Source organism: Bradyrhizobium sp. GW821-FHT12B03 (assembly GCF_058807535.1).
In genome coordinates this window covers 168,127-255,216 of record NZ_JBXAQU010000010.1, presented here as the reverse complement: position 1 = coordinate 255,216, position 87,090 = coordinate 168,127, and the positions used below count along the sequence as shown (strand labels likewise).

At 64.0% G+C, this 87,090-nt stretch carries 79 protein-coding genes, 3 tRNA genes and 2 riboswitches (1 of these 84 only partly in view); of the genes, 39 read left to right on the top strand and 43 right to left on the bottom strand.

The features are described from left to right. Nucleotides 1-85: 85 nt before the first annotated feature. On the bottom strand, nt 86-1,972 hold the full coding sequence (locus AC1RUR_RS21005; RefSeq protein WP_492847399.1) for a CHASE2 domain-containing protein: 1,887 nt from the start codon (nt 1,970-1,972) through the stop codon (nt 86-88). A gap of 65 nt (nt 1,973-2,037) precedes the next feature. After that, a complete protein-coding gene (locus AC1RUR_RS21000) occupies nt 2,038-2,562 on the bottom strand; it encodes a FecR domain-containing protein (RefSeq protein WP_492847397.1) in 525 nt (174 codons plus the stop codon). Between the two features lie 682 nt (nt 2,563-3,244). Here AC1RUR_RS21000 and AC1RUR_RS20995 point away from each other — a divergent pair. Next, entirely contained in the window at nt 3,245-4,360 is a 1,116-nt protein-coding gene (locus AC1RUR_RS20995; protein ID WP_492847396.1) for a DUF2778 domain-containing protein, read from the top strand. Between the two features lie 31 nt (nt 4,361-4,391). Here the strand turns inward: AC1RUR_RS20995 and AC1RUR_RS20990 are convergent, their stop codons facing one another. The 3 genes from AC1RUR_RS20990 to AC1RUR_RS20980 form a co-directional block, all read right to left on the bottom strand. Further along, complete coding sequence (locus AC1RUR_RS20990) at nt 4,392-5,714, bottom strand: caspase family protein (protein WP_492847394.1); 1,323 nt, start codon at nt 5,712-5,714, stop codon at nt 4,392-4,394. A gap of 110 nt (nt 5,715-5,824) precedes the next feature. Next, entirely contained in the window at nt 5,825-6,463 is a 639-nt protein-coding gene (locus tag AC1RUR_RS20985) for a glutathione binding-like protein (RefSeq protein WP_492847392.1), read from the bottom strand. A 12-nt stretch (nt 6,464-6,475) separates the two neighbouring features. Beyond that, nucleotides 6,476-7,069 carry a cysteine hydrolase family protein gene (locus AC1RUR_RS20980; protein ID WP_492847390.1) on the bottom strand — a complete coding sequence of 198 codons (594 nt, stop codon included), beginning with the start codon at nt 7,067-7,069 and terminating at the stop codon, nt 6,476-6,478. 128 nt (nt 7,070-7,197) lie between these two features. Between AC1RUR_RS20980 and AC1RUR_RS20975 the strand changes: the two genes are divergently transcribed. The 6 genes from AC1RUR_RS20975 (at nt 7,198) to AC1RUR_RS20950 (ending at nt 13,134) form a co-directional block, all read left to right on the top strand. Continuing rightward, on the top strand, nt 7,198-8,031 hold the full coding sequence (locus AC1RUR_RS20975; protein WP_492847388.1) for a LysR family transcriptional regulator: 834 nt from the start codon (nt 7,198-7,200) through the stop codon (nt 8,029-8,031). A gap of 192 nt (nt 8,032-8,223) precedes the next feature. Continuing rightward, a tRNA-Ser gene (locus tag AC1RUR_RS20970) sits at nt 8,224-8,295 on the top strand. A gap of 4 nt (nt 8,296-8,299) precedes the next feature. Then, nucleotides 8,300-8,364 (top strand) — tRNA-OTHER (locus AC1RUR_RS20965). A 339-nt stretch (nt 8,365-8,703) separates the two neighbouring features. Next, the gene (locus AC1RUR_RS20960; RefSeq protein WP_492847386.1) at nt 8,704-9,855 is read left to right on the top strand and encodes a slipin family protein; all 1,152 of its coding nucleotides are present in this window, start codon (nt 8,704-8,706) and stop codon (nt 9,853-9,855) included. Between the two features lie 167 nt (nt 9,856-10,022). Beyond that, nucleotides 10,023-10,769, top strand: a complete 747-nt coding sequence (lepB, locus tag AC1RUR_RS20955; RefSeq protein ID WP_492847384.1) for a signal peptidase I — start codon at nt 10,023-10,025, stop codon at nt 10,767-10,769. 142 nt (nt 10,770-10,911) lie between these two features. Next, nucleotides 10,912-13,134, top strand: coding sequence for a hypothetical protein (locus AC1RUR_RS20950; RefSeq protein WP_492847382.1), 2,223 nt, complete (start codon nt 10,912-10,914; stop codon nt 13,132-13,134). Nucleotides 13,135-13,190: 56 nt separating this feature from the next. On the opposite strand, the gene groL is transcribed toward AC1RUR_RS20950, so the two are convergent. Next, entirely contained in the window at nt 13,191-14,831 is a 1,641-nt protein-coding gene (gene groL / locus AC1RUR_RS20945) for a chaperonin GroEL (protein ID WP_492847380.1), read from the bottom strand. Nucleotides 14,832-14,874: 43 nt separating this feature from the next. Then, nucleotides 14,875-15,189: a co-chaperone GroES gene (locus AC1RUR_RS20940; RefSeq protein WP_014494241.1), complete on the bottom strand. Its 315-nt coding sequence runs from the start codon at nt 15,187-15,189 to the stop codon at nt 14,875-14,877. A 403-nt stretch (nt 15,190-15,592) separates the two neighbouring features. On the opposite strand from AC1RUR_RS20940, the gene AC1RUR_RS20935 reads away from it, so the two are divergent. Further along, a complete protein-coding gene (locus tag AC1RUR_RS20935; RefSeq protein ID WP_008139212.1) occupies nt 15,593-15,880 on the top strand; it encodes an usg protein in 288 nt (95 codons plus the stop codon). A gap of 8 nt (nt 15,881-15,888) precedes the next feature. Here the strand turns inward: AC1RUR_RS20935 and AC1RUR_RS20930 are convergent, their stop codons facing one another. After that, complete coding sequence (locus tag AC1RUR_RS20930; protein ID WP_492847377.1) at nt 15,889-18,015, bottom strand: O-linked N-acetylglucosamine transferase, SPINDLY family protein; 2,127 nt, start codon at nt 18,013-18,015, stop codon at nt 15,889-15,891. 219 nt (nt 18,016-18,234) lie between these two features. Here AC1RUR_RS20930 and AC1RUR_RS20925 point away from each other — a divergent pair, with 219 nt between their 5' ends. Then, on the top strand, nt 18,235-18,762 hold the full coding sequence (locus AC1RUR_RS20925; RefSeq protein ID WP_492847375.1) for a cupin domain-containing protein: 528 nt from the start codon (nt 18,235-18,237) through the stop codon (nt 18,760-18,762). Between the two features lie 105 nt (nt 18,763-18,867). Here the strand turns inward: AC1RUR_RS20925 and AC1RUR_RS20920 are convergent, their stop codons facing one another. Next, a complete protein-coding gene (locus AC1RUR_RS20920; RefSeq protein WP_492847373.1) occupies nt 18,868-20,118 on the bottom strand; it encodes a NupC/NupG family nucleoside CNT transporter in 1,251 nt (416 codons plus the stop codon). A 179-nt stretch (nt 20,119-20,297) separates the two neighbouring features. On the opposite strand from AC1RUR_RS20920, the gene AC1RUR_RS20915 reads away from it, so the two are divergent. Further along, entirely contained in the window at nt 20,298-21,521 is a 1,224-nt protein-coding gene (locus AC1RUR_RS20915; protein ID WP_492847371.1) for an MFS transporter, read from the top strand. A gap of 153 nt (nt 21,522-21,674) precedes the next feature. Here the strand turns inward: AC1RUR_RS20915 and AC1RUR_RS20910 are convergent, their stop codons facing one another. The 6 genes from AC1RUR_RS20910 to AC1RUR_RS20885 form a co-directional block, all read right to left on the bottom strand. Continuing rightward, a complete protein-coding gene (locus tag AC1RUR_RS20910) occupies nt 21,675-22,433 on the bottom strand; it encodes an SDR family oxidoreductase (protein ID WP_492847369.1) in 759 nt (252 codons plus the stop codon). A 38-nt stretch (nt 22,434-22,471) separates the two neighbouring features. Next, the gene (locus AC1RUR_RS20905; protein ID WP_008143132.1) at nt 22,472-23,230 is read right to left on the bottom strand and encodes a proteasome-type protease; all 759 of its coding nucleotides are present in this window, start codon (nt 23,228-23,230) and stop codon (nt 22,472-22,474) included. Between the two features lie 126 nt (nt 23,231-23,356). Further along, nucleotides 23,357-23,764 (bottom strand): carboxymuconolactone decarboxylase family protein, encoded by a 408-nt coding sequence (locus tag AC1RUR_RS20900; protein WP_492847366.1) that lies wholly within the window; start codon nt 23,762-23,764, stop codon nt 23,357-23,359. 80 nt (nt 23,765-23,844) lie between these two features. Further along, a complete protein-coding gene (locus tag AC1RUR_RS20895; RefSeq protein ID WP_492847364.1) occupies nt 23,845-24,687 on the bottom strand; it encodes a transglutaminase family protein in 843 nt (280 codons plus the stop codon). Between the two features lie 169 nt (nt 24,688-24,856). Then, a complete protein-coding gene (locus tag AC1RUR_RS20890) occupies nt 24,857-25,801 on the bottom strand; it encodes an alpha-E domain-containing protein (protein ID WP_492847362.1) in 945 nt (314 codons plus the stop codon). Nucleotides 25,802-25,805: 4 nt separating this feature from the next. Further along, complete coding sequence (locus AC1RUR_RS20885) at nt 25,806-27,224, bottom strand: circularly permuted type 2 ATP-grasp protein (protein ID WP_492847360.1); 1,419 nt, start codon at nt 27,222-27,224, stop codon at nt 25,806-25,808. A 277-nt stretch (nt 27,225-27,501) separates the two neighbouring features. Here AC1RUR_RS20885 and AC1RUR_RS20880 point away from each other — a divergent pair, with 277 nt between their 5' ends. From AC1RUR_RS20880 to AC1RUR_RS20865, 4 genes are read left to right on the top strand one after another with little or no spacing between them, the layout of a single operon-like run. Next, entirely contained in the window at nt 27,502-28,239 is a 738-nt protein-coding gene (locus AC1RUR_RS20880) for a competence/damage-inducible protein A (protein ID WP_130369341.1), read from the top strand. Nucleotides 28,240-28,277: 38 nt separating this feature from the next. After that, the gene (gene gpt, locus AC1RUR_RS20875) at nt 28,278-28,805 is read left to right on the top strand and encodes a xanthine phosphoribosyltransferase (RefSeq protein WP_492847358.1); all 528 of its coding nucleotides are present in this window, start codon (nt 28,278-28,280) and stop codon (nt 28,803-28,805) included. A gap of 21 nt (nt 28,806-28,826) precedes the next feature. Beyond that, the gene (locus AC1RUR_RS20870) at nt 28,827-29,624 is read left to right on the top strand and encodes a class II aldolase/adducin family protein (RefSeq protein WP_492847357.1); all 798 of its coding nucleotides are present in this window, start codon (nt 28,827-28,829) and stop codon (nt 29,622-29,624) included. Beyond that, a complete protein-coding gene (locus AC1RUR_RS20865; protein WP_492847355.1) occupies nt 29,624-30,250 on the top strand; it encodes a hypothetical protein in 627 nt (208 codons plus the stop codon). Before AC1RUR_RS20870 ends, AC1RUR_RS20865 begins: the two co-directional genes overlap by 1 nt. On the opposite strand, the gene AC1RUR_RS20860 is transcribed toward AC1RUR_RS20865, so the two are convergent. Genes AC1RUR_RS20860 through AC1RUR_RS20850 form a run of 3 tightly spaced genes read right to left on the bottom strand, consistent with a single transcriptional unit; the run spans nt 30,168 to nt 32,128 of the window. Further along, a complete protein-coding gene (locus AC1RUR_RS20860) occupies nt 30,168-30,866 on the bottom strand; it encodes a hypothetical protein (protein WP_492847354.1) in 699 nt (232 codons plus the stop codon). The two genes, AC1RUR_RS20865 and AC1RUR_RS20860, sit on opposite strands and share 83 nt — an antisense overlap. Nucleotides 30,867-30,872: 6 nt before the next feature. Further along, complete coding sequence (locus AC1RUR_RS20855) at nt 30,873-31,100, bottom strand: hypothetical protein (RefSeq protein ID WP_492847352.1); 228 nt, start codon at nt 31,098-31,100, stop codon at nt 30,873-30,875. 5 nt (nt 31,101-31,105) lie between these two features. Further along, entirely contained in the window at nt 31,106-32,128 is a 1,023-nt protein-coding gene (locus tag AC1RUR_RS20850; protein ID WP_492847350.1) for a methionine synthase, read from the bottom strand. A 132-nt stretch (nt 32,129-32,260) separates the two neighbouring features. On the opposite strand from AC1RUR_RS20850, the gene AC1RUR_RS20845 reads away from it, so the two are divergent. The 3 genes from AC1RUR_RS20845 to AC1RUR_RS20835 all read left to right on the top strand — a co-directional run bounded on the left by AC1RUR_RS20845 (nt 32,261) and on the right by AC1RUR_RS20835 (nt 34,681). Then, nucleotides 32,261-32,962 carry a glutathione S-transferase N-terminal domain-containing protein gene (locus tag AC1RUR_RS20845; protein WP_492847348.1) on the top strand — a complete coding sequence of 234 codons (702 nt, stop codon included), beginning with the start codon at nt 32,261-32,263 and terminating at the stop codon, nt 32,960-32,962. A 133-nt stretch (nt 32,963-33,095) separates the two neighbouring features. After that, nucleotides 33,096-33,704 carry a 2-hydroxychromene-2-carboxylate isomerase gene (locus AC1RUR_RS20840; RefSeq protein WP_492847347.1) on the top strand — a complete coding sequence of 203 codons (609 nt, stop codon included), beginning with the start codon at nt 33,096-33,098 and terminating at the stop codon, nt 33,702-33,704. Continuing rightward, a complete protein-coding gene (locus tag AC1RUR_RS20835) occupies nt 33,704-34,681 on the top strand; it encodes an NADPH:quinone oxidoreductase family protein (RefSeq protein ID WP_492847345.1) in 978 nt (325 codons plus the stop codon). The genes AC1RUR_RS20840 and AC1RUR_RS20835 overlap by 1 nt, the downstream gene beginning before the upstream one ends. 103 nt (nt 34,682-34,784) lie before the next feature. Here the strand turns inward: AC1RUR_RS20835 and AC1RUR_RS20830 are convergent, their stop codons facing one another. The 9 genes from AC1RUR_RS20830 to AC1RUR_RS20790 form a co-directional block, all read right to left on the bottom strand. Further along, the gene (locus tag AC1RUR_RS20830; RefSeq protein ID WP_492847342.1) at nt 34,785-35,675 is read right to left on the bottom strand and encodes a crotonase/enoyl-CoA hydratase family protein; all 891 of its coding nucleotides are present in this window, start codon (nt 35,673-35,675) and stop codon (nt 34,785-34,787) included. Between the two features lie 287 nt (nt 35,676-35,962). Continuing rightward, a complete protein-coding gene (locus tag AC1RUR_RS20825; RefSeq protein WP_492847340.1) occupies nt 35,963-37,384 on the bottom strand; it encodes an amidase in 1,422 nt (473 codons plus the stop codon). Between the two features lie 2 nt (nt 37,385-37,386). Then, on the bottom strand, nt 37,387-38,550 hold the full coding sequence (locus AC1RUR_RS20820) for a M20 aminoacylase family protein (protein ID WP_492847338.1): 1,164 nt from the start codon (nt 38,548-38,550) through the stop codon (nt 37,387-37,389). A gap of 14 nt (nt 38,551-38,564) precedes the next feature. Beyond that, entirely contained in the window at nt 38,565-40,070 is a 1,506-nt protein-coding gene (locus AC1RUR_RS20815; RefSeq protein ID WP_492847336.1) for a M81 family metallopeptidase, read from the bottom strand. 310 nt (nt 40,071-40,380) lie between these two features. Further along, complete coding sequence (locus tag AC1RUR_RS20810) at nt 40,381-42,030, bottom strand: ABC transporter ATP-binding protein (protein WP_492847413.1); 1,650 nt, start codon at nt 42,028-42,030, stop codon at nt 40,381-40,383. A gap of 14 nt (nt 42,031-42,044) precedes the next feature. Then, nucleotides 42,045-42,932 (bottom strand): ABC transporter permease, encoded by an 888-nt coding sequence (locus AC1RUR_RS20805; protein ID WP_492847334.1) that lies wholly within the window; start codon nt 42,930-42,932, stop codon nt 42,045-42,047. A 21-nt stretch (nt 42,933-42,953) separates the two neighbouring features. Then, nucleotides 42,954-43,895, bottom strand: coding sequence for an ABC transporter permease (locus tag AC1RUR_RS20800; RefSeq protein WP_492847332.1), 942 nt, complete (start codon nt 43,893-43,895; stop codon nt 42,954-42,956). Nucleotides 43,896-44,073: 178 nt separating this feature from the next. Further along, a complete protein-coding gene (locus AC1RUR_RS20795; RefSeq protein WP_492847330.1) occupies nt 44,074-45,411 on the bottom strand; it encodes a D-amino acid dehydrogenase in 1,338 nt (445 codons plus the stop codon). A 68-nt stretch (nt 45,412-45,479) separates the two neighbouring features. Then, a riboswitch (glycine riboswitch) is annotated at nt 45,480-45,594 on the bottom strand. Nucleotides 45,595-45,597: 3 nt separating this feature from the next. After that, nucleotides 45,598-45,702: riboswitch (glycine riboswitch) on the bottom strand. Between the two features lie 95 nt (nt 45,703-45,797). Continuing rightward, nucleotides 45,798-46,928, bottom strand: coding sequence for a M20/M25/M40 family metallo-hydrolase (locus AC1RUR_RS20790; RefSeq protein ID WP_492847328.1), 1,131 nt, complete (start codon nt 46,926-46,928; stop codon nt 45,798-45,800). Nucleotides 46,929-47,197: 269 nt separating this feature from the next. On the opposite strand from AC1RUR_RS20790, the gene AC1RUR_RS20785 reads away from it, so the two are divergent. The 3 genes from AC1RUR_RS20785 to AC1RUR_RS20775 all read left to right on the top strand — a co-directional run bounded on the left by AC1RUR_RS20785 (nt 47,198) and on the right by AC1RUR_RS20775 (nt 52,352). Continuing rightward, nucleotides 47,198-48,808 (top strand): ABC transporter substrate-binding protein, encoded by a 1,611-nt coding sequence (locus tag AC1RUR_RS20785; RefSeq protein WP_492847327.1) that lies wholly within the window; start codon nt 47,198-47,200, stop codon nt 48,806-48,808. Between the two features lie 99 nt (nt 48,809-48,907). Beyond that, entirely contained in the window at nt 48,908-50,515 is a 1,608-nt protein-coding gene (locus AC1RUR_RS20780; protein ID WP_492847325.1) for an ABC transporter substrate-binding protein, read from the top strand. Nucleotides 50,516-50,756: 241 nt separating this feature from the next. Continuing rightward, nucleotides 50,757-52,352: a glycosyltransferase family 39 protein gene (locus tag AC1RUR_RS20775; protein WP_492847412.1), complete on the top strand. Its 1,596-nt coding sequence runs from the start codon at nt 50,757-50,759 to the stop codon at nt 52,350-52,352. A gap of 202 nt (nt 52,353-52,554) precedes the next feature. Here the strand turns inward: AC1RUR_RS20775 and AC1RUR_RS20770 are convergent, their stop codons facing one another. Further along, a complete protein-coding gene (locus AC1RUR_RS20770; protein WP_492847323.1) occupies nt 52,555-53,805 on the bottom strand; it encodes a multidrug effflux MFS transporter in 1,251 nt (416 codons plus the stop codon). Nucleotides 53,806-54,254: 449 nt separating this feature from the next. Between AC1RUR_RS20770 and AC1RUR_RS20765 the strand changes: the two genes are divergently transcribed. After that, entirely contained in the window at nt 54,255-55,586 is a 1,332-nt protein-coding gene (locus AC1RUR_RS20765) for a hypothetical protein (RefSeq protein ID WP_492847321.1), read from the top strand. Next, on the top strand, nt 55,583-56,908 hold the full coding sequence (locus AC1RUR_RS20760; RefSeq protein WP_492847319.1) for a hypothetical protein: 1,326 nt from the start codon (nt 55,583-55,585) through the stop codon (nt 56,906-56,908). The genes AC1RUR_RS20765 and AC1RUR_RS20760 overlap by 4 nt, the downstream gene beginning before the upstream one ends. Before the next feature lie 2 nt (nt 56,909-56,910). Here the strand turns inward: AC1RUR_RS20760 and AC1RUR_RS20755 are convergent, their stop codons facing one another. Continuing rightward, nucleotides 56,911-58,434: a hypothetical protein gene (locus AC1RUR_RS20755; RefSeq protein WP_492847317.1), complete on the bottom strand. Its 1,524-nt coding sequence runs from the start codon at nt 58,432-58,434 to the stop codon at nt 56,911-56,913. A 246-nt stretch (nt 58,435-58,680) separates the two neighbouring features. Next, a tRNA-Leu gene (locus AC1RUR_RS20750) sits at nt 58,681-58,769 on the bottom strand. Nucleotides 58,770-58,942: 173 nt separating this feature from the next. Here AC1RUR_RS20750 and AC1RUR_RS20745 point away from each other — a divergent pair. Next, a complete protein-coding gene (locus tag AC1RUR_RS20745; protein WP_492847315.1) occupies nt 58,943-59,386 on the top strand; it encodes a twin-arginine translocation pathway signal in 444 nt (147 codons plus the stop codon). A 10-nt stretch (nt 59,387-59,396) separates the two neighbouring features. On the opposite strand, the gene AC1RUR_RS20740 is transcribed toward AC1RUR_RS20745, so the two are convergent. Then, complete coding sequence (locus AC1RUR_RS20740) at nt 59,397-60,599, bottom strand: FAD-dependent monooxygenase (protein ID WP_492847313.1); 1,203 nt, start codon at nt 60,597-60,599, stop codon at nt 59,397-59,399. A gap of 19 nt (nt 60,600-60,618) precedes the next feature. Then, nucleotides 60,619-60,864 carry a zinc-finger domain-containing protein gene (locus AC1RUR_RS20735; RefSeq protein WP_007602543.1) on the bottom strand — a complete coding sequence of 82 codons (246 nt, stop codon included), beginning with the start codon at nt 60,862-60,864 and terminating at the stop codon, nt 60,619-60,621. 318 nt (nt 60,865-61,182) lie between these two features. On the opposite strand from AC1RUR_RS20735, the gene AC1RUR_RS20730 reads away from it, so the two are divergent. Next, complete coding sequence (locus AC1RUR_RS20730) at nt 61,183-62,319, top strand: hypothetical protein (RefSeq protein WP_492847311.1); 1,137 nt, start codon at nt 61,183-61,185, stop codon at nt 62,317-62,319. Nucleotides 62,320-62,357: 38 nt separating this feature from the next. Further along, entirely contained in the window at nt 62,358-63,113 is a 756-nt protein-coding gene (locus AC1RUR_RS20725) for an alpha/beta fold hydrolase (RefSeq protein ID WP_492847309.1), read from the top strand. Here AC1RUR_RS20725 and AC1RUR_RS20720 read toward each other — a convergent pair. Beyond that, nucleotides 63,071-64,471, bottom strand: a complete 1,401-nt coding sequence (locus AC1RUR_RS20720) for a hypothetical protein (protein ID WP_492847307.1) — start codon at nt 64,469-64,471, stop codon at nt 63,071-63,073. The genes AC1RUR_RS20725 and AC1RUR_RS20720 overlap by 43 nt on opposite strands. 290 nt (nt 64,472-64,761) lie before the next feature. On the opposite strand from AC1RUR_RS20720, the gene cysE reads away from it, so the two are divergent. Together cysE and AC1RUR_RS20710 are read left to right on the top strand one after the other, a co-directional pair. Next, nucleotides 64,762-65,586, top strand: a complete 825-nt coding sequence (gene cysE, locus AC1RUR_RS20715) for a serine O-acetyltransferase (protein WP_492847305.1) — start codon at nt 64,762-64,764, stop codon at nt 65,584-65,586. 149 nt (nt 65,587-65,735) lie between these two features. After that, a complete protein-coding gene (locus tag AC1RUR_RS20710; protein ID WP_007602550.1) occupies nt 65,736-65,954 on the top strand; it encodes a DUF3126 family protein in 219 nt (72 codons plus the stop codon). Between the two features lie 105 nt (nt 65,955-66,059). On the opposite strand, the gene AC1RUR_RS20705 is transcribed toward AC1RUR_RS20710, so the two are convergent. Beyond that, complete coding sequence (locus AC1RUR_RS20705) at nt 66,060-66,968, bottom strand: LysR family transcriptional regulator (protein ID WP_492847303.1); 909 nt, start codon at nt 66,966-66,968, stop codon at nt 66,060-66,062. 188 nt (nt 66,969-67,156) lie between these two features. Here AC1RUR_RS20705 and AC1RUR_RS20700 point away from each other — a divergent pair, with 188 nt between their 5' ends. From AC1RUR_RS20700 to AC1RUR_RS20675, 6 genes are all read left to right on the top strand, one after another. Further along, complete coding sequence (locus tag AC1RUR_RS20700; protein ID WP_492847301.1) at nt 67,157-68,185, top strand: transporter substrate-binding domain-containing protein; 1,029 nt, start codon at nt 67,157-67,159, stop codon at nt 68,183-68,185. A 48-nt stretch (nt 68,186-68,233) separates the two neighbouring features. Then, nucleotides 68,234-69,427, top strand: coding sequence for an ABC transporter permease subunit (locus AC1RUR_RS20695; RefSeq protein ID WP_492847299.1), 1,194 nt, complete (start codon nt 68,234-68,236; stop codon nt 69,425-69,427). Next, nucleotides 69,424-70,557, top strand: coding sequence for an amino acid ABC transporter permease (locus tag AC1RUR_RS20690; RefSeq protein ID WP_492847297.1), 1,134 nt, complete (start codon nt 69,424-69,426; stop codon nt 70,555-70,557). The genes AC1RUR_RS20695 and AC1RUR_RS20690 overlap by 4 nt, the downstream gene beginning before the upstream one ends. Beyond that, nucleotides 70,554-71,348: an amino acid ABC transporter ATP-binding protein gene (locus tag AC1RUR_RS20685; protein ID WP_492847295.1), complete on the top strand. Its 795-nt coding sequence runs from the start codon at nt 70,554-70,556 to the stop codon at nt 71,346-71,348. The genes AC1RUR_RS20690 and AC1RUR_RS20685 overlap by 4 nt, the downstream gene beginning before the upstream one ends. A 64-nt stretch (nt 71,349-71,412) precedes the next feature. After that, nucleotides 71,413-72,714 (top strand): serine hydroxymethyltransferase, encoded by a 1,302-nt coding sequence (gene glyA, locus AC1RUR_RS20680; RefSeq protein ID WP_492847293.1) that lies wholly within the window; start codon nt 71,413-71,415, stop codon nt 72,712-72,714. A gap of 92 nt (nt 72,715-72,806) precedes the next feature. Further along, entirely contained in the window at nt 72,807-73,976 is a 1,170-nt protein-coding gene (locus AC1RUR_RS20675; RefSeq protein WP_492847291.1) for an aminotransferase class V-fold PLP-dependent enzyme, read from the top strand. Between the two features lie 70 nt (nt 73,977-74,046). Here AC1RUR_RS20675 and AC1RUR_RS20670 read toward each other — a convergent pair whose 3' ends face one another. From AC1RUR_RS20670 to AC1RUR_RS20655, 4 genes are read right to left on the bottom strand one after another with little or no spacing between them, the layout of a single operon-like run. Next, nucleotides 74,047-75,714: a hypothetical protein gene (locus AC1RUR_RS20670; protein ID WP_492847289.1), complete on the bottom strand. Its 1,668-nt coding sequence runs from the start codon at nt 75,712-75,714 to the stop codon at nt 74,047-74,049. Between the two features lie 59 nt (nt 75,715-75,773). Beyond that, a complete protein-coding gene (locus tag AC1RUR_RS20665) occupies nt 75,774-77,165 on the bottom strand; it encodes a hypothetical protein (protein ID WP_492847288.1) in 1,392 nt (463 codons plus the stop codon). Next, nucleotides 77,162-79,282 carry an ATP-binding protein gene (locus tag AC1RUR_RS20660; protein WP_492847286.1) on the bottom strand — a complete coding sequence of 707 codons (2,121 nt, stop codon included), beginning with the start codon at nt 79,280-79,282 and terminating at the stop codon, nt 77,162-77,164. Before AC1RUR_RS20660 ends, AC1RUR_RS20665 begins: the two co-directional genes overlap by 4 nt. A 2-nt stretch (nt 79,283-79,284) precedes the next feature. Continuing rightward, nucleotides 79,285-80,232 carry a DNA cytosine methyltransferase gene (locus AC1RUR_RS20655; protein ID WP_492847284.1) on the bottom strand — a complete coding sequence of 316 codons (948 nt, stop codon included), beginning with the start codon at nt 80,230-80,232 and terminating at the stop codon, nt 79,285-79,287. A 78-nt stretch (nt 80,233-80,310) separates the two neighbouring features. On the opposite strand from AC1RUR_RS20655, the gene AC1RUR_RS20650 reads away from it, so the two are divergent. Further along, nucleotides 80,311-80,745 carry a very short patch repair endonuclease gene (locus AC1RUR_RS20650; protein ID WP_492847282.1) on the top strand — a complete coding sequence of 145 codons (435 nt, stop codon included), beginning with the start codon at nt 80,311-80,313 and terminating at the stop codon, nt 80,743-80,745. A gap of 179 nt (nt 80,746-80,924) precedes the next feature. Here AC1RUR_RS20650 and AC1RUR_RS20645 read toward each other — a convergent pair whose 3' ends face one another. Beyond that, a complete protein-coding gene (locus tag AC1RUR_RS20645) occupies nt 80,925-81,632 on the bottom strand; it encodes a hypothetical protein (RefSeq protein ID WP_492847281.1) in 708 nt (235 codons plus the stop codon). Between the two features lie 221 nt (nt 81,633-81,853). Here AC1RUR_RS20645 and AC1RUR_RS20640 point away from each other — a divergent pair, with 221 nt between their 5' ends. The 3 genes from AC1RUR_RS20640 to AC1RUR_RS20630 all read left to right on the top strand — a co-directional run bounded on the left by AC1RUR_RS20640 (nt 81,854) and on the right by AC1RUR_RS20630 (nt 84,627). After that, complete coding sequence (locus AC1RUR_RS20640; protein ID WP_492847279.1) at nt 81,854-82,183, top strand: DUF6949 family protein; 330 nt, start codon at nt 81,854-81,856, stop codon at nt 82,181-82,183. 91 nt (nt 82,184-82,274) lie between these two features. Next, nucleotides 82,275-82,805, top strand: coding sequence for a gamma carbonic anhydrase family protein (locus AC1RUR_RS20635; protein WP_492847278.1), 531 nt, complete (start codon nt 82,275-82,277; stop codon nt 82,803-82,805). Between the two features lie 175 nt (nt 82,806-82,980). Next, nucleotides 82,981-84,627 (top strand): PAS-domain containing protein, encoded by a 1,647-nt coding sequence (locus tag AC1RUR_RS20630; protein WP_492847276.1) that lies wholly within the window; start codon nt 82,981-82,983, stop codon nt 84,625-84,627. Nucleotides 84,628-84,638: 11 nt separating this feature from the next. Here the strand turns inward: AC1RUR_RS20630 and AC1RUR_RS20625 are convergent, their stop codons facing one another. Together AC1RUR_RS20625 and AC1RUR_RS20620 are read right to left on the bottom strand one after the other, a co-directional pair. Next, nucleotides 84,639-84,803 (bottom strand): hypothetical protein, encoded by a 165-nt coding sequence (locus AC1RUR_RS20625; protein WP_492847273.1) that lies wholly within the window; start codon nt 84,801-84,803, stop codon nt 84,639-84,641. Then, on the bottom strand, nt 84,800-85,030 hold the full coding sequence (locus tag AC1RUR_RS20620; RefSeq protein WP_492847272.1) for a hypothetical protein: 231 nt from the start codon (nt 85,028-85,030) through the stop codon (nt 84,800-84,802). Before AC1RUR_RS20620 ends, AC1RUR_RS20625 begins: the two co-directional genes overlap by 4 nt. Before the next feature lie 96 nt (nt 85,031-85,126). On the opposite strand from AC1RUR_RS20620, the gene AC1RUR_RS20615 reads away from it, so the two are divergent. Together AC1RUR_RS20615 and AC1RUR_RS20610 are read left to right on the top strand one after the other, a co-directional pair. Further along, entirely contained in the window at nt 85,127-85,429 is a 303-nt protein-coding gene (locus AC1RUR_RS20615; protein ID WP_492847270.1) for a hypothetical protein, read from the top strand. A 104-nt stretch (nt 85,430-85,533) separates the two neighbouring features. Next, a complete protein-coding gene (locus AC1RUR_RS20610; RefSeq protein WP_492847268.1) occupies nt 85,534-85,890 on the top strand; it encodes a hypothetical protein in 357 nt (118 codons plus the stop codon). 182 nt (nt 85,891-86,072) lie between these two features. Here AC1RUR_RS20610 and AC1RUR_RS20605 read toward each other — a convergent pair whose 3' ends face one another. Then, nucleotides 86,073-86,567: a hypothetical protein gene (locus tag AC1RUR_RS20605; RefSeq protein ID WP_492847266.1), complete on the bottom strand. Its 495-nt coding sequence runs from the start codon at nt 86,565-86,567 to the stop codon at nt 86,073-86,075. A 176-nt stretch (nt 86,568-86,743) separates the two neighbouring features. After that, nucleotides 86,744-87,090: the final stretch of an aspartate/glutamate racemase family protein gene (locus tag AC1RUR_RS20600; RefSeq protein ID WP_492847411.1), read on the bottom strand. The gene runs 385 nt beyond the window's last position; 347 of the gene's 732 nt are visible here — the last part of the coding sequence; the start codon falls outside the window, past its right edge; it ends in the stop codon at nt 86,744-86,746.

Genomic DNA, 87,090 nt, shown 5'->3' with positions numbered 1-87,090 from the left:
CCAATACTTCCATGCCCTCTCAGCCGGATGGAGCCTTAGAGATATGTGCATGCCCTAGGGCCTTCGCCGGGACGACAGCGGAGGTTCAGTCGATCATCTCGGCCTTGGTCGCGGCCTGGCTCGGCCCGTTCCGGTCGCGCCAGAACCAGACGGTGACGACGCCGGAGCGGCCGCGGACCTGCGTGAGCAGGGGGCCCGCCAGGACGCCGTCGGGAGCGCCGTGGAAGTCGGCGGCGTCCAGCAGCGTAGCGGTCAGCGCGAGCCGCGCGTGGTTCTGTGCGGCAACCTCCATCAGCCGGCTCGCGACGTTGACGGTGTCGCCCGTCGCGGTGATGTGCTGGTGGCTTTGGCCGAGACGCGAGGCGACGATCGGGCCGAAATGCGCGCCGATCTTGAAGCCGAGCCGGCTGCCGATGGCAGGGGGCAGCGAGGCGACCCAGCGTTCCACGCCGCGATGCAGGTCGATCGAACATTTCAGCGCGCGCGCCGCGTCGTCGGGCATCGGCCGGGGCAGTCCGAACAGGATCATGGCGCCGTCGCCGAGAAAGCCGGTGATCAGGCCGCCGCAATCGACCGCCGCCTGGTCGACCAGCGCGTGAAACGCCTTCAGGAGATCCTGGAGCGCGTCCGGATCGGTCCGTTCGCTCAGCGCCGTGAAGCCGGACAGATCGATGAAGACCACGGCGGCATCCTGCCGGACCGGCTTCGACAGGAAATTCGGATCGCGCCCCAGCCACTCCTGCACGGCGGGCGCCTGGAATTGCGCAAGCGATCTGCTCTTGTCGGCAAAATATTGCGTGCGGCGGCCCCCCGCCCAGAGCTGCACGCCGGCAAAGATCGCAACGGGCGGGACCGCGGCCGCAAGCGTGGTCGCTGCGTTCAGCCAGACCCCGTGCGTGAACGCGAACAGATTGAGCCCGGCCCAGGCGATCATCACCGCCGCCGCCGCCATGATGCCCAGCGCACTGCGCCGCCAGGCGAGCAAGCCCACCAGCAGCACCGGCAGCAGGATCGCGCCGAGCGCGTCGGCGATGTGCACCTTGCGATCGCGCACGATGCCGTCGCCGGCGACGAGATGGGTGATCGCGGTGGAGATCACTTCGACGCCGGGCATGAGGGAATCGAACGGCGTCGGATAGAAGTCGCCGCCGCCGGCGACCGAGGCGCCGATCACGACGATCCGGTTTTCGATGGCGGATCGGCTCAGTGTGCCGTCAAAGATGCTCTGCGCGCTGACGGTGCGGATGGTGCGGCGCGGGCCGTAATAGGTGATCGGCAACGCGAAGTCGCTGTCCGTCGGCACCGCGCGGTCGCCCAGCATGAGGTGATCCGGCGCGATCGTCAGCGGCTTGTCGAGCGCGCGGGCCGCGACGCGCAAGGGGAATGACAGCTCGACCTTGTCGTGCGTCCGGAACAGCATCGGCACCGAGAGCGGCGAGCCGGATTGTCCCGTCGCGACGTTGACGACGCCGACCTCGGCGTGATCGGCAAACGCCGGCAACGGCAGCAGGAAGCGCTCGGCCTGCGGCAGGACGGCCAACGGGCCTTCGCTGCCGGAGGCCACGGTCTCGCTGGCGGTCGGGAAGATCGCCGCGGCGGCGAGGACCATGGGACCGGTGGCCAGCGTGTGCGCCAGCGTGGCGTCGCCGATCGCGGCGCTGCGGTCGACCAGCAGGAGGTCGATCGCCACGACCTTCGGCTTGAACTGCACGATGGTGTCGACGACGCGGGCGAGATCGGCGCGTGGCAACGGATAGCTGCCGCCGCGTTTGACGACGGTGTCGTCGATCGCGACGATGGTGACGAGATCGGGCGGAGCCTGCACGCCACGGACCTGCGTCCGCAAATCGGTCAGCGTTGCTTCGAGGCGGTCGAGAAAGCGCAGATGCCCGTTGGCGTGAGCGGCATAGATGGCTGTGCCCCACAGTGCGGTGAGGACGAGGGCCACCAGGATCTGAACGCGTCTAGTCATTACGTACTGCAATCTTCTTTGTTTTGTCGTCCGGGCCTTGCTGCCCGGACCTTTTCGACCAGGTCCTATTGACCCAGTCTTGCCATCAGCGCGTCGACGCGCGGCTGGCCCCATGTCTTGACGGTCAATGGACCGGTGGCCTCGACATCGACGCCTTCGCCAGGGCCCAGGACGACGCCGCGTCCGCGGCTCCTGCGGCTCACGCCGACACGGCCGGCGGCGACGAAAACCGAAGTCTTTGCATCGGCGACGTCGACGGCCCATTTGGTGCCGCGCACCGCGGCAATCGCTTGCGGCGTCAGCACCTTGAAGGGATTGCCGCCGGGCTTTTTGGGCACCTCGACCAGCAGCGCTTTGCTGCTCAACTCCACGGAGTCTATATGTCCGTCGCGGTTGGCGTCCTTAAGTTCAAATCTGGCGCCGTTTTCGGCAACAATGGTAATGCCGTTGTCGCAGCGCCAAATTTGCGTGCCCGCGGCCGATGGCGATGCCGTACAGCCCGCATGGGCTGCAGGCTGTGCACTCGCATACCCGATCATCTGAAACAACCACGCCAGTACGAAAAAGCCGGCGCGCGCGGACCCACTCATGCCAGCCTCCGTTGCGTGCTGGGCACAGTTCAAGGCAATGTTGATACGGTGCCGTATCACACGCAGAGGCTGCTGAAAAGTGCCGCCCTCCGCAATTATTTTCTCGCTGCGGCCTTTTCCAGTCCGGCGCGATCAACTTTCAGTCACGGCGCCGTGCCGCGTGAGCGCTCTGTGCGGTGTGTGATGTGGACGGGCTCTGCCGCCATTCTGCTGACACCCGGGCTGCGGCTGGAAGAGGAGAGGGCGCAGCGCGCACCAGCTTCGCACAACGCTTCCCCGGTATCGTCCGGGTATTGGAGACCACGAAAACGACTTGGTTGGGTGGCCTTAGAGATGCGGCCGGAGACGTCCGCAGCACGCGCCGATCCGGCCGAGAATTATGGTTAACAGACGCGCTTAAGTCCGTAGTTCTGCGGGCTTTTTTCTCAGAATGAGACAGCGTTAACGAGTTGCCCCACATCTGCCCGAACTTAATCCGCATTTAACTAAAAGTCGCCTTAATGACGCTCCGACCCTCTGCGAGATGCTGTTCCCGGATCGTGACCAGCGGCACTTCGAAGGGGGACTGAGTGACACCGTCCTGGACGCAAGGCGAATGAGTACGAGTATCGCTGCGCAGAGTAACGCGGCACGGAAGTCCAAAAATCCTGGCAAGAATTCTCATCGGAAGCCTTCCCGGAAAATGACCACCCAAAACGTGCTCGGCGCCGCCGTGATCGGCTGCGTCGTGCTTGCCGGCTGGACCGTCTACACCAACATCTTCGCTGCCAGCGTCTACCCGTCCGTCGGTAGCGCCGGCTACGACGAGCCCGTGGTCAAGCGCGCGCCCAGGGTCGCGCTTCGCGAGGCGGGTGACGCCATCAAGGAAGCCTTCGCGCTCCTGCCCGACCGCTTGCAGGTCGCAGCCCCGATCTCGCGCGAGATGTTCAACGAGCGCTTTGCCGCCGCCGCCACGCAAGGCGTGCAGTCGAATGCGGCAAGTGCCGCGCCCGCAACCCAGGTTGCTGTGGCCAAGGATGCCCCGAAGCAGAGCGTGATCGCCAAGGTCGCGGAAGCGCTGAAGCCGGCAGCTCCGGCCAAGATCGGCGACAAGATCGGCGACAAGATCGGCGACAAGATCGCTGATAAGACCGCGGACAAGGCCAAGCGCGCGCCGGATGCGGCGGTACAGCTGGCTTCGGCCGATCCGGCCGAGATCGTGCCGGCGCCCGAAGCGAAGCCTAAATCGTTTGCCGATCGTGCCAAGGCCGCGGTGATGTCGATCACCGGGCCGCGCCAGTCGATGGTCGAAAAGCTCTGGGGCAAGCGCGAGCCCTCCGGCGGACTGCTCGCCTATGCCTCGGCCGATGCCAGCGTGACCGCGTCCATCGCGCCGAGAGAGCAGAACCCCATGCTCGGCGGCTCGGCACCCTATGAGCGCGACACCGCGGTCTACGACATCACCGCCAGGACGGTTTATCTGCCCGACGGCACCAAGCTCGAGGCGCATTCCGGCCTCGGCTCGAATCTCGACGATCCCCGTTCCTCGCGAATCCGCATGCGCGGCGTGACGCCCCCGCACATCTACACGCTGAAGCCGCGCGAGGCGCTGTTCCACGGGGTGCCGGCGCTGCGCCTGACCCCGATCGGCGGCGAGAGCGCGATCTACGGCCGCGACGGCCTGCTCGCGCACACCTTCATGCTCGGGCCGAACGGCGACTCCAACGGCTGCGTGTCGTTCAAGGACTACTACGCGTTCCTCGACGCCTACCGCAACAAGGGCATCCGCAAGCTCGCGGTGCTGGCGCGGGTGGAGTGAGGCGCAACGCGCCTCGCCGCCTTCTGCACCATCAGCGCTTGACGAAGGTGAAGCTGCACGGACGCAACTCGTTGCGCTTGCCGCTGCCGCGGGTGCGCTCGAATTGTGCATCGATCGTGTATGCATAGGGCGAGCCGGGAGCGGCGTTGTTGACCGTATAGACGCTCGCTCCCGTCGTGCCCCGGGCGCTCAGCGTGGTCTTTCCGTCCGCCGGTATCTGCCCGTCGATCGCAAGCGTGTTGGTGGTGCGCTGGTCCGAATCTTCGGCATGGAGCACGCCGTTCGTGACGGTGCCCGACAGGCCTCTCGTGTAGCCCTGCGCCTTGCCAGAGCCGGCGCAGCTCACGGTGACGTCCCACCTGCCGTCGAAAGCGTTGTTCTCGCCCGTTGCCGGTGCAAGCGCCGTCTTCTGCTTCAGACCGTCGATTCGCGCCTTGGCGAGGCTGGCGAAGCTGCAATTCGAAAACCGGGCCAGATGGTCCTCGAAGGCGCCGATGCTACCGATGCCCTCCGCAGCCTTCCAATGCGCTTCTGCGGCTGCGCAGGGATCGGGCCGCGGCGCGGCCTGGGGCGCGGCCGGCGCGATCGTGACCGATACCGGTCCGTTCAGGTAGAACTTGCCGATGATCGACAGCGACAGCTCCGGGAGCTGGGTCTTGCCGCTCGCGTCATAGACGTCGCTGCTGATGTCGCGAAAGATATCGCCGATTTCGTGCGGTTCCTCGATGTGCTTGAGGAACGCGCTCGTATAGGGGCTGTTGCGGCCGGCGCCGTCGGCGGCGACTTGCCCTGATTGCGTCGAGAACGACACGATCGTGCCGCGCGGCGCATCGACCTTCGACAACCCGCGTCCGAGCGAAGCGGTGCGAGTCGCGGAGCGCTTGAGGCTTTCCGCCAGCGGATTGTCGCGGCAGGAATCGAGCACGAGGATGCGCAGGTTCTTGGCCTGTTGCAGGTCGTTGACGATGTCGTCGACCCGCACGAAGCGTTTCAGGTCGGCTTCGTCGGTCAGCGCGGCGTCGACAGGCATCAGGTAATTCACGCCGTTGTACTGCATCGCATGGCCGCTGTAGTAGAACATGGCGACGTCGGCCCGGCTCGCGGCGCGCGCGAAGCGGATGGTCAGGTCCTGCATGTCGGCCTGGCGCAGGTCGATACCCTCCAGCACCTCGAACCCGCTGCGTCTGAGCGAGGCCGCGACGTCTTCGGCATCGTGCGACGGGTTGGGTAGCTGCGCCGTAGAGGCATAGGCGCCGTTGCCGATCACCAGCGCGACCCGCGTGTCCGCAGATGCTGCACCGAGGCTCAGCCAGCAAGCGACAAGGGCAAGAGAAATTCTGGAAAGAACAGGCATGAATGCCTTCCGGGGAAATATCGACAATATTTCTCCAGATTACCGCATACCGCGCCGACTTCAATGCCCAGCCTTCGCGCCGCCCGGACCCGGCGACCGCGGTGCCCCCGTCACGCCGGGCTGGCGGCCATCGCCTTGCGCAGCGCCATCTCGGTCGCAATCGCGTCGCGCACGGCGGGCCGTGCCTGCATGCGCGCGAGATAGGCCGACAGGGATGGCCATTGCGCGATGTCGATTCCCGCGGGACGGAGCAGCAGCAGGGCCCAGGTCAGATGCGCATCGGCGACGGTGAAGCGGTCACCGACCAGGAATTCGCGGTCCGCAAGGTGCGTGGCCGGCGCCGACAATGTCTGTGTGATGCGTGCCCGCGGCTTGGCGAGCGAGCCGTCGTCCTTGTACCAGAAGGTCGGGAACAGGAACGCCTTGTGGATCTCGGCGCCGATGAAGCTCAGCCATTCCTGGAGCCGGTAGCGATCGGGATCACCGAACCGCGGCGCGAGCCCAGTCTCCGGCTTCAGATCGGCGATGTATTGCAGCACCGCCGCGCTCTCGGTCAGCCGCTCGCCGTTCTCCAGCTCCAGGACCGGTACCGCGCCCTTCGGCGAGACGCCGCGGAAATCGCTGCCGTCGTCCACCACCTGCTTGGTCCAGAGATGCACCATATGATAGCGCGCATCCAGGCCCGCTTCCATCAGCGCGATGCGGCTCGCAAGCGAGCAGGCCATCGGCGAGAAATAAAGCTGCAGCATCGCATTGCTCCGTTATTTCAGGGCATCGCCGCGCGCGATGATCGCGAAGCGGTCGGATAGCTCGGCGAGTGCAACCTCGTGGATGGTCCGGGCGTCCAGCGTGCCGCCGCGGCCGTCAGGCAGGTCGCGCGTGGCGCAGGAATCGGCATCGATCGTGGTGCGAAAGCCGAGGTCGAGCGCGGCGCGCGCCGTGGAGCTGACGCACATATGCGTCATGAAGCCGGCCAGTACGATGTTCTTCCTGTCGGTCGCCGCAAGGCGCGCCTGCAAATCAGTGCCGGCAAACGCATTCGGCAACTCCTTCTCGATCACCAGCTCGCCGGCACGGGGGCTCAGCTCGGCGACGATGGCGCCGCGCTCAGTGCCGCGATCGAACAGGCTGCCGGCCTTGCCGCGATGGGCGATATGGATGATCGCGGCTCCGCTCTCGCGTGCCCGTGCCAGCAGCGCGGCCGCCCGCGTGATCGCAGGCCCCGCGTCGGGCAAGGCGAGAGGACCTGCGAGATATTCGTTCTGGATATCGATCAGCACCAGCGCGGCGGCGCCAAGCCGCGGCGGGGTGAGATCGGCGCCGGCGAGTTGCAGCAGGGTCTTCGCGGTCGTCATGGTCTTGGACATCTCCGGGGCAAAAGGCGCGGCAAACATAGCCCGTGGAATGCCTGCTGATATGCAGGGATATTGCAGCGGGTGGCTGCAATATTGCAGGCTGCTCCCGGCCGGTATAAGCTCGCGCCATGAACTGGGACGATCTGCGCATCATCGCTGCCGTCAGGGACGAGGGCACCTATGCGGGCGCCAGCGCGCGGCTGCGCATCGACGAGACCACGGTCGGACGCAGGCTGTCGCGCATCGAGCGTGCGCTCGGCTTGCGTCTGTTCGAGGCCGCCGACGGCGTCCGCAGGCCGACGCGGAGTTGCGAGGCGGTGCTGGCGCATGTCGAGGCGATGGCCGCACATGCCGCCGAGATCGGTCGCGTTGGCGCGAGCCTGGCAGGTCCGGTGGGACGGCTGCGCATCGCCTCCACCAACACGGTCGCCGAGGAGGTTTTGTCGCCGCGCGCGAGCGACTTCCTGCGCGCCAATCCCGGCCTGACGCTGCAATTCCTCACCTCGAGCGAGAACGTCAGATTCTCGCGCTGGGAGGCCGATCTTGCCATCCGCCTGCGCAAACCCGACAAGGGCGACTTCGCGATCTCCAGGCTCGGTGACATCAAGCTCTATTATTTCGAGCCCGTTGCGACCGAGGGCGAGCCGATGCTGTGCGCCTATCCGGACGAACTCGGCGCCATTCCCGAGATGCAGTTCCTGCGCACGAAGAAATCCCGCGCGCGCTGCGTCACCGACAATGTTCGCGTCATCCGCAGCCTGATCTGCGCGCATCAGGCGGCCGGCGTGTTGCCGGAGCATGTTTGCGCGGACTTGCTCGGCGATCGCCGCCTGCGCGCCATGTTGCTGCCGAAGCGGCGCGATGCCTGGCTGCTCGTGCAAAACCACCTCAAGCGCGACGCGGCAACGCGCGTGACGATCGACTGGGTGAGGGCGTGTTTCCAGGACATGTCGCGCGGTTGACGCAATGCCGCGGTGTGACGATCGCGTCACGCCGCAAGACGCGTGACGAAAAATCTCGGCTTTCCCCCTTGCAACCCGAACGTGCTTCGTCTATTAGCCCGCTCCTTCGCTAGGCCATGGGTCCGGGCTCTCTGAGATCCCGGCTGGCGCGGATCGCTCTGCGATTTCGTGTTCCGCCGAATGAAGGCAAAAGCAGGATGTAGCTCATGGAGAGCGTCGGGGTGAAATCCGAAGGTATCGGTTCGATTCCGGTCTCTTGTCCCACAAAGGATAGCTCAGTTGGGTAGAGCAGGTGACGTTAATCATCGGGTCGCGGGTTCGAATCCCGCTCCATCGCTCCGGGTCAGCCTGAAAAACTGACACCTCTGACGAGGACCGGACGCGCGCTTCAGTCGCAGTCCGGCCGCATTGCCCAAAAGGCTTTCGTCCGAACAACGACACTGTGAGACCGGCTTTGCGCCGCGGGTCGATACCGCTTGCGCCGATGCCGGGTGGCTCGGCATGACCGCTCGACACGCGTTGGGCGATCGCGCGCGTGCGCCCGTCGTCATGCAAGCTCAAGCCCCGGCCCGTTGATCTCTCGGGAAGCGTCGTCCGCGTCCTCACGTCCTTTACAAACGAAACCCGCCATTCGGCCGTGTTCGGCCGGAGGCAACATGATGGAGGCGTGTCATGACCTGGCACTTGCTGATGCTGAACGTGACGGTGAAGGATGGCGAGCGTGCGTTGCTGACGCGCAACGGGCAGCTCGTGCGCGTGCTCGCGCCCGGCAAGCACCGGCTGTTCGATCCCCTGCACGAGCTGAAGGCCGAGGTGCTCGACGTGGTTCGCAGCGAATTCCCTGCGGATCGCTACGCGGTGCTGAAGGCCGCGCGGCCTGATCTGGCCGCCGAGCTGTTCGAGGCGGTCGAGACCAGGGCGGACGAGATTGCGATCGTCAGCCTCGACGGCCGGCCCGTGCATCTGATGACGCCCTGGCAGGTGCGCGTCTACTGGAAGGTCGCGACCCGCATCGATGTCGAGCGCATCGATGTGTCCGCCGATCCCAAGGTCACCGCGCGGCACCTCGCCATGATCGAGCGCAACCGCTCGGCCGTGTCGTCGGAGACGGTGGTCGAGAACCACGAGGCGGGCCTGCTCTATGTCGAGGGCCGGCTGATGGAGCGGCTCGCGCCCGGCCGGCACGCCTTCTGGACCGTCGGCCGCAAGATCGAGGTCAAGCGCCTCGACCTGCGGCCCCAGGCGGTCGAGATCACCGCGCAGGAGATGCTGACCAAGGATCGCATCGCGCTGCGGGTGACGCTGACGGCGTTCCGCCGGATCGTCGATCCCGAGCGGACGGTTGCGACCGTGCCCGACGTGGATGCGTGGCTGTACCGCCTGGTGCAGTTCGCGATCCGCGAAGCGGTGGCGGGCCGGACGCTGGACGAGGTGCTGTCTGCGAAGGCGGCGCTGGATGCGGAGCTGCGCGACTATGTGCGTGCACGCGTCGCGGAGTCCGGCGTGGAGGTGACCGAGCTCGGCGTCAAGGACGTGATCCTGCCCGGCGAGATCCGGGAGCTGGTGAACAAGGTGGTGGAGGCGGAGCGGGTCGCGAAGGCGAACCTGATCCGCCGGCAGGAGGAGACCGCGGCAACGCGTTCGCTCCTGAACACCGCCCGCCTGATGGGGGAGAACCCCCTGCTGCTGCGGCTCAAGGAGCTGGAGTCGCTGGAGCGGCTGGTCGAGAAGGTCGGTCGCATCGATCTCCATGCCTCGAGCGGCGAGGGCCTCGATGCCCTCCTGACCCGGCTCGTGCGCCTGAAGGCGCCCGAGAGCGCGTGAAACGGAAGGGCCGCCCACGGGCGGCCCTTCACTTGTCTGTTGCGGTGAACGCGTGCGCGCGCCCGTGCGACCAAAATCCCGAGAACCAAAACCCTGAGAGGGGATTGCGCGCGCGCAAAGGTTGCGTAATCTCGCAATGACGATCACGGTTTCGATCAGGCAGACGCATGACCACTCTTGAGCAAACCATCCGCCCCTCGGCGCAATCGCGGGAATGGAAGGCGATCGTCATCCTGATCCTGCTGGTCCCGCTGCTGTGGTCGCCGCCGTTCCTGTTTCGCTTCTTCCTGTATCAGCCCTTCAACATTCCCTCGAATTCGATGGTGCCGACGCTGATGGTCGGCGACTACGTCTTTGCCGCGAAGTTCGCCTATGGCTACGACCGCTTTTCGTTGCCGTTCGCGCCATCCTGGATGTCGGACCGCATCTTCGCCGCCGACCCCGATTACGGCGACGTCGTCGTCTTCCGGACGCCGAAGGACACCTCGGTGGACTACGTCAAGCGCGTGGTGGCTCTGCCCGGCGACCGGGTCCAGATGCGTAACGGCCAGCTCATCCTCAACGAGCGGCCGGTGACCCGTGTCGCGCTGGCGAGCGTAGCGGCCGGGGATTTTTGCGGGGCCGACGACGGCGCGAAGATCAAGCGCTGGCGCGAGACGTTGCCGAACGGCGCGAGCTACATCACGTATGACTGCGTCGACAACGGCTACATGGACAACACCAGCGTCTACACCGTGCCGCCGGGCCATTTCTTCGTGCTCGGCGACAACCGCGACAACTCCACCGACAGCCGCTTCATGTCGGCGATGGGCTTCATCCCGATGGACCATCTGGTCGGCAAGGTGACCCGGATCTTCTGGTCGCTCGACCAGGACGGCCGGCTGCGTGGCGAGCGGATGGGGAAGGTGTGGTGAGGGGGCTATGTCAATTCTGGGAGTCGCGAAACTCCGAGCCGGGAATGACGAATATGCAAAGTTATCCTAGCGCCTGTCCCTAAGAAGAACCTCGGCATTGCCTGCTGGGTTCTGGCATCTTGATGACTGAGTTGAGGACGCAATGGTAGACGTGGAAAAGGCTTTACCTGGTTATTCTGCCTTTGAACTGTCAGATCTCGATGTGCTGAAAGGAACCTCGGACTGGGGTGCCGCTCAATGGGAGGAAGAGTATCGCAGAACGCACGAGCGTCTGCGGGACTTTATTGCTGCCCGCGATCCTTTTGTCGTCCTCGCCCGAACGGCTGCGCGGTACATTATTGAATCAACTGTAGCTAGTTCAGAAAATCGCCTTGAACAGCCAGAGGTTGAAATCGTTCAGGCGCTATTGTTGCTCAATGGCCCAATTATAAAGTCGGTCCCCACTTCGCCAGAAAATTTTGTTCGTTTTTGGCCTCTTGTTGGCCGTCATATCCTCGCGTTCGGTCGTAAGCAGCGAGAAATTTCAGAAAAGGCGACAGCCAGCGATTTTGTAAGCCGTCGAGCTCGATCACAAACTTTGTATTATCGGAACTTATTTACGCGCCCTGACTGCGAACGGACTTTGTTAGGAATTCTTACTCGGATAGATTCTCTCTCTAACAAGAACCTCGGCTATCGCATTTCGGAACTCTTTCGAGCGATGGTGCGCATCGTTGACATCGTTCTTGGAAGACTAGAGGCCTTCAGCCTTCGGCAACAAACGTTGAGGACGTCGGCGTCGCGTGCAGAAATCGAAGCAGAGATTGATTTCTTTCGATCCGCTTACCCCCTAGCCGAGCAGGTGTGGAGAGATCGCTCGAACAAGTTAGTCGACATTGAGCACCTTCGCTATGCAGGCTTTCAGATGTCCGAACTTGCCTTTCCTTGGGTATTTACGCTGAGTGCCGATAGCCTCAAAGCCGAATTTACACACGAGATAGTCGATGCATTATATCTGTTATCGTTGCGGCCGGGAGAGCTATCGAGCTTCAACCCGCAACACATTTATCTCAACAACCCCATCTGGCGAAAGCCGTATGTGCGCCAAGGCGATGACCTATTCGTCGCATTGCCTCAACTCATTTTCTCATTCCCATTCGGAATAATTGAAGGAATGATTGATGGATACCGCGAGCTGGAGGTGGCTTACGAGGGGTCGAGAGCTGAGTATCTTGAAGAGGCTGTCGCTCATCTTGTGGGCTCTGCAATGCCAAGTGCCAGTCTCTATCGAAGCGTCGTCTGGGATGATCCAAAGACGGACCAGACATGGGAGAATGATGTTCTCGCTGCGGTTGGAAATTTTATCTTCGTTTTCGAGGCGAAGTCGGGCCGGATTAGCGATGTTGCGCGCCGGGGCGGCGAACTGAGTTTGGCTAGGAATTTAAGGGAGCTTTTCGTTGAGCCGGGAATACAGGGATGGCGTCTACAGAACTATCTCGACGAGCATCAGAAGTCGGCAGTTCTTCGTCGCAAAGTAGATGATGGTCCCATTGATCTTGGTTTGGATCGACCAAAAGTCGTCTTTAGATTTAGTATTTGCATGGAGCACTTTGCTTCGCTCACTAGCGCTAAGTACTATTTTAAGGAGTTGGGTTTGGTAACGAACGATACCGCTTGGGCTCCTGTCCTTTCGCTTGGCGAACTGCAGATGATTTGTCGGTATCTAGATTCTGAAGTGTCTCTTATTCACTATCTTACGCGGCGGGCGACGCTTGAAGAGTTGCTAGACTTCGAGGGCGACGAACAGGATCTGCTATCTCTGTATCTCACCAATGGCTTGTGCCTTGACGTGAATTCGCTCGAGGGGCGAAGAGTCATGTTTCATAACGCCGATAGCTTGGTTCGCCGGAACAAAGTGGCACGTACCAACCGGCGCGAGTTTGAAATTCACGGCGTGCAACTCTCTCCCTTGTGGTTTGCTCTCATTCGGGAGCTGTCTCAAGACGAGGGGCAGCGTCATCGGTTCGACATCATCAATGTCGTCCTCAATCAATTGCCACCAGCATTGGCCGAATTTGAACGTCGCGTCCGCCGGTTCAGACGTGGCGTGCCCCATGGTGGCGAAGACCTGCTAATGACGCGTTTCGTTGTTGGCAAGAAAGTCTTTGTTCTCGCGCTCTACTTGGCGAAGAAGATGCCGGACGCGAGCGATTGGCAAGAGAAGGGGCGTGGTATCGTTGGAATGTTTCATGAAGGAAATGAGATGGTGGAATGTGCCGCGTTCATTTTCTTGAGACGTTCAGCGGAAGCAACGTTCGATGGAGTAAGTTTTTATCGCTACGGTTTCCGTTCAGAGCCCCAAGATGCTTCAAAACTAGCTCAATAAAAAACCCCGGCATCGCTGCCGGGGTTTCGCATTTCGTGTTTGCCTGAGAGGCTGGATCAGAAGTCCATGCCGCCCATGCCGCCGCCCGGGGGCATTGCGGGGCCGGCGCCGCCCTTCTTGGGCAGCTCGGCGACCATGGCTTCCGTGGTGATCAGCAGCGCCGCAACCGAGGCTGCGTTCTGGATCGCGGTACGGACCACCTTGGTCGGGTCGATGATGCCCTTCTTGACGAGGTCGCCGTATTCGCCGGTCTGGGAGTCGAAGCCGTAGGTGTACGACTTGTTCTCCAGCACCTTGCCGACGATCACCGAGCCGTCTTCGCCGGCGTTGATCGCGATCTGGCGAGCGGGAGCCGACAGCGCCTTGCGCACGATCTCGACGCCGGTCTTCTGGTCGTCGTTCTTGGTGCGCAGGCCCTTGAGCTGCTCGGAGGCACGGAGCAGGGCGACGCCGCCGCCCGGGACGATGCCTTCTTCCACGGCCGCGCGGGTCGCATGCATCGCGTCATCAACGCGATCCTTGCGCTCCTTCACCTCGACCTCGGTCGCGCCGCCGACGCGGATCACCGCGACGCCGCCTGCGAGCTTGGCGAGACGCTCCTGGAGCTTCTCACGGTCGTAGTCCGAGGTGGTTTCCTCGATCTGCGCCTTGATCTGGGCCACGCGCGCCTCGATGTCGGCCTTCTTGCCGGCGCCGTTGACGATCGTGGTGTTCTCCTTGTCGATCATCACCTTCTTGGCGCGACCGAGCATGTTGAGTGTGACGTTCTCGAGCTTGATGCCGAGATCTTCCGAGATCGCCTGGCCGCCGGTCAGGATCGCGATGTCCTGCAGCATGGCCTTGCGGCGATCGCCGAAGCCCGGAGCCTTGACGGCCGCGACCTTCAGGCCGCCACGCAGGCGGTTGACGACGAGGGTGGCGAGGGCTTCGCCTTCGACGTCCTCGGCGACGATGACCAGCGGCTTGCCGGTCTGCACCACGGCCTCGAGCAGCGGGAGCAGCTCGTTCAGCGAGGAGAGCTTCTTCTCGTTGATGAGGATGTAGGCGTCGTCCATCTCAACGCGCATCTTGTCGGCGTTGGTGACGAAGTAGGGCGAGATGTAGCCGCGGTCGAACTGCATGCCCTCGACGACGTCGAGTTCGGTCTCGAGCGACTTGGCTTCCTCGACGGTGATGACACCCTCGTTGCCGACCTTCTTCATGGCGTCGGAGAGGAACTTGCCGATCTCCTGGTCGCCGTTCGCCGAGATGGTGCCGACCTGGGCGATCTCCTCGTTCGAGGTGACCTTCTTGGAGTTCTTGACGAGGTCCGCAACGACGGCTTCGACCGCGAGGTCGATACCGCGCTTGAGGTCCATCGGGTTCATGCCGGCGGCAACCGACTTGGCGCCTTCGCGCACGATCGCCTGGGCCAGCACGGTCGCGGTGGTGGTGCCGTCGCCGGCCGCGTCAGCGGACTTGGAGGCGACTTCGCGCACCATCTGGGCGCCCATGTTCTCGAACTTGTCCTCGAGCTCGATCTCCTTGGCGACGGTGACGCCGTCCTTGGTGATGCGGGGTGCGCCGAACGACTTGTCGAGCACGACGTTGCGGCCCTTCGGGCCGAGCGTGACCTTCACCGCGTTGGCGAGGATGTCGACGCCGCGAAGCATCTTGTCGCGCGCATCGACGGAGAATTTGACTTCTTTAGCTGCCATCTGGATTTTTCCTTAGGTGTTAGCTGGGGGAGAGAGGGGGCTCTTAGGCCGCCTTCTTCTTGGAAGCGGGGACGTCGAGGACGCCCATGATGTCGCTTTCCTTCATGATCAGCAGATCGACGCCGTCGATCTTGACCTCGGTGCCGGACCACTTGCCGAACAGCACGCGGTCGCCGACCTTCAGATCGATCGGGATCAGCTTGCCGGCCTCGTCGCGGCCACCGGGGCCGACGGCGACGACTTCGCCCTGGGAGGGCTTTTCCTTGGCAGTGTCGGGAATGATGATGCCGCCAGCGGTCTTCTCTTCTGCGTCGATGCGCTTGACCACGACGCGGTCGTGAAGCGGACGGAATTTCATGCAGTCCTCCTAAGCATTTGCTCAGATTGATGTTTTAAGGGTGTTAGCAATCGATGCCCGCGAGTGCCAATGCGGGTGAAGCTCAAATAAGCCAGGATATTTGCGGGGGCAAGGGCTTCTAGCAGAAAAATAAGCACTCGAAAGCGCCGTCTGCCAGTTTCCTTTACCATCGTTAACCGGCTCGGAGGGCCTCTTCGAGGCCCCCTTGGGGGACCGTATTAGCACGGAGCTATCTCTGCTGCTAACGCATTGAATTTCAACAGCTTGTTAAACTTTTGGGCTTGAGATGGATTGTCAGTTTGCGTCACATTTCTCTCATGTGAGCGCATCGTTTCCGGGTGGCTCGTCAGCAGCGTACCGGCAAGCCATCCCTTGAATATGCGCTCCTGAAAAGGAGGTTGGCATGGTCTCGCGGGTTGGGGTTGTTTCCGACGACTTCCGGAAACAGGTGCTGGGTTATGGGCTGACGACGGCGGAAATCCTCTATCGGATGCCGGATCATCCCTCGCTGCTCCAGACCTATGTCTGGCAGAACTACGATCTCTTCCCGAAATTTCCGGCGCTGAAGGATTTCCTGGCGTTCTGGCAGGAGAAGCTCGACGGTCCGCTTTACTCGGTGACGGTCGCGCATTCCAAGCTGATCAAGCCGGCCGAGCTGCGTGCGGTCGACGGCGTGTTCAGGCTGCATTGACGTAGAGATCAGGCGCCGCTGCTGCAGTAGCGTTTCCACATCGCGCGATAGGCCTCGTCCACCGTTTGCGCGTAGGCGACCGGGTTGCAGGCGGCCGCAGCTCTGACCTGTTCGGGCAGCTCGCGGCGCAATGTGTCGAGGTCGCCGATCTGCAGCGCACGGCTGACTGCGGTTTCGACATAGGCCTCGCGGCTGTCCACGACCCAGTCCGGCAGGCCAAGCGCGGTGAGGATGGCGCCGCCGGCGCGGCTGGGCAGACTGTTCCCGAGCTTCGCCACCACGGGCACGCCCATCTGCAGGGCTTCCAACGTGCTGACGCCGCCATTCTGCGGGAACGTGTCGAGGGCAATGTCGACGCGCTTGAATGCTGCCAGATGGTCGATTCGCAGGGTGGTTCCGAGCAGGTCGACGCGTTCGGCCGGCACTCCGCAAGCCGCAAGCCGTGCCAGCAGATTGTCGCGGACCAGTTGATCGTCCAGCGCAAGATCCTTGATCAGCAGTCGTGACCCCGGCACCCGCTCGAGAATCCCGGACCAGGCTTCCGCGGCCTCCTCGGAAATCTTGCTGATGCGGTTGAAGACGCCGAATGTGACGAAGCCGTTCGACGTCGCCGGCGTTGACGTCCCCGCAAGCTCGATCGGCAGCGGCTCCAGCGTCACAAAGCACGGCAGATCGACCACGGTTTCCGCAAACAGATGCCGAACCTCGGCAGGAATCGCGACCGGGTCCGAGAACAGATAATCGATCGTCGGCAGACCGGTGCCGGTACCATGGCCCCAGCCATGCGCCTGGATCGGCGCCGGCTTTTGCGCAAACACGCCGAGGCGGTTTCCCTTGGTATGGCCGGACAGATCGATCAGGATATCGACGCCATCGGCGCGGATCTCGGCGGCAAGGCGATCGTCGCTCCATTGCGAGGCGTCGCGCCAGCGATCGGCGATCTTTCGAAATTCGTCGGTCGCCGCATCCGCTTTTGACGAACAAGAATAGCACACGATCTCGAACTGTGTCCGGTCGTGGTATTGCAGGACCGGCTTGAATATGAACGCGGCCGAATGCGCGTTGAAGTCCGCCGAGACATAGCCGAGCACCAGGGGGCGATCCGGATCGCGGTTGTTGTCGTGCGGTCTTGCCGCTTCCAAAGCGATTTTCGCGCCGATCTGCTCCCACCAGACTCGCCGCGCTTGCTGATGCTGCTCGACGCTGGCATCGGCCAGGAAATCGAGTGCGAAGATCTTGTTGGAGATCGCGCTCGGGAAGTCAGGCTTGATGGCAAGAGCCCTGTCGAAACTGGCCAGGGCTTCGTCGACCCGGCCAAGTCCGGCGAGGCAAAGGCCCAGCACCAGGTGAGCTTGAACGCATTCGGGATCGATCGCGAGGGCCTTCTCGCAATCGGGCAATGCTTCGGCCATTTGCTGGAGCTGGAGCCAGACGCTGGCCCGCCACAGCCATCCGTTCACGTCGTCGGGCGCCAGGGCGACTGCCCGATTGCAATCCGCCATGGCTTCGTCAAATCGCAGAAGCTCCTGCAATGCGACGGCGCGGTTCGCCAGCGCCGAGGCATAGTCAGGCTTGATCGACAGCGCGCGGTTCAAGCTTGCGATGGCCTCGTCATAATTGCGCTGACGGCAGAGCACCCAACCCCGGCCGTTGTGGGCTTCGGCAAGGTTTCCGTCAATTGCGAGCGCCTTGTCGAAGCAGGCGAGCGCTTCCTGAAGATCGAACGTCACGCTCGCGTTGCCGAGATTGGACAGGGCTACGGCGTAGTTGGGGCGCAAGGCGAGGGCCCTTCGATAGCTCTCGCAGGCCTCACCGTGGCGTCGTAGCCCGTTCAGCGCGACGCCTCGGCTCATGTGAGCATCGGCAGATCGCGGATCCACGGCAACCGCCCGGCTCAGCAGAGTTTCGGCTTGCTGGTAATTCCTGGCGTCGGACTCCAGAACGCCGAGCATATGCAGCGCGATGAACTGGTTGGGATCGAGTTGCAGCAGTTGGCGATAGGCCGCCTTGGCCTGGGGGAGAAGCCCCTTCTTCTGCAGCTGGAGGGCGTTCCCGAGCAAGGGCAGCACCTCGGCTTCCTGCCGTTTCCGAAGCCGGGCATTTTGAAATGCACGCTGACCGACGCTGTTGCTCATGAATCAATTCCCCCAGAATCTCTCTGGCGAGATTAATTCAGCGAGTGAGCCAATACGAGACGACGGCCGCTCGCGACGCCAGCCTGGGGCAAGCTACGACCGATCGGGGTCATGGCGTGACCAGCCTGGGCCCCGCGATTGCTGCCGCGTCCAAGACTGGGTAGTCTGCCCGAGGGTTGCACCCGTCCGGCGGGCGCGGCCAGATCAGGGAGGCAGGCAATGGCCAGGCAAAAGGCATCAAGACCGGCAACGAAGACCGCGGTGAAGAAGCGGAGCGGCGCCAGGGCGGCGGCGCGATCCTCGGCGCGCAAGGCGGTGAAGGCGAAGGCGCGCACGAGCTCGCCGAAGAAGGCCGTGCGTCCCAAGCAGCGCATCGCGATCAGCCATCACCGCGAGGAAGACTTCAAGGCCGATGGCCTGCGCGCCTACGCGAAGTACCGCGACCTCGGCATCGCCGAAGCAAGCCACGGCCTCGCGCAAGCGCACGTGATCCGGCTGCAAGGCCCCTGCAATCCCGCCGAAGTCTCGAAGCTTCACTTCCACGACGTCGAATTCCAGATGGTCTACGTGCTCAAGGGCTGGGTGAAGACCTACATGGACGGGGAGGGCGAGACCTTGATGAAAGAAGGCAGCGCCTGGACCCAGCCGCCGAAGATCAAGCACATGATCCTGGATTATTCGGATGACGTCGAGCTCTTGGAGGTGATTTTGCCTGCGGAGTTCAGGACGGTGGAGTTGAAGGCGTAGGCGCTCGCTCCTTCGTCATTGCGAGCGAAGCGAAGCAATCCAGCCTGTTTCCGCGGATGCATTTCTGGATTGCTTCGCTTCGCTCGCAATGACGGGCGGATAGAGCTAGCTCAACACCCCCACCACCGCGCCCATCAGACACGTCGTCAGCGTCCCCGATACGATCGACTTCAGCCCGAGCGCGTTGATCTCCTCGCGCCGTTCCGGCGCCATCACGCCTAAGCCGCCGATCATGATGCCGAGGCTGGCAAAGTTGGCAAAGCCGCACATCGCATAGAGCACGATCAGGCGCGAGCGCGGATCGAGCGCGCCGGGCGGCAGCTTTGAGAAGTCGACATAGGCGATCAATTCGTTGAGCACGGTCTTGGTGCCCATCAGGCTGCCGGCCGTCACCGCTTGGTCCCAGGGCAATCCCATCAGCCAGCACACCGGCGCCATGACGAGGCCAAGCAGGCGCTGCAACGAGATCGCGGCGCCGCCGATATCAGGCAGCAGGCCGAGGACGGCGTTGACGAGATAGACCAGCGCCACCAGCACCAGCAGCATCGCGACGATGTTGATCAACAGTTCGATCCCGGCACCGGTGCCTTTCACGATCGCATCCATCGTGCCGGAGACTTCCATCTCCGGATCCTCCAGCGCGCCGCCGGTGCGCCTGTCCGATGTCTCGGGCACCATGATCAGGCTGACGAGGATCGCGGCCGGCGCGCCCAGCACCGAGGCGATGACGAAATGCGCGGCGGCATCGGGGATGAGGGGCGCAAGCAGCGTCGCATAGAGCACCAGCACCGTGCCGGCGATACCGGCCATGCCGCCGGTCATCACCAGGAACAATTCGCTGCGCGTCATCTGCGCCAGATACGGTCGCACGAACAGCGGCGCCTCGACCATGCCGAGGAAGATGTTGGCAGCGGTCGAGAGCCCGACCGCGCCACCGACGCCGAGTGTTCGCTCCAGCAGCCAGGCCATGCCGCGCACGATCGGAGGAAGCACGCGCCAATAGAACAGCAGCGTCGTCAGAACGCTCATGACCAGGACGATCGGCAGCGCCTGGAACGCCAGGATGAAGTCCGCGCCCGGCACCTTCACGTCGAAGGGCAGGGGACCGCCGCCGACATAGCCGAACACGAAGGAGGAGCCGGCGCGCGAGGCCGCCGAGATCGCGCCGACCGCGTCGTTGATGGCGCCGAAGGCATGGGCGACGACCGGCACTTTCAACAGCACGATCGCGGTGACGAAGGTCGCGACGAGGCCGATCGCGGCCTGGCGCAGCGAGACCGCGCGGCGATTCTCTGCCAACGCCCACGCGATCAGCAGCAATGCGAAAATGCCGAGTGCCGATTGCAGCCGCAGCATGATGTCCCCAAAAGCCCCCCGTGATTATGGCCGCCCATGCGTTGCAAAGGCAATGCCGGGACATGCGGGAAACGCCCGGCTGTTGACAAGAAGGCCCCCGTCAGCCACGCGGGGGCTCGTCAAGATCAGGCGCGGACGGTCCCAAAAAGGTGAGTCAGGAGCCACGTGAAGAGCAGCCATTGCCGGCCAATCCGCCGGTCAGCGCCGGCGCGCTCCTCTCGCACCGCGCCTTCCTGTTCTTCGTGCTCTCGCGCAGCCTGTCGCGCTTCTCCAGCCAGATCGCGGCGGTTGCGATCGGCTGGCAGATCTACGATCTCACCGGCTCGGCCTTCGATCTCGGCATGGTCGGCCTCGTGCAGTTCCTGCCCACCGCGCTGCTCGTGTTCGTCGCCGGCCACGCCGCCGACCGTTTCGAGCGCAAGCGCGTGGTCCAGCTCTGCCAGCTGGTGGAAGCGGCGACCGCGCTGTATCTCTGTGTCATCACCTATCTCGGTGCGGTCAGCGAGGTGCAGATCTTCATCGCGACCTTCGTGCTCGGCATTGCCGGCGCCTTCGAGAGCCCGACCACCGCGGCGCTGCTGCCGCTGATCGCGCCGCAGGGCTCGCTCCAGCGCGCCACGGCCGTCGCGAGCGGCGCAGGCCAGGTCGCGACCATCACGGGGCCCGCGCTCGGCGGTTTTGCCTACGCGGTCGCGCCGCATCTTGCCTATGGCCTGATGTTGCTGTTCTGGATCCTCGGGATGATCCTGACCGGCTTCATCCGGCCGCGGCCGCAGGCGGTGGCCAAGGACATGGAGGGCGCGGACAATATCTTTGCCGGTGTCCGCTTCATCCGGAGCAATCCGGCGATCCTCGGCACCATCTCGCTCGACCTGTTCGCGGTGCTGTTCGGCGGCGTCACGGCGCTCTTGCCGATCTATGCCCGCGACATCCTCCAGACCGGCCCGATGGGGCTCGGGATCCTGCGCGCCGCGCCGGCCGTCGGCGCGCTGCTGATGACCATGGTGCTGGCGCGGCACGCCATCTCCAGGCATGTCGGCTTGCGCATGTTCCAGGCCGTGATCGTGTTCGGCCTCGCCACGATCGTGTTCGCACTGTCGTCCTGGATGTGGCTGTCGGTGCTGTCGCTCGCCATTCTCGGCGCCGCCGACACGATCAGCGTCGTGATCCGCTTCTCGCTGGTGCAGCTCTCCACCCCCGACGAGATGCGCGGTCGCGTCGGCGCGGTGAACTTCCTCTTCATCAACGCCTCAAACCAGCTCGGCCAATTCGAGAGCGGTGTGGCCGCCGCATTGCTCGGCGCCATGCCCGCCGCCGTGCTCGGCGGCGTCTGCACGGTGGCCGTGGCGCTGCTCTGGATGAAGCTGTTTCCGAGCCTGCGGCGAGTGGAGAGTTTGGAGTAGGGTGAGGTCCCGTGTCCCGGACGCGGTGCGGCACGAAGTGACGCACCGCAGAGCCGGGACCCAGAAAGCCAAGAACGAGATCGCGGAGGCATGGGCCCCGGCTCAGCAGCGCGTCATTGCATGCCGCGCTGCGTCCGGGGCACGAGAGTGGCTTCAGCCCCGTCCGACGAACGGCATCTTCGTCGCCATCACCGTCATGGTCAGCACGTTGGCGTCGAGCGGCAGGCCGGCCATGTAGGCGACGGCATCGCCGACCGCCTTGGCGTCCATGCGCGGCTCCTGCTTCGACGTGCCGTCGGGCTGCAGCACGCCGGGGCCGTTGACCATGCGATCGGTCATCGGCGTTGCCGCATTGCCGATGTCGACCTGGCCGACCGCGATGTCGTACATGCGGCCGTCGAGGTTGCTCGCCTTGGTGAGGCCGGTGATGGCGTGCTTGGTCGAGGTGTAGGCGGCCGAGAACGGCCGCGGCGCGTGCGCCGAGATCGAGCCGTTGTTGATGATGCGGCCGCCGCGCGGGCTCTGGTCCTTCATGATGCGGAAGGCGTGCTGGGTGCAGAGGAACGGGCCGGTGAGGTTGGTGTTCACCACCGCCTGCCACTGCTCGAGACTGAGATCCTCGAAGTTCACGGCCGGCGCGCCCATGCCGGCATTGTTGAAGAGCACGTCGAGGCGGCCATAGGTCGCCTTCACCTTGTCGAACAGCCCGGCGATGGAATCCGGCTTGGTCATGTCGGCGGTGACGCAGAGGCTTTTTCCCGCGGGGCCGAGCTTTGCGGTCTCCTCGAGCATCTCCATTCGGCGCCCGACCAGCACCACGGTGAAGCCGGTGTTCATCAATGCCAGCGAGGCGGCGCGCCCGACACCGGTGCCGGCGCCCGTCACCACTGCGATCTTCTTTGCTTCACTCATCGTTTCCTGCCTTTTCTCTCTTCAAGGTCTCTTGGTTGTCAGGTCTTGGGTTCTTTTTCGTTCTTGTAGGGCGGCCGCGGAATGTTCTGATGCGCGGCGCGCAAGGCCGCCGACCAGCGCGAGCGCAGATCGTGGAAATAGGGCTCGCCCGCCTCGATGCGGTGGTTGAGATCGGCATCGCAGGCATCGGCGCGCACCACCAGCACGTCGATCGGCAGACCGACGCCGAGATTGGAGCGCATGGTGGAGTCCATCGAGATCAGCCCGGTCTTCAGCGCCTCGTAGAGCTCAACGTCGTAATGCATGGCGCGGTCGAGCACCGGCTTGCCGTATTTGTGCTCGCCGATCTGAAGGTAGGGCGTGTCGGTGGTGCACTCGATGAAATTGCCTGCCGTGTAGACCATGAACAGGCGCATCCGCGCGCCCTTGATCTGGCCGCCGAACAGGAAGGAGACGTCGAACGAGACGTCCTCGGATTTCAGCGCGGGCCCTTCGGTCGCGTGCACAGCCCGGATCGCCCGGCCGATGCGCTGGGCGGCCTGGAACATGGTCGGCGCGTTCATCAGCGTCTCGATATCGCCCGTGTTGGGGTCCTCGAGGCCTTCGGTCAGCGTGGACAGCACCGACTGGCTGATGGCGAGGTTGCCGGCGCTGGCGATCGCCATGATGCGGTCGCCGGGCTTGGAGAAGATGTGCAGCTTGCGGAAGGTCGAGACGTTGTCGAGGCCGGCATTGGTGCGGGTGTCGGCGATCATCACCAGACCGTCCCGAACCAGAATTCCGCAACAATAGGTCATTTCCAGTCCCCGAACGCGTTTGCGCGGAATTACTAGCCAATTTCGGGGAGGCATGAAACCCCCGATTCCCGGGGGAGGTCGTCATTCCGGGCAAGGCAACCAGTTCTGCCGCGGCGAATGCCCACCTCAGTCGGCGGCGTCGACGAGAAACGCCTCATCGACGGGAACGCCGAGCGCCGTGACCAGCCGGTTCGTCTCCGCGGCCATGCCGACGATGGCAAGCATCTCGCCATATTCGGCCTCGGTCATGCCCTTGGCCCGTGCGCTGGCGGTGTGGGAATGGATGCAGTAGCTGCAGCCATGCGCCACCGAAACCGCGACATAGAGCATTTCCTTGGTCTTGGGATCGAGCGCTCCGGGCGCCATCACCTCCTTGATGCTCTCCCAGGTCCGCCGCAGCGTCTTCGGATCATGCGCCAGCGCGCGCCAGAAATTGTTGACGAAGTCCGACTGCCGCACCTTGCGGATGTCGTCGAAAACGGCGCGCGCCTCGCTGGAGAGCTCATCGTCCGAAAGCAGCTTTACGGTCGCCATGGGGGTCCTCGCAGGGTCTGGTCTGACCCTGCGATTGTAGCACGGCTCATGCGATCGGCCGGCAGCGCTTCGTGGCGAGATCAGCTCTGCCGCTGTGACTGCGACTGGCTGCCGCGGCCGGCCTGCTCGACCTTGACCGCCACCGACAGCGTCTCCGTGCCGCCGCCATAGCGGGTGCCGCGCACGGGAGCTGCGCCGAGATAGTCGAGCCCGATCGCGACGCGGACATGGGCGTCGGTGGCGCAGATGCTGTTGGCGGGGTCGAAGCCGACCCAGCCGAGATCGGGGACATAGGCCTCCGCCCAGGCATGGCCGGCATCCTGATGCACCGTTCCGTCGGAGCGCAGGAAGTGGCCGGAGACGAACCGCGCGGGCACGCCGCCGGTGCGGGCGCAAGCGATGAAGATATGCGCGTAGTCCTGGCAGACGCCGCGCTTGAGCGTGAAGGCTTCCGCCGCCGAGGTGCCGCTGTTGGTCGGATCCTCGTCGAAGGTCATGTGGTCGCCGATCTCGGACATCAGCGTATGCAGGAATCCGAGCGTGTCGCTCTCGGCCTCGCTGCGCAACTGCCGCGCCACGGCCGACATCGCCGGGTTGACTTCGGTGAGGTCGGTGGCGCGCAAAAACATGCCGGCTGGAAAGCGCTCGTCGGCGCCGCGCAGCACGCCGCCGGTGTCGTGGGTTTCGATCAGGCCCTCGGCAATGATCTTGATGTCGCCGACGGGGCCGCAGGACAGCACATGGGTGACGTTGCCGAAGGCGTCCTCATGGGTGTCGAGCTTGGTGTCGGTCGAGACGTCGATCTGCCATTCCGCCACATACTGCCCGTCATGGCTGCACGGCGTCATGCGCAGGATCTGGATCACGCTGGTGGCCGGCGGCTCGTAGCGATAGGTCGTGGTGTGCTGGATTCGCAGGCGCATGGTGGACCGTGAAGTTAGTGGTTGGACCCGACTGCCTACTGCGAGGAAAGCTCGTCATGCCCGGGCTTGTCCCGGCCATCCACGGTCTTCTTCGGCGCGAAGGCAAGAACGTGGATGGCCGGGACGAGCCCGGCCATGACGATATCCCGTTTTCGTCAGCCGGGGGACATCAGATCAAATACTGCTTCGTGATGATTTCGCCCAGCCTGGAATTGTCGGCGATGAATTCCTGAATGAATTCATGCACGCCGTGCTGGAAGATGTCGTTCATATTGCTGTGTTCGAGCCGGTTGCGGATGCCGCGCGCGTGGCGCTGGGCGGGACCCTGGCGGCCATAGGCGACGCCGATCTGGTCGAGATTGCGCGTGAGATTGTCATAGCAGCTCGCCAGCGAGCGCGGCAGCGTCCCGTTGAGAATGAGCAGATCCGCAACCAGCCACGGCTTCAGCGTCTCGCGATAGACCCAGTGATAGGCCGTCAGCGCCGAGACCGAGCGCAGGATCGAGCTCCACTGGTAGAAGTCGAGCGGACCGCCGACATGCTCCTCCTCGGGCAGCAGCACGTGATACTTCACGTCGAGGATACGCGCCGTGTTGTCGGCGCGCTCCAGGTGCAGGCCAAGACGCGAGAACCAGTAGGCGTCGTTGCGCAGCATGGTGCGGTAGGCCGAGCCGTCGAAGCGCAGCGAAGTCTCCTGCACGAAGCGCAGGAACTTTGCGAGATCCTCGCGCGTCGAGGTACCCTTGTTCCAGACCTCCTGCAATTCGATCCAGGCCGAGTTGATGGTGTCCCACATCTCGCTGGTGAGCGCGGTGCGCACCGAGCGCGAGTTCAGCCGCGCCGCCTCGATGCAGTTCCTGATCGAGGACGGATTGTTCGGCGAGAACGAGAGGTACTCGACGACGTTGTGCTCGTTGGCTTCTTCATATTGCTGATAGAAGCTCGCGGCGACGCCGGCGGTCAGCAGCGCCGAGTCCCATTCGTTGGTCTTGCCGATATAGGCGGCAGGAAGCGCAGTGACGCGCAGCGTCGCATCGATGGTACGCGCGAGATATTCGGCCCGTTCGACGTAGCGGGCGAGCCAGTAGAGGTTTTCGGCGGTACGCGACAGCATCTCTCTACTCGTCCAGAATCCAGGTGTCTTTGGTGCCGCCGCCCTGGCTCGAATTCACCACCAGGGAGCCTTCCTTCAGCGCGACGCGTGTCAGTCCGCCCGGCACGATGGTCGTGCTCTTGCTGCCCGTGAGCACGAAGGGCCGCAGATCCACGTGACGCGGCGCGAGGCCGCTTGCGGTGCAGGTCGGGCAGGTCGAGAGCGCCAGCGTCGGCTGCGCGATAAAACCTTCCGGCTCACGCTTGAGCTTTTCGCGGAACGCCTCGATCGTCGCTTTCGTCGCCGCAGGGCCGATCAGCATGCCGTAGCCGCCGGAGCCGTGGACTTCCTTGACGACGAGATCGCCGAGATGGTCGAGCACGTAGGCCAGATCTTTCGGCTCGCGGCAGCGCCAGGTCTGCACGTTCTTCAGGATCGGCTCCTCGCCGAGATAGAATTTCACGATGTCGGGCATGTAGGAGTAGATCGCCTTGTCGTCGGCGATGCCGGTGCCGACGGCGTTGGCGAGCGTGATGTTGCCGGCGGCATAGGCCGACATCAGGCCGGGCACGCCGAGCGCCGAGTCGGGGCGGAAGGTGAGGGGATCGAGGAAATCGTCGTCGACGCGGCGATAGATCACGTCGACCCGTTTGACGCCCTCGGTCGTCCGCATGAACACTTCGTTGTTCTTGACGATGAGGTCGCGGCCCTCGACCAGCTCGATGCCGAGCTTGTCGGCCAGGAAGGAATGCTCGTAATAGGCGGAGTTGTAGACGCCCGGCGTGAGCAGGGCGACCGTCGGCTCACCCGAGGCGCCCTGCGGCGCCACCGAGCGCAAGGCGGACAGCAGTTCGTCCGGATACCGCTCGACCGGCGCCACCCTGTGGCGGGCGAACAGATCCGGAAACAACCGCATCATGATCTCGCGGTTTTCCAGCATGTAGGACACGCCGGAGGGCGTGCGCGCATTGTCCTCCAGCACGATGAAGTCGTCGGCATCGACCCTGATGATGTCGATGCCGGCGATGTGCACGTAGACATCGTGCGGCACCTGCTGGCCGTTCATCTCCGGGCGGAACACCGGGTTCTGGAAGATGAGATCGGCGGGCACGATCTCGGCGCGAAGGATGTCGCGGCCGTGATAGATGTCGCGCAGGAACATGTTCAGCGCCTTGACGCGCTGCTTCAGGCCCTTCTCCAGCAGCGTCCATTCCTTGCCGGACATGATCCGCGGGATCACGTCGAAGGGGATCAGGCGCTCGGTGGATTCGGAGTCGCCGTAGACGGCGAAGGTGATGCCGATCCGGCGAAACAGGAGCTCGGCTTCCTGGCGGCGATATTCGAGCGCCTCGGGAGGCGTCTCCTTGAGCCAGCGCGCCAGCTCCTGATAGGCGGGGCGAAGGTCCCCACCGGGAATGTTCATTTCATCAAACGCGACTGCCATAGATCCCGACTTGTCTCCGCAAGGCGTTGCGCCATTCGGCAGGTCGTCAGGCCTTGGTGAAGACCGCAACGTCCTGGCCATGCGGCAAGAGTGCATGACTTTCATGTGGTAGCAAGGGCCGGGCCAGCGCGATAAGCAAGGTCTGGCAGCATTTACCGGGGATGGCCGGCGGCTTGCCTGAAAAAATGGCTGAGGACTGCTTATTTCGGCAGCAAAACCGCGTGACTTCAACGCGTTACCTCGGCAAAGTCGGCGCGAGAGGTGAGGGACTTAAGGCATGAGCGAGATCGTCACGGCGGGCATTCTGGTCATTGGGGATGAAATTCTATCCGGCCGGACCAAGGACAAGAATATCGGTTTCATCGCCGAATACCTGACCAATATCGGCATCGACCTGAAGGAAGTCCGGGTCGTCTCCGACGACGAGGCCGACATCATTGCCGCCTTGGATGCACTGCGGCATCGCTACACCTATGTCTTCACCACCGGCGGGATCGGGCCGACCCATGACGACATTACCGCCGACAGCGTCGCCAAGGCCTTCGGCGTCGGCATCGACCACCACCCGGAGGTGGTCGCCCGTTTCCGCGAGCGCTGGAGCGAGCAGGACCTCAACGAGGCCCGCCTGCGCATGGCCCGCATCCCCGACGGCGCCGAGCTGATCCAGAGCGCGACCATCCTCGCCCCCGGCTTCAAGATCGGCAATGTCATCGTCATGGCGGGCGTGCCGTCGATCATGCAGGCGATGATGGACATCGTCTCGCCCAAGCTGAAATCGGGCGTGCGCATGCTTTCCGAATCGGTCCGCGCCAATGCGCGAGAAGGCGACATCGGCAGCCCCTTGCGGGCGATCGCCGCCGCCCATCCCGACACCATCATCGGCAGCTATCCCTTCATGGATGAAGAGCAGAAGCCCAACACCAATCTGGTGGTGCGCTCGCGCGATGCGGACAAGCTTGCCGCGGCGATGGCGGCGGTGAAGGAAATGCTGGCAGGATTGAACATCACCCGGTAGCAGAAAGGCTGCCGGACGACGATTGGCAGGAGAAGACGATGGGCGGTGAAGCACCGGAACTGAGCGCGCAGGAGCGGGCGGGCAAGGCCTTTCCGGTCTCGTGGGACCAGTTCCACCGGGACTGCCGGGCACTGACCTGGCGGCTCAACGAGGTCGGTCCGTTTCACGCGGTGATCGCGATCACCCGCGGCGGCCTGGTGCCGGCCGCGATCGTGGCGCGCGAGCTCGGGGTGCGCGTGATCGATACCGTCTGTATCGCCAGCTACGACCACGACAAGCAGGGCGAGCTCCAGGTCCTCAAGGGCATTTCGGAGTCCGCGATGAAGCTCGGCGGCGGCACCGGCAAGGGGCTGCTGATCGTCGACGACCTCGTCGACACCGGCAAGACCGGCAGGCTGGTGCGCCAGATGCTGCCCGACGCACATTTCGCCACCGTCTATGCCAAGCCGAAGGGGCGCCCGCTGGTCGATACCTTCATCACGGAAGTGTCGCAGGACACCTGGATCTTCTTCCCTTGGGACACCGCGCTGTCCTACCACCCGCCGCTGCGCGACGGGGCGGCGTAACGCCAGCACGGGCTGACTGCGATGACCGAACGCATTCGATCGGCATGGCAGGCACGGCTCGGGTTCGTCGTCGTGCTCGCGGCGATGGTCTTCGCTGCCGAGGCGCGATGCCAGGATGCGGCGCTGATCGAGGACATTGTGGTCGGCAGCCGTGTGCTCGCCGACCTCGGCGTGCTCGACGGCTTTGGCCATGTCAGCGCCCGCGATCCCAAAAACCCCGATCATTTCCTGATGTCGCGCTCGCTGGCGCCGGCGCTCGTCACTGCCGACGACATCATGGAATTCGATCTCGACGGCAACGCCGTCGACCCCAAGGGGCGCAGCGTCTTTCTGGAGCGCTTCATCCACAGCGAAATCTACAAGGCGCGGCCTGATGTCATGGCGGTCGTGCATACGCATTCGCCCGGCGTGATCCCGTTTACGGTCAGTCAGGTGAGCTTGCGGCCGGTCTTCCACAATGCGGCCTTCCTCGGCGCGGGTGCGCCGGTCTGGGAGATCCGCAAGGACTTCGGCGAGACCAACATGCTGGTCAGCAACGCCGCCATCGGCAAATCGCTGGCGGCAGCACTCGCCGACAAACCGGTGGTGCTGATGCGCGGCCATGGCGATGCCACCGTCGGACCGTCCGTGAAGGTTGCGGTCTTCCGTGCCTATTACACCGACGTCAATGCGCGGCTCCAGTCGCAGGCGATCGCGCTCGGCGGCGAGGTCAATTATCTGACGCCGGCTGAGGGTACCAAGGCCGATGCGATCAATCTCCAGGTGCTCGACCGCGTCTGGAACCTGTGGAAGCTGCGTGTTGCCGCGGCGCCAAAATAATGCCGCTGCAAAACCGCGTCACGCCGACCGGCGAGATCATCGCGACGCCGCATCGCGGGATGTTCACCGGCAATCGCGGCATCATCCACGATCCCGCGACGAAGACGCTGTTGACCAAACGCTGGTCGTCGCCGGCCTGGATCACCTGCCTGTGCGAATTCCGGGGATGGCGGCGGCCGGTGATGGCGCGGCGAAGCTGGACCGAGCTGTTCTTTCTCGACGAGGCCACCGCTTTTGCGGCCGGTCACCGCCCCTGTTTCTTCTGCCGCCGTGACGATGCCAGGCGCTTTCGCGCCGCTTGGGAGAGGGGAAACGGTGTCAGCGACGTCAGTGCGAAGGCAATGGACGCCGTCCTGCATCGCGAGCGCCTCGCGCGCGGCAAGAAGCGGTTGCACGCGCTGCCGATGCCGCTGTCAGAACTGCCCGATGGCGCGATGGTGCAGCAGCGCGAGGAGAGCTTTCTGGTTATGCAGGGCAGGCCGCTGCTGTGGTCGCCGGCGGGGTATGTCCGCGCCAATCGTCAACTCGACGATGCTAAACTACTCACGCCTCCCTCGACACTTCGCGCGATGAGCGCGGGTTATCAACCGTCGCTACACGTGACCGCAGGGAGCGACACTCGATAAAGAATCTGAAGAGCCAGAACACTCCAAACGGGATCGAAGGAAATAGGAAAGGGAATAAGAGAGGCGGGCCGCGGCCACCTCCGACAAAGGTAACCAGTCCGAAGAACGCGCAGAAAAAAGCTGCGCCGGACAAAGACATCACTATCCATTCCCATAGCAGACTCAGCGCGACGTCGCGCCACGTGACCTTGCGGATCGGGCCGCTCTCTGGCCAACGGTCCCTGGCTACACTTGCGAGCGCGTCAGCAACGTAGCTCGGGACGATGATGGTGACGGGCGAGCCGATATAGAGCTCGGCCCTTTGGCCGAAGATGGTCCAAGTCCTGATGACCGCAAGATTCTCCCAGGACGTGAAAATGCTGTGGTCAAGCAAGCCGATCCCGCCGACCCCGACGCTGACGCGAAGCCCGTCTGCGTAGGCGCTGACAACGTAAAGGCCTTTGATCCGGACGGAACCATCCTTGCCGCCGAGATAGCCGAACTGCAAGATCGGCTCGACCGGGCGATCCTGACTGGCTTCGGTCGATCTGAATCGGACGACGTGTCGGCGCGCCAGGGCGAGGTAGACGAGCGATATCCCTCCGATAAGCAAGCTTGCGCCCAGGACATGAGCCATGTGTCGCTACCTCAATGGCCGCCCTTGCTCGTCCACCGTCGTCCGCGCATCGCGCAGCGCCCATTCGCGGATCACCTGGCGGCAGCGGGTCAGCTCGGCCTCGCTCGCCGCATGCGCGTCCTTCGAGGCCCGCTCGACCATCGCCTTGCAGTTGACGAGCACGGAGCGATCCTCCGCGCGTGCCAATGCCGTGACTGCGACGAGTGCCGCGATGACGATGGCCGGTCGGATCACCGCCGTTACCCCAGTTTCTCGCGCGCCAGCGCCGCGCCGGCGCCGAGCGCCATCAGCTTGGCTTCGGCGATCTCGCGGCGCATCGGCGCCATGCCGCAATTGGTGGTGGCGATGATGTTGCTCTTCGGCACGAATTTCGACACCGCGTCGATCACCTTCACGACGTCGTCGGCCGTCTCCACCGTGTCGTTGGCGACGTCGATCACGCCGGCCTGCACGATCTTGGTCTTGAGCAGCGCGAGCAAATCGAGCGGCACCTTGGAATTTCGGCACTCGATCGCGACCTGCTGGATCGGGCTCGCGTCGATCGCCGGAAAGATCTGCTCGTACTGCCGCCACTGCGCGCCGAGCGTCTCCTTCCAGTCGGTGTTGGCCTTGATGCCGTAGCCGTAGCAGATGTGCACGGCGGTGGCGCAGGTCAGGCCCTGCGCGGCGCGCTCCAGCGCCTTGATGCCCCAGTCGTTGACTTCGTCCATGTAGACGTTGAAGGCGGGCTCGTCGAACTGCACGAGATCGACGCCATCGGCTTGCAGGGCCTTGGCTTCCTCGTTCAACAGCTCAGCGAACGCAAAGGCCATCTTGACGCGGTCGCCATAGTAGCGATCGGCAATGGTGTCGATGATGGTCATCGGGCCGGGCAGGGTGAATTTCAGCTTCTTCTTCGTGTGCGTGCGGGCGACACGCGCCTCGAAATCATGGACGCGGCCCTTGAGGCGGAGCGGCGCGACCACCTGCGGCACCATCGCCTTGTAGCGGTCCTTGCGGATGCCCATCTCGACCTTGTGGGCGAAATCGATGCCGTCGATCTTCTCCAGAAAACCGTGCACGAAATGCTGGCGGGCCTGCTCGCCCTCCGTGACGATGTCGATGCCGGCGTCCTCCTGGATCTTCAGCCAGATCAGCGTCGCATCGCGTTTGGCGCGCAAGAGCTCGTCGCCCTGCGACTTCCAGGGCGCCCACAGCATGTTGGGCTCGGCAAGCCATTCGGGCTTCGGCAACGAGCCGGCGATCGTGGTTGGAAACAGCATGGCGGCCCTCCCGGCAGGTTATGTTGCGCCTCTTCCTGCCATGTCCTAACGTCAAGGTACAGAACAACAAAAGTCGCTCTCTATTCCATTGGCGACGACTGGGAAGGTCAAGGGAAAGCCAAGGGAAAGGTCATGATCGATCTCTATTATGCGCCGACGCCGAACGGCTGGAAAATCTCGATCATGCTGGAGGAACTCGGGCTCCCCTATCGCGTGAAGCCCATCAACATCCGTGCCGGCGAGCAGTTTGCGCCTGAGTTTCTAGCGATCAGCCCGAACAACCGCATTCCCGCCATCGTCGATCACGAGCCCGCTGATGGCGGTGCACCTTTCTCGGCCTTCGAGACCGGCGCGATCCTGATCTATCTGGCGGAGAAGACCGGCCGCTTCCTGGCCGGAGATTTGCGCGGCCGCTCCACCATCATCCAGTGGGTGATGTGGCAGATGGCCGGCCTCGGACCGATGCTCGGCCAGCACGGTCATTTTGCGCTCTATGCGGCGGAAAAGATTCCCTATGCGATCGAGCGGTACCGCGACGAGGCGGCGCGGCTCTATGGCGTGCTCGACCGGCAGTTGGCCAAGACCGGCGCCTATGTCGCCGGCGACTATTCCATCGCCGACATCGCCTGCTTTCCCTGGACCATGACCCACAAGGCGCAGGGCTTTACGCTCGACGACTATCCGAACGTCAAGCGCTGGTTCGCGGAGGTGCGCGCCAGGCCGCAGGTGCAGGCGGGGCTCGCGATCGGCAAGTTCGTGAAAGAGCCGTTCAACGAGGAATCACGCAAGATCATGTTCGGCCAGCGTGCGAAGGAAGTGCTGGGAAAGAAATAGACACTGCTCTCTCCTCGTCATTGCGAGCGCAGCGAAGCAATCCAGGATCTTTCCGCGGTGACAGTCTGGATTGCTTCGCTGCGCTCGCAATGACGGAGGATAGAGCGCAACAACCATGACAAAAGGAAACGCCATGATCGAATTCTTCTTCGACTGTTCCAGCCCCTGGACCTATCTCGCCTTCCACAACATCCAGCCGCTGGCCAGGGAGCTCGGCGCGGAGATCGTCTGGCGGCCGATCCTGGTCGGCGGCATCTTCAACACGGTCAATCCGAGCGTCTACGCGCAGCGCGAGACGCCGGTGCCGCTGAAGGCGCGCTACATGAAGAAGGACCTCGCCGACTGGGCGCGCTCGGCGGGCCTTGCGATCAAGATGCCGCCGACGGTGTTCCCGGTGAACAGCGTCAAGGCGATGCGCGGCTGCATCTGGCTGGGTCGGGACATGGTGCCGTTCGCGACTTCAGTGTTCGAGGCCTATTGGGGCGGCGACAAGGACATTTCGCAGGATGCGGTGCTCGCCGAGATCTGCAATAGGGTCGGCATCGACGAACAGAAGTTCTTCGCCGGAATCGCTGAGCAGGGGATCAAGGACCAGCTCAAGGCCAACACCGAAGAGGTCGTCGCGCGCGGCGGCTTCGGCTCGCCGACCATCTTCGTGGGCAAGACCGACATGTATTTCGGCAACGACCGCCTGCCGCTGATCCGCGAGGCGCTACAGCGCAGCAAGGCGAGTGCCGCCTGATGGTGCGCGCAATCGTCTGCCGCGAGCTCGGCGCGCCCGAGACCTTGCGGCTGGAGGAATTTCCGTCGCGTGCCCTGAGGCCGGGCGAGGTGCGCGTCGCAATCCGAGCCGCTGGCTTGAATTTTCCCGACGTGCTGATGGCCGCCGGCGACTATCAGCTCAAGCCGGAGCTGCCGTTCACGCCCGGCATGGAGGCTGCCGGCGATGTCACCGAGGTGGGCGCGGAGGCGAGGGGCGTTGCCGTCGGCGACAAGGTCATCGTCAAGATGCGTCATGGCGCGTTCACCGACGAAGCCGTGGTGACGCCGTCGCAGCTCACGCCGATGCCGTCGACCTTCGACTACGCGGAGGCTGCGACCTATCTCGCTGGCCATGGCACCGCCTATCACGCGCTGATCGATCGCGGCAAAGTCGAGCCGGGCGAGGTGCTGCTGGTGCACGGCGCCGGTGGTGGCGTCGGCCTTGCCGCCGTCGAGATCGGCAAGATGCTGGGCGCGATCGTGATCGCGACCGCCTCCAGCGATGAGAAGCTCGCGATCGCGAAGGCGCGTGGCGCCGACCATCTCGTGCGCTACGACCGCGAGCCGTTTCGCGATGCCGTCAAGCGCATCACCGACGGGCGCGGCGCCGACGTCGTGTTCGATCCCGTTGGCGGCGAGGTGTTCGAGAGCTCGATGCGCTGCATCGCCTGGGGGGCGCGGCTGCTGGTGATCGGCTTCACCGGCGGCATCGGCTCGGCCAAGACCAATCTGCTGCTGATCAAGGGCGCCAGCGTGCTCGGTGTGCGCGCCGGAGAGGCCGTGCGGAAAAATCCCGCGCTCGGCGAAGTGCGCCTGAAGGCTCTGCTGCAATGGGCGGAAGAGGGCAAGCTGCGCCCCAACGTCTCGCACCGCCTGCCGCTGGAGGATTATGCCAAGGCGATGCGGCTGTTGCTCGACCGCAAGGCGATCGGGCGTGTGGCGCTGGTGATGGAGTGAAGGTGCCGTAGGGTGGGCAAAGGCGCAAAGCGCCGGGCCCACCATTCCTTCGTGATGGATAAAGATCGTGGGCACGCTTCGCTTTGCCCACCCTACGAGAGCGTCACTTGTACTCCCGCTCCGTCCACCACGGGAAATAGTCGGGCATGTCGCTCGACACCTTGTTCTTGAACTGCGCCGGCCGCTTCTCCAGGAACGACACCACGCCTTCCTTGACGTCCTCCGAGCGGCCGCGGGCGTAGATGCCGCGGCTGTCGACCTTGTGGGCTTCCATGGGATCGTCGGCGCCCATCATGCGCCACATCATCTGGCGGATCAGCGCCACCGACACCGGCGCGGTCTTGGCCACGAATTCCCGGGCGAGCGCGCGGGCGGTCGGCAGGAGATCATCCGGCGGCACGACCTTGCTGACGAGACGCCCCGCAAGCGCCTCCTGCGCCGGGAAGACGCGGCCGGAATAGCACCATTCCAGCGCCTGCGAGATGCCGACGATGCGCGGCAGGAACCAGCTCGAGGCGGCCTCCGGCACGATGCCGCGCTGGGAGAACACGAAGCCGAAGCGTGCGGCCTCGGAGGCGATGCGGATATCCATCGCGAGCTGCATGGTGACCCCGATGCCGACGGCAGGGCCGTTCACCGCGGCGATCACGGGCTTGAGGCATTTGAAGATGCGCAAGGTCACCTGACCGCCGCCATCGCGCACCTGCGGATCGCCGTAGTCGACCTTGCCGTCGGCGAAACGCTTGACCGGCCCGCGGCGCGCGTCGCGATCGAACGTGTCGGCGCCCGACGAAAGATCGGCGCCCGCGCAAAAGCCGCGGCCGGCACCGGTGACGATGATGGCGCGGACATTGTCGTCCTCGTCGGCGGCGTCGAAGGCGTCGATCAGTTCTGCCTGCATCTGCGCGTTGAAGGCGTTGAGCTTGTCGGGCCGGTTCAGCGTGATGGTGAGGATCTGCTCGGCGACCTCGTATTTGATCGTCTCATACGCCATGGTGGTTTCCTTCCTTTGTTCTTTTCACTGCGTGAGCGGCAGAGGCTCTTACCCTCCCCTGGAGGGGGAGGGTCGATCCCGCGAAGCGCGAGCGGGGTGGGGTGATCTCTCCACACGGGCACTGCTGGACGCGGAGAGACCGTCACCCCACCCCGTCTCGCATTTCGCTCCGCTCAATGTGAGCCGACCCTCCCCCTCCAGGGGAGGGTAAGCAAGAGGCTCGGCATGCTGCCTGTCCCAGGTCATCCAGGCTTGCGCCTAAAGGGCGCTTCCCCGGATGACGAGAGCTACTTCTTTGGCGGCTTGGGCCAGGGTCGCTGCGCGCCGCGCAGGCCCTCGAACGCCTTGGCCATGCCGAGCACGCCGATATCGTCGAAGCGGCGGCCGACGATCTGTACCCCGATGGGGAAGCCCTTGGCGTCGAAGCCGCCATTGAGGGAGATCGCAGGGTTCTCCGACATATTCCACGGCACGGTATAGGCGATGTGCTCGAACGGCTTCATCGGATCGTTGGTCGGCGAGGCCCAGTCGGCCGGGTAGTTCACGTTCGGCGCGGTCGGCGAGATCACATAATCGAGCTCGCAGAACAGCTTTCCTGCCGCAGCGCGGATCGCCATGGTCTGGTTGAAACCCCTGATGACGTCGACGCCCGACAGCTTTGCGCCGGACTCGCCCCATTCGAAGATGTAGGGCAGCACCTTGGCCTGCTCGGCCGGCGACAGCTTGGACAGATCGTCCCACATCCGCGCGCGCCAGAAATTGTCGAGGCCGTCGAGCATCTCGCGCGTGAGGATGCCGTCAACCTCGGTGATCACGGCGCCGGCGGATTCGAATGCCTTGGCGGCCTTCACCGCGACCTCGCGCACCGGCTTCTCCAGCGCCTGGCCGACGCCGGGATCGAGCATCAGGCCGATGCGCAGTTTTCGCGGAGACTTCTCCAGCCCCTTCCAGTTGAGCGGCTCGGCGGGCAGGCTCATGCCGTCGCGCCGGTCAGGCTTTGCGATCACGTTCATCATCAGTGCGCAATCGTCGACCGTGCGGGTCATCGGGCCGGCGACGCGGCCGACATAGACAGGATCGATCGGCACGCGGCCGAAGCTCGGCTTCAATCCCACGAGGCCGCACCAGCCCGCGGGCAGGCGGACCGAGCCGCCGATGTCGGTGCCGAGATGCAGCGGGCCATACCCGGCCGCCGCCGCAGCGCCTGCGCCCGCGCTGGAGCCGCCGGGATTCTTGCTGAGGTCCCAGGGATTACGCGCGAGCGCATGGAAAGAGGAGAGCCCGGAGGACAGCATGCCGTAATCGGGCATGGTGGTCTTTGCGAAGATGATCGCGCCGGCCTCGCGCAGCCGCGCGGCGGGCGGCGCGTCTTTCTCGGCCGGCACGAGCTTGACGCTGGCAGCCCCCAGCGGCACCGGCACGCCCTTGGTCGCGATGTTGTCCTTCACCGTGACAGGCACGCCATCGAGCGGGCCGGATGGCTCGCCGCCAGTCCAGCGCGCGGTGGAGGCCTTTGCGGCCTCGCGCGCGCCGTCGGGGTCGAATGCATAGAGCGCCTTGAGGTGCGGCTCCCACGCCGCGACATGCGTGAGCACATCCTCCAGCACCTCGCTCGGCGAGAACTGCTTGGCGCGATAGCCCGCGATCAGGTCGACCGCGGACAGATCGTGCAGCGAGGTGACCGCCTCCTCGACGCTCTTTTTATGCATTGCTAGCCCACCGGCATGCGCGTTTCGATGATGCGGGCGAACATGCTTGCCCCGATCGGCAGGATCTTGTCGTCGAGCACGAAGCCGGGATTGTGCACGGGCACCGAGCCGTCATGACCGACCCAGAAATAGGCGCCGGGAATGGTCTCCAGCATGTCGGCGAAATCCTCGCTGCCCATCTTCGGCTGGGCGCGGGTGATCACCTTGGCGGGATCGACGATGGTGCGCGCGACCTCCTCGACCACCTTGGACTGCTCGACCTGGTTGACCAGCACGTTGAAGGTGTCGCGGATGTCGACGTCGATCGCGCAACTATAGGCGCTGGCGATGCCGGCGCAGATCGTGCGGATGCGTTCGCTGATCAGGGTGCGGACTTCCTTCGAGAAGGTGCGGATGGTGCCGCACAGATGCGCGTCGCCGGGAATGACGTTGTAGGCGGAGCCGGCATGGATCTGGGTGATCGACACGACCGCGGCCTGCAACGGCTCGACGTTGCGGCTGACGATGGTCTGGATCGCCTGCGCCAGCGTGGTCGCGATGATCACCGCGTCCTTGGAGCGCTCGGGCATCGCACCATGCGCGCCGTAACCGGTGATGCGGAGGTCGAAGAAATCGGCGCTGGCCATCGCGGGGCCGGGGAGGATCGCGATCTCGCCATGGTTGAGGTCGGGGGCGTTGTGCAGGCCGTAGAGCTCGTCGCACGGGAATTTCTCGAACAGCCCGTCCTTGATCATGGCGCGGGCGCCGCCGAGGCCTTCCTCGGCCGGCTGGAAGATCAGGTGCACGGTGCCGTCGAAGTTCTTGGTCTCGGCGAGATAGCGCGCGGTGCCGAGCAGCATGGTGGTGTGGCCATCATGGCCGCAGCCGTGGAAGCGGCCGGGGATCTTGGAGCTCCATTTCAGATTGGTGTTCTCCTCCATCGGCAGCGCGTCCATGTCGGCGCGCAGGCCGATGCGCTTGCCGCTCGAACCCTTGCCCTTGATGACGCCGATCACGCCGGTGCCGCCGAGACCGCGATGCACCTCGATGCCCCAGCTCGTCAGCTTGTCGGCGACGATGCCGGAGGTGCGCACTTCCTCGAAGCCGATCTCGGGATGGGCGTGAATGTCACGGCGGATGGCGGTGAGTTCGTCGGCATAGCCGTCGATGCGTTCGAGCGTGGGCATGTGTTCCTGTCCGGTTAGCGTGAAGGGGGATTGAAAACGGGGCCGTTCGGCTTGATGCGGATGCCCGGGCGCAGGCGCGTCCAGGGCAGGGTGGCGGTGTCGGCCGGCATCGCGCCGGGCGCGGCGCAGATCATCAGCTTTGCCGCGATCGGCTCGAAATCGGCGCGGAAGTGCACCGAGCTCTTGTTGACCAGGATCTTCTGTTCGGTCGGCTCGATGCCGACATAGCGGTACATCGCCTGATCGGCGAGCTGCGCCTTGTGCGAGGAGACGACGACACGAACGTCGCCGATGCGCACACAAGCGGAAGGGCCCATCTCCATCGCGCGGCCGCCATAATAGGGGCCGGATGCGATGAAGCGGCCGTCGGAGAGTTTTTCGACGACGAAACTCTCGCGATAGGGCTCGTCGCCGGGAATGCCGGACTTGCCGCCGAGCGACAGCGTCACGGTGGCGCCGACGCCGGCCGCATGCGCGGCCCTGGCCGCCTCAGGGTCGTAAATCGCGCCGGTCGCGGCACTCGCCCTGTTGCGCACCAGCGCGCGCAGCATGCCCGTGGTGTCGGAATCGCCGCCGGCGCCGGGATTGTCCTGGGTGTCGGCGATGATGATCGGCTTGCTGGCGCCCTTCGCCAGTTCCATCGCGTGGCGCACGCCGTCGTCAGGCGACCAGATTGTGCCGTCGAAATCGTCCTCGTGGCTCTCGATCAGCTTGACGATGGCATCCGCCGCACGGTCGGCATCTTCCTGCGTCTTGCCGTAGGCGAACACGCTTGGCCCGCAATCGCGGAAATCGGCGGCGGGGAAGCCGGGCGCGAAGGAGAGCGTCGGAACCGCATCGCTCTCCAGCGCGGCGAGCTTCTCGTAGATGCCCTTGGTGGGGAAGTCGTTGGTGCACTGCCAGCTGATCGCGATCAGGAACGGCAATTGGCGGAACGACTTTGCAAAGCGCTGCGTCGTCTTCAGCAGCAACGCGAGGTGTTTCGCGGAGGCGCGGCCGGTGTCGGCCATGTCGACATGCGGATAGGTCCGGTAGGCGATCAGCGCGTCCGCATGTTCCATCATCTCGGGCGTGACGTTGGCATGCAGGTCGAGACTTGCGACCAGCGGCACGTCCTTGCCGATGACGCGGCGTACGCGCGCCAGGATCTCGCCTTCGCCGTCGTCGAGATGCTCGGTCACCATCGCGCCGTGGAGGTCGAGATAGACCGCGTCGAGCGGGCCGGCGGCTGCGATGCCGTCAACCATCACCTTCACGATGCGCTCGAACGCATCCTTGGTGACGTGTGCCGAGGGGCTGGCACCGCAGGCGATCGTCGGAACCAGTTCCCAGCCATTCGCTTCGGCGCTGTCGACGAAACCGGCGAGCCCGACATTGATGCGGCGCATCACCCTCAGCACATCAGGCCCTTCAGTCATCGCCGGCCAGCCGCCGCCATGCTGGAAGTCCGCGAATGTCGCCTTCGTCGGGGCGAAAGTGTTGGTCTCGTGCAGGAAGCCGCCGACGGCGATACGTGTCATCAATTCAGTCCAGGCGATTGAAAGTGCGCGACGTTGGGCGTCGACGTTAGCCCTGGCCTTGCGGCGAGAGCAAGGTGGGAAGCAATCGCGCCGTGCATAGGGTCAGATCGTTTTGGGAATGCTGCGGATGCGGTATTCGTTGGACCATAGCTACGACAACACTCTCGGTGTCGTCCTGGCGAAAGCCAGGACCCATACCGCGAGGTCTATCGATTGCGAGAGGTGCGAGTCCCGGACGACGGGTCTTCGCCAAATTCCTTCCTGGGGTAATGGGTTCTGGCTTTCGCCAGGACGACATTGGAGGGAGATCTTACGCGCTCGCCGCCACACCCTCCGACACCGGCCGGAAGTTCGCGAAGTCCCAGCCGCGCCCGGGCGCTGCCTCGAGCAAGGCCCTCGTGTAGGCTTCCTTCGGATGCGTCAGCACTTCGGCGGCGGGGCCCTGTTCGACGACGCGGCCGTGCTGCATCACCACGACCTCGTCGCAGATTTGCGCGGCCACGCGCAGATCGTGGGTGATGAACAGGATCGCGATGCCGAGCCGCTTCTGGATCTCGTCGAGCAGTTCCAGCACCTGCGCCTGCACGGAGACGTCGAGCGCGGAGACCGCTTCGTCCGCGACCAGCACGTCCGGATCGAGCGCGAGCGCACGGGCGATCGCGATGCGCTGGCGCTGGCCGCCGGAGAACTGGTGGGGATAGCGCGACACCGCGTCGGCCGGCAGGCCGACGAGCTCGAGCAGCTCGCGCGCCCGCTTCATCGCGTCGGCTTGCGAGACGCCGTAATTGATCGGGCCTTCCGCGATGCTCTCGCCCACCGTGATGCGCGGGTTGAGCGAACGGTAGGGATCCTGGAACACGATCTGGATCTTCTGCCGGTGCGGCTGGAGCAGGCGGCGCGAGATGTCCGAGATCTCGCGGCCGGCGAGGCGCACGCCGCCTGAGGTCGGGTCGATCAGGCGGACGATGCAGCGGGCCACCGTCGACTTGCCGGAGCCGCTCTCGCCGACGATGCCGAGCGTGCGGCCCTTGCGAAGCGTCAGCGTCACCTTGTCGGCGGCGACGACCTCGCGGCCCTTGCCGAAAAAGGCGCGCTCCTTGTAGACCTTGCTGAGCTCGTTGGCTTCCAGCACCACGGGTTCGCGGCTCTCCTCACGCGGAGCGCGCGGCACCAGGCTCGGCACCGCAGAGAGCAAATTGCGGGTGTATTCCATGGTCGGACTGCGCAGCACGGTTTCGAGCTTGCCGGTCTCGACGAGGCGGCCCTGCCGCATCACCGCGACGCGGTCGGCGATCTCCGCCACGACGCCCATGTCGTGGGTGATGAACAGCACGGCGGTGCCGTGGTCGCGCTGGAGGTCGCGGATCAGGGTCAGGATCTGCTTCTGCGTGGTGACGTCGAGCGCGGTGGTCGGCTCGTCGGCAATGAGCAGCTTCGGCTCCAGCACCAGCGCCATCGCAATCATGATGCGCTGGCGCTGGCCGCCGGAGAGGCGGTGCGGGTAGGAGGCGAAGATGCGCTCGACCTGGGGCAGGCGCACCTGCTCCATCATGTCGAGGATGCGCTTCTTGCGCGCCCTCGCGTCGAGATCGGTGTGCGCGCGCAGGACCTCGTCGATCTGGCGGCCGACCGGCACCACCGGATTGAGTGCGGTCATCGGCTCCTGGAAGATCATCGCCATCTGCGTCGCGCGGAGCTGGCGCAGGCGGCGGTCGGTCGCCGTGAGCAGCTCTTCGCCGACCAGCTTGACGCTGCCGCCGGTCGGAACCAGCGTGCCCTTCGGCAACAGGCCCATCGTGGTCAGCGAGGTCACCGACTTGCCCGATCCGCTTTCGCCGACGAGGCACAGCGTCTCGCGCTCGTGCACCTGGATCGAGATGCCGTCGATGATGTTCGCGCCCTTCGGCTTCTTGCCGACGGACACGACGAGATTGTTGATGTCGAGGACGGGATTGGTCATCGCTTGATCGCTCATCACTTGCCTTCCCGCTGCTTCATGCGCGGATCGAGTGCGTCGCGGGCGGCGTCGCCGATCAAATTGATGCTGAGGATGGCGAGCGACAGCAGGAGGCCCGGCCAGAAGATCAGCGTCGGCTTGAGCTGGAAGTACTGGCGGCCCTCGGCCATGATGTTGCCCCAGGTCGGCGTCTCCGGCGAGATGCCGGCGCCGAGGAAGGACAGAATGGCCTCCGTGAGGATCGCGGAGGCGCAGACGTAACTGCCCTGCACGATCAGAGGCGCGATCGTGTTCGGCATCAAATGCCGCCACATGATCTTCGGCAGGGATGAGCCGACCGAAATCGCCGCTTCGACATAGGGCTCCTCGCGCGCCGACAGCACCACCGAGCGCACCAGGCGGGCCACGCGCGGAACTTCGGGGATCGTGATCGCGATCAGCACGGTCCAGAGGCTGGCGCCGGACAGCGACACCACCGCGATCGCCAGCAGAATGCTCGGCATCGCCATCAGGCCGTCCATGATGCGCATCATCACGGAATCGACCAGCTTGAAGAAGCCGGAGACGAGACCGATCGCAAGACCAATGGCGATCGACATGATCGCCGAGCCGATGCCGATCAGGAGCGAGACGCGACCGCCATAGATGACGCGCGACAGGAGGTCACGACCATAGGCGTCGGTGCCGAGCAGGAACTGCGCCGAGGAGGGCTTCAGCCGCTGCGCCGGCGCAAGCTGGATCGGGTCGTGCGGCGCGATCAGCGGTGCCAGGATCGAGACGAGCACGATCAGCGCCAGGCAGACCGTTGCCGCCGCGATGATCGGCGTCGAGGTGAGGAATCCGAAGCGCGGCCGCAGCGGCGACGTGATCGGAATGGATGACTGGGGGAGGCTATCGACGGACATTTTTGTTCTTATCCTTTAGCCCTAGTACCGGATCCGGGGATCGAGCAGCGTGTAGGCGACGTCGATCAGGAGATTGACGATGACGTAGATCAGCGACGTCAACAGGATCATCGCCTGGATGACCGGATAATCGCGCGCCAGCACCGCATCCACCGTGAGGCGGCCGATGCCGGGGATGTTGAACACGCTCTCGGTGACGACGACGCCGGAGATCAGCAGTGCAAAGCCGGTACCGATCACGGTGATCACGGGCACGGCGGCATTGCGCAGCGCATGCCGCATCATCACCGCGACCTCGTTGATGCCCTTTGCCCGCGCCGTGCGGACGTAGTCCTCGCCGAGCACGTCGAGCATCGCCGCGCGCGTCATGCGTGCGATCAACGCGATATAGATGAAGGAGAGCGCGCAGGTCGGCAGGATGATGCGCTCGAAAAACGGTCCGAAGCCGTTAAAGATGCTGCGGAAGCCCTGCACCGGCACCCAGCGCAGATCGATGGCGAAGACCTGGATCAGGATGTAGCCGACCACGAACACCGGCACCGAGAAGCCGAGCACGGACAGACCCATCACGAAGCGATCGATCCAGGTGCCGTGCTTCCACGCCGCGATCACGCCCAGGGGCACGGCGACGATGACGGCGAGGATGATGGTCGAGAGCGCGATCGAGATCGACGGCTCGACGCGCTGGCTGATCATCTTGATGACCGGCAGGTTGGAGATCAGCGACGTGCCGAGGTCGCCGTGCAGCAGCTTGTTCACCCAGGTGATGAACTGCACGATCAGCGGCTCGTTCAGGCCGAGCGAGTCGCGGATGCGCTCGAGCCGTTCCGGCGTCGCGTTGTCGCCGGCGAGAATTGCAGCGGGATCGCCCGGCGTCAGCCGCAGCAGCAGGAACACGAACAGCGCGACGACGCCCATCACGGGCACGGCGGCCAGAACACGGCGGACGAGATAACCTAGCATGCATCTATCTCCGGATGCGGAATGTGTGGGGCCTCGGGGCGCCCGTGGATTCGATCGTGTCTATCATGCGTGCCTGCGGGCTGGGAAAGCCGGCCGGAGATGCCGACCTTTCGGGGCAAATTGTGTGCCAAGGGCAGGGCGGTCGCAAGGGGCCGCCCCCGCGTCGGTTTGCGACCACTCAGGATGCATGACGCAGCTCGCGCGCAACCCCAAGTTCAGCTCCAAGTTCAACTCCAAGTTCAACCTGACGTGAAGGCACGGTCGGCGGCGCATTGAGCCCGCGCCAGCCGTCGATGGTTCCGGCAATCATCTGCGCCGTGGCCGCCGACAGGGTCCAGCCGAGATGGCCGTGGCCGGTGTTGAAGAACACGCCCGGGATCCGCCCGGCGCGCACCACCGGCATCATGTTCGGCATCATCGGCCGCAGCCCGGCCCACGGGATGACACGCGACGTTTCGACGGCGGGGAAGTTGTTGCGCACCCAGTCGACCAGCGGCTGCACGCGGTCGGCGCGGATGTCGCGGTTGAAGTCGTTGAATTCGGCCGTGCCCGCCACGCGGAAACGATCGGCGCCGAGCCGGCTGGTGACGATCTTGGCGGCTTCGTCGAGCAGGCTGACCGTCGGCGTCGCGCTGCGGCTTTCGGCGGTATCGAGCTGCACGGTGATCGAGTAACCCTTCACCGGATAGACGTTGACGCGCTCGTCGAGGAGGGCGGCGAAGTGCCGGCTGGCAACGCCGGCGCAGACCACGACGCCGTCCGCCTTCAGCGTGCCGCGCGCGGATGCAATCGCATCGCTCGCTGCAAGATCGGCCCAGCCAAGGACGAAGCCACTGCCGGCGCGCGCGATCGAATCGATATTGGCGTCGTGGATGAACGTCGCGCCGCGACGTTTGCAGGCCTCCGCCAGCCCGCGGGTGAATTTGTGGATATCGCCGGTCGCATCCGACGGCGTGTAGAAGCCGCCGTAATAGTCCTTGCGCAGCGTCGGCTCGATCGTGCGGATTTCCTCTGATGTCACCGGGCGGCGATCGAGGCCGCCTTCCTGCAACAGCGCGTTGACGCGCAGGCCGGATTCGAACCCCTTCTTGTCGTGATAGATGTGGAGGATGCCGCGGCGTTCGAGGTCGAAATCGATGCCTTCGCGCGTTGCAATCTCGAACAGATGCTTGCGGGCTTCGATCGCGAGCCGCGTGGTCTCGATCGTGTTGGCGCGGTAGTTGCCGATATTGGCGACGAACTCGCTCATCCACGAATATTTGTGCCAGTTCGGCCGCGGGTTCATCAGCAGCGGCGCGTCGCGCCGGAACATCCAGCGCAGGCCTTTGAGGATCGTCGCGGTGCTGTTCCAGACTTCGGCGTTGCTGGCGGAGAGCTGTCCGCCATTGGCGAACGAGGTTTCCATCGCGGCGTAGCGGTGCTTGTCGAGCACCGTCACCTCAAAGCCGCGTTCGAGCAGGGCATAGGCAGTCGTCACGCCGGTGATGCCGGCGCCGATGATGGCGATATGGGTCATGGCAGATTCGGGGCTCCCGTGAGTTAGAGTCGGCTGACCGCCAGCCACAAGGCCGTTGGCGGCGCCCCATCTGTCACGGTTACCTGAGAGCTTGATCCGGCGCGGACCTCGACGAGGCCGGTGCGGACTATCCCCTTCGGTGGACGTCACGACCAATTGGAATCGTGTCGTCTCTCTCCAGATCGTCCTGACGATACAGTCCTTTTGCCTGAGAGTTTCCGGGGCGGTTGCTCCGTCGGCGCCGCAACGAAAGCTGAAAACCTTCGTTGCGATCTCTCCCGCATCGTCGCGTGGACGGGCGAGCAGTACGATACGCCTCATTTTTAGACAAGGCTAAATTTCGACCGCGACTGCCAACGCATTGTGCAGTGCGAAATTGATTCAATTTACTCCAGTGTCGCCAGCAATCCGGCCATCAAGCGGCCGCGCTCGACCAGACTATCGACCTCGATGAACTCCTCGAGCGTATGGCCATTGCCGCCGCGCACGCCGAGGCCGTCGAGCGTCGGGATGCCCATCGCGCCGGTGAAGTTGCCGTCGGAGCCGCCGCCGGAACTTGCATGCGGCAGCTTTGCGCCAAGCTGTTCGGCGATGCCGCGCGCCTTTTCGTAGAGCGCCATCGTGCCGGCATCCGGCTCCCACACCGGACGCGTCACGCCGCGCGTCACCTTGAAGGTGACGTCATTGGCCGTGCCCGAAAGCGCCAGCATTCTTTCGACGCCACGGTCGAGATCGGCCTGGCGCTTGGCCATCGAGAGCGCCTCGCCAGTCGCGGTCGTAGCAACGCAATTGACCCATTGTCCGCCATGCACAACACCGACCGAGAAGGTGCAGTCCTCCGTGGTCATCGCATCGATCGCGAGGATCTGCCGCGCCATCTCGCGGATCGCCGAGCGGCCTGCCGACAGCGTCGCGCCGGCGTGGCTCGGCCGGCCCGTCGCTTCGAGATTGAAGCGCGCGATGGCGTAACGTCCGGTGGTGACGCCGTTGTCGGCGCGGCCGGGCTCGGGCACCAGCACGTACTTGTTGCGCGCTGCTTCCGCCTCGATGATGTCGCGCGTCGAGGGCGTGCCGACTTCCTCGTCCGGCGTGAACAGCACGGTGATCGGCAGCGGCGTGGTGAACGAGGCGCGCGCCAGCTGCCGGATCGCTTCCAGCGAGAGATAGTTGCCGCCCTTCATGTCGTAGATGCCGGGGCCGTAGCACTTGTTGCCCTCGCGCCGCCATTTCAGCTTCTCGATGGTGCCGACCGGATGGACGGTATCCATGTGTCCGGCGATCAGGATGCCCGGCTCGCCCTGCTTCGGGTGCGGGAAGCGCGCGCGGATGACGCCGCCAAAGCCTTGCCGTCCGGCGATGCGCTCGATCGTCGCACCCATGATCGCCATGTCCCGCGCTGCGATATCGAGCATGCGGTTCACCGCGCCCGCGTCCCAGGTCGGGCTTTCGCATTCCACCCAGCCGCGCAGGCCCTGGAGCATTGCCTCTGAATCGAAGGGAAGATTGGCTGGATTCATCTTAATGTCTCTCAAACTGCGAAAGATGGAACGCGCATTGCATTGGCGCGGGGCAGGACAAGCGGAAAGCGTTGTAGAGCTTAACCGATCTTTGTGGAGCCCGTGCGCGCGCTGCTTGGGCTTGCAGCGAAACCGGATTGACGCGCTCAAGACTGTCTGCAAGTCTCGAAAAGATAAAGGCATTGCATGAGCTTAGGTCGCCTAAAGAACGAACCGGATGCTCAACCAATAATCCGCCTTTGACCAGTTTCACGTCAGGAGAAACTTCAATGTTGCACTTCATGCGCCGGGGGCCTCGCGCGTTCGCCTCCAAACTTGCGCTGTCGGTCGTTGCGCTTTCGACGGCACTGGCCTCGCCCGTGCTCGCGGCAGGCAAGACCATCACGGCGGTGATGCATTCGGATCTGCGTATCATCGATCCGATCTTCACCACCGCCTACATCACGCGTGACCATGGCTACATGGTCTACGACACGCTGATCTCGACGGATTCGAACTTCAAGATCCAGCCGCAGATGGCGGACTGGAAAATCTCCGACGACAAGCTGACCTACACTTTCACGCTGCGCGACGGCCTCAAGTGGCACGACGGTGCACCGGTGACGGCGGAAGACTGCGTCGCCTCGCTCAAGCGCTGGGCCGCGGTCGACGGCATGGGCCAGCAATTGATGCAATTCACTGCCAGCATCGAGGCGACCGATCCCAAGACCATCACGCTGAAGCTCAAGGAGCCTTACAGTCTGGTCCTCGATTCGATCGGCAAGCCATCCTCGCGCGTCGCCTTCATGATGCCGAAGCGCCTTGCCGAGACGCCGCCGGACAAGCCGATTCCCGAGCAGATCGGCTCCGGCCCCTTCAAGTTCGTGCAGGGCGAATTCCAGCCGGGCGTGAAGGCGGTCTACGTCAAGAACACGGATTATGTGCCGCGCAAGGAGCCGGCAAGCTGGACCGCAGGCGGCAAGGTCGTGAAGGTCGACCGCGTCGAATGGGTTACCATGCCTGACTCGCAGACCGCCGTGAACGCGCTGCAATCCGGAGACATCGACTTCCTCGAGAATCCGTCGTTCGATCTCGTTCCAGTTCTCGAAGGCAACAAGGATCTCAACGTCCAGGTGCTGAACAAGTTCGGCTTCCAGACGCTCGGGCGCATGAACTTCCTCTATCCGCCGTTCGACAATCAGAAGATCCGCCGCGCGGCACTTCTGGCAATGAAGCAGAAGGACGTGCTCGACGCGCTGATCGGCAATCCCAAGTACTACAAGATCTGCGGCGCCTTCTTCATCTGCGACACGCCGTTCGCGACCGACGTCGGTTCCGAATCGCTGGTTAAGGGCAACGGCATGGCCGAGGCCAAGAAGCTGCTTGCCGAGTCGGGCTATGACGGAACGCCCGTCGTGATCATGGCGCCCGGCGACGTCACCACGCTCAAAGCCCAGCCCATCGTTGCCGCGCAGGCGCTACGTGAAGCTGGCTTCAAGGTCGACCTCCAGGCCACTGACTGGCAGACCGTGGTGAGCCGCCGTGCCAGCCAGAAGCCTCCGAAGGAGGGTGGCTGGAACATGTTCTTCACCAACTGGGTCAGCGCCGACGTCTCCAACCCGATCTCCAATCTCTCGATTGGCGGCCAGGGCAAGAAGGGCGGCTGGTTCGGCTGGGCGGAGGACGCCAAGATCGAGAAGCTCAAGGACGATTTCGTCCGCGCCGCCTCGCTCGACGACCAGAAGAAGATCGCGACCGAGATCCAGAAGGAAGCCTACGACCAGGTGATCTACATTCCGCTCGGCCAGTACCAGGCGCCGAGCGCGTGGCGGAAGTCGCTCACCGGCGTGCTCGACGGCCCGGCCACGCCGATCTTCTGGAACGTCGACAAGACGGAGTAGGGCGAAGGGTATCTGAAACCATTCCATCCCGACCAATACGCGGCGCCGCTGTCATCGGCGGCGCCGCTCGCCAACCGCTCGCTCGCCAGGAGAACGTCAATGTTCCAATTCGTGCGTCGGGGGCGCCGATCGTTCGCCTCCACATTTGCGCTTTCAATCGCGGCGCTTTCGGCACTGGCCCCGCCGGCTCTTGCCGCAGGCAAGACCGTCAGCGCCGTGATGCATTCGGATCTGCGCGTCCTCGATCCGATCTTCACCAGTGCCTATATCTCCCGCGATCATGGCTACATGGTCTTCGACACGCTGATCGCGACGGATGCGAACTTCAAGATCCAGCCGCAGATGGCGGACTGGAAGATCTCCGACGACAAGCTGACCTACACCTTCACGCTGCGCGATGGCCTGAAATGGCATGACGGTACGCCGGTCACCGCGGAAGATTGCGTTGCCTCCCTCAAGCGCTGGGCCGCTGTCGACGGCATGGGGCAGCAGATGATGCTGTTCACCGCGAGCATCGAGGCGACCGATCCCAGGACCATCACGCTGAAGCTGAAGGAGCCGTACGCGCTCGTGCTGGAATCGATCGGCAAGCCGTCCTCGCGGGTCGCTTTCATGATGCCGAAGCGTCTCGCCGAGACGCCGGTGGACAAGCAGATCCCCGAGCAGATCGGCTCCGGCCCGTTCAAGTTCGTGCAGAGCGAGTTCCAGCCAGGCGTGAAGTCGATCTACGTCAAGAACACCGACTACGTGCCGCGCAAGGAGCCGGCAAGCTGGACCGCCGGCGGCAAGGTGGTGAAGGTCGATCGCGTCGAATGGATTACGATGCCGGACGCGCAGACGGCGTTGAACGCGCTTCAGTCCGGTGACATCGATTTCATGGAAAATCCCGCCATCGAAATGTTGCCCGCCATCGAAGCCGACAAGGAGCTCAAGACCCAGATCCTCAACAAGTTCGGATTCCAGACCGGCGCACGGATGAACTTCCTTCATCCGCCATTCGATAACGTCAAGGTCCGCCGCGCAGCACTTTTGGCGATGAAGCAGAAGGACGTGCTCGATGCGCTGATCGGCAATCCCAAGTACTACAAGACTTGCGCCGCGATCTTCATCTGCGACACGCCGTTTGCGACCGAGGTTGGCGGCGAGACCCTCGCCAAGGGCGGCGACATTGCTGCGGCCAGGAAGGCGCTCGCCGAGTCCGGTTACGACGGGACGCCCGTCGTGCTGATGGCGCCGGGCGACGTGCTGACGCTGAAGGCGCAACCGATCGTGGTGGCCCAGCAACTGCGCGAAGCCGGCTTCAAGGTCGACATGCAGTCGACCGACTGGCAAACGGTGGTGAGCCGGCGCGCCAGCCAGAAGCCGCCGAAGGAAGGCGGCTGGAACATGTTCATCACGAACTGGGTCAGCGCCGACGCGTCCAACCCGATCTCCAACGTCGCTGTCGGCGGGCAGGGCACGAAGGGCGGCTGGTTCGGCTGGGCGGAAGATGCCAAGATCGAGAAGCTCAAGGATGACTTCGTCCGCGCGGCGACGCTCGATGATCAGAAGAAGATCGCGACCGAGATCCAGAAGGAGGCCTATGACCAGGTGCTCTACATGCCGCTCGGCCAGTATCAGGTACCGAGCGCGTGGCGGAAGTCGCTGACCGGCGTGCTCGACGGCCCGGCAACCCCGGTGTTCTGGAACATCGACAAGACCGAGTAAGGCAAGACCAGGCAGGAGAAGGTGCACCCGCACCTTCGTCCCGGTCATCGCGGCGCCGCTGTCAGCGGCGCCGTTGTCATTTGTCGGCGTGGCGTCAGCTCGAGAAGGCCGTGGAGCTCTTAACTCTTCCAGTTTCCAGTCGTTGCTATTTGTTTCCGATCTGAACTAGATGTGTGGACTTCACGCATCACTTTCCTTGTCCCATTTGATTCCCGTGCCGATTGATTTTGCACTCCAGGCGATGGCCGAACGGTCCGATCGCGCGCCGGCGCGATGGCGCCGGCCTTTCCTGCGCTGGCTCGACGGCGTCGAAGCTGGCTGGGCCGTGCCGCTTCTCATCGCCTGTTTCGTTGCGATCTGGACGCTCTATCTGGCCATCGCCTATGCCGGCGGCGGCCTGCATCCTGATACGCTCGAGGCCTGGACGCTGGGACGGAATTTCGCTTGGGGCTATGACAAGCACCCGCCGCTGATGGGGTGGGTTACGGCGGCGTGGACCTCAGTCTTTCCGCTCAGCGACGGGTCGCTGCAACTGATGGCGATGGCCAATGCCGGGCTTGCGCTGTTCTTCGTTGACCGGATATCGCGGCAGTTCGTGACCGGGCACAAGCGCATCCTGGTGCTGCTGCTCTTGATGTTGACGCCGGCCTATCAATTCCACGCCCAGCGCTTCAACGCCAATGCGGTGCTGCTCGCGACCTGGCCGCTGGCCACCTGGTGCTTCCTGCGTGCATTCGAGACGCGCGCTTCGCTGTGGGCGATCGCAGTGGGATGCACCACGGCGCTCGCCATGGTCGGCAAGTATTATTCGATCTTTCTCGTCGCGAGCTTCGTTCTTGCCGCGCTGACGCATCCGGCGCGGCGCGCCTATTTCACCTCCGCTTCGCCCTGGATCTCGGTCGTCGTCGGACTCGCGGCGCTGTCGCCGCATCTCTACTGGCTGGCGACGACGGGGGCCTCGACCTTCACCTATGCGATGAACCACGCCAACGGCAACGTCGCGAGCTCGCTCGGTGAGGTGAAGAATTTCCTGCTGGGGCTGGTGGCGGCGATCAGCGCGTCGGCCGTGCTCTGGATACTCATCGCCGGCACGCGGCTGAAGCAGTTTCCCGCGGACTTCGCGGCGATGAGTCCCGGCCTGCGGCTTCTCTTCCATGTTGCGGTCGGCACGATCGTGCTGCCGGTCCTGACGTCGCTGGTGATGGGGACGGATCTGCCGTCGCTGTGGGCGTTGCAGGGCCTGTTCCTGTTCGTCGTTCTCGTGGTCTGCGGCACGCGCTACCCGATCGAGCGCTTCTACACCGTCAATGTCACGGTGATCGTGACCGGGGTCGCGCTCGCCGCCGTCCTGGTCGCGGCCCCGATCCATGCCGTCCATCGCAACAATCACGGCTACGAAGAGGCCCGGAATCTCTACGCGCAGGCGGGCAGCGAATTGACGCGCGAGTGGCGCAAACTGACCGGCGAGCCGCTGCGCGCCGTGAGTGGCGATGGTGCGCTGGCCTTTGCGACGGCGTTCTACAGCCCCGACCATCCGCATTATGCACGGCCGTTCGAGTATGAATACGCTTCGGGCTTGCCGCGCGAGATGACGCCGGACCACGGCTGGGCCGCGCTCTGTTTCCGGGGCCAGGACTATTGCAACCAGTGGATGGAGTGGGTGTCCTCCCGCGCCGGACATTTCGTCAGGCGTGAGTTCACCGTGCGGGCCGCGCTGTTCGGCCGGCCCGGTCTCACGCGGGAGGTGGTCGTGCTGATGGTGCCGCCGCGCGGAAGCGGCACGGCGCCCGAGAGCGCTGCAGACGATTTCAGTGCCAGCAGGCGTCCGACGGAATAGGCGTCGCGCTCAGCAATGGCTGTCGCGCACCCGCTCGAGGCCTTCGCTCACGAACGGGGCGGTGAACTCAGCCTGCTCGGAATCGGGTTCGGAACGCCCCGTATCAGGCCGATTCGGGGTGGGATTTTCGCGACGTTCCGGTTCCATGGCAGCGGCCTCTCGAATTGCTGCAGTACAACATCGAGGCCATCAGGAAGTTCCTTTAGGTGATGGGGCGATGATGCGGCTTGAACAGCCGGCCCTTCTCCACCACCAGCACGATCGCGAGCGCAGCCAGCGTCGACAGGAAGAAGCCGACCGAGAACGGCAGCAGCGTGCCGTCAAAGCTCTGCCCGATCGCCATGCCGACCGCGATGCCGATCAGCGTCGTGATCGAGCCGTAGAGCGAGGAGGCGGTGCCGGCGATATGGCCCTGCGGCTCCATGGCGAGCGCGGTGAAGTTGGCGACCATCATGCCGAACGAGAACATCATGAGGGCCGACAGCGCCATGAACAGCGCAAGCGGCAGCACGTTCAGGATTTCGGTGACCAGCATGACGCTGGCGACCACGGCATAGAGCGTCAGCGCGCCATGCGAGATCACGCGCATGCCGAGCCGCCCGACCAGCTGGGAATTGAGGAAGCCGGCGACGGCCGTGCCGGCCGCGATCGCGGCGAAAGCGAGCGGAAAATAATGGCCGAGATGATAGATGCCGGTGAACACCTGCTGCGCCGAGAACACGTAGGCAAACAGCGCGCCCATGACGCTGCCGGCGGCGAGTGCGTAGCCGATGGTCTGGCGATTGCTCACGGTCTGCCAATAGGCCGCGAGCACGTCGCGCGGCGCCAGCGACCTGCGCTCCGAGACCGGTAGGGTCTCGGGCAGCCGCAGCACCGACCACGCCAGCGCGAGCAGCCCGTACAGCATCAGCACGACGAAGATGCCGCGCCATTGCGTCACCAGCAGCACAGCCTGTCCGAACGACGGCGCGATCACGGGCACCGCGATGAAGATCATCATCGCCAGCGACATCACGCTCGCCATGCGGCGGCCGACATAGCAGTCGCGCACGATCGAGGTCGCGATCACGCGCGTCGCCGAGGTGCCGAAGCCCTGCAACGCGCGCGCCAGCAGCAGCGTCTCGAACGAGGGCGCGGCCACCGCCAGCACGCTCGCCACCGCATAGACGGCCATGCCGCCGAGCAGCACCGGGCGGCGGCCGAAGCGGTCCGACAACGGTCCCATGACGAACTGGCCCGCGCCGAAGCCGATCAGGAAGGTCGACAGCACGAGCTGGAGATGATTGGCGACGGGAATCTTGAAGGCCACCCCGATGTTGGGGAGCGCCGGCAGCATCATGTCCATCGCGAGCGGATTCAGCGCCATGATGGACGCGATGACGATGACGAATTCGGGAAAACCCATGGGTCGGTGTCCGGAGGACACCCAATCGTCGGCATTGACGTCGGACAAGAAGCTCACCTCTGAAATTCAAGGGCTTATCTATCCCCCATGCTGCGTCGCACAACCCATGTTTCGGGATGGCTGTCAGGCGGGGCGGTGGCGGACACGAGTTGGTGAGGTAGCCGTCGCTCCGGCGGCCTGACCGGCGATCCTTTTTCCCCGCTGCGAGCTCACGACATCGGATTGATCAACCGTGTCGTGCCGCACGAGCAGCTGCTGGACGCAGCCTTCGCGCTGGCCGCCCGCGCGTCGCGGTAGGCGGCGCCTAGCTGTTGGGGCGGCCACGATGGCGGGCGACCGGTTCGGCTGCCGTCCGGCCGCGGGGCGGCAACCAGATATTCACCATAAGATCGCGGACGGCGCATCGGGGAGATGAATCCGCAACTCATCCTGTCCATTGTGGCCCGGCGGGGCGCCGGGCAGGCGCCCGGGGAACCCGGTAAGACAGGTATTTCGCGGTGTCCGACGTGACCGGTGCAGCACGATGGTTCGGTCCTTCGGTGGACATGACCGCGAGGCGGAACATCTGGCTTGCCTGCCTGATCGCGCTGACCGCGCTGCTGGTGCTCGGCAATCTCGTCAGCGACGCCACGCTCGACCTGAACTATGGCTGGGACGTTCGCGTCAATTGCGCCGCGGTCGATGCCCATGCCGGCGGGCTTGATCCCTACTTCGTCAAGAACCTGAAGGGCACCAGGTTTTCCTACCCCTATCTGCCGGTGACGCTCGACGTCTTTCGCCCCCTGTGTGCGGGCGGCTTTCTGGTCGATCACTACAGGAGCGTTTATCTCGTCCTCGCCGTGCTCTGCGGCCTGCTCCTGCCTGGTCTCGGCCGGCCGCGCCCGAGCCTGCGCGATGTCGCGCTGAGGATGCTCTGCGCGTTCGGCGCGTTCGTCGGCTTCGAATGGGTCGCCGCGTCGGGGAATTTCGCGATCCTGGGCGGCGTGCTGACCGCGGCCGCGCTGAAGCTCCTGCTGCGCCCGCCGGCATCTGGCGCACAGGACGACCGCAGCTTCTCCCTTCGCCTTGCCGGCGCCGCGCTGCTCGGCCTCGTGACGTCATTCAAGCTGGTGTTCTGTCCCTTGCTCGCCGCGCTCTATTTCCTGCCGTTGCCGCGCGGCCGCAAGCTGGCGCTGATCGCGATGGCGGTGTTCGGCTTCGCCTTGCCGATCCTGGTCTCGCGGGTGTTCTACGCCGACCTGTTCTCGAGCTGGCTGCTTGCGATTGCGGGGCAGATCCCCAATCAGCATTCCGTCGATCTCGTGGAGCTCAATCCGTCGCTGCTGCTGCTGGCGCGCAGCCTCATGGACCATGCCGGCCTTGGTGACAGCAAGCCGGCGATGTTCGCGACCTATGCGCTCGGCGTGTCCGCGCTCGTGCTGGTGCCGTTCGTCCTGTCCGTCCTGCGCGCGGTCGGGAGCGGAGCGGTGCGGGGAGGGGGATCGTTTCTGACGCGGCTGGATCGCTGGCTGATGGACCACCCCAGCGCGGCCGCGCGCGTCACGGTGCTCGCGATGTTTGCGCTTTATGTCAGCTCGCCGCGGCTCAAGGAATATGCCTTCTTCGAACTCGCGCTCTATGCCGCGATCCTCGTCGCCGATCTTCCGGCCCTGGCCCTCGCCGCCGTTCTCTCCGTCGCTCTCCTCGTGCCCGGTCTGATCTCGATGACGGGGCATACGATCGAGGGCGGCTTCAGCCTGCTCATTGTCGCGCTGACATGCTTCTGGATCCTGCTGCTCGATTTTCGCGCCGAACCGATGCGCCTCGAGCCGGATGGCACGCAGCCATGACGAGCATCGCCTCGTCCGCAGATGCCGGGCCCCTTGCCGCGAACGCGTCGGGAAGCAGCTGGCCGACCCGCATCATCCTGGTCGCTGCCGTGGTGCTCGTCGCCACATCCGTCGCCGTCGATCTCGGCGCGGACGAGACGTTCGGCTGGGACATGCGGGTGAACTGCGTGGCAGTGGATGCGCACCTTGCGGGGCTCGACCCCTATTTCGTCAAGAACCTGAAGGACACCAAGCTGTCCTACCCCTATCTTCCCGTCACTCTCGATGCCTTTCGGCCGCTCTGCGCCGGCGGGTTTCTCGTTGCCTATTACAAGCCGATCTATCTTGTCCTTGCGGTCATCTGCGCGCTGCTGCTGCCGGGTCTCGGCAAGATCCGCCGACGCGTGCGGGACGTCGTGCTGCGGAGCGCGTTCGCGCTCGGCGGTTTCCTCGGCTTCGATTGGGTCATTGCGACCGGCAATTTCGAGATCCTGAGCGGCTTGCTGACGGCCGCCTCGCTGGCATTATTGCTGCGTCCCGCGCAGTCGGAGGACGGAGGCGGCGCGAGCCTCTTGCCGCAACTCGCCGGCGCGGCCTTGCTCGGCCTCGTCACCGCGTTCAAGCTGGTGTTTGTCCCGGTGCTTGCCGCGCTCTATTTCCTGCCGCAACCAAGACCTCGCAAGCTCGCCCTGATCGCGGTCGCGGCGGGCATGTTCGCCCTGCCGATCCTGGCTTCGCTGGTGTTCTACCCGGATCTGTTTCGGAGCTGGCTGGGTGCGATCCTCGGCCAGATCCCCGGACAGCATTCGCCCGTGAACGAGGTCAATCCGTCGCTGCTCCTCGTTGCGATGACGCTTGCAGGCCGCATCGGGCTTGCCGACAGCAAGCTGGTCGTGGTCAGCCTCTATGGGTTCATCGCGGTCACGCTCGTGCTCGCGCCGTTCGCGGTCTCCGTGTGGCACATGGTCGGGTCGCAGGGCCGGGCCGGCAAGCTCTCGCTGCTTCAGGCACTCGACGACTGGCTCGTGGATCATCCCGGCGCCGCGATGCGCATCACCGTGCTTGCGATGTACGCGCTCTATCTCTGCACGCCCAGACCGAAGGAGTACACCTTCTTCCAGGTGGCGCTCTACGCGGCCGTTCTCGTCATTGACCTGCCTGCGCTGATGATGGTGGCCGTGCTGACGGTCGCGGTCGCCATCCCGACCCTGGCATCAGCCGCGGTGACCGCGTTCATGGGCGGATATGGCCAGCTCACGATCGCGCTAATCTGTTTCTGGCTTCTGCTGCCGCGCCGGCCGTCAGGTCACCTGGCACAGCTGCACGAGGCGCAGCGGACGTAATCCTACCTTGACGCGGCCGCGTTGGGGCCCTCGAGCGAGGAGGCCGGCTGCGCGGTGTAGAGGCTCATATACGCTCCTGTGTAGTCCTCTCTCCAGCCCCTTCGGCCGACGAGGAATTGCCTCAGCTGCTCATGGCCCCTGACCCAGAGCACCGCATCGATCCGATATTTCCTGATCACCGTATCCCAGGCGGTCTCGTCGATCTCCCAGCGAACCAGCTTGAGATAGTCGCGGAGCAGCTCGTCCGGATAGGCGGTCGCCGCCCGGCCGTCGACGAACAGCGGCACCGAGCCGTGCGTCCGGAAGATCAGGAGCCCGCCCGCGTTCCAATGGTTCAGCACGCGCGAATGCGTGAAATGCGTCCGCAGATAGCCGGCATCCTCGTCCGAGAGCATGTCCGGCAGCGCGAGGGCCGGTCTCACCTGCATGAAAGCAAGCGGCAGCACCAGGACACCCACGAGTCCGGCTGCCAGCATTGCGAGCCTTATGTCGAAACTCGCAAGGCGTCGGGGCAACAGCCGGTCGACGTGAAGCGCCATCGGGACCGTCGAGAAGATGAAGAAGAACGCGGCGTACCTGAACTGATAGAGGCCGAGCAACAGGAACAGCCATGCGAGCACGCGCGGCTCCAATGGAATGGGCTTTGAGTTTCGGTAGCGCAGCTCAAGCGCAATGAACGTCAATGCATAGGCGATGCCGGGAATGCTTCCCGGTATCTCCATGTTGTGGAAATAGGGGCGCCATTCGCCGATATTGGCCTGGATGAAGTGACCCAGCGTCGCCATCACGCCGTCGTAGATGTGCCATCCCAGCGGATTGACGAAGATCGCGGCGAAACATCCCACACCCGCGAGGCAGTCATGCCCGAAGTTCGCCCAGTCCCGCCGCAGCAAGGCTATCCCGCCGAAGACGCCGATGATGGGAAAGGCGAGCATGAAGCCGCCATGCAGGTTGACCCAGAGGACCATGATCACCGGCAACAGGTACCATCTGCGCCGCCGCAGGCATTCCCCGTAGAAGATGACCGCGAACAGCATGGTCGCGATATTGGGCGACGCCGCCAGGTACGTGTTGGGCGCCGCCTCGTAGCAGGGATAGAGCAGGCATGCGGTGAAGACGGTGATGCAGACGGCCGCGGGCGATGCGCCGCTGCTCAAGCCTGAGAACGTGAGATATGCGACGATGATCGCGCCGCAGGCGACGACCATCAGGACGATCCCCGCGAAGCCGGCGTGCTGGTACAGCACGCTGGCAATCACGTCCCACAGCCACGACAGATTATACCATCGCTTGTCTGCCAGGGTGAAAGCCCATGGATCCTGAAACGGGACCGCGCCGCGTTCCCTGATCAGGTCGCCGGCGGCGATGTGCCAGCCGAGGTCGTAATGGCCCAGCTGAACCGGCCCGTTGGACACGTAGAACACCGACAGGAAAGCGATCAGGAAGAGGTAGATCTCGCGCCCATGCAGGTAGCGTCCGAACGCCCCGGCAATCCCGGACCGGGACCAATTCTCGCGCGCGTCCATGAGAGCTCTCACCATCGAAGCCGGTCGCCCCAAGCCCCGCGTTTCCCCGAGATCCGCGGCGACGGACGCAGACCTCATTCGCTTTAGAGGAAGACGATCTAAGGTGGAGTAAAGGTTGGTGACGGCTGGCGGGTCCTGCCAGCGGGACGGCGCGCTGGTAAACGAATGATTGCGCGTAGCGGTGTGCGTGACGGGCGTGAGACGCCTGCAGACCCTGCCGCCCGCGCCCGGCGCCGTCAGCTCTCGTGGTGCGGGCAGCCGGGGTCGAACCGGCACAGCGCTTGCGCACCGAGGGATTTTAAGTCCCTTGCGTCTACCAATTCCGCCATGCCCGCTTGATCCAACGAGATCAAACACTTAAGTCCAGCTCCGGCCGTCTGGAATTGGTACTTCGCGGGCCGGGTGGACGGTTCTTCCTTAAGCGAGCCGGCCGCACAAGGCAAAGCCTCAATCCGGACATCTGTTGCTGCTTTAGGCATTCTCAATCCACGGGGACTATTCATCCGGCATGCCTGTCTCGTTTCTCTCCCGCTGCCGCCCCGCGCGCGCGCTGCTTCCGCTGTTCGCGCTCTGTGTGGCGCTCGCCGGCTGCGCGAGCGTCAGCGACACCATCAGCCCGGCCTTCGTCGATCCCGCCCGCTATGACCTCTGGGATTGCAAGCAACTCGCGCCCGAGCGCAGAAACCTCGTCAAGCGCATCGAGGAGCTCGAGCGGCTGATGGCGAAGGCCGAGACCGGGACGGGCGGCGTCGTGGTCGCAGAACTCGCCTATCGCAACGAATACATTGCCGCGCGGGGACAGCAGAAGCTGGTTGAGGAGACCTGGCGGAGGAACAGGTGCCGCGAGAGCGACATGGAGGCGGCGGCGCCGCCAGCTCAGCCGACGGTAGCACCGGCGCCGGCGAGCCCCGCCAAGCCGTCCAAGCTGAAGTCGCGTGGCGCCGTCAACTGACGGCCATGCCCTAAGCCCGCCAGCCGTAGATCCAGTCCTGCCGCGCCAGCATGCGTTCCGGACCGAGGGTGCGGATCGCAAGATCGCGCGCGACGGCGAGCGGCCCGCCGAGATGATAGATCCGGCCCTGCTGCCGCGCGGTTCGCTGCACCCGGCGCACGCGGGCCTGGCGCATCTGGCCATATTGCCTCAGCGCAGCGCTAATGCCCGCGGCGTTCTCGGCGACCTCGGGGCTGAGGTGCTGCGCGAGCACGGCGGCATCCTCGATCGCCATGCCGGCGCCTTGCGCGGCGAACGGCAGCATCGCGTGCACGGCGTCGCCGAGCAGCGCGACCGGGCCTTGGCTCCAGGGGCAGCCGTCCGGCACGCCGAACAGCGCCCATTTCCGCCAGCTGTCGACCGCGGCGAGCATCATCCGCGCTTGCGAGGGCCAGCGCGGCGCGGCGAAGGCATCCATCACCTCGCGCGGATCGCCCGATGTGCTCCAGCCCGGCCTGTTCCAGGTGCCCGGCAGCACCGCGACCACGTTGATCTGGCGTCCGCCTGCGATCGGATAGACGACGAGATGGGCGTTCGGACCCATCCACAGCTGGACCCGGCGCGCGGTAAAATCCTTCGGCAGCTGCGTGGCGTCGAGCGTGCCGCGCCAAGCGATCAGCCCGGAGAAGCGCGGCTGCACCTCGGGAAACAGATGCTGGCGAACCGTCGACCAGATGCCGTCGGCGCCGATCAGTGCGCTGGCAAGATCGCTGCGGCGGATCGTGCCGCTGCGATGGACCACCGTCAGTCCCTTGGCGTGAGGCGCGACGTCCTCGAAGGTCGCACCCAGCTTCAGGTCGATGTCGGGATGGTCGGCGACCGCGCCGGCGAGGGCGGATTGCAGATCCGCACGGTGCACCACCCAATAGGGCGCGCCGGCCCGCGCGGAGGCGGCTTCGCCGAGCGGCATGCGCAGGAGTTCGCCGCCGGCGCGCGCGCTCATGATCGAGACCGCCTCCGGGACGACGGCACGCAGCTTGAGCCGGTCGGCGAGGCCGAGCGCGACCAGCACGCGGCTCGCGTTGGGGGAGAGTTGCAGGCCGGCGCCGACTTCTTCGAGCTGCTCGGCCTTTTCCAGCACGACGATGCGGAAGCCGCGGGCGGCCAGCGCAAGCGCGGCCGTCAGTCCACCGATGCCGGCACCGGCAATGACAATCGTTCGGGAGAGCGCCACCCCTGACCGGTGGACGCGGTCAGGCCACCTTGTCCTTCAGGACGCATTCCGGCGGACGGGCTTCGCCGGCCTTCAGGTCGGCCGCGAAGCGGTACAGCGTCGAGCAGTAGGGGCAGATGATCTCGTTGTCGTTGCCGAGGTCGAGGAAGACGTGCGGATGGTCGAACGGAGGGTTGGCGCCCACGCACATGAACTCTTGCGAGCCGATCTCGATGACGGGAACACCGGCATCGTTATGGAAGTGCGGGACGACATGGTCGGACATCGTAACTCATCCTGGAGTGGCAGTGGCGGCAGACACAATCAACGCTGACGCGGTATCTTTTGAGACGCGGCGGACCATACTGGGGGGTACGGGTGATTGCTAGTCCAGTGGAACCGAAAGGTCCGCATTGCCCCATGCTCATTTGCTCATGCAAATTCGACACAATCTTGCGGCCTGAGAGAAGCCCTTCTTTCGTCGGGGACGTTGTGTCGCAATTTTGGCATACTATGTCTTGAACGCGTGCAATTGCGGCAAAAGACCAACCATCAGGCGCAAACGATCCAGGCAAACGATCTAGGAAACGTCCGGGCTCTTGGCATGAAGTGGCTGCGAATCAGCACAGCGTTGACCGGTATTGCCGCATGCGGTTTCCTGCTCGCGCAGGTAGCGCCGCACGCCCGCGAGGCCGGCGCGATTCTCGCCGCCCAGGATGATCCGGCCGTGCTGTCCGAGCTGAAGCTCGACGCCGTTCTGCGGCAAAACGACCGACTGGTTCAGGACAATATCGAGGCCGCGCTCGCCGCTGATGATGCCGATCTCGCCGACAGTTTTGTTGCGCTGGCGCGTGACCGCAACATCGCGCTGCCCGACGACCTCCTCGCCCGCGTGGGTGATGCGGTCAAGGACGAAAACTCCACCTCGCATTTTGCCAAGCGCTTCGCCACCGGGCTCGTCACCGGCAGCGCCGACGATGTCGCGAGCCTGTCGGGGACGGTCGCCGGCGATCTCTTCGTGATCGGTGACATCAGGGACGTGGTCCGGGAAGGCAAGCATCTCGCCATGGGCGAGGACACCGACCGCCTGGTGCTGGGCCTTGCCGCCGCGGGCCTCGCGGTGACGGCCGTGACCTATGTGTCGGTCGGCGGCGCGGCACCGGTACGTGCCGGCCTGTCGCTGGTCAAGGATGCGCGGAAAGTCGGACGGCTGGGCGAGGGGCTTGCCGCCTGGGCCGGCCGGTCCGCGCGCGAGATCGTCGATACGCCGAGGCTCCAGAACGCGGTTGCGTCGGGCTCCGTGCTGCGGCCGGGCGAGACGGTGAGCGCGATCAAGGCCGCGTTCCGCGCCGAGAAGGCCGGTGCGCTGGTCCGGCTCGGCAAGGACGTCACGCGCGTGGCCGAGAAGACCGGCACGCGCGGCGCCATGGATACGCTGCGTATTGCCGAGGGCCCCAAGGACGTCGCCCGCGCGGCGCGGCTTGCGGAAGCGCAAGGCGGCAAGACCCGCGCGATCATGAAGCTTCTGGGCCGCGGCGCGCTGCTGCTCGTCGGCGGCATGTTCGATCTGGCGCTCTGGCTGTTCGGGGCGGCACTGACGCTGTTCGGCCTGCTATCCTCGATCAAGGCCACCACCGAGCGTCTGACTCAAGCCTGGTGCGATCGCAGACGAGCGCGGAGGCTGCGCCGGGCGCAGGTCGCTGCCGAAGCCGCTCTGGCGAACACGGCCGCCACGGCCTAAGATCAATCCTCCCCCCACAACGACTTGCGGAACTGATGATGCCGAGCTTTCACAACGGCGCTGTTGAAATTGCCTATCTCGACGAAGGCGAGGGCGACCCGATCATCCTGGTGCACGGTTTTGCCTCCAGCAAGAACGTGAACTGGGTCTATCCGACCTGGGTCTCGGAGCTGCGCAAGAACGGCCGCCGCGTCATCGCGCTCGACAATCGCGGCCATGGCGAAAGCGCAAAGCTCTACGAGCCCGCGCAATATTCCATTCCCACCATGGCCGGCGACGTGCTCGCGCTGATGGATCATCTCGCCATCCCGCAGGCCGACATCATGGGCTATTCGATGGGCGGGCGGATGACGGCCTGGCTCGGCCTCAACGAGCCGCAGCGCCTGCGCTCGGCGATCCTCGGCGGCATCGGCATCGGTGGCCTGATCGAGGGCACCGGGCCCGGCGAGAACGTCGCCAAGGCGCTGGAAGCGCCTGCGCTCGACGACGTCACCGATCCCGTCGGCCGCACCTTCCGCGCGTTTGCCGATCAGACCCGTTCGGACCGTAAGGCGCTTGCGGCGTGCCTGCGCGGCACGCGCGAGCTCATGACGAAGGAGCAGGCCGCGCGCATCGACGTGCCCGTGCTGATTGCGGTCGGCTCGACCGACGACGTCGCGGGCTCCGCCAGCGCGCTCGGCGCCATCATTCCTGGCTCTGAAGTGCTCGATATTCCCGGCCGCGATCACATGCGCGCCGTCGGCGACAAGGTCTACAAGACAGGCGTGCTGGATTTCCTGTCGCGGCGGGGCTGAGTCTCGTCGCCGAACCTCCGCCCCACCGCCATCAGCACCACGAAGGTCGCAACCCACACCATCCGCGCGCCGTAGCGGTCGTGCGGACCGGAGATCACCGCGCAGATGAAGGCGTTGCCGAGCAGCGCCAGCGTCACGGTTGCCGCCAGCAGCGTCAGATCGTCCAGCCGGCGGTTCGCGAGCGCGCGCGCGAGCAGCGCGACCAGTCCCAGCATCGAGACCAGCGCGACGGGAACGTGCAGCCAGTTGACGTATTTGAAATCGAGGCCCCAGTTCTGCTGGCGCGCCGCGCGCATCGGCGCCGCCTGCGCAGGGATGTAGCGCTCGATGATGCCGCGGGTGTGGGGAATCCAGCCATTGGTGCCTTCGCCGGTCGCCACATGCAGCAATTGCTGGCCCATCGCCCGCAACGCCGCGCCGGCCTGCCAGGCCGGATAGTCGGCGAGCGATTGCACGACGATGGTGCTCATCTCGTCGTTCATGCCCTCGAACCGGCCGAGCGTGTTGAACATGCTGTTGCCCCACAGGAATTCGTCGGCGGTCGCCGGCAATTCGTGGCGATAGGGGCAGAGCTTGAGTTTTTCGCGCGGGCAATGGTCGCTCAGATAACGCGCGACGATGCCGTCCTGCATCATGCGTCCGAAGGCGACGCCGTAGCCGCCGGGCGTCCAGGCCCATTTGCCCGACAGCGCATGGTTCGCCGACACCAGCATCGCTCCGCCCACGACGATGGTCAGGCTCGCCTGCGTCAATCCGGCCAACGGCAGGCGCGCACCGAGGAACGGCCGCATCATCCAGCCGGCGACGCAGAGCCCGAGCAGCACGCCGAGCGTGGCGCTGTGGGTCGCGGCGGCGAAGGCGGTGAAGACGAACAGCGCGGCTTTTTCGAGCGTTGACGTTCGCTGTCCACCGACGACCAGCAGGAACAGCGACAACACCGACAGCCCCGCAAAAATGTCGGTGAGCAGCATGCTGGCGAGCCAGGGCAGCGCGGTCGACAGGATCAGCAGCAGGCTGATCGCGACGAAGCGGAACGTCTGCATCATCGAGAGCACGCGCAAGGTCAGCTGGAGCAGCCACAGCGTCGCCAGCGACTGGACCGCGAGGTTGATCCAGAAGCCGAAGCTTTCGCCATAGTGCAGATAGAGGCCGAACACGGTGGACCGGCTCGGGACGAGATAGCCCTCGTACCAGCGCGCCAGATAGCCGCCGGTATCCCATTGCAACAGCGGATAGCCGTTCCAGACCGCCGGCGCGATCATCAGGAGGGGCAAGAGAACGGGCAAGGCCAGAGCTGCGAGCCGCAGCCAGAAGGTATCAGCGGCGCGCGCGCGCAAATGGTCGGTGGTGGTGGTCAAATCCGCTCCGTCGTCGCTAGCGACCATGCCTGCAATAAGGGTCGGGAGAGAATTCACCAATAGTTTGACGCTGTCCGGCTTGAATTTGCCAAAACCCTGACCATTTTGAGCCAACCTTGCCGTCCGGGGGCGCCAGAAGAAACCATTGTGTTTCAACGCGTTGGCGTGTTTTCGTGGGGCAAGGTGCTGTTCACTCTCAGGCAAGCCCGTCAGGACTTTGTCGCCTAGACTGTGCTATAGAACCCGCAAAACGCGCTCATTCGAAAGAGCAGATCCCAGAGAGAAAATCCATGGCAGTGCATCAGGTCAATCCGGGAGGAAAGCTCGCATCGCTCGATCCGATCTGGGACCGGATCCGGGGCGAAGCGGAGGACATCGTCCGTCGCGAGCCGGAGCTGGCGACCTTCATCTATTCGGCGGTGCTGCATCACAGCCGTCTGGAAGATTCGGTGATCCACCGCGTCGCCGAGCGGCTCGATCACTCCGCGCTGTCGGGCGACCTTGTGCGCCAGGCTTACATGGAGGCGCTGCGCGAGGATCCCGATCTCGGCAACGCCTTCCGCGCCGATCTTGTTGCCGTCTACGACCGCGATCCCGCGACCTCGCGCTTCATCGATCCCTTGCTCTACTTCAAGGGCTTTCACGCCATCCAGACCCATCGCCTCGCGCACTGGCTCTGGCTGAAGGGCCGCAAGGATTTTGCATATTATCTCCAGAGCCGCGCCTCAGCGGTGTTCCAGACCGACATCAATCCCGCCGCGCGCATCGGCCGCGGTATCTTCCTCGACCATGCCACCGGCTTCGTCTGCGGCGAGACCGCTGTCATCGAGGACGACGTCTCGATCCTGCACGGCGTCACGCTCGGCGGCACCGGCAAGGAGAACGAGGACCGTCATCCCAAGATTCGCCACGGCGTGCTGATCGGCGCCGGCGCAAAAATCCTCGGCAATATCGAGATCGGCCATTGCGCGCGTATCGCTGCGGGCTCGGTCGTGGTGAAGCCGGTGCCGCACAACGTCACTGTCGCGGGCGTGCCCGCCAAGATCGTCGGCGAAGCCGGCTGCGCCGAGCCGTCGCGCACCATGGATCAGATGATCAACGCCATGGGGCTTTGATATGGGGCTTTGATACGGGGCTCTGAGCTTTTGAGAGGGCCGGATTCTCCGGCCCTTCTCGTCCCCAAATTCTTTGGCAATTGATGCTGGCGGTTCGTCGCGTCTCGTCCTAAAACCCCGCCAACCCAGATTTCGATTGGAGACTTGCCGTGGACGTCAAGGAAGTAAGGAAGCTCGACGCGTATCTGAAGCGCGTATTCGGCAATCCCAAGATCCGCGTCGTGCCGCGGCCGAAGAAGGACGATTCCGCCGAGGTCTATATCGGCGAGGAATTCATCGGCGTGCTGTTCGTCGACGACGAGGACGACGATCGCTCGTTCCAGTTCCAGATGGCGATCCTCGAGGACGATCTCGTCGATCAGGAATAGTTGTTGCTTTTCACCTCGCCCCGCTTGCGGGGCGAGGGAGCGCAGCGACTCCGCGGAGCGACTCTGGATTGCTTCGCTTCGCTCGCAATGACGAAGATCAGCTTCTCACCGCCGGGCCGTCATCGACGCCGCCACCGCGCGAAGCTCGCCGACGAATTCGGCGATCGCCGGATTGCGTCTTTCACCGGTGCGAAACGCCACGAATATCCGCCGTGTGATGATCGGCCGGATCTCCTTGAGGCGCAGCGTGCCGATATGATCGCGCCCGCGTAGCCCCGGATTGATCGAGACCGAGCAGCCCGCCTCGACCATGGCCCGGACCACTTCAAAGCTGTGGCAGCGGGCATTGACGATGGGATCGAAGCCGGCATTGCGGCAGGCACCGACGATCACGTCCGAATAGGTGGCGGACGTCGTGTCGAGAACCCATCGCTCCGTCGCAAGCTCGGGCAAGGTGAGGTGAGGCCGTTCGGCGAGCGGATGATCGCGCGGCAGCAGGACGTGGAGATGGTCGTCGAGAAGATGCAGCATCTCGACCTGCGTCTCCGACAGGCTCGCCGACGTGGTGAGGTCGTCGACAATCGCGACATCCGTCTGCCAGGCGCGCAGGGCGGCGAGACTGTCGTCGGGCTCCAGCTCCTCGAAGATCGTCGCCAGATCCGGGAAGCGCGCCGACATCGCGCGGATCGTCGGCGGGATGAGCGACGCGGCGACGGAGGGAAACGCCGAGACGCGCAACTCGCCGGCGACGGTCTTCTTCAGCTCCGCAAGGTCGGTCTTCGCTTCCTCCAGGATGCCGATGACCCTCCCGGCGTGATCCACCAGTCGCTGTCCTGCCGGCGTCAGCCGCACGCCGCGGCCCCTGCGTTCGACCAATTCGACTCCGGTCTCGTCCTCGAGCTGCGCGATTTGCTGCGAAACGGCCGACGGAGAGATCAGCAGGGCTTCGGCCACCGCTGCCATTGTTTTTCGCAGCGAAAGCTCACGAAGGGTGCGGAGTCGGGCGAAATCCATCCGTTAGCTCCAACAAGTGCCCAGACAACAATCATGCATATTGTCTAATGTATATCGCAAAATTAATTAAGTAGACCAGAATTGTTTTGCCCCTGTAGCCTTCATGTCCAGAGCAGTCCCGGCCTTTCACAAGAAGAGCAGATCCCAGGCCCGGCTGACATGAGTGACGACAACAGAGGGGTTCTCGGATGGCTCGTTCCAAATTTCTGGTCGCTGCACTCGCCGCAGCGTCGCTGTGGACATCAGGCGTATCCGCCACCGTCCTCGACAACGTCAAGCAGCGCGGCGTCCTGAATTGCGGCACCGACAACACGGCTCCTGGCTTCGGCTACCTCAACACCAAGACCGGCAAGATCGAAGGTCTCGACGCCGATTTCTGCCGCGCCATGGCAGCGGCGGTTCTCGGCGACGCCGGCAAGGTCAACTTCGTCATCGTCACCGACAAGAGCCGCTTCAACGCCTTGCAGACCGGACAGGCTGACGTCGTCTTTGCACATACGACCGTCAAGCCCGTGCGCGAATCTGCGATCGGAATCGACTTCCTGCCGATCAATTTCTACGACGGCACCGGCATGATGGTGAAGGCGGCGTCCGGTGTGAAATCCGTCGCGGAGCTGGACGGCGCGACGATCTGCACGACGCAGGGCTCCGGCACCGAAGCCACGCTCGCCGCCTTCGTTCGCCAGCGCGGCTTCAAGACCACGAAGGTTCTCACCTTCGAGAATCTCGAGAAGCTGTTTGGCGCGCTCCAGAGTGATCGCTGCAATGCGATGTCGACGGACAAATCCGCTCTTGCGGCCTGGCGCGGCAACTCCGGCAAGCCGGACGATTACACGATCCTGCCCGAGACGCTGAACAAGTCGCCGTTCGCCGGCTTCGTCATCGCCAACGATTCCAGATGGCGCAATCTGCTGCGCTGGGCGACCTTCGCGTTGTTCCAGGCGGAAGAATGGGACATCACCTCAGCCAATCTTGCCGACAGGATGAAGGACGAGAGCGCGTTCGTGCAGAAATTCCTCGGCGCGAAGGACGGGTTTGGCAAGGACTTTGGTGTCGCCGACGATTTCGTCGCCAGCATGATCAAGTCGGTCGGCAATTACGGCGAGATCTACGACCGTAACCTTGGGCCCAAGACGCCGTACTTCATCGATCGTGCCGGCACGCCCAACGCGATGTGGACCAAGGGCGGCGCCGAGTACTCGCCTCCGTGGAACTGAGCACATGGGGCGAGCCTGACAGGCTCGCCTCGATCTCGGGAGGGCGTCGTGAGCACAGAGATCGCCGAATATCACAGCATCCCGCCGGCGCGTCGCGGCCTGCTGATCGCGTCCAAATGGCTGTTGCAGGCTGCGATCGTGACCGTGGCGGCCGGACTCGTCATCTGGCTCGGCCTCGCGGTCCGGGAGGCGCTCGCCCGCAAGGGCATCCAGTTCTCGTTCGGCTATCTCGGCAATGTCGCGAATTTCAGTCTCAGTGAAGGCTTCGTCCTGTCACGCGAGGGCAACTGGCCGGTTCTCGAGCTCTTCTCGCCCTCACACAGCAATCTCCAGGCGCTGCTGGCAGGCCTGTGGAATTCGCTGAAGGTCGCGCTCTCGGCGATCGTCCTGTGCACGATGTTCGGGACGCTGGTCGGCATCGGCCGGCTCTCGACGAACTGGCTGGTGCGCAACCTCTGCTTTGGATGGGTCGAAGCCATACGCAACACGCCGCTGCTGATCCAGATCGTGTTCTGGTATTTTGCGGTGGTGCTGCGGTTTCCACCCGCCAACGCCGCTTCGAACTGGTTCGGCGGCCTCCTTGCCAGTCGTTCGGGTGTGTTCTTTCCTGGCCTTGCGATCTCCGAGCGCGCCGGCGCTGCGTCCTGGGGATTGCTCGCCACCGCCTTCGCCTTGCTCGTCGCCTGCGCGGCTTTGCGCGGGCTGCGACTCCGGTTGACCCTGTTGGCAGCGGCGATCTCGACGCTCATTGCATCCGCCTTGGTCGGCTTCCCTCTTGGTCTCGATCTGCCGGTCGCCACTCGCTTCGGCGCGCGCGGAGGCTTTGCCATTTCACCCGAAATGACGGCGCTTCTCATCGCGATCGTCGTCAACAGCTCCGCCTATGTCGCCGAGATCGTCCGCGGCGCGATCGAGGCCCTGCCGAAGGGGCAATGGGAAGCGTCTGCCTCGCTCGGCTTGTCACGGTCTCACACGCTGCGCGACATCATCCTGCCGCAGGTCTTCCGGATCGTCCTGCCGTCCCTCGCCAACCGGTACATCAGCCTGACGAAGGATACCTCGCTCGGGATCGCGATCGGCTTCCCTGATCTGTTCAACGTCTACGGCACCGTCTCGAACCAGACCGGGCGAAACCTCGAAGGCGTCGTGATCGTGATGCTGACCTACCTCGCGCTGAGCTGGATCATCAGCGCCTGCGTCAACGGCGTCAACGCGCGCGTGAACGGACGGAGGACACGATGACCACGGTCGCGCTGCGGTGGGTCCATCGCAATCTCTTCGCCAAGCCGTTCGATGCCGCGCTTTCGCTTGTCATCATCCCGGTGCTGGCCTGGGCGGTCTATGCCCTTGGCTATTGGGCGCTGGTCGACGCGCGTTGGCAGGTCGTCGGCGGCAGCTTCAAGGTGCTGATGACCGGCATCTATCCCGCCGACCAGCTGTGGCGGGCATGGTTCTCCGTCGCGACCCTCTGCATGATGTTCGGCGCGGGCCTCGGCCTTTCGGTCCGACCGGGGCGAGCCGCGATCACGGTCGTCGCATTGGTCGTGACGTTGATTGGCGTCACGCTCGCGGTCGCCATTGACGTGCATTCGGGCATGCTGGCTGCCACCAGCGCTGTGCTCGGCATCGCGGCATGGGGCGGTACCCATCATGCGGCTTTGGACCAACGCATCGTGCTGTCAGCACTTCTTGCGGGCGTCGTCGCAATCTTCGTCGTGCTCTCGCCGCCAGGCTTCGAGGTCTGGGGCGGACTGTTGCTCAGCGTCGTCCTGACGATCGCTGTCTCGATCCTGACCCTGCCTTTCGGAATCCTGCTTGCGCTCGGCCGGCAAAGCCGGATCACCAGCCTGCGCGTGATTTCGACCGCCTATATCGAGACGATGCGGTCGGTGCCGTTGATCCTCGTCGTCTACTGGATCTGGATCATCGTGCCGCTGCTGGCGCCGGATACGTCCGTGCCGGGGCTGCTGCGCGGCATGGCCGGCTTCGCCCTGTTCTTCGCGGCCTATGTCGCCGAATATGTCCGCAGCGGACTTCAGGCGGTGCCAAGGGGCCAGATCGAGGCGGCACGCTCGCTCGCGATGAGCAGCTGGACGCTCAATGTCGACATCGTCCTGCCGCAGGCGCTGCGGGTCGTCGTTCCCTCGCTGGTCGGACAGATCCTCGACATCTTCAACGGCGCAACGCTGGTCTTCATCATCGGTCTGACCGATTTCCTGCGCGCCGGGCAAATGATTCTGGCCGATCCGCAGAACAGCGGCCGGACCTACGAGATCTACGTCTTCCTGTTCGCCGTCTATCTCGCCATCGGCGGGGCGATCACCTACGCCTCGCGCCGCCTCGAAGCCCATCTCGCAAGGGGATCACGATGAACGCCATCCAGATTCCGGAAGCCACGGCATCACGCGACGTTATCGTCAGTATCGGCCACCTCAACAAATCCTTTGGGGCGTTTCATGTCCTGAAGGATGTCGATCTCGACGTCGGACGCGGCGAAGTCGTCGTCATCATCGGCGCGAGCGGCTCGGGGAAGTCGACCTTGATCCGCTGTGTCAACGGTCTGGAGATGTACCAGAGCGGGCGCCTGACCGTGGACGGCTTCAACATGCCGACGGAGGCCGATCGTGCGATCGGCGGCGAGAAGGAACTGGCGAGGATCCGCAAGGGCGTCGGCATGGTGTTCCAGCAGTTCAATCTGTTCCCGCATATGAGCGCGATCGACAACGTCGCAATTGCGCCGATCCGTGTTCGCGGCCGCAAGCCGGACGAGGCGAGGGCGAACGCGTTGCGCCTGCTCGACCGGGTGGGCTTGCGCGATCACGCCCACAAGCTTCCGGCCCAGCTCTCCGGCGGTCAGCAGCAGCGCGTCGCAATCGCCCGGTCGCTGGCAATGGAACCGCACATCATGCTGTTCGATGAGCCGACCTCGGCGCTCGATCCCGAGATGGTCGGCGAGGTGCTCGACGTCATGCGCGAGCTCGCCCGCGAAGGCATGACGATGATGATCGTGACCCACGAGATGGGCTTCGCCCGCGAGGTCGCCGACCGCGTCGTCTACATCGATCACGGACGCATCCTGGAGATCGGCACGCCCGCGCAGATATTCGACCGGCCGACGCACGAGCGAACCAAGACCTTTCTCTCCCGCGTGCTTCGTCACTGACGAAGGCGCGGCCGCCTCGCAGAACGAGCGCGGCATTCCGATCACTTAGAAAAAAGGATGACACATGTCACTTTCGACGGGCACCGCTTCAGCCCAGCCGGCCGACGTCAACTGGCACAGCTTCTTTGGCGCCGATGCCCACCAGGTCGGCGCCGACGTCGTCGCGCTGATCGATCAGGATCGCAAGAGGGAGGCGCTGTCCCTCAACATGATCGCGTCCGCCTCCTATGCGCCGCTCGGCCTGCGCCAGATCGAGGGGACTCATCTCGTCAACCGCGCCCCGATGGGGCTGCCCGGTCGTCGCAGCGTCGCCAATTGCGAAGAACTCGACGCGATCGAGAACCTCGCGATCACCAGGGCGAAGGCGATCTTCGGCGCCGAATACGTCAACGTGCAGGCGCTGTCCTCGACCATCGCCAATGTCGCCGTCCTGCGCGCGATCCTGCCTCCCGAAGGCGCGCGGCTGCTCACCTTCGACGAACTGGCCGGCGGCCATGTCAGCCACGGCGCGATGCGTCACATCACGGGCGCGAACCGCGAGGTGGTTTCCTTCGGTGTGACCAGCACCGGCGCGGTCGACTTGGACCAGGCCCGCGACCTCGCGCGCAGGACGAAGCCGCATGTCCTGCTCGCCGGCCCGTCTTCGTATCCGCGCGAGATCGACTTCGCCGCACTGAAGTCCATCGCCGACGAGGTCGGGGCGCTTCTCTTCACCGACATTGCCCATGTCGCGGGGCTGATCGCGGCCGGCCTCCATGCCAATCCCGTTCCGTTCTCCGACGTGTCCACGAGCTCGACGCAGAAGACCTTGTGCGGGCCGCGCAACGGCGCCTTCGTCTTCGCCAGGGAGCGCTTCGGCGCCGTCATCGACGCCGCGATCTATCCCGGCCTGCAAGGCCCGGCAGCCTCGAACATGATCGCGGCGCGGGCCGTGCAGATGGAGATGATTACCCGTCCGGCCTTCGCGCAGCTCATGCGTGACGTCGTCGCGAATGCAAAGGCTTTCGCCGCGGGCCTGGAGGAGGGCGGCATCGCGCTTTACACCGGGGGCACGGACTCGCACATGATCATGGCCTACACCGGTGAGAGCTGGACGCAGCCGCAATTGGTTGCGGGACTCGGTGCTTACGGGGTCATCGGCAACGCCATGCGCGCGCCGGGGCCATCAGGCGAACCACGCACCGCGTTCCGGTTCGGCAGCGTCGCGCTGACGATCCGCGGCTTCGATCCGGCCGAGGCGAGGAAACTCGGCCACGAGGTCGCGGAGATCTTGCGCGCCGGCCCAAGCGCTCCCGTCGATCCCGCGCGTCTTCGCAGGCTGAGGGATCTGGCCAACGCCCACCCCATTCCGTCCTTTGTCGACTGATCCGGCGCGCAGCCGGCGTGAAACGCCCGGGTGGTCCTGCCCGGGCGTCTCCGTCCTCGACAAAGACAAAAACGCCAGGAGAGCCATTCGTCATGAGCCGCCACTACGACGTTGCTGCGGTCCGCAGCCAGTTTCCCGTGACCGAGCGCCTGCTCTATCTCGATTCCGCCCACCAGACGCCGCTCGCAACCAGCGTTCGCGAGGCGCTGCTCGGGTTTTATCGGGAAGGCAGTGAGCTGGCGGGCCCCAAGCCGGTCTGGCTCGACCGTGTCGAACAGGTTCGTGCCCGGGTGGCAAAGCTCCTCAACGCGGCGCCGGGCGAGATCGCGTTCACCAAGAACACTTCCGAGGGTATGAACATTGCCGCCAACTCGTTGCCGCTGGCGGCGGGCGACAATGTGCTCCTCGTCGAAGGGGACCATCCCAACAACGCGTATGCTTTCCTCAATCTTCGACGCAAGGGAGTTGAGGTCCGCTTCGTGCCGCTGACGGGCGCGACGGCACGGGCCGAGATGTTCGCGCCCCATATCGATGCGCGCACGCGCGCAATCTCGCTCTCGCATGTCACCTTTCACGCAGGACACCGTTTTGATATCGACGGCATCGGCGCGCTCTGCGCGCAGAACGGGCTCTACTTCGTCGTCGACGCGATGCAGTCGATCGGTGTCGTCCCGCTCGACGCTGCGAAGAGCGGAGCAAGCCTGATCGGGGCGGGCTGCCACAAGGGGCTGCTGGTGCCGCAGGGCCTCGGCATCCTCTATTGCCGGCAGGGTCTCGACGAGCTCCAGCCGGCCTATCTCGCCATGTCCAGCCTGGCGCATCCGCCGGGCGACTACATCGCGCGGGCCGACAACATGACGCCGAAGGCGGGCGCCGGCCGGTTCGAGATCGGCAACCTCAACCTGCCGGATATCCACGCGCTCGACGCCTCGCTCGCGCTGATCGAGAGCGTCGGTCTATCCGCCATCGAGGCGCATCTCTACGATCTCGGCGACCGCCTGATCGAGCGCATCGATGATCTCGGCATCCGTCTCGTGGGTCCGCGCGAGCGTGCCGATCGCTCGCCGCACATCTACGTGCTGGATTTGCCCGCGGATGCGTGGGCCGATTATCTGGCCAGCCGGAATGTGCGCGTGTCTCCGGAGCGCGACGGCATCCGCGTGTCCTTCGGCCTGTTCAACACCGTCGACGATGTCGACCGGTTCGCACGGATACTTGACGAGCGCGGCGCTTTGCCGGCCCGCGCAGGCGCGGCCGCCTGAAGCTCGCGGCGAGGTGCCTTGATGCTTCAATGCCGATCGGCTTCGGGCCGCGCCGCGAAGCGGTCGCGCCTCATAGCACTGACACGCAAACATCTAATCCGCGGACCTTATAGGTGACATCCTCGGGGCGATCATAGGACACCAAAGATCCACCGCCGTTGAACTGGCGCTCCAACTCCGACAGAGGATCGGCGGCTTGATTCTCGTCGATCCGCATGCGCGCAACTTCGGGCCATGCGACCCAGGCAGCGCGCTCATCAAGTTTGTCATTCAACGTGAAACGCAACGCGTAGCGTGGGACAACCATAAGGATAGGTTGCTTCGATTCAGAAGCTTTATTCCCCATTCCCAACGCCTTCGCGACCTGTCTTGCATTCCGGCCCGCGATCCAGTCGGCGGTGCGCTCAACCCAATCATTCGCCTTGAGAAGATTTAGCCTCCGGCTTTCGCGTTCCTTCGGAGACATGCCGTATACATCCGGCCATTTCAGCTGAATCAACGCAAGCGAGCCGGTCTCGCGATCGAGAATAGCTGCATCCACGTCTGTGATATGGCTGCCGTCACTGCGGCGGAGCGTCATGCCATGATCGGGTACGTAGAACCGCGGTTCGCGGAATTGATCCATGATGTCTCTACGAAAATACTTCTCGCGCCCATCGACCGCTTTGTCCCAATCGCGGGTATGTCTCAGGCGCAACGTCCGGACTAGGCCGCAGACAGGATTGAGGAGCCCGCCAAACAGGGGAAGGAGAAACCAGCCATCGCCAATATCGACATAGAAAGGAGCTGGTATCTCATGATGATGCTGCCAGGGTCCGATTGACTGTGCATCGAGAGCCAAGTGCGAGATAGTGGCGTTCGCATGTTTTGGACGTTCTCCGGCTTCGATCCACACCGCGCGGGCATCTTTCTGTAGCACAGGCACCGTCAGCAGGTTCCGGATCGACAGCGCGGGAAACCGCGTCTTGAGACGCGAAGCGTATGCGACGTGATTGGACACCCGACCGAGCGCCGCCACACAGATCCCACGCCATTCCGCGAATGGTCGGCCACCGATCATGGCTTCGTGAGGTAGGGCTTCGGCTTCGATGCAGCCAAGTACCTCAATCATCGCGAATTTCCGGTGAGCCTCTAGGAGGTCAGGATGACCTTCGTAACTGATGAACCAACCGTCATGCACGCTGGAAGTCGCGTCCAGAAGATCTTCGATGTACTTCCTGTCGAGTAGTGGTCCCTGCATGCGGGCAACGCGGCGCTTAGTTTCGTGTGTGAGCCAGCGTGCGGCGTAACGGTCCATGAGTTCCCCGACACCAGCCTGCATCTCCATCCGTATGGTTGCCGCATCGATCATTTCGCTTCGTGACAAGCCGTAACGCTCCATGGCGGCAAAGCGCTGCAAGCGGGCAAGCGTGCCGAACTCAAAGAGCATCGAGTCAATCCAGCGGGCGGTTTGAGGCGCGGACGGATTGAAGGGCAGCCCCTTACCTCCCTTCATCAGTGGCAGGAAGGTGGCAAGCGCGGGCGCAACGCCATTGAGGATCAGCCGCAGCTCATCCAAGGCCTCTTCATCCAGAGAATCGGGGCCTTCCGATGAACAGTGAATAATATACGCCGCGTAGTCGGCAGAGCGGACAATCTCGATGACGGCTTCCCGTTCGCGCCCGTTCCACGCCTCGCGGACGTGCGCTTGCAGTTCCGCGAATTTCTGCTGCAAGAGAGGTTCGGCAACGGCCGCCATCGGTGCATTCCACTAGAGGTATGGCGCCAGCTCCGATCTTGCCAAGCTTGTTGACGAGTTCAGGCCAACGAGACGTATCCTACGCGTGAGCCATACGACATATGCGGGCTACGAACGGCGCTTGTTGGAAGCTCCCGCAATCTGAACCAGGGAGAAAACCAACGGAGCTGGGCTGATGCGTTCAATGTTGTTTTCAAGGCATGATGAAACACAAGCTTGACCTCATCGGCCGAAAATCCTTGTAGGGGCCATCTCAATGCTAAGGTCTGCGTGGCAGGAGGCAGCAATGTAACAGCTTCACCGCTGGTCTTTGTTCGGGGAAGGCTCAGCTTTGGCACGACAAGACCGCCAACAAGATGAGCATTGTAGCGCTTGCGCTGCGCAACGTCACAAACAGGAGAAATTTCAAGCATGATGGGTCGGACCGCGCCGTACCAGGTATCAACCACCGGCGCATTCGTGGCTCTTTTTGCGGAGCAAAGCAGCTGTTCCAGGTGGTCGCGAGTTACCCCGAACACGGACAGGAAGCTGTCGATGTCTGACACTGCGTAGACCGTACCAGGTCCAAATGGTATCGCGTTGGCGGAATGCTCAGTTGTCAAAAGAAAACTGTTCATTTTTGGCGCGACGCTTGCCTTTGTGTTGCTGCTTGGCGGCTGGGCCAGCCAAACACCGTGCTCAGCCAGCACGGGTTCGCCGTGCGCATGCTCGAGTTGGTCTGCGAGCAACTGGGAGAGGATCGCCACAACGTTAGCTGGAGCATTGTCCGGCGTAAGCTCTCCCTCACTCTGCGCCTCTGTCAACCGTTGCAGCACCTCCTTCATGTGGGCGTCGGTCAATTCAGGATTTGTGTCACCTGCCGACTCCTCGGCCAGATCCGTTAGGCTTGCCATCAATGCTGCATTCGCGTCTTTGACCAGACCATCCCACGTCCACAGTAGTCCTATAGCCGGTTGACCACCAAGCGTATCCGCGACCTGTTGCCGTAGGCGTTCAGTCCAGTCTCCGGTCCTTTCTTCCTTTTTGGGTTTGTCCATTTCAAGGAATACAAGGCGGTTTTTGAACTTGGGCTCCGCTTCGAGCAGGGTGCGCTTAAACAATTCACTTTCGGTCTCCTGGTCATCGGGAGGCACACTATTTTCGGCAACTTTATCGTCGGCGTATTTGCTCCAGATAACGACGACCACCGGCGCGGTATTGGTAGATACGGTCTTAATGAAAACGTTCGCGGTATGGGATGCTGCATCCTTCCCAAGACTGTTAGTGAGGTGCAAGTCGAGAAACACGAGCTGAAGCCGTGTGAATGGCTGCGGCGGAAGGTGATCGAGGCTCGCCCCCTGAATCCAGACGGCACTAATATAAAGGGCGTTCAACGCGTTCAGGATGCTGTTGTAATCATCCGGTTCGTCGTCAATTACGCAGACCGATGGCGAAGCAAGTTGATCGATCATGATGTTTCCAAAAATTGAAGGGCGACAACCGCTCCATCAATCTGGTCGGGAAGATCGATGTCGCCCTCGCTGGGAAAAACAATGCGTCCGTTGCTTACGCGCATAACCTCACTGACAATATACAGTCCCAGGCCCATGCCGCCTGCACGGCGCGTAAAGAAGGGCGCGACAAGGTCTTCAGGATCATCTTTGCCGAACCCAGGGCCGTTATCTCCGACGATGATCGCCGGACCTTCCTCTATATCCTTTGTTGTGCCGATATAGAGATACTTCTGTTTTGGGTTTCTAGTCTCCAGCCAATGGATGCTGTTGTCGATCAGGTTGGTGATCGACGCAATCAGCATCTGTTTGGAGCCTTTCACCTGGAAGTCTGGACAGCCGTTTTCCACGCCGTTGACGAGCGTGATATGATGGCGCTTAAGTCTAATCTCCGCGCTAAAGATCGCTTCCTTGATAAGGATGCTGGCTGACGTTTTGCCTGGATTGGGGTTCTTAAGCAGGTTCGTGACCGGCCGCATCGCACGATAGAGACGATCGACAAGCTCTTTGATCCGTTCGGGATCGGCTCCGCGGTTTGTTGCCGCCCTCAGTTCATCGAGTATTTTTTCAGCGCCGTGAAGCATCATGCCGATGGTGAGACCAGGCACGGCTGCATGAAGAAGCTGGTCGCGGTAGATTTCCATCTCTTTCTCGGCGGCTTTCAGCTTCGGCTCGACTTCCGCGAGAACACCTTTGCGCTCCAGCACCTCGCGCACCTCGGCGAGCTTCTCGAAAACACGTTTGCCGGTACCCTTGCCGAGGACCTCGCGCAGTTTGCGCTGATCCTTGCTTTTCTCGGCTTCGACCTGCGTAAGGACGCTGATCACCGCCGACCGGAAGTCCTCGAAAGCCTCATTCTCGATGAATCCCTCGCGATTGGTCTTTTCCCGCAGATCGCCGCTCTCGGTCGCTTCAAGCCGCAGAGCGCCCAGAATTTGATTGTTGCTGGTGCGTGCGGTCGGTGTGTTGACGCGGCGGATGTCGAGATTGAGCCAGTCGTTGCCAGGCTCGCCAAAGTCGTATACGCGGATTCCGTCACGATAAATGCGTATACCGCCGTTCTCATCCAGATAGTCTTTAAGGCCCTTCACATCGTCCGTTACATCGCGGAGAACCGCAGGGTCACGGTCGAAAAGCCAGAAATCGAAAGTCACCTTGCCGATCTTGTGACCAGACAGATCAAGCGGGACATATACCCGTCGCTTACGTTCGCCGTCACCTTCGCTTTCTTTCTGTAGCGTGACTTCGACGCCCTTCTCAGTGTGTTTTGTAAGCTGCTTTGAATATCCAGGCGGCGGCGTGAACGTATAGTCAAACTTTCCAGACTTTGCCTCGAACGATCCTCTCACGTGATAGAGGGCGCACTTGTTGGCATCCTCGGCCGTGAAGAGATTTCTGAGCCACTCCTCATGGTCGGGGATCGAGAGCATAACTTCAAAATCTTCGGGTCCCTTGAAGGGCGAGCAAAGGCTGTTGACGGCGCGGTGGAGACGTCGTGCCTGGCCTCGGCTCCAGGTCTCTCTGAGCCGCGTTATTTCGAAGCATGTGCCGTGCTGGTTGCCTTTAAAGGTTTCCGGCTTCCGATCTTGCAGTTCGACGCCAGCGCTTTCCAGATCGGCTGCGCTTTCAATTGCGTCCCAATCAAAGTTGAGAACCAGTTCCTCGCCCCCACGCCGCCGCGTGATAAGGCGGATGGAACGTCCGAGCTTGTGTGCCGACAACCGGCCGAGGCCCTTTTCTCCGAGTGGAAAGCGGTGAAATTTTTTCGTGCGCCTGTCCTCCTTGCGCTGCAACGCACGGAAGTCTGTCGCGATCATCATCCACACATCGCGTAGGGTATCTTCGTCCATCCCGCTGCCGTCGTCCTCGACGATGATCCGTGCCTTTGAGGGTTCGGTGGGATGTTCGAGCGTGACAGCGCATACAGTTGCATCAGCATCATATGCATTTTTTACAAGCTCGAAGACGGCTAGGTTGGCGTCCTTGATGAGCTGATCGCCAAGCAACGTGAGGAGGCGCGGGCGCACCCTGAAGACAAGCTTGTCGCTGTCACCTCTTTTTCGGACCGCACCGGCCATGGTCACCCTGAAGTTATGGTCTCGACAATCGCCTCCATCACCGGCGGACAGACGCCGTTGCCGAGAATTTTGATCTTCTCGCGGCGCGAGCCGTGGTTCATGACATAGTCGGTCTTGAACCCCATCGCGCGCCGCAGTTCCGGAACCTGAAGCATGCGCATCTGGTGCCCGTGATCGCCAGGCTCCACCAGGGCGAAACGGTCAACGGTGGTAATGGTGCGCAGCGGACGGTCCAGCCTCTGCCAGCCGCCGCAGCCGTCGGTTCCGTAGTAGACAAGGAGGAAGCTGGCACGTCTGCCAAGCTCGGCAAAGCCCCTTTCCGCCCTTTCCAGAGTCGGTTTGGCCCGTTTTGGGCTGAAAAGCTCGCTGGTCCCCCAGATGCCCTGGGGGTCCAGGATGTCGCTGACGGTCCTGCGCTTCCGGCGAGGCTGCTTGATCGTGGCCACGGGCCCTTCGAGGTCGCAGACGACGAACAGCCGTCGACGGCTCTGCGCCACCCCGAAGTCGGAGGCATCCAGAACAAATTCGGTCAGGTTGTAGCCAAGATCCTCCAGCGCCTCTTTGAGTTCGTCGTAGCGTGACCAGGGGCGCATATGGACGACGTTTTCGAGGATGAGCCAGCGCGGCTTGAACTCCCTGGCAAAGCGAAGCGCCTGCATGGCGGTGGCACGGCTCTTCTCCGACCGCGGCGCGGAGCCTTTGGCGCAGGTGTGGTTGGTACATTCCGGTGAGGCCAGAAGCAGGTCGATGTCCCCGATGGAGTCGTGCAGCTTTCGGGGATTGATGTTTTCCAGTGCCTTTGTGATGGTGGTGGCTTCTGGAAAATTCTCCCCATATGTGGCGGTGGCCACTTCACAAAGATCAATACCGCAGACAATTTCGGCTCCGGCGTTGCGTGCACCATAGCTGCTGCCGCCCCCGCCGCTGAAAATGTCAAGTGTCCTGGTCATTCTATCCCCAGCGATTTGAAGCGAGGCCAGGCTACCAGGTCGGATTCGATCTGACCAGGCGGTAAATGGAGCCGGACGATGGATGTTTTGACACCGCGGCAAAGAAGCCACTGCATGTCGCAGATACGCGGCAGGGACACCAAACCCGAAATGGTTCTCAGGCAGGCGCTTTGGTCGGCCGGACTTCGCTACCGGTTGCACGCAAGGTTGATTGGGCGTCCGGATATCGTGTTCAGTCGGTCCCGTGTGGCCGTATTCTGCGACGGGTGCTTCTGGCATGGATGCCCTGAGCACAGCGTCAAGCCGAGGACCAATAGCCTTTTCTGGCTTACCAAGCTTGAGAAAAACAAAGCTCGTGATGAGAGGGTTGTAGCGGCGTTGAAGGCCGAAGGATGGACCGTCTTGCGATTTTGGGAGCACGAGATTGAGGAAGACGCGGCAAAGGTCGCCAAACGTGTTATGCGCGCCGTGAGAAAGCCTAGTGCACGTGGGCGCAGGCGGTCACCGCCGTAAAATCTCGCGCCGTATCGCGAACCCTGCCATGCTGGCATCATGCCCCTGTTTTGCCCGACGGGTCAAGCTAAAATTCGAAAAAGACGAAATAGAGGAATTACCAAGCCACGGCAGACGCTTGGCTACTGTGCATGGGGTTGTTTTCGAGATTGTTGGTGCGGAGAGAGAGCGGGCCCCGCTCAGCCCTTCGGTCCGCGCAGCTGCGCCGTCAGCTTGTCCATCGCCTCCGCCACATCGCGCCATTGCAACAGCCAGCTGCGCGGGAAGCGGAAGGTGAGGTCGGCGCCGCCGACGCGGCGCTCGGACAGGCACATGCCGGGCGTGGCCGCATCGCGCGTGCAGCGCGCGGTCAGCGCGGGGCTTGCTGCGGAATAGAGGTCCTCGCTGCCATAGGGCGTGTCGCTGCGGAACATCCGCATCGTCAGCCCGTCCTCTGGGCTGGTTGCGGCCTGGTCGAGATAGCGCAGATAGATCGTGGCCGTTCGCTGTTCGGGCGAGAGCGCATCATGATGGGCCGCGATCGACAGGAAGATGCGGTCGATCGGCTGCATGGTCGCATCCACCGTGTCGGCGGTGACGTGCTTCGGCGCGCCGGGCGGTTCCAGCGAGGGATAGAGGAAGTCGAGATCGATGCGCTCCTGCGGCCCGGAGTGCCGCTGGATCTTCATCCGGATCGCCGTCGTCGGCAGGTTGAACAGCGTGCCACCGACGCTCACCGGCAGCTTGTCCGGGGCGTTCGCGCCGCCCGTCCCCCAGGTCGGCCACAGCAGATAGGCGACCAGCCCGACCGCGCCCAGCGCAGCAATGCCGCCGAGCACGATCGGGACGACATGCGCCCGGGTGCGCGACCGGGGAGACCGAGGGGAGGCTGCCGAAAACACCGTCATGACTAGCGCGCATGGGCCCGAGATCGGCCGATGGCCGACGAATCAGCGGGGAATATGCCATGCGGCGGCGAATTCGCGGAGGGTTCCAGGCCATCGGGAACGGGAGGGGGCCCTGCGTGGACCGGGCGGCCCCGTTAACCTTCGCTTAAGGATAATGTAGCGTTAACCAGCACTATTTGTCACACGAAGGCTCCGGCGTTGCGTAAGGGCGGACCGTTCCGATGACACCTGAAGCTCTCAATACCTTCTTCTCGATCTGCATCGGTTTCGCGCTCGCTGGCGCGCTCGTGAGCGGCTACCAGGCGGTCGCGCAGCGGCCCGCCGGCTTTGGCCTGCTGCAGGACGGCGTGGCGCCGAAGACCTTCGCGGCGGTGCCGTTCCTGGTGTTCGCGGCGCCCTTCATCATCATGCGCAACACGCTGCGCGGCTTGCGCGTGGAGAGCCGCCGCCTCGAATTCGTCATGATGGCGACCGTCATCGCCGGCTTCTGGAGCATGATGAGCGGCACCTTCTTCCTGATGACGCTGCGCGCGACCGGCGTTCTGGGCTGAGGCCCGTCTTGCAGGGTTGCCCGGTGCGGCGGTCCTTTGCCTCTTCGCCGCCGTTTCGCTATGGCTGGGGCTGACGCGACAGGAGACCTCCATGGCGATCTACGAGCTCGACGGGCAGGCGCCCGATCTTCCCGCCGACGGCAACTATTTCATCGCGGAGACCGCGACCGTGATCGGCCGGGTGCGCCTGAAGCCCGGCGCGAGCGTCTGGTTCGGCGCGGTGCTGCGCGGCGACAATGAGTGGATCGAGATCGGCGAGGGCGCCAACGTGCAGGACGGTTCGACCTGCCATACCGATCTCGGCTTTCCGCTTGTCATCGGCAACAACTGCACCGTCGGCCACAACGTCATCCTGCACGGCTGCACCATCGGGGAGGGCGCGCTGGTCGGCATGGGCTCGATCGTGATGAATGGCGCGAAGATCGGCCGCAACAGCATCGTCGGCGCCGGCTCGGTCATCACCGAGGGCAAGGAATTCCCCGAACGCTCCCTGATCATCGGCTCGCCCGCGCGCGTGATGCGCACGCTCGACGACGCCCAGGTCCAGCGGATGGGGAGCGCGGCGAGGTTCTACGTCGCCAACGGCCCGCGCTTCAACAAGGGGCTGAAGCGGATCGGCTGAGAGGCCGATGCCGCCCCCGGGTTCGCTCGGCTGCGGTTCCGCACCGTAAAAATACCGGCCCGAACTTTAAGCCTCCGCTAGCGCTACAGGGGTACCGTGGAGCCTTCTCAACCAAGGGGGCGGTGCCATGGACGCTGCGGCACTGGGATCCCGGCTCGACGCCGGAACCCGATTTTTGAAGAAGTTTATTCGTTTTGCGCGCGGTGCCGATACGCTGAGCGTCGCGGAGAAGGTCTACAGCATCGCCGGTTTTCTGGCGATCGTGACCACCTTTCTGCTCGTGATGTCGATCCAGACGGTGCGCCTGCAGACGACCTATCGTCACATGCATGCGTCTTCCGCGGAGGCGGCGATCAGCGTCGGGCGCATCAACGCGCTGATCTACGCCATCGTGATGGAATCGCGCGGCATCTACATGTCAGGCGATCGCAGCGCGATGAAGCAGTTCGCCGACGGGCTGGTGCGCCGCAACCGCGAGCTCGCCGACGTCGTGAAGAACATGGAGCGGACCGTCAGCTCGGACGATGCGGCGCAGTTCGCCAGTTTCCGACAGCGCATCGCGCAGTTCATCGAGTTCCGCCAGGAGCTGATGCGACGCGGTATCGAGATCAGTTCCGCCGCGGCGCGCGAATTGGGCGACAATGATGCCAACCGGACGCTGCGCAACAAGCTCAACGTGGATCTCGAGGCGCTCGAACGCATCTACAGGGAGCGTGCCCGCCAGGCGGACGAGCTCGCCAACGAAAATCGCTACGCCGCCGCCTATCTGTTCGCGCTCGGGCTTGCGGCCCTCCTTCTGGCGGGGTTGAACGTCGTCGTGATGCGGAGCTCGGTGGTCGGGGCACTCGCCGAGATCACGCAGGCGACCGACCGGATCGCTGACGGCGACGTCAAGAGCAAGGTGCCGCATCTGGGCCGTCACGACGAGATCGGGCATCTTGCGCGCGCCGTGCAGCACTTCCGCGATGCGGTGGCGCGCATCTTCGAGCTCGAGGAGCTCGAGCTCGGCACCGCGCAGGCGCGCGACGCGGCGATGACCGAGCGCGACAAGTTCAACGACAAGTACCAGGCCAAGAAGTGGCAGCTCTCGGCCGCGATCAACAGCATGCCGCAGGGCCTGATCATGCTCGACGGCAAGGCGAACGTGGTCGCGATGAATGCCAACTACCGGCGGATCTACGATCTGCCCGAGACGATCCAGGCGGGATCGACGCTCGAGGAAATCCTCCAGCACCGGGTCAAGAGCGGACTGTTCAACGGCGACATCGAAAAATATCTCGCGGCGGTTCTCGACCGGATCGCCCGGCGCGAACCGGCGGCCAATGAGATCACCTTGAACGACGGCCGCATCATCAAGATCTACGAGCGTCCGATGGACGGCGGCGGCTGGGTCTCGGTGCAGGAGGACGTCACCGAACAGCGCCAGCGCGAGCGCATTCTGGAGCGGATGGAGCGATTCCTCGCCACCATCATCGAGAACGTGGCGGAAGGCATCATCGCCAAGGACGCGCGCAATCTGCGCTACGTCTTCGTCAACAAGGCCGCCGAGAAGATGATCGGCATGTCGCGCGGCGAGATCATCGGCAAGACCGCGCGGGAATTGTTCTCGGCGGAAGCGGCCGAACTGATCGAGCGGCGCGATCGGCAGCTTCTCGCGCAGAAGCAGCAGCTCGAACCGATCATCGACACCATCGACAATCCCGCGCGCGGCCGACGTGTGATCTCGGCTCGCCGGGTCCAGATCGGCGGCGCCGGCGAAGAGTCCCACATGTTCGTGACCATGGTCGAGGACCAGACCGAGAAAATGGCGACGGCCGCCTAGCAAGCGAGGCGTCAGCTTCCCTCGGACTCGCGCGCTTCGATGGCGCCCGCGATCTTCTCGTGGCCGGCGGCCCAGAGCGCATGCTCGTCGCTGCCGTTGAGGTAAGGATTGGCCTCGGCCGGGATGTTCTCGCGCGCGGCGCGTTCGCCCTCTGCAAAAGGATCTCGATCGGTCATCGTGATGTGGCCTTTCTGGCTTTGGAACGCGCGGCCGGCTTGTCCGCTTCACCGCTGAGCCTGGCGCTCTTGCGCAGAGCAGCCCTGAGATCGATCGGGATGCCGTGCTTCTTCAACAGGTCGGCGAAGGCTTCGTCCGCCAGCTCCTGAAACGTTGCCATCCTGTCGCGCCCCAATTGCTTCAGCTTGTTGAACGTGTCCTCGTCGAACGCGATCAGTTTGCGCATGATCGTGGCTGCCTCCTCAGTTCAAGCTGATGTGACGGCATTGGTTCCGGAACGGGTCCCGGCCCGGGCCGTTGACAAGCTAAAGGAGCATTTCCGATGGCTAGATCGCCTGCAACCATCTCAATCAAGACCTTGGTCGTGATCTTCAGTCTGGCGGCGATGCCGGCCGTATCGTTCGCGCAGGCGACCGGCGGTGCGGCGGGATCGACCGGAGGTGTCGCCAACGCTCCGTCGCCGCCGCCCGGGACCAACAGCCTGGGGACGGCCCAATCATCCGGCGCCAACGCGGCGCCTGGCGTCACCACCGGCACCGGCGCAGGCGCTTCGGCCGACGCCACCGTCAATACCGAGAACCGGATGCTCGACAAGAAGCTGAAGAGCATCTGCCGCGGCTGCTGACGCTCGCGCGGAAGTGAGACAGCGTGCCTGTCAGGAATGCTCTGATCGCATTAGCTTGGTCCTGCATTGAAGCGTGGAGCGTGTCCACGCGGAGGATCGAGTAAATGTTACGGAAGATGATCATGGCGGCCCTGGCCGTCGCGGCTATCGGGCTCTCGTCGCCGCAGGCGGCCTTGGCGGGTGGACATGGCGGCGGCTGGGGCCACGGTGGTGGTGGCTGGGGCCATGGCGGGCACGGCCATTGGCATGGCGGCGGCTTTTGGCCCGGCGTCGCCATCGGCGCAGGAATCGCCGGTGCCGGCTACTACGGTGGCTATTACGGCTACGGCTACCCCTACGGCGGTCCCTACTATTATGGTACCGGCTACGATGATGGCGGTTATGGTGGTTGCTACGTCGTGCGCAAGCGCGTGATGACGCCTGCGGGATGGCGATACCGTCGCGTCGACGTCTGTGAATGAGGCGGGACGACCTTCGCGCCCGCTAAAAAACAAGGCCGTTGACGCAGTATACCGTCAACGACCTTGCCAGCCCCGGATATTGAAATCGGCTCACGCCATCCGGTAACGGAGAGCATGGCGCGGAATCATACGGGCGAATGTGATCCAGTTCACAAGTCAAAAAATTAAAGTCGCGGGCCCGGTTAGCCGCGCGAGCGCTTGCGCGCGCTGGCATGGACGCGGTGGCGCGCCGGCTTCCTGCGGCTAACCGACGGCGTCTCGGCCTCGGTGGCCCGCGCACTGGCAAAGGACTGGCGCAAGCCGTCGATGGACTCGTTCAGGCTTGCCACCTGCTCCGACAGGCGCTTGGTATCGGCCTGTTGGGCCGCAAGCAGCCGCTTCACGGTCTGGAGCTGGTCCTGCACGACCTGGAGCTGGTCGATCGATTCCTGCTGGGTCGCCTCCAGTCCCTTGGTCTTCTCGACCAGCTGCTCGGAGGCTTGGGCCGTACGGGCCTGGAGCTGCCGCGAGGCGACCACCCGGTCGGCCTCTGGCGCAGCGCCGGTATAGGCGCGCCAGATCGCGATCGAGGCCACGCCGGCGATCAGCAGGAGAAGGGCGGCGGCGGTCAGCGCGATGGGCTGGGCGCCGAGGCGAAGCAGAGGGTTGGACGGTGTGTCCTGTGCGAGATCGATCATCGCTGACAAAACCCAAATTGAAACTTGGTGAGTGGCGAAGACCGGCGGCAAGGTGCCGCCGGGACGTCCCGAAAACGTAACAGTTCGGCAACAAATGGGACCAAAAAGAGGCTGAAGGCCAAAAAAGCGGCCCAAGCCGGGCTTTGCGCCCTGGCTTTAGGGCGGGATTGCGAAAGTCACGGCTGAAACGGTGAAAACGGACCCAAATAGGTCTTCGACCGTGGCGCAGCATAGGGGCCGAGCCGGGAGGTCTTCAGGCCCAGCCGGACCAGCGATTCCGCCAGCGTCACCGCGGCGGCGACGCCGTCGACCACGGGCAGGCCATGCGTGGCGGCGAGCTCATTGGCGAGATCGGCCATGCCGGCGCAGCCGAGCACGACGGCCTCCGCCCGGTCGTCGCGGATCGCGGCGGTGATCTCCGCGGAGATTCTTGCGAGCGCGTCGGTGTTGCGCTCTTCGAGTGCGAGCACCGGGACCTCGGCGGCGCGAACGCGGGCGCAGCGTCCGGCGAGGCCGTACTTCG

Excerpts from the sequence above, each read along its gene's own strand:
- AC1RUR_RS21005 (WP_492847399.1), bottom strand. The coding sequence starts at position 1,972 with ATGACTAGACGCGTTCAGATCCTGGTGGCCCTCGTCCTCACCGCACTG.
- AC1RUR_RS21000 (WP_492847397.1), bottom strand. The coding sequence starts at position 2,562 with ATGAGTGGGTCCGCGCGCGCCGGCTTTTTCGTACTGGCGTGGTTGTTT.
- AC1RUR_RS20995 (WP_492847396.1), top strand. The coding sequence starts at position 3,245 with ATGACCACCCAAAACGTGCTCGGCGCCGCCGTGATCGGCTGCGTCGTG.
- AC1RUR_RS20990 (WP_492847394.1), bottom strand. The coding sequence starts at position 5,714 with ATGCCTGTTCTTTCCAGAATTTCTCTTGCCCTTGTCGCTTGCTGGCTG.
- AC1RUR_RS20985 (WP_492847392.1), bottom strand. The coding sequence starts at position 6,463 with ATGCTGCAGCTTTATTTCTCGCCGATGGCCTGCTCGCTTGCGAGCCGC.
- AC1RUR_RS20980 (WP_492847390.1), bottom strand. The coding sequence starts at position 7,069 with ATGACGACCGCGAAGACCCTGCTGCAACTCGCCGGCGCCGATCTCACC.
- AC1RUR_RS20975 (WP_492847388.1), top strand. The coding sequence starts at position 7,198 with ATGAACTGGGACGATCTGCGCATCATCGCTGCCGTCAGGGACGAGGGC.
- AC1RUR_RS20960 (WP_492847386.1), top strand. The coding sequence starts at position 8,704 with ATGACCTGGCACTTGCTGATGCTGAACGTGACGGTGAAGGATGGCGAG.
- lepB (WP_492847384.1), top strand. The coding sequence starts at position 10,023 with ATGACCACTCTTGAGCAAACCATCCGCCCCTCGGCGCAATCGCGGGAA.
- AC1RUR_RS20950 (WP_492847382.1), top strand. The coding sequence starts at position 10,912 with ATGGTAGACGTGGAAAAGGCTTTACCTGGTTATTCTGCCTTTGAACTG.
- groL (WP_492847380.1), bottom strand. The coding sequence starts at position 14,831 with ATGGCAGCTAAAGAAGTCAAATTCTCCGTCGATGCGCGCGACAAGATG.
- AC1RUR_RS20940 (WP_014494241.1), bottom strand. The coding sequence starts at position 15,189 with ATGAAATTCCGTCCGCTTCACGACCGCGTCGTGGTCAAGCGCATCGAC.
- AC1RUR_RS20935 (WP_008139212.1), top strand. The coding sequence starts at position 15,593 with ATGGTCTCGCGGGTTGGGGTTGTTTCCGACGACTTCCGGAAACAGGTG.
- AC1RUR_RS20930 (WP_492847377.1), bottom strand. The coding sequence starts at position 18,015 with ATGAGCAACAGCGTCGGTCAGCGTGCATTTCAAAATGCCCGGCTTCGG.
- AC1RUR_RS20925 (WP_492847375.1), top strand. The coding sequence starts at position 18,235 with ATGGCCAGGCAAAAGGCATCAAGACCGGCAACGAAGACCGCGGTGAAG.
- AC1RUR_RS20920 (WP_492847373.1), bottom strand. The coding sequence starts at position 20,118 with ATGCTGCGGCTGCAATCGGCACTCGGCATTTTCGCATTGCTGCTGATC.
- AC1RUR_RS20910 (WP_492847369.1), bottom strand. The coding sequence starts at position 22,433 with ATGAGTGAAGCAAAGAAGATCGCAGTGGTGACGGGCGCCGGCACCGGT.
- AC1RUR_RS20905 (WP_008143132.1), bottom strand. The coding sequence starts at position 23,230 with ATGACCTATTGTTGCGGAATTCTGGTTCGGGACGGTCTGGTGATGATC.
- AC1RUR_RS20900 (WP_492847366.1), bottom strand. The coding sequence starts at position 23,764 with ATGGCGACCGTAAAGCTGCTTTCGGACGATGAGCTCTCCAGCGAGGCG.
- AC1RUR_RS20895 (WP_492847364.1), bottom strand. The coding sequence starts at position 24,687 with ATGCGCCTGCGAATCCAGCACACCACGACCTATCGCTACGAGCCGCCG.
- AC1RUR_RS20890 (WP_492847362.1), bottom strand. The coding sequence starts at position 25,801 with ATGCTGTCGCGTACCGCCGAAAACCTCTACTGGCTCGCCCGCTACGTC.
- AC1RUR_RS20885 (WP_492847360.1), bottom strand. The coding sequence starts at position 27,224 with ATGGCAGTCGCGTTTGATGAAATGAACATTCCCGGTGGGGACCTTCGC.
- AC1RUR_RS20880 (WP_130369341.1), top strand. The coding sequence starts at position 27,502 with ATGAGCGAGATCGTCACGGCGGGCATTCTGGTCATTGGGGATGAAATT.
- gpt (WP_492847358.1), top strand. The coding sequence starts at position 28,278 with ATGGGCGGTGAAGCACCGGAACTGAGCGCGCAGGAGCGGGCGGGCAAG.
- AC1RUR_RS20870 (WP_492847357.1), top strand. The coding sequence starts at position 28,827 with ATGACCGAACGCATTCGATCGGCATGGCAGGCACGGCTCGGGTTCGTC.
- AC1RUR_RS20865 (WP_492847355.1), top strand. The coding sequence starts at position 29,624 with ATGCCGCTGCAAAACCGCGTCACGCCGACCGGCGAGATCATCGCGACG.
- AC1RUR_RS20860 (WP_492847354.1), bottom strand. The coding sequence starts at position 30,866 with ATGGCTCATGTCCTGGGCGCAAGCTTGCTTATCGGAGGGATATCGCTC.
- AC1RUR_RS20850 (WP_492847350.1), bottom strand. The coding sequence starts at position 32,128 with ATGCTGTTTCCAACCACGATCGCCGGCTCGTTGCCGAAGCCCGAATGG.
- AC1RUR_RS20845 (WP_492847348.1), top strand. The coding sequence starts at position 32,261 with ATGATCGATCTCTATTATGCGCCGACGCCGAACGGCTGGAAAATCTCG.
- AC1RUR_RS20840 (WP_492847347.1), top strand. The coding sequence starts at position 33,096 with ATGATCGAATTCTTCTTCGACTGTTCCAGCCCCTGGACCTATCTCGCC.
- AC1RUR_RS20835 (WP_492847345.1), top strand. The coding sequence starts at position 33,704 with ATGGTGCGCGCAATCGTCTGCCGCGAGCTCGGCGCGCCCGAGACCTTG.
- AC1RUR_RS20830 (WP_492847342.1), bottom strand. The coding sequence starts at position 35,675 with ATGGCGTATGAGACGATCAAATACGAGGTCGCCGAGCAGATCCTCACC.
- AC1RUR_RS20825 (WP_492847340.1), bottom strand. The coding sequence starts at position 37,384 with ATGCATAAAAAGAGCGTCGAGGAGGCGGTCACCTCGCTGCACGATCTG.
- AC1RUR_RS20820 (WP_492847338.1), bottom strand. The coding sequence starts at position 38,550 with ATGCCCACGCTCGAACGCATCGACGGCTATGCCGACGAACTCACCGCC.
- AC1RUR_RS20815 (WP_492847336.1), bottom strand. The coding sequence starts at position 40,070 with ATGACACGTATCGCCGTCGGCGGCTTCCTGCACGAGACCAACACTTTC.
- AC1RUR_RS20810 (WP_492847413.1), bottom strand. The coding sequence starts at position 42,030 with ATGACCAATCCCGTCCTCGACATCAACAATCTCGTCGTGTCCGTCGGC.
- AC1RUR_RS20805 (WP_492847334.1), bottom strand. The coding sequence starts at position 42,932 with ATGTCCGTCGATAGCCTCCCCCAGTCATCCATTCCGATCACGTCGCCG.
- AC1RUR_RS20800 (WP_492847332.1), bottom strand. The coding sequence starts at position 43,895 with ATGCTAGGTTATCTCGTCCGCCGTGTTCTGGCCGCCGTGCCCGTGATG.
- AC1RUR_RS20795 (WP_492847330.1), bottom strand. The coding sequence starts at position 45,411 with ATGACCCATATCGCCATCATCGGCGCCGGCATCACCGGCGTGACGACT.
- AC1RUR_RS20790 (WP_492847328.1), bottom strand. The coding sequence starts at position 46,928 with ATGAATCCAGCCAATCTTCCCTTCGATTCAGAGGCAATGCTCCAGGGC.
- AC1RUR_RS20785 (WP_492847327.1), top strand. The coding sequence starts at position 47,198 with ATGTTGCACTTCATGCGCCGGGGGCCTCGCGCGTTCGCCTCCAAACTT.
- AC1RUR_RS20780 (WP_492847325.1), top strand. The coding sequence starts at position 48,908 with ATGTTCCAATTCGTGCGTCGGGGGCGCCGATCGTTCGCCTCCACATTT.
- AC1RUR_RS20775 (WP_492847412.1), top strand. The coding sequence starts at position 50,757 with ATGGCCGAACGGTCCGATCGCGCGCCGGCGCGATGGCGCCGGCCTTTC.
- AC1RUR_RS20760 (WP_492847319.1), top strand. The coding sequence starts at position 55,583 with ATGACGAGCATCGCCTCGTCCGCAGATGCCGGGCCCCTTGCCGCGAAC.
- AC1RUR_RS20755 (WP_492847317.1), bottom strand. The coding sequence starts at position 58,434 with ATGGACGCGCGCGAGAATTGGTCCCGGTCCGGGATTGCCGGGGCGTTC.
- AC1RUR_RS20745 (WP_492847315.1), top strand. The coding sequence starts at position 58,943 with ATGCCTGTCTCGTTTCTCTCCCGCTGCCGCCCCGCGCGCGCGCTGCTT.
- AC1RUR_RS20735 (WP_007602543.1), bottom strand. The coding sequence starts at position 60,864 with ATGTCCGACCATGTCGTCCCGCACTTCCATAACGATGCCGGTGTTCCC.
- AC1RUR_RS20730 (WP_492847311.1), top strand. The coding sequence starts at position 61,183 with ATGAAGTGGCTGCGAATCAGCACAGCGTTGACCGGTATTGCCGCATGC.
- AC1RUR_RS20725 (WP_492847309.1), top strand. The coding sequence starts at position 62,358 with ATGCCGAGCTTTCACAACGGCGCTGTTGAAATTGCCTATCTCGACGAA.
- cysE (WP_492847305.1), top strand. The coding sequence starts at position 64,762 with ATGGCAGTGCATCAGGTCAATCCGGGAGGAAAGCTCGCATCGCTCGAT.
- AC1RUR_RS20705 (WP_492847303.1), bottom strand. The coding sequence starts at position 66,968 with ATGGATTTCGCCCGACTCCGCACCCTTCGTGAGCTTTCGCTGCGAAAA.
- AC1RUR_RS20700 (WP_492847301.1), top strand. The coding sequence starts at position 67,157 with ATGGCTCGTTCCAAATTTCTGGTCGCTGCACTCGCCGCAGCGTCGCTG.
- AC1RUR_RS20690 (WP_492847297.1), top strand. The coding sequence starts at position 69,424 with ATGACCACGGTCGCGCTGCGGTGGGTCCATCGCAATCTCTTCGCCAAG.
- AC1RUR_RS20685 (WP_492847295.1), top strand. The coding sequence starts at position 70,554 with ATGAACGCCATCCAGATTCCGGAAGCCACGGCATCACGCGACGTTATC.
- glyA (WP_492847293.1), top strand. The coding sequence starts at position 71,413 with ATGTCACTTTCGACGGGCACCGCTTCAGCCCAGCCGGCCGACGTCAAC.
- AC1RUR_RS20675 (WP_492847291.1), top strand. The coding sequence starts at position 72,807 with ATGAGCCGCCACTACGACGTTGCTGCGGTCCGCAGCCAGTTTCCCGTG.
- AC1RUR_RS20670 (WP_492847289.1), bottom strand. The coding sequence starts at position 75,714 with ATGGCGGCCGTTGCCGAACCTCTCTTGCAGCAGAAATTCGCGGAACTG.
- AC1RUR_RS20665 (WP_492847288.1), bottom strand. The coding sequence starts at position 77,165 with ATGATCGATCAACTTGCTTCGCCATCGGTCTGCGTAATTGACGACGAA.
- AC1RUR_RS20660 (WP_492847286.1), bottom strand. The coding sequence starts at position 79,282 with ATGGCCGGTGCGGTCCGAAAAAGAGGTGACAGCGACAAGCTTGTCTTC.
- AC1RUR_RS20655 (WP_492847284.1), bottom strand. The coding sequence starts at position 80,232 with ATGACCAGGACACTTGACATTTTCAGCGGCGGGGGCGGCAGCAGCTAT.
- AC1RUR_RS20650 (WP_492847282.1), top strand. The coding sequence starts at position 80,311 with ATGGATGTTTTGACACCGCGGCAAAGAAGCCACTGCATGTCGCAGATA.
- AC1RUR_RS20645 (WP_492847281.1), bottom strand. The coding sequence starts at position 81,632 with ATGACGGTGTTTTCGGCAGCCTCCCCTCGGTCTCCCCGGTCGCGCACC.
- AC1RUR_RS20640 (WP_492847279.1), top strand. The coding sequence starts at position 81,854 with ATGACACCTGAAGCTCTCAATACCTTCTTCTCGATCTGCATCGGTTTC.
- AC1RUR_RS20635 (WP_492847278.1), top strand. The coding sequence starts at position 82,275 with ATGGCGATCTACGAGCTCGACGGGCAGGCGCCCGATCTTCCCGCCGAC.
- AC1RUR_RS20625 (WP_492847273.1), bottom strand. The coding sequence starts at position 84,803 with ATGACCGATCGAGATCCTTTTGCAGAGGGCGAACGCGCCGCGCGCGAG.
- AC1RUR_RS20620 (WP_492847272.1), bottom strand. The coding sequence starts at position 85,030 with ATGCGCAAACTGATCGCGTTCGACGAGGACACGTTCAACAAGCTGAAG.
- AC1RUR_RS20615 (WP_492847270.1), top strand. The coding sequence starts at position 85,127 with ATGGCTAGATCGCCTGCAACCATCTCAATCAAGACCTTGGTCGTGATC.
- AC1RUR_RS20610 (WP_492847268.1), top strand. The coding sequence starts at position 85,534 with ATGTTACGGAAGATGATCATGGCGGCCCTGGCCGTCGCGGCTATCGGG.
- AC1RUR_RS20605 (WP_492847266.1), bottom strand. The coding sequence starts at position 86,567 with ATGATCGATCTCGCACAGGACACACCGTCCAACCCTCTGCTTCGCCTC.